The organism is Streptomyces venezuelae (assembly GCF_008642355.1).
In the GTDB taxonomy this organism is placed as follows: domain Bacteria; phylum Actinomycetota; class Actinomycetes; order Streptomycetales; family Streptomycetaceae; genus Streptomyces; species Streptomyces venezuelae_B.
This window is the reverse complement of sequence record NZ_CP029193.1, coordinates 6,413,389-6,528,731: the sequence shown is the minus strand read 5'-3', so window position 1 is coordinate 6,528,731 and position 115,343 is coordinate 6,413,389. Positions and strand designations below refer to the sequence as shown.

At 71.4% G+C, this 115,343-nt stretch carries 94 protein-coding genes and 2 pseudogenes (2 of these 96 only partly in view); 39 read left to right on the top strand and 57 right to left on the bottom strand.

The features are described from left to right. The 3 genes from murC to DEJ47_RS29950 form a co-directional block, all read right to left on the bottom strand. Positions 1-429, bottom strand: the beginning of a protein-coding gene (gene murC / locus DEJ47_RS29960) for a UDP-N-acetylmuramate--L-alanine ligase (protein ID WP_150173463.1). Its footprint begins 975 nt before the window's first position; only the first 429 of its 1,404 coding nucleotides appear in the window; its start codon is at positions 427-429; its stop codon lies off the left edge, out of view. 102 nt (positions 430-531) lie between these two features. Continuing rightward, on the bottom strand, positions 532-1,014 hold the full coding sequence (locus DEJ47_RS29955; protein WP_190415631.1) for an indole-3-glycerol phosphate synthase: 483 nt from the start codon (positions 1,012-1,014) through the stop codon (positions 532-534). A 132-nt stretch (positions 1,015-1,146) separates the two neighbouring features. Beyond that, entirely contained in the window at positions 1,147-1,968 is an 822-nt protein-coding gene (locus tag DEJ47_RS29950) for a pyrimidine reductase family protein (protein ID WP_150173461.1), read from the bottom strand. Positions 1,969-2,037: 69 nt separating this feature from the next. On the opposite strand from DEJ47_RS29950, the gene zapE reads away from it, so the two are divergent. The 3 genes from zapE (at position 2,038) to DEJ47_RS29935 (ending at position 5,217) form a co-directional block, all read left to right on the top strand. Next, positions 2,038-3,093, top strand: a complete 1,056-nt coding sequence (gene zapE / locus DEJ47_RS29945; RefSeq protein ID WP_150175943.1) for a cell division protein ZapE — start codon at positions 2,038-2,040, stop codon at positions 3,091-3,093. 125 nt (positions 3,094-3,218) lie between these two features. Then, positions 3,219-4,580, top strand: coding sequence for a PhoX family protein (locus DEJ47_RS29940; RefSeq protein WP_150173459.1), 1,362 nt, complete (start codon positions 3,219-3,221; stop codon positions 4,578-4,580). Positions 4,581-4,650: 70 nt separating this feature from the next. Continuing rightward, positions 4,651-5,217 carry a DinB family protein gene (locus DEJ47_RS29935; RefSeq protein WP_150173457.1) on the top strand — a complete coding sequence of 189 codons (567 nt, stop codon included), beginning with the start codon at positions 4,651-4,653 and terminating at the stop codon, positions 5,215-5,217. 16 nt (positions 5,218-5,233) lie between these two features. On the opposite strand, the gene sph is transcribed toward DEJ47_RS29935, so the two are convergent. The 9 genes from sph to DEJ47_RS29895 all read right to left on the bottom strand — a co-directional run bounded on the left by sph (position 5,234) and on the right by DEJ47_RS29895 (position 12,573). Beyond that, positions 5,234-6,259: a sphingomyelin phosphodiesterase gene (sph, locus tag DEJ47_RS29930; RefSeq protein ID WP_150173455.1), complete on the bottom strand. Its 1,026-nt coding sequence runs from the start codon at positions 6,257-6,259 to the stop codon at positions 5,234-5,236. 100 nt (positions 6,260-6,359) lie between these two features. Beyond that, complete coding sequence (locus tag DEJ47_RS29925) at positions 6,360-6,539, bottom strand: hypothetical protein (RefSeq protein WP_150173453.1); 180 nt, start codon at positions 6,537-6,539, stop codon at positions 6,360-6,362. A 300-nt stretch (positions 6,540-6,839) separates the two neighbouring features. Further along, on the bottom strand, positions 6,840-7,892 hold the full coding sequence (locus tag DEJ47_RS29920) for a cytochrome P450 (RefSeq protein WP_150173451.1): 1,053 nt from the start codon (positions 7,890-7,892) through the stop codon (positions 6,840-6,842). A gap of 128 nt (positions 7,893-8,020) precedes the next feature. Further along, positions 8,021-8,101 (bottom strand): tryptorubin family RiPP precursor, encoded by an 81-nt coding sequence (locus DEJ47_RS37705; protein ID WP_223828759.1) that lies wholly within the window; start codon positions 8,099-8,101, stop codon positions 8,021-8,023. A 143-nt stretch (positions 8,102-8,244) separates the two neighbouring features. Then, positions 8,245-8,841, bottom strand: a complete 597-nt coding sequence (locus tag DEJ47_RS29915; RefSeq protein WP_150173449.1) for a TetR/AcrR family transcriptional regulator — start codon at positions 8,839-8,841, stop codon at positions 8,245-8,247. 61 nt (positions 8,842-8,902) lie between these two features. Continuing rightward, positions 8,903-9,310, bottom strand: coding sequence for a RidA family protein (locus DEJ47_RS29910; protein WP_150173447.1), 408 nt, complete (start codon positions 9,308-9,310; stop codon positions 8,903-8,905). An 8-nt stretch (positions 9,311-9,318) separates the two neighbouring features. Further along, positions 9,319-10,536, bottom strand: a complete 1,218-nt coding sequence (locus DEJ47_RS29905) for a Cmx/CmrA family chloramphenicol efflux MFS transporter (protein WP_150173445.1) — start codon at positions 10,534-10,536, stop codon at positions 9,319-9,321. Positions 10,537-10,637: 101 nt separating this feature from the next. Next, the gene (locus tag DEJ47_RS29900) at positions 10,638-11,807 is read right to left on the bottom strand and encodes a methyltransferase (RefSeq protein WP_150173443.1); all 1,170 of its coding nucleotides are present in this window, start codon (positions 11,805-11,807) and stop codon (positions 10,638-10,640) included. A 247-nt stretch (positions 11,808-12,054) separates the two neighbouring features. Beyond that, complete coding sequence (locus tag DEJ47_RS29895) at positions 12,055-12,573, bottom strand: hypothetical protein (RefSeq protein ID WP_150173441.1); 519 nt, start codon at positions 12,571-12,573, stop codon at positions 12,055-12,057. A 206-nt stretch (positions 12,574-12,779) separates the two neighbouring features. Here DEJ47_RS29895 and DEJ47_RS29890 point away from each other — a divergent pair, with 206 nt between their 5' ends. The 3 genes from DEJ47_RS29890 (at position 12,780) to DEJ47_RS29880 (ending at position 14,635) form a co-directional block, all read left to right on the top strand. Next, positions 12,780-13,472 (top strand): alpha/beta fold hydrolase, encoded by a 693-nt coding sequence (locus DEJ47_RS29890; protein ID WP_150175942.1) that lies wholly within the window; start codon positions 12,780-12,782, stop codon positions 13,470-13,472. A 92-nt stretch (positions 13,473-13,564) separates the two neighbouring features. Further along, the gene (locus DEJ47_RS29885; protein WP_150173439.1) at positions 13,565-14,443 is read left to right on the top strand and encodes a polysaccharide deacetylase family protein; all 879 of its coding nucleotides are present in this window, start codon (positions 13,565-13,567) and stop codon (positions 14,441-14,443) included. A 9-nt stretch (positions 14,444-14,452) separates the two neighbouring features. Then, the gene (locus DEJ47_RS29880; RefSeq protein WP_150173437.1) at positions 14,453-14,635 is read left to right on the top strand and encodes a hypothetical protein; all 183 of its coding nucleotides are present in this window, start codon (positions 14,453-14,455) and stop codon (positions 14,633-14,635) included. Between the two features lie 110 nt (positions 14,636-14,745). Here DEJ47_RS29880 and DEJ47_RS29875 read toward each other — a convergent pair whose 3' ends face one another. Together DEJ47_RS29875 and DEJ47_RS29870 are read right to left on the bottom strand one after the other, a co-directional pair. Continuing rightward, positions 14,746-15,414 (bottom strand): ABC transporter, encoded by a 669-nt coding sequence (locus DEJ47_RS29875; RefSeq protein WP_150175941.1) that lies wholly within the window; start codon positions 15,412-15,414, stop codon positions 14,746-14,748. A gap of 17 nt (positions 15,415-15,431) precedes the next feature. Further along, positions 15,432-16,355 (bottom strand): ATP-binding cassette domain-containing protein, encoded by a 924-nt coding sequence (locus DEJ47_RS29870; RefSeq protein WP_150173435.1) that lies wholly within the window; start codon positions 16,353-16,355, stop codon positions 15,432-15,434. A 51-nt stretch (positions 16,356-16,406) separates the two neighbouring features. On the opposite strand from DEJ47_RS29870, the gene DEJ47_RS29865 reads away from it, so the two are divergent. From DEJ47_RS29865 to DEJ47_RS29835, 7 genes are all read left to right on the top strand, one after another. After that, positions 16,407-17,162, top strand: coding sequence for a peptidyl-tRNA hydrolase (locus tag DEJ47_RS29865; RefSeq protein WP_398336955.1), 756 nt, complete (start codon positions 16,407-16,409; stop codon positions 17,160-17,162). An 84-nt stretch (positions 17,163-17,246) separates the two neighbouring features. Further along, on the top strand, positions 17,247-18,017 hold the full coding sequence (locus tag DEJ47_RS29860) for a DUF4142 domain-containing protein (protein WP_150173431.1): 771 nt from the start codon (positions 17,247-17,249) through the stop codon (positions 18,015-18,017). Between the two features lie 81 nt (positions 18,018-18,098). Further along, entirely contained in the window at positions 18,099-19,406 is a 1,308-nt protein-coding gene (locus DEJ47_RS29855) for a DUF692 domain-containing protein (RefSeq protein WP_150173429.1), read from the top strand. 4 nt (positions 19,407-19,410) lie between these two features. Then, on the top strand, positions 19,411-20,454 hold the full coding sequence (locus DEJ47_RS29850; protein ID WP_190415628.1) for a TIGR04222 domain-containing membrane protein: 1,044 nt from the start codon (positions 19,411-19,413) through the stop codon (positions 20,452-20,454). Positions 20,455-20,569: 115 nt separating this feature from the next. Beyond that, positions 20,570-21,325 carry a DUF4142 domain-containing protein gene (locus DEJ47_RS29845; RefSeq protein ID WP_150173425.1) on the top strand — a complete coding sequence of 252 codons (756 nt, stop codon included), beginning with the start codon at positions 20,570-20,572 and terminating at the stop codon, positions 21,323-21,325. A 93-nt stretch (positions 21,326-21,418) separates the two neighbouring features. Beyond that, the gene (locus DEJ47_RS29840) at positions 21,419-22,171 is read left to right on the top strand and encodes a TIGR04222 domain-containing membrane protein (RefSeq protein WP_150173423.1); all 753 of its coding nucleotides are present in this window, start codon (positions 21,419-21,421) and stop codon (positions 22,169-22,171) included. 86 nt (positions 22,172-22,257) lie between these two features. Beyond that, the gene (locus tag DEJ47_RS29835; RefSeq protein ID WP_150173421.1) at positions 22,258-23,859 is read left to right on the top strand and encodes an alpha/beta hydrolase; all 1,602 of its coding nucleotides are present in this window, start codon (positions 22,258-22,260) and stop codon (positions 23,857-23,859) included. Positions 23,860-23,863: 4 nt separating this feature from the next. On the opposite strand, the gene DEJ47_RS29830 is transcribed toward DEJ47_RS29835, so the two are convergent. From DEJ47_RS29830 to hemG, 3 genes are all read right to left on the bottom strand, one after another. After that, a complete protein-coding gene (locus DEJ47_RS29830; RefSeq protein ID WP_150173419.1) occupies positions 23,864-24,238 on the bottom strand; it encodes an RNHCP domain-containing protein in 375 nt (124 codons plus the stop codon). Between the two features lie 157 nt (positions 24,239-24,395). After that, positions 24,396-25,115 (bottom strand): hydrogen peroxide-dependent heme synthase, encoded by a 720-nt coding sequence (gene hemQ, locus DEJ47_RS29825; protein WP_150173417.1) that lies wholly within the window; start codon positions 25,113-25,115, stop codon positions 24,396-24,398. Positions 25,116-25,119: 4 nt separating this feature from the next. Further along, positions 25,120-26,583, bottom strand: a complete 1,464-nt coding sequence (hemG, locus tag DEJ47_RS29820; RefSeq protein ID WP_150173415.1) for a protoporphyrinogen oxidase — start codon at positions 26,581-26,583, stop codon at positions 25,120-25,122. 137 nt (positions 26,584-26,720) lie between these two features. Between hemG and DEJ47_RS29815 the strand changes: the two genes are divergently transcribed. Both DEJ47_RS29815 and DEJ47_RS29810 read left to right on the top strand, forming a co-directional pair. After that, positions 26,721-27,653, top strand: coding sequence for a DUF4349 domain-containing protein (locus tag DEJ47_RS29815; RefSeq protein WP_150173413.1), 933 nt, complete (start codon positions 26,721-26,723; stop codon positions 27,651-27,653). Between the two features lie 32 nt (positions 27,654-27,685). Then, the gene (locus DEJ47_RS29810) at positions 27,686-29,101 is read left to right on the top strand and encodes an FAD-dependent oxidoreductase (RefSeq protein WP_202457013.1); all 1,416 of its coding nucleotides are present in this window, start codon (positions 27,686-27,688) and stop codon (positions 29,099-29,101) included. A 96-nt stretch (positions 29,102-29,197) separates the two neighbouring features. On the opposite strand, the gene hemE is transcribed toward DEJ47_RS29810, so the two are convergent. Then, positions 29,198-30,271 (bottom strand): uroporphyrinogen decarboxylase, encoded by a 1,074-nt coding sequence (gene hemE, locus DEJ47_RS29805; protein ID WP_150173408.1) that lies wholly within the window; start codon positions 30,269-30,271, stop codon positions 29,198-29,200. Positions 30,272-30,356: 85 nt separating this feature from the next. On the opposite strand from hemE, the gene DEJ47_RS29800 reads away from it, so the two are divergent. The 5 genes from DEJ47_RS29800 to DEJ47_RS29780 all read left to right on the top strand — a co-directional run bounded on the left by DEJ47_RS29800 (position 30,357) and on the right by DEJ47_RS29780 (position 37,128). Further along, entirely contained in the window at positions 30,357-31,058 is a 702-nt protein-coding gene (locus DEJ47_RS29800) for a DUF3000 domain-containing protein (protein WP_150173406.1), read from the top strand. Positions 31,059-31,346: 288 nt separating this feature from the next. Then, positions 31,347-32,009, top strand: coding sequence for a response regulator transcription factor (locus tag DEJ47_RS29795; RefSeq protein WP_016643199.1), 663 nt, complete (start codon positions 31,347-31,349; stop codon positions 32,007-32,009). 78 nt (positions 32,010-32,087) lie between these two features. Next, on the top strand, positions 32,088-33,353 hold the full coding sequence (locus tag DEJ47_RS29790; protein WP_150173404.1) for a ribonuclease D: 1,266 nt from the start codon (positions 32,088-32,090) through the stop codon (positions 33,351-33,353). A gap of 419 nt (positions 33,354-33,772) precedes the next feature. Continuing rightward, a complete protein-coding gene (locus DEJ47_RS29785) occupies positions 33,773-34,999 on the top strand; it encodes a thiolase family protein (RefSeq protein WP_150173402.1) in 1,227 nt (408 codons plus the stop codon). Continuing rightward, positions 34,996-37,128, top strand: a complete 2,133-nt coding sequence (locus DEJ47_RS29780; protein ID WP_150173400.1) for a 3-hydroxyacyl-CoA dehydrogenase NAD-binding domain-containing protein — start codon at positions 34,996-34,998, stop codon at positions 37,126-37,128. Before DEJ47_RS29785 ends, DEJ47_RS29780 begins: the two co-directional genes overlap by 4 nt. Before the next feature lie 57 nt (positions 37,129-37,185). Here the strand turns inward: DEJ47_RS29780 and DEJ47_RS29775 are convergent, their stop codons facing one another. Next, positions 37,186-38,256, bottom strand: coding sequence for a hypothetical protein (locus DEJ47_RS29775; RefSeq protein WP_150173398.1), 1,071 nt, complete (start codon positions 38,254-38,256; stop codon positions 37,186-37,188). Between the two features lie 67 nt (positions 38,257-38,323). Between DEJ47_RS29775 and DEJ47_RS29770 the strand changes: the two genes are divergently transcribed. After that, positions 38,324-38,692, top strand: a complete 369-nt coding sequence (locus DEJ47_RS29770; RefSeq protein ID WP_150173396.1) for an NTP pyrophosphohydrolase — start codon at positions 38,324-38,326, stop codon at positions 38,690-38,692. 14 nt (positions 38,693-38,706) lie between these two features. On the opposite strand, the gene DEJ47_RS29765 is transcribed toward DEJ47_RS29770, so the two are convergent. The 14 genes from DEJ47_RS29765 to ngcE form a co-directional block, all read right to left on the bottom strand. After that, a complete protein-coding gene (locus DEJ47_RS29765) occupies positions 38,707-40,215 on the bottom strand; it encodes an ArnT family glycosyltransferase (RefSeq protein WP_150173394.1) in 1,509 nt (502 codons plus the stop codon). A 9-nt stretch (positions 40,216-40,224) separates the two neighbouring features. Then, on the bottom strand, positions 40,225-41,718 hold the full coding sequence (locus DEJ47_RS29760; RefSeq protein ID WP_150173392.1) for an amino acid permease: 1,494 nt from the start codon (positions 41,716-41,718) through the stop codon (positions 40,225-40,227). 146 nt (positions 41,719-41,864) lie between these two features. Then, positions 41,865-43,796, bottom strand: coding sequence for a 1-deoxy-D-xylulose-5-phosphate synthase (dxs, locus tag DEJ47_RS29755; protein ID WP_150173390.1), 1,932 nt, complete (start codon positions 43,794-43,796; stop codon positions 41,865-41,867). 169 nt (positions 43,797-43,965) lie between these two features. Then, positions 43,966-45,267: a sugar ABC transporter permease gene (locus DEJ47_RS29750; protein WP_150173387.1), complete on the bottom strand. Its 1,302-nt coding sequence runs from the start codon at positions 45,265-45,267 to the stop codon at positions 43,966-43,968. Next, positions 45,264-46,064: an ATP-binding cassette domain-containing protein gene (locus DEJ47_RS29745; protein WP_150173385.1), complete on the bottom strand. Its 801-nt coding sequence runs from the start codon at positions 46,062-46,064 to the stop codon at positions 45,264-45,266. The genes DEJ47_RS29750 and DEJ47_RS29745 overlap by 4 nt, the downstream gene beginning before the upstream one ends. Before the next feature lie 214 nt (positions 46,065-46,278). Continuing rightward, positions 46,279-47,373, bottom strand: coding sequence for a substrate-binding domain-containing protein (locus DEJ47_RS29740; protein ID WP_398336941.1), 1,095 nt, complete (start codon positions 47,371-47,373; stop codon positions 46,279-46,281). 122 nt (positions 47,374-47,495) lie between these two features. Then, a complete protein-coding gene (locus DEJ47_RS29735) occupies positions 47,496-48,695 on the bottom strand; it encodes an ROK family transcriptional regulator (protein WP_150173383.1) in 1,200 nt (399 codons plus the stop codon). A gap of 149 nt (positions 48,696-48,844) precedes the next feature. Next, on the bottom strand, positions 48,845-49,795 hold the full coding sequence (locus tag DEJ47_RS29730) for a DMT family transporter (RefSeq protein ID WP_150175939.1): 951 nt from the start codon (positions 49,793-49,795) through the stop codon (positions 48,845-48,847). A gap of 92 nt (positions 49,796-49,887) precedes the next feature. Beyond that, positions 49,888-50,760, bottom strand: a complete 873-nt coding sequence (locus DEJ47_RS29725; RefSeq protein ID WP_150173381.1) for a carbohydrate ABC transporter permease — start codon at positions 50,758-50,760, stop codon at positions 49,888-49,890. After that, positions 50,760-51,707 (bottom strand): carbohydrate ABC transporter permease, encoded by a 948-nt coding sequence (locus tag DEJ47_RS29720; RefSeq protein WP_150173380.1) that lies wholly within the window; start codon positions 51,705-51,707, stop codon positions 50,760-50,762. Before DEJ47_RS29720 ends, DEJ47_RS29725 begins: the two co-directional genes overlap by 1 nt. 27 nt (positions 51,708-51,734) lie before the next feature. Beyond that, positions 51,735-52,997 (bottom strand): extracellular solute-binding protein, encoded by a 1,263-nt coding sequence (locus tag DEJ47_RS29715; protein ID WP_223828547.1) that lies wholly within the window; start codon positions 52,995-52,997, stop codon positions 51,735-51,737. Positions 52,998-53,147: 150 nt separating this feature from the next. Further along, positions 53,148-54,059 (bottom strand): carbohydrate ABC transporter permease, encoded by a 912-nt coding sequence (locus DEJ47_RS29710; RefSeq protein ID WP_150173377.1) that lies wholly within the window; start codon positions 54,057-54,059, stop codon positions 53,148-53,150. A gap of 33 nt (positions 54,060-54,092) precedes the next feature. Further along, the gene (locus DEJ47_RS29705; protein WP_223828756.1) at positions 54,093-55,034 is read right to left on the bottom strand and encodes a carbohydrate ABC transporter permease; all 942 of its coding nucleotides are present in this window, start codon (positions 55,032-55,034) and stop codon (positions 54,093-54,095) included. A gap of 227 nt (positions 55,035-55,261) precedes the next feature. Then, positions 55,262-56,695: an N-acetylglucosamine/diacetylchitobiose ABC transporter substrate-binding protein gene (ngcE, locus tag DEJ47_RS29700; RefSeq protein WP_150173375.1), complete on the bottom strand. Its 1,434-nt coding sequence runs from the start codon at positions 56,693-56,695 to the stop codon at positions 55,262-55,264. A 468-nt stretch (positions 56,696-57,163) separates the two neighbouring features. Between ngcE and DEJ47_RS29695 the strand changes: the two genes are divergently transcribed. The 5 genes from DEJ47_RS29695 (at position 57,164) to DEJ47_RS29675 (ending at position 65,349) form a co-directional block, all read left to right on the top strand. Beyond that, entirely contained in the window at positions 57,164-57,637 is a 474-nt protein-coding gene (locus tag DEJ47_RS29695; RefSeq protein WP_150173374.1) for a pyridoxamine 5'-phosphate oxidase family protein, read from the top strand. Positions 57,638-57,670: 33 nt separating this feature from the next. Beyond that, complete coding sequence (locus DEJ47_RS29690) at positions 57,671-58,327, top strand: hypothetical protein (RefSeq protein WP_150173372.1); 657 nt, start codon at positions 57,671-57,673, stop codon at positions 58,325-58,327. A 531-nt stretch (positions 58,328-58,858) separates the two neighbouring features. Beyond that, a complete protein-coding gene (locus DEJ47_RS29685; protein ID WP_150173370.1) occupies positions 58,859-62,809 on the top strand; it encodes a GH92 family glycosyl hydrolase in 3,951 nt (1,316 codons plus the stop codon). A gap of 117 nt (positions 62,810-62,926) precedes the next feature. After that, positions 62,927-64,219 (top strand): tetratricopeptide repeat protein, encoded by a 1,293-nt coding sequence (locus DEJ47_RS29680; RefSeq protein ID WP_150173368.1) that lies wholly within the window; start codon positions 62,927-62,929, stop codon positions 64,217-64,219. Further along, complete coding sequence (locus tag DEJ47_RS29675; protein WP_223828545.1) at positions 64,216-65,349, top strand: tetratricopeptide repeat protein; 1,134 nt, start codon at positions 64,216-64,218, stop codon at positions 65,347-65,349. Before DEJ47_RS29680 ends, DEJ47_RS29675 begins: the two co-directional genes overlap by 4 nt. Before the next feature lie 27 nt (positions 65,350-65,376). On the opposite strand, the pseudogene DEJ47_RS29670 reads toward DEJ47_RS29675, so the two are convergent. Then, a pseudogene (locus tag DEJ47_RS29670) lies at positions 65,377-65,773 on the bottom strand (ATP-binding protein); the annotation flags it as partial. Here DEJ47_RS29670 and DEJ47_RS29665 point away from each other — a divergent pair. The 4 genes and pseudogenes from DEJ47_RS29665 to DEJ47_RS29655 all read left to right on the top strand — a co-directional run. Continuing rightward, positions 65,733-66,153: pseudogene (locus tag DEJ47_RS29665) on the top strand (Scr1 family TA system antitoxin-like transcriptional regulator); the annotation flags it as partial. The pseudogenes DEJ47_RS29670 and DEJ47_RS29665 sit on opposite strands and share 41 nt — an antisense overlap. Beyond that, on the top strand, positions 66,139-66,357 hold the full coding sequence (locus tag DEJ47_RS37700; RefSeq protein WP_398337108.1) for a DUF7019 family protein: 219 nt from the start codon (positions 66,139-66,141) through the stop codon (positions 66,355-66,357). The pseudogene DEJ47_RS29665 and the gene DEJ47_RS37700, both read left to right, overlap by 15 nt. Before the next feature lie 25 nt (positions 66,358-66,382). Continuing rightward, positions 66,383-66,739, top strand: a complete 357-nt coding sequence (locus DEJ47_RS29660; protein ID WP_150173364.1) for a hypothetical protein — start codon at positions 66,383-66,385, stop codon at positions 66,737-66,739. Between the two features lie 160 nt (positions 66,740-66,899). Continuing rightward, the gene (locus DEJ47_RS29655; RefSeq protein ID WP_150173362.1) at positions 66,900-68,549 is read left to right on the top strand and encodes an FAD-binding oxidoreductase; all 1,650 of its coding nucleotides are present in this window, start codon (positions 66,900-66,902) and stop codon (positions 68,547-68,549) included. 51 nt (positions 68,550-68,600) lie between these two features. Here DEJ47_RS29655 and DEJ47_RS29650 read toward each other — a convergent pair whose 3' ends face one another. Continuing rightward, entirely contained in the window at positions 68,601-69,764 is a 1,164-nt protein-coding gene (locus DEJ47_RS29650; protein WP_190415626.1) for a S1 family peptidase, read from the bottom strand. 164 nt (positions 69,765-69,928) lie between these two features. Next, positions 69,929-70,693, bottom strand: coding sequence for a MerR family transcriptional regulator (locus tag DEJ47_RS29645; RefSeq protein WP_223828544.1), 765 nt, complete (start codon positions 70,691-70,693; stop codon positions 69,929-69,931). A 46-nt stretch (positions 70,694-70,739) separates the two neighbouring features. Between DEJ47_RS29645 and DEJ47_RS29640 the strand changes: the two genes are divergently transcribed. The 3 genes from DEJ47_RS29640 (at position 70,740) to DEJ47_RS29630 (ending at position 72,624) form a co-directional block, all read left to right on the top strand. After that, positions 70,740-71,249, top strand: coding sequence for a DUF6194 family protein (locus DEJ47_RS29640; RefSeq protein ID WP_150175935.1), 510 nt, complete (start codon positions 70,740-70,742; stop codon positions 71,247-71,249). Between the two features lie 79 nt (positions 71,250-71,328). After that, the gene (locus DEJ47_RS29635; protein WP_150173358.1) at positions 71,329-71,721 is read left to right on the top strand and encodes a VOC family protein; all 393 of its coding nucleotides are present in this window, start codon (positions 71,329-71,331) and stop codon (positions 71,719-71,721) included. 132 nt (positions 71,722-71,853) lie between these two features. Beyond that, positions 71,854-72,624 carry a hypothetical protein gene (locus DEJ47_RS29630; protein ID WP_150173356.1) on the top strand — a complete coding sequence of 257 codons (771 nt, stop codon included), beginning with the start codon at positions 71,854-71,856 and terminating at the stop codon, positions 72,622-72,624. Between the two features lie 79 nt (positions 72,625-72,703). Here DEJ47_RS29630 and acnA read toward each other — a convergent pair whose 3' ends face one another. Both acnA and DEJ47_RS29620 read right to left on the bottom strand, forming a co-directional pair. Then, positions 72,704-75,418 (bottom strand): aconitate hydratase AcnA, encoded by a 2,715-nt coding sequence (acnA, locus tag DEJ47_RS29625; RefSeq protein WP_150173354.1) that lies wholly within the window; start codon positions 75,416-75,418, stop codon positions 72,704-72,706. 197 nt (positions 75,419-75,615) lie between these two features. Continuing rightward, positions 75,616-76,410 carry a class I SAM-dependent methyltransferase gene (locus tag DEJ47_RS29620; RefSeq protein ID WP_150173352.1) on the bottom strand — a complete coding sequence of 265 codons (795 nt, stop codon included), beginning with the start codon at positions 76,408-76,410 and terminating at the stop codon, positions 75,616-75,618. Positions 76,411-76,484: 74 nt separating this feature from the next. On the opposite strand from DEJ47_RS29620, the gene DEJ47_RS29615 reads away from it, so the two are divergent. Further along, positions 76,485-77,081, top strand: coding sequence for a TetR/AcrR family transcriptional regulator (locus DEJ47_RS29615; protein ID WP_150173350.1), 597 nt, complete (start codon positions 76,485-76,487; stop codon positions 77,079-77,081). A 152-nt stretch (positions 77,082-77,233) separates the two neighbouring features. Here DEJ47_RS29615 and DEJ47_RS29610 read toward each other — a convergent pair whose 3' ends face one another. Further along, on the bottom strand, positions 77,234-78,244 hold the full coding sequence (locus tag DEJ47_RS29610; RefSeq protein ID WP_150173348.1) for a LacI family DNA-binding transcriptional regulator: 1,011 nt from the start codon (positions 78,242-78,244) through the stop codon (positions 77,234-77,236). 104 nt (positions 78,245-78,348) lie between these two features. Here DEJ47_RS29610 and DEJ47_RS29605 point away from each other — a divergent pair, with 104 nt between their 5' ends. Next, positions 78,349-80,262 carry an amidohydrolase gene (locus tag DEJ47_RS29605; RefSeq protein ID WP_150173346.1) on the top strand — a complete coding sequence of 638 codons (1,914 nt, stop codon included), beginning with the start codon at positions 78,349-78,351 and terminating at the stop codon, positions 80,260-80,262. A gap of 108 nt (positions 80,263-80,370) precedes the next feature. Then, the gene (locus tag DEJ47_RS29600; RefSeq protein ID WP_150173344.1) at positions 80,371-81,900 is read left to right on the top strand and encodes a helix-turn-helix domain-containing protein; all 1,530 of its coding nucleotides are present in this window, start codon (positions 80,371-80,373) and stop codon (positions 81,898-81,900) included. A gap of 31 nt (positions 81,901-81,931) precedes the next feature. Here DEJ47_RS29600 and mce read toward each other — a convergent pair whose 3' ends face one another. Next, positions 81,932-82,372, bottom strand: a complete 441-nt coding sequence (mce, locus tag DEJ47_RS29595) for a methylmalonyl-CoA epimerase (RefSeq protein WP_150173342.1) — start codon at positions 82,370-82,372, stop codon at positions 81,932-81,934. Positions 82,373-82,412: 40 nt separating this feature from the next. Next, positions 82,413-83,072 (bottom strand): peptide deformylase, encoded by a 660-nt coding sequence (def, locus tag DEJ47_RS29590; RefSeq protein ID WP_150173340.1) that lies wholly within the window; start codon positions 83,070-83,072, stop codon positions 82,413-82,415. A 107-nt stretch (positions 83,073-83,179) separates the two neighbouring features. On the opposite strand from def, the gene DEJ47_RS29585 reads away from it, so the two are divergent. After that, complete coding sequence (locus DEJ47_RS29585) at positions 83,180-83,797, top strand: helix-turn-helix domain-containing protein (RefSeq protein WP_150173338.1); 618 nt, start codon at positions 83,180-83,182, stop codon at positions 83,795-83,797. Between the two features lie 17 nt (positions 83,798-83,814). Here DEJ47_RS29585 and meaB read toward each other — a convergent pair whose 3' ends face one another. The 14 genes from meaB to DEJ47_RS29515 form a co-directional block, all read right to left on the bottom strand. After that, a complete protein-coding gene (meaB, locus tag DEJ47_RS29580) occupies positions 83,815-84,609 on the bottom strand; it encodes a methylmalonyl Co-A mutase-associated GTPase MeaB (protein ID WP_223828543.1) in 795 nt (264 codons plus the stop codon). Then, positions 84,606-85,013, bottom strand: a complete 408-nt coding sequence (locus tag DEJ47_RS29575; RefSeq protein ID WP_150173336.1) for a cobalamin B12-binding domain-containing protein — start codon at positions 85,011-85,013, stop codon at positions 84,606-84,608. The genes meaB and DEJ47_RS29575 overlap by 4 nt, the downstream gene beginning before the upstream one ends. A gap of 44 nt (positions 85,014-85,057) precedes the next feature. Then, complete coding sequence (gene ccrA, locus DEJ47_RS29570) at positions 85,058-86,380, bottom strand: crotonyl-CoA carboxylase/reductase (protein WP_150173334.1); 1,323 nt, start codon at positions 86,378-86,380, stop codon at positions 85,058-85,060. 2 nt (positions 86,381-86,382) lie between these two features. Beyond that, a complete protein-coding gene (locus tag DEJ47_RS29565; protein WP_150173332.1) occupies positions 86,383-88,236 on the bottom strand; it encodes a condensation domain-containing protein in 1,854 nt (617 codons plus the stop codon). After that, positions 88,233-89,813: an AMP-binding protein gene (locus DEJ47_RS29560; RefSeq protein WP_150173330.1), complete on the bottom strand. Its 1,581-nt coding sequence runs from the start codon at positions 89,811-89,813 to the stop codon at positions 88,233-88,235. Before DEJ47_RS29560 ends, DEJ47_RS29565 begins: the two co-directional genes overlap by 4 nt. Next, on the bottom strand, positions 89,810-90,070 hold the full coding sequence (locus DEJ47_RS29555) for an acyl carrier protein (protein ID WP_150173328.1): 261 nt from the start codon (positions 90,068-90,070) through the stop codon (positions 89,810-89,812). The genes DEJ47_RS29560 and DEJ47_RS29555 overlap by 4 nt, the downstream gene beginning before the upstream one ends. Positions 90,071-90,161: 91 nt before the next feature. Next, positions 90,162-91,610 carry a methylmalonyl-CoA mutase family protein gene (locus DEJ47_RS29550; protein WP_161270924.1) on the bottom strand — a complete coding sequence of 483 codons (1,449 nt, stop codon included), beginning with the start codon at positions 91,608-91,610 and terminating at the stop codon, positions 90,162-90,164. Beyond that, positions 91,594-106,422 (bottom strand): non-ribosomal peptide synthetase, encoded by a 14,829-nt coding sequence (locus tag DEJ47_RS29545; protein ID WP_150173324.1) that lies wholly within the window; start codon positions 106,420-106,422, stop codon positions 91,594-91,596. The genes DEJ47_RS29550 and DEJ47_RS29545 overlap by 17 nt, the downstream gene beginning before the upstream one ends. Before the next feature lie 77 nt (positions 106,423-106,499). Next, complete coding sequence (locus DEJ47_RS29540; protein ID WP_150173322.1) at positions 106,500-107,684, bottom strand: FAD-dependent oxidoreductase; 1,185 nt, start codon at positions 107,682-107,684, stop codon at positions 106,500-106,502. A 2-nt stretch (positions 107,685-107,686) separates the two neighbouring features. Next, positions 107,687-108,544, bottom strand: coding sequence for a dimethylargininase (ddaH, locus tag DEJ47_RS29535; protein WP_150173321.1), 858 nt, complete (start codon positions 108,542-108,544; stop codon positions 107,687-107,689). Between the two features lie 2 nt (positions 108,545-108,546). Continuing rightward, entirely contained in the window at positions 108,547-109,227 is a 681-nt protein-coding gene (locus DEJ47_RS29530; protein ID WP_150173319.1) for an FMN-binding negative transcriptional regulator, read from the bottom strand. 2 nt (positions 109,228-109,229) lie between these two features. After that, the gene (locus DEJ47_RS29525) at positions 109,230-110,510 is read right to left on the bottom strand and encodes a lysine N(6)-hydroxylase/L-ornithine N(5)-oxygenase family protein (RefSeq protein WP_150173317.1); all 1,281 of its coding nucleotides are present in this window, start codon (positions 110,508-110,510) and stop codon (positions 109,230-109,232) included. Positions 110,511-110,530: 20 nt separating this feature from the next. Next, positions 110,531-110,752, bottom strand: coding sequence for an MbtH family protein (locus DEJ47_RS29520; RefSeq protein ID WP_150173315.1), 222 nt, complete (start codon positions 110,750-110,752; stop codon positions 110,531-110,533). 645 nt (positions 110,753-111,397) lie between these two features. Continuing rightward, positions 111,398-112,144 carry a hypothetical protein gene (locus tag DEJ47_RS29515; protein WP_150173313.1) on the bottom strand — a complete coding sequence of 249 codons (747 nt, stop codon included), beginning with the start codon at positions 112,142-112,144 and terminating at the stop codon, positions 111,398-111,400. Positions 112,145-112,362: 218 nt separating this feature from the next. Here DEJ47_RS29515 and DEJ47_RS29510 point away from each other — a divergent pair, with 218 nt between their 5' ends. Then, positions 112,363-112,671: a DUF5133 domain-containing protein gene (locus DEJ47_RS29510; protein ID WP_150173311.1), complete on the top strand. Its 309-nt coding sequence runs from the start codon at positions 112,363-112,365 to the stop codon at positions 112,669-112,671. Here the strand turns inward: DEJ47_RS29510 and DEJ47_RS29505 are convergent. Next, positions 112,584-112,991, bottom strand: a complete 408-nt coding sequence (locus DEJ47_RS29505) for a RidA family protein (protein WP_150173309.1) — start codon at positions 112,989-112,991, stop codon at positions 112,584-112,586. The genes DEJ47_RS29510 and DEJ47_RS29505 overlap by 88 nt on opposite strands. Further along, the gene (locus DEJ47_RS29500; RefSeq protein ID WP_150173307.1) at positions 112,988-114,193 is read right to left on the bottom strand and encodes an acyl-CoA dehydrogenase family protein; all 1,206 of its coding nucleotides are present in this window, start codon (positions 114,191-114,193) and stop codon (positions 112,988-112,990) included. Before DEJ47_RS29500 ends, DEJ47_RS29505 begins: the two co-directional genes overlap by 4 nt. 109 nt (positions 114,194-114,302) lie before the next feature. On the opposite strand from DEJ47_RS29500, the gene DEJ47_RS29495 reads away from it, so the two are divergent. Continuing rightward, on the top strand, positions 114,303-115,343 hold the 5' portion of the coding sequence (locus DEJ47_RS29495; RefSeq protein ID WP_150173305.1) for an AMP-binding protein. The gene runs 615 nt beyond the window's last position; only the first 1,041 of its 1,656 coding nucleotides appear in the window; its start codon is at positions 114,303-114,305; its stop codon lies off the right edge, out of view.

Sequence of the window (115,343 nt, the reverse complement as noted above, 5' to 3'; positions counted from 1 at the left end):
CGACGGGTCGAGGCCGAGGGTGGCGAGGGTGACGGCCAGCATCGACGTCGTCGTGGTCTTGCCGTGGGTGCCCGCGACCGCGATGGGGCGCAGGCCCTCCATGAGGCCGGCCAGGGCGTCCGATCGGTGCACGACGGGGATGCCGAGCTCGGCGGCGCGGGCCATCTCGGGGTTGTCCTCACGGATGGCGGAGGAGACGACGACGCAGGTGGCGTCCGGCGCGAGGTGCGCGGCGTCGTGGCCGATGTGGACCGTGGCGCCCAGCGCGCGCAGCGCCTCCGCGGTGGCGGACTCCCGGGCGTCACTGCCCGCGACCCGGGAGCCGCGCTGGGCGAGGATCTTCGCGATGCCCGACATCCCGGCGCCGCCGATGCCGATGAAGTGCGGTCGGTCCATGTCGGCCATGGACTGGGGCAGGCCGGGTGCCATGCGTGTGTCTCCCCTGGTGGTACGACGACTGAGAAGGCCCCAGCCTATTGCCTCCCGCGGCACACGACGCCCGAGGCACCCGGGCCCCACCCCGGCGTCGCTCTAGTTCTCGTCCGCCAGGCTGTGCGAGAACAGCTTGAGGACGGGGACGCCCACCTTGTGGCGGGCGCGGGAGGCCCAGTCGCGGTGGAAGAACTCCTCCACGTAGTGCGGGTCGGTCAGGACGATCACCTCGTCGGCCCCGGCCTCGGCGACCAGCGTCTTGAGGGCGTCCAGCGGATGGTCCTCGATGAGCTGCCCCTGTGCCGCGCAGCCCGCCGCCCGCAGCGCCGTCAGGGAGACCTGCAGCGCCCGCTCGCCGAAGCCCGCCGCCTCCTGCCCCTCCGGGGTCTCGCCCTCGCGCGCCGCCTCGTCGAGCTCGCCGAGGGCGACGTCGTCGATGGCGCGCAGCAGCCGGTCCGCCTGGTCGCCCCGCGGCTGGAGCAGCACGTGGAAGGTGATGGGCTCGTCCCCGTGCAAGGTGGTGACGAACTCCACGTCGGCGGACGTCAGGGCCTTCTCGATCATCAATACGCTTGTGAACACGCCAGGCGCCCTTCTCATCCGTGGGCCCTCCTGAGGCCCTTGCGGAAACCATCCTGCCCCGTGCCCGCACGGGGTCTGCGAGATCTAGTGTGCCCAGCCGAAGCCAAACGGAACGGCTGATTCCGCCGATTGTCAGCTTCGACGGTATCGGGTGTAGAGGAACCCGGCCTCCTCCAGTACGGACGTCAGTACGAATCGGTCGGGGTCCTTCAGAGCGGACCCGCCCGCGATCCGCTGCGCGTCCCCCGCGGTGAGCATCGGCGACACCGTCAGACAGAGCTCGTCCAGCGCCCCCGCGGCCACGAACTGGCCGAGCAGCCGGGGACCGCCCTCCGTGAGCAGCCGGGTCAGACCGCGCTCGGCCAGGGCGGGCGCCACCCGCTCCGGCTCCACGGTCGCGCCGTCGCCCGCGACCACCACGACGGCGCCCGCGCGCTCCGCCGCGGCGACGCGGTCGGCCGGTGCGGAGGCCCCGGTCACGAGGAGCGTGGGCGTCACCGGCGAGGTGAAGAGCGGAACCGAGAAGTCCAGGTCGAGCCCGGCGCTGACCACGGCGATGGCGGGCGCCTCCGTCTGGCCGGCGGCGGCGCGGTGGCGCGCGAAGACCTCACGTGCCTTCGCCGGGCGGTAGCCCTCCTTCCGGACGGTCTCGGCGCCGACGATCACGACGTCCGCGAGGGCGCGCAGGGTGCCGAAGATCCGCATGTCGGTGGCGCCGGAGATCGGGTGGGAGCGCCCGTCGTGGTGGGCCGCGCCGTCGAGGGTGGACACCATGTTGGCGCGCAGCCAGGCCGTCTCCCCGGCGGGGTAGGCGTAGGCCTCGGCGAGCTCGTCGAGGCTCCACTCCCGGTCGGCCGCACCACCCGTGCGATGGGGCGTCCGGTCGTGTGTCCGGGCGGCTTCCCGGTCGGTCACGTCGGCTGTCTGGTCGGTCACAGGGAACAGGCGTCGCATGTCCGCAGTCTTGCACGCCCCCTAAACTGGGGAACCGTGTCGTCCTCCGCCGCCTCCGGGCACCACCCCATGGCCGAAGTGGCTCCGCTGTCGCTGTGCGCCCGCGAGCCGCATGTCCCCGCCGACCGTCTGGTCGCGGAGATGGTGCCGCCGCCTCGCTTCGAAGCAGCCCGCTTCGACACGTACATCCCCGACCCGAACCAGCCGAGCCAGACCGAGGCGGTCCGCGTCCTGAGCGGCTTCGCGGCGGGACTCGGCGGGGCGCACGCGAGCGGCGCGGGCAAGCGCCGCTGGTTCCAGAAGAAGGCGGCCGCCCCCGCGGGCCCCCGCGGCATCTACCTCGACGGCGGGTACGGCGTCGGCAAGACCCACCTGCTCGCCTCCCTCTGGCACGCGACGCCCGCGGCCCCCGAGCAGAAGGCGTTCGGCACCTTCGTCGAGCTGACGAACCTGGTCGGCGCGCTCGGCTTCCAGCAGACCGTGCGCACCCTCGGCGGGCACCGGCTGCTCTGCATCGACGAATTCGAGCTCGACGACCCGGGCGACACGGTCCTGGTCTCCTCGCTGCTCTCCAAGCTCGTCGGGGAGGGCGTCGCGCTCGCCGCGACGTCGAACACGCTGCCGGGCAAGCTCGGTGAGGGCCGGTTCGCGGCCACGGACTTCATGCGCGAGATCCAGGGCCTGTCGTCCCACTTCACGGCGTTGCGGATCGACGGCGAGGACTACCGCCACCGGGGTCTTCCGGAGGCGCCCGCTCCGTACTCGGAGGAGCAGGTCACCAAGGCGGCGTACGCGACCGAGCGCGCCTCCCTCGACGACTTCCCGCACCTCCTCGACCACCTGTCCAAGGTCCACCCGAGCCGGTACGGCGCGCTGACCGACGACCTCGGCGCGGTCTGCCTGACCGACGTGACGCCGGTGCCGGACCAGTCGACCGCTCTGCGCCTTGTGGTGCTCGCCGACCGGCTGTACGACCGAGAGGTGCCGGTGCTCGCCTCCGGTGTGCCCTTCGACCGGCTCTTCAGCGAGGACATGCTCAACGGCGGGTACCGGAAGAAGTACTTCCGTGCCATCTCGCGGCTCACGGCGCTCGCGCGGGACGCCAAGGGACTCGTGGGCGACTGACCGTACTCCGGCGGCGACACGGGACGGCACGCGAAACGGAAGCTACGCGCGTGGTTCCCGTGCACCAGGGCGCGTGGTACACACATCCGGTCACATTCCTGTCCGCCAGCAGGAGGTTGCCCATCATGTCTGCCACTCGACGTCAGGTTCTTGCCCGTTCCGGTGCCGTGGGGGCCGGAATCGTCTTCACCGGTGCGCTCTCCGAACTCTTCGCGGGCACCGCGGCCGCACACGGCAGGGCCGGTTACGGCCCTCTCGTCCCCGACCCGAAGGGTCTGCTCGATCTGCCGAAAGGTTTCCGCTACCGGGTCCTCTCCCGCGAGGGCGACGAACTGCGGTCGGGTGAGGGCAAGGTGCCCAGCAACCACGACGGCATGGCCGCCTTCCGGGGCAGGAACGGCGGCGTCCACCTCGTGCGCAACCACGAGAACCGCGTCACCGGCAAGATCGGTGTGCCGACCGTCCAGGGTCTGACCTACGACCCGATGGCCAAGGGCGGCTGTACGGCGCTCTCGCTCGACCGGAGGAACGACGTCCTCGGCGAACGCGTCGCCATCGCCGGGACCGCCGTCAACTGCGCGGGCGGGCCGACGCCTTGGGGCACGTGGCTGACCTGCGAGGAGACCGAGGACAAGGCCGGCACGAACGGCTACACCAAGGACCACGGGTACATCTTCGAGGTCGACCCGGTGGACCCGCACCGCACCGGCGCGGTGCCGCTGACCGCGATGGGCCGGTTCCAGCACGAGGCCGTCGCCGTCGACCCGAAGCGCGGCGTCGTCTACGAGACCGAGGACGCCTTCCAGAAGCCCTTCGGCCTGTTCTACCGCTTTCTGCCCAAGAAGCCCGAGGGCGGCCGCGGTTCGCTGCGCGCGGGCGGACAGCTCCAGGCCATGCGGGTGCCCGGCGTGCCCGACCTGTCCGCCGTGCAGGAGACGGGCACCTGCTTCGACGGGATCGAGTGGGTCGACGTCCCCGACCCGCTGGCGGCGCGGACCCCCATCCGCCTCCAGGACTTCGGCAAGAAGGGCATCACGCACGCGCAGAAGCTGGAGGGCTGCTACTGGGGCGGCTCGTCCGTCTACTTCGTCTCGTCGTTCGCCCACAGCGCGGAGGGCTCGGCGGGCGACCACTTCGGTCAGATCTGGCGGTACGACCCGTCCAGGCGCCGCCTCACCCTCGTGATCGTCTTCGGCCCGAGCACCGACGTCCAGCTGCCGGGCGAGTCCCCCGACAACATCTGCCTCGCACCGAGCGGCGGCCTGATGGTGTGCGAGGACGGCAACGGCGCCCAGCACGTGTACGGCGTCACGCGGGGCGGCCAGGTCTACGCGATGGCCCGCAACCGCCAGACCATCGGCACCCCGGAGGAGCCCGAATGGGGCGAGTTCGCGGGCGTCGCGTTCTCCCCCGACCACGACACGATGTACGTCAACTGCTACACGCCCGGCACGACGTTCGCGGTGACGGGCCCCTGGCACAGGTAGCGGGCACGCGTCGCGGGCGCCACGGCAATGCACTGGCGGCCCCGGCCCCCCACGCCCGACCATGGGCGGCATGAGCGACCAGAGCGACCGCCCCGAGCGGTGGAGCCGGGCCACCACCTACCCCGACATGTGGGCTGATCCGGACGACGACCCCCGCGACAGCGAGGGGAACAGTCCGGACGGCGAGCTGCCGACGCTGCTCGACTTCCTGTCGGGGTACCGCATGACCCTGCGGATGAAGTGCGAGGGCCTGGACGCGGAGCAGTTGGCCCGCCGTTCGGTGCCGCCGTCGACGATGTCGCTCCTCGGCCTGGTCCGCCACCTCGCCGAGGTCGAGCGGGACTGGCGAAACTGGATCAGCGAGGACCAGGCGCCGAGGCTGTGGGGCCCCAAGGACGCGGACTTCCACGGGGCCGTCGCGGACCGGGCGGTGGTCGACGAGGCGTTCGCCGCGCTGGAGCGCGAGCAGGCCGCGACCGACGCGGTCCTCGCCGACCATCCGGACCTGGGCGAACGCCTCGGCAAGGACCGCACGTCGGTCCGCGAGCTGATGGTGCACCGCGTCGAGGAGTACGCCCGCCACTGCGGCCACGCCGACCTGCTGCGCGAGTGCGTCGACGGCAGGGTCGGCCAGTAGCGGCTGCCGCCGGACCCTATCCCGCGGTCACGGGGTAGTGGTCCGACAGGTTCGTGTACGTGTACTCCTTGCCCCAGCTGGAGACCGTCCAGGGCGCGCTCTGCTCCTTGATCACGTTGTTGTGCCAGGTGGCGGGGCGGGCGTGGCCCTTGCGGTGCAGGACGTGGTCCAGGTCCTCGCGGGGGTCGTCCGGGTAGCGCTCGGCGGCTATCGAGTTGTCCCTGGTGTCGAAGGAGTACGGGTGTCCGGTGCGGGTGTCGGCGGGGGTGAGGCCCGCGTCGGCGAGCATCGAGGCGTACTCGGGGCTGCGCGAGTCGACGTTGAAGTCGCCCGCCACGATCACCTGTTCGCCCGCGGGGATGTTCTTGGCGTCCAGGAAGGCGTCCATCTCCTTGAACTGCTTCGCGCGGGTCGCCGCGGCCTCGCCGCTGCCGCAACCGGGGTCGGTGGACTGGGCGTGGGTGCCGACGACGTGCGCCTTGGTGCCGTTCACGTCCAGCACGGCGTAGACGAAGCCTTTGTTGGAGTAGGCGTCGGACCCGCAGGCGTCCTTGTAGACGTACTGTTCCTTGCGCACGATCGGCCACTTGCTGAGCACGGTCACGCCGCCGTCCTCCGGCGTCACGGAGGAGTACGCGCCACCGGTGGCGTCCCACCCGCCCTTGCCGCGCCCCATGACGGGGGTCTGGTGCGGATAGCGTCCCGCCGCGTTCGCCTTGAGCGCGTCGGACGAGGAGTTGTCGAACGCCTCCTGGAGCACGACGACGTCCTGCCCCCGGAAGAAGTCGGCGGCCGGTATCGCCTTCGCCCGGTGGTCCTGCCCCCAGTTCGGGTAGAGCGTCTTGCTGAACAGGAAGGTGTTGTACGTGAGCACCTTCAGCGGCGGCGGCGCGGCGGACGCGTCGGCGGCAGCCGCCGGGCCGACGGCGGCGAGCGTGCCACCGGCGACCACGGAGGCGAGGGCAACGGCACAGGTCCTGCGCGACACTGCATGCGACACGGAAACTCCTCGGGGCGGGGGGATTGCTGCGGGCCCGCACATCCAAGCAGCTGCGATTACGCCTGGGGATACATCACGTGAACGCGGTCCGCGCTTCTCGGACACGCCCGTTCACCCGCCCCTATCCCCTATCTCCTATCTCCTATCTCCGTCGTACCGGCAGGATCTGGGCGAAGGCGCGCAGGACGGCAGCGCGTTCCTCCGGGGCCGTGCCCCGGACCGCGATGGCGAGGGCGGCCAGGAAGGTCACGGCGATCACGACGACAGCGGCGAGCAGGAACTCAGGGGTCCCCGCGGCGAGTTCGATGAGGATGGTGGTCATGGCGGTTCCTCCGTCGGCAGGCCGGAGCGGGTGAAGGACGGATCCGATCATCCGATCAGGGATCCGGGGTGCCGAGAGGCCGACGGAGGAGATGCGTCCGACACGGGTCGGAGACAGGGCTGCGTCCGGGGCCGGCCCCGGCGACCGGGGTCACTTCCCGTGGGAACGGGCGCTCATGCGCCGGTAGTTCGCAGCCATGCTCATCACTCCCTGCGTGCGAACTCCCACCATGCCCTGTCATGCCGGTCGGGCGCCAGTGGACAACTGACGCCCGACGGTGGGTTGTTGCTCACACCTCGCCTACGAGCCGCCCCTCACGAGGCGCACCGTGTCGACGCCGAGCAACCCGGCGAGCGGCACCTTCGCCGTGGTCTGGCGTGGGTCCACCGTCGTTCCCTCGGCGCGCAGGATGTCGAGGAGCATGCCGGCCAGGGGCATCACCATGTGGCGGCCCCAGCAGCGTTCGGAGACGTGGCCGAAGGGGAGGTAGCCGGGGTGGTCGTCGGGGTCCAGGGTGGCCCAGCGGGCGGGGCGGAACACGTCGGGGTCGTCCCAGAGTTCCGGGTCGCGGTGGCTGAGCAGGGGCAGGAGCAGGACGTCGTCGCCGGTGCCGATGCGCGCGTCGAGGGCGGTGTACTCGGGGGACGCGTTGCGCAGGATGTTCCAGGACGGCGGGAGCAACCGCATGGACTCGTACAGGATGTGCTCGTTGGGTGTCTCGTCGTCGAAGGGTGCCCCGAGCCAGTACGCGTTGGCGACGAGCGTGGAGACGGTGAAGCAGACGGGCGCGGCGGCGCGCCGGTACAGGCCCATGGCGTAGCGGCGGTCGCCGTACGTCGTGGCGTTCGCGGTGAGGCCCGCGATGCTGGTGACGGGCGCGCCGGGGCGGATCCTGCCGGGCAGGGCGGCGCCGGTCGCGATGACCGTCCACGTCAGCTTGGGCGTCAGCTCCAGCGTGCGGTCCATGAGGATGCGCAGCCGGTACGGGTCGGCGCCGAGGATCAGGTCGCGCAGATACACGTGGCCGACGTGCGGCCACGTGCCGGAGAGGTCGAGCCGACCGGGCAGGGGCTTCTTCAGCGCGGCCCGTACGTCACGGCCGATGGCCTGCATGACGGTGGCGGCCTCGGTGCGCGGGATGGAGCGGCCGTGCAGCGGCTTGAACGTGGGGCGTTCGCGTTCGGTGGCGGGGCGTGCGGCGAGGATCCGGTCGGTGAGGACGGGCCCGGCGACGCCGACGGTGTCGTCGTCCAGGCGGAACACGTCCTGCCCGCGGTGGTCGCGCAGCAGGGCGTGGAGTCGCGGCGTGAAGACGGTGGTCCGCGCGAGCCGGTCGGTGCCGGAAATGGACATCGGGGTCTCCCAGGGCGGGCGGGCCGAGCCCGGCGGCCGGTTCGCGGCACGCCGGGCCCGGGCCTCAACGGCGCATTACGTCCCTGCGGTCGGCGACAGGCAGCCCGCCCGGCACCGACTGGGCCGGCCTAGTACCAGTGGTACCAGGCGTACGCCTTCAGGCTCTTCTCGCCGGTGATCTTCTTCTTGAGGGAGCGGACAACCTTCATGTGCATACCTCCGGTCGTTTCCGTCGGCGTCCATGCGGGACATGGACCTGCGAGGAGCATCGACCGGCCCGATCAACGTCCGATAAACGGCTGCGCGACCCGCGTGAGCGGAGCATCAGCGGTCCGCATGCACGCGCACGACCTCACAGGTCGGCGAGCGCCCCGTCCACCGTGGCGAGGAGGACCTCGCGGTCGTCCTGTACGCGGCTGAGGACCCGCAGCCCGTAGTACGTGCTCTGGACCCGGCGGGCCACGACCCTGGCGTCACCGGTCGCGCGGATCTCCCCCGCGGTGCGTCCCGCCTCGACGACCGCGCACAGTTCGTCCTCGACCCGGTCGAAGCTGCGCCGCACCGCTTCCCTGACCTCGGGGTCGTACCCGGCGGCCTCGACGGCGGCGTTGATCGCGAAGCAGCCGCGCGTACCCGCCGCGTCCTTCGCGTCCGCGTCATCGAGGTCGGCGTCGACGGCGTGCGTCATCATGGCGCGGAGCCGCTCCTTGGCGGACCCGTCGCCGCGCAGGATCGCGACCTGCTCCTCGGTGGCGGTGTCGTGGTAGCGCCGCAGAGCGCGGAGGTAGAGCTGCCGCTTGCCGCCGAAGGTGTTGTAGAGGCTGGAGGGTCCGAGGCCCGTGCTGTCGCACAGGTCGCGCGTGGAGGTGGCTTCGTACCCGTGCCGCCAGAACGTCTCCATGGCCGCGGTGACGACGCGGTCCTCATCGAACTCCCGGGGTCTGGCCATGGACCCACGGTAAACGTTTTGGAACGCATATACAAAACGTGTCACTCACCGTCTCCGCACATCACCGCTCCTCGACCGACCCGACCGCCTCGATCTCGATCAGCCACTCCGGATCAGCGAGGGCGGCGACCTGGACGAAGCTCTCCGCGGGGCGAGGGTCGCCGTAGAACTCGGTACGGAGCGGCGCGAAGGCGGTCTGGTGCGCGATGTCCGTGACGAAGACCGTCAGCTTGACCAGCCGGTCCAGGCCGGAGCCCGCGTGGGTGAGGACGGTCGACAGGTTGGCCAGCGCCCGGCGCGCCTGCGCGTCGAAGTCGCCGGCACCCACCGTGCGTCCGTGCTCGTCCACCGGGGCCTGTCCGGAGGTGAAGACCAGGTCGCCGAAGCGGATGCCGAGCGAGATGTCCGCCGACTCGTACCAGTCGGGGTCGGCGGTGACGCGGACACGCGTCGTACGAGGATCCCGCATGCCGGCGCTCACACCTCCGCCCGCGCGGTCCCGCGAGCCGCCCCGGCCGTACGCGGCGCGCGCCCCGGCGGCCGCTTCCGTTCCCCCCGCCGCAGAGCCGCCGCCCACAGCACGCCCGCCGCGCCCGCGGCGGCCAGCGCGGCGCCGACCCAGGCCACCGAGGCGTAGCCGTGGCCGGCGTCGATGGCCAGGCCGCCGAGGAGCGGGGCGACCGTGTTGCCGACGTTGAACGCGGCCGTGTTGGTCGCGCCGACCAGCGTGGGAGCGCCCGGCGCGAGGGCGAACACCCGTGACTGCAGGGCCGGGTTGGTGACGTAGCCGGCGAGACCGAGCAGGAAGACCAGGGTGATCACCACGGCCGTGACGTGCGCCGTCAGCGCGAGCAGCGCGGAGAAGACGGCGAGGGCGCCGAGCCCCGCGCCGAGCGTGCCGAGGGGGCGCATCTGGCCGGTGCGCCCGCCGATGACGATGCCCGCCATCCCGCCGACGCCGAACAGCGCGAGGACGGCGGGTACCCACCCTTCGGGTACCCCGGTCACCTCGGTGAGCAGGGCGGCGAGATAGCTGAAGGTGACGATGACCGCGCCGAAGGCGAAGGCGGTCACGGCGTACGAGAGCCAGAGCTGCGGCCGTGCCATGGCGCGCAGTTCGGCCCCGACGGAGGGCCGCTCGCTCTCGTCCCGGCCGCCCGGGACGGCGAGCAGGGTGCAGACGGCGCTGACCGCGGTGGCCGCCGCGACCGCCCAGAACGCGGCGCGCCAGTCGGAGACCTGGCCGAGCAGCGTGCCCGCGGGGACGCCGACGATCGTGGCGAGCGTCAGCCCGCCCGCGACCACGGCGACCGCCCGCGCCTTGGCGTCGGCGGGGACGAGCGCCACGGCGGTGGCCACGGCGACGCCCCAGTACCCGGCGTACGCGAGGGCGCCGACCACGCGGGTCACGAAGAGGACGGCGTAGCCGGGCGCGAGGGCACCGACGACGTGCGCCGCGACGAAGGCCGACTGCAGTGAGACGAGCGCCGTGCGCCGCGGCCACCGGAGGGTGGCGACGGCGAGCAGCGGGGCGCCGACGACCATGCCGACCGCGAACGCCGAGATGAGCAGTCCGGCGGCGGGGATGGACACCCCCAGGTCGTCGGCCATGCCCGGCAGGAGGCCGGACAGCATGAACTCCGAGGTTCCTTGGGTGAAGATGCCCAGCCCGACCACGTACACCGCGAGCGGCATGGAGCGGCCCCCTTCTTGTGCTCTTGTGCTCTGCACACGTATTGAAGCGACTGCTTCAGAACTGACGAGGCTGGACGCTAGCACATTCTGAATCGCTCACTTCAAAACGCTTCCTGCGCGTTGCCCAGCCTCCACAGCGACGTCACCTCGGCCGCGCGCGCCGCGTGCAGCGGGTCGTCGGGGTCGGTGGCGCGGGAATGGCGCGGCGCGACATCGAGCCGGTCCACGACGCGCAGCCCTGCCGCCCTGATCGACTCCAACAGCTGTTCCCGCGTCCGGAGTTGCAGATGCTCGGCGAGGTCGGAGAGGACGAGCCAGCCCTCCCCCGCGGGTTCCAGGTGCGCGGCCAGTCCGGCCAGATAGCCGTGCAGCATGGCACCGCCCGGGTCGTACACACCCTGTTCGACCGCGGAGGTCGGCCGCGCGGGCAGCCACGGCGGGTTGCACACGACGAGCGCGGCGCGGCCGGGCGGGAAGAGCCCGGTGCGCAGAACGTCCACGCGCCCGGCGAGACCGAGCCGTTCGACGTTGTCCCGCGCGCAGGCGACGGCGCGCGGGTTGGTGTCGGTGGCGATCACCCGGCCCATGCCCCGGCGGGCGAGGACGGCCGCGAGCACGCCGGTTCCGGTCCCGATGTCGAACGCGGTACGTGGCCGTGGCCCCGCGCCGGAACCGGGGAGCGGCGCCCGCGCGACCAGGTCGACGTACTCGCCCCTGACCGGCGAGAACACGCCGTAGTGCGGGTGGATGCGGGCGCCGAGTGCGGGCACGTCCACGCCCTTCGCCCGCCATTCGTGGGCGCCGATCACACCGAGGAGTTCGCGCAGGGAGACCACCAGCGGCCCGTCGGGTGGACCGTAGGCCTCCCGGCAGGCCGCACGGACGTCGGGTGCCCGGCGCAGGTTCAGCCGGTGCTCGCCGTCCAGGTGCACCAGCAGCATGCCGAGCACGCGCGCCCGGTGGCCGCGGGCGCGGCGGTGCAGGTGGAAGGCGTCGGCGGGGGTGGCGCCCGGCGCGGGCGCCTTCCTGTCGACGCGACGGCCGAGCGCGCCGAGGAGCTGCCGGGCGCCGTGGAAGTCACCGCGCCACAGCAGCGCGGTGCCCTCGCATGCGAGGCGGTGCGCGTCGGCCGCCCTGGTCCGGTCGTCGGCGACGACGACGCGGCGTGGCACCGGAGCACCGCTCTCGGAGTGCCAACGGGCTTGTTGGAATGCTTGGTTGTGGCTTTCGTGGCTGATGTGGTCGTTCTCGGTCCACTCGATGCGGGGCATCAAGGACTCCTCGTGTTCGCGGGGCGCTGAGGCACGAAGAGCGCGACGACGCGGGGAGGGAGAAGGGACAGAGGGGAGAGACCTCTGCCTCCAGGCCTTACGAGGGCATGCGAAACCCCCGCGTCGCGGCGCGCGAGCGGGAGTCAGCCAAGGACCATGCCGAGAGTCACGGGAAAGAATCTGCCACACCGCGGGCCGCCCGGACCAGTCGGCCGCCTGTCCCGCGTACATCTGACATCGGACGCACTCACACCAGATACAGCCCGGCGAAGTTGTTCCACCCCTCCGGGACCCAGTCGTCGCGCGTGCGCGAGGGGTCGTACGCGAGAAGGCGGGCCAGCAGCATCAGTTCGTGCCACGCCGCGTCGGTCTCGCGGGCCCATGCCGCGCCGGCGTTCTCGACGAGGTCGAGCGCCATGGCCACGCGCAGCTCGATGGTGGCCAGCTGCTCGCGCGCGCCGTCGGGCAGCAGGTCGCCGCGCCGCTCCATCATCGAGCGCAGCAGCGCGCAGCACTCCGCCAGGTGGTCGCGCATGGCGCGGATGTTCGCCGCGGAGGGGCGGGGCGGGACGGACTGCTCCAAGAAGAGGCCGGAGGCGAGCGTGTGCCAATAGTGCGCCTCGTGGAAGAGCGGCGCGCGCTGGTCGTCGGGTACGCCGTCGAGCGGGGGCGGCGGCTTTTCGCCGGCGCGTAACGCGTCGGCGCGGTCCCGGTCCACCCATCTCTTCGCCAACTGCCGTACATCGTCGCGGAGTACCGGACGCATAGGGGTTCCTTTCGTCACACCTTCGGGGCCGTTCGCCGTTCCGAGACTGCCCGGAATCGTGCCGCGCTTCTGGATTGTGCGAGGACAGGCCCCGTTGCGTGCGTCACACCAGGGGCCCGGACGCGGGGGCGGACCCGAGCCACGTACAAGATCTGTACGAGATCCGACGACGCCGCCGGGCCGCGTACGAGAAAGGCACCGCCACCATGAAGCTGCACACCCACGAGTGGGGAACCGGCGACCGTGTCGCCGTCCTGGTCCACGGGATCATGTCGGACCACCGGACCTGGCGGCGCGTGGGACCCGCTCTCGCCGACAAGGGGTACCGCGTGATCGGCGTCGATCTGCGCGGTCACGGCGCGAGCGGACGCGGTGCGTACGGGGCGGAGATCTTCGCGGACGACCTGGTCGACACGTTGCCGACGGGCGCGGAGCTGGCGATCGGGCACTCGCTCGGCGGTCTCGCCCTGTCCCTCGCCGCCGAGCGACTGGCGCCCGCGCGGGCCGTCTACTCCGACCCGGCGTGGGCGCTGGGCGGCGAGGGCGCGGTCGACCCCGCGCTGTTCGTGGAGTTCCGGCACATCCCGCGCGACGTCCTGGCGAAGTTCAACCCGCGCTGGGAGCCGGCCGACGTGGACGTGGAGATGGCGACGCTGGCGGTCTGGGACCCGGACACCGCGCTCTCGATCTCCGGCGCGGGCGCGGTCGACCACACCCCGTCCGCACCCGTCGTACCGTCGCTCGTGCAGGTCGCGGACCCGAGCACCGTCGTCTCCGACGCGCTCAAGGAGGAGCTGGCGCGGCGCGGCTTCGAGGTGCGCACGGTGCGGGGAGCGGGGCACACGATTCACCGGGACGACTTCGAGGGGTTCATGAGGTCGTTGGACGGCTGGCTGTGAGCGCCGCGCGGTCCGAGCCCATACGGGTGGCGCCCCGGACCGGAGCCGCCCTATAACCCTATTTATCGCATTTCCACATTTATGTTCAGTGTGTGATCACTCTCGTACGGAGACGCGCCACGCTCTGCGCCCTCGGCACCCTGACCGCCGCCCTCGCCGCCCTGGCCGGATGCGCCGGTGAGACATCCGGCGAGGTGGGCCGCCCCGCCCACCCCCCGGCGAGCGCCGCGGCCCCCTCGCCGCCCGCCCCGCCCACACTGGCCCCCGGCCCGTCCGGCCTGACCCCCGTGTTCGAGAACGGCCCCCGCTCCCGCGGCCGTACCGTCGCCCTCACCTTCGACGCCGACATGACCGCGGACCAGGGGCCGCGCGCGGCGGCCGGTGAACGGTTCGACAACCCCGCGCTGGTCGCCACGTTGCGGCGGCTGAAGGTGCCCGCGACGTTCTTCATGACGGGGCGGTGGGCCGAGGAGTACCCGGCGCAGGCCAGGGCCATCGGCCGCGACCCGCTCTTCGAGGTCGCCAACCACTCGTACAGCCACCACGCCTTCACCGGCCGCTGCTACGGACTGCCGACCGTTCCCGCCGCCCGCATGCGCGCCGACATGGAGCGCGCGTTCGCCGCGTTCCGCGCGGCCGGGGTCGAGCGCCGGGTGCCGTACTTCCGCTTCCCCGGCGGCTGCTACGACCAGCGGGCCCTGCGCGCCCTCGCCCCCGGCGGCGTCACCGCCGTGCAGTGGGACGTGGTCAGCGGCGACGCCTTCGCGACGGACCCGGCGGCGGTGGCCAGGCAGGTCCTCGACGGCGTCCGGCCCGGCTCGGTGGTCGTCATGCACTGCACACGCAGCGCGGCCCCCACGACGGAACGCGCCCTGCGCACGATCGTCCCGGAGCTACGGGAACGCGGCTTCCGTTTCGTCCGGGTGTCGGAGCAGATCGGGGCGGCGGGGAGCGTGGGGGTGCGTGGTTAGGGTGGGGACATGAGGGATGAGGACGAGAGCGACGGGAGCACGGGCAGCGGCATGGAGGCAGGCGCGTCGGAAGCCGTCGCCGAGTGTGTGCTCTGCCGGGCGCCCACGGAGTACCCCGAGTCCCACAAGGGCAGCACGCTCTGCCCGGTGTGCGAGTGGCGGGAGGCGGAGCGGGCCGCGTGCTCGGGATGATGCCGCCCGCCCCGAGTCGGCGCCCCGCACGGCACCTCGCCGCACTTCGCCCGACCTCTCCGCACCACACCGCGCCCCACCGCGCGCGCCGAAGTCCGCTCCGCTCCGCCTCACCCCCGCCGCGAACTCAGCGCGCACGCCGCCCACATCGCCGCCGCCGCGACGGCGAGTGCCCCGGCCGACGCGCCCAGCGGCAGCGGCACCACGCCCTCCCGTGACCCCGTGGTCAGGTCGGTGAGGACCGACTTCACCGGGGAGCCCGTGGTGACGAGCAGGAGCAGCGCGCCGAGCAGCATCGCGGGCACGGCCCGACCCGCGGAACGCAGCAGCGGCCAGTTCGCGAGCGCCCCGAGCGCTGTGCCGAGCAGCGCGCTGACCAGCATCGCGAGCAGCCCGACCGCACCCGCGGAGAGCCGCGGCACCGGCACCCGCGCGTTCGTGCTCGTGGCGTCGCTGATGGCTGTGACGACGACGGCCGCCACCCCGCCCAGCGCGGTCGCCGCGAGGAGTGCCGCCAGCAGCGACGCGAGATGCGCCCGCCCCGGCCCCGCCGCCGCGGCGGAACAACTCCGCGCCGCGGGCGGCTCATTGGACACGCAGACCCGGACCAGCCAGGCAGCGACGGGCAGCAGCGCCCCGGCGGCGTACGCGAGGGAGTCGAGGATCGGCTGCCCGCCCTGCACCCCGATGCCGAGGAAGACGGCGTAGAGGATCACGGGCGGAAGCCAGCGCTGGGAACGTACGAGCAGGGCCGTCTGGTAGCGCAGCAGAGCGGGCAGCGGGGACGGCGCGGCCATCACAGCTCCTCACCGCGCCCTTCGCCGGGCGCTTCCCGGGAGCCCGCGTCGGCCGTCGCGCTCACCGCCACCACGTGCCACGGCGGTCGCGCGGTCAGGAGTTCCCGCAGGATGCGGTCGGAGTGGGGCCGGGGGACGGTGAGCCGTGTGGTGCCGTCGGGCGCAGCGGGCAGCCACCGCACGACCGACTCCGCCACCGCCTCCGGCAGCTCCGCGCCCCGCGGCCCCTGGACCTCGACGAGGACGACGGGCCCGCCCCGGACACGCGCGCCGCCCGATGCCGACGTTCCCTCTGCCGTACGCCGGTTGAGTGCCGTGCCGACCACCGCGTACGTCTCGTCCGCCATCCCGCGGAGCCGCGACGGGTCGTGGTCGACGAAGGCCACGGCGCCGCCCGCCGCCGTACGGTCGGCCACCGCGCGGTCGAGCGCGGCACGGGCGGGTGCGTCCAAACCCGTCCATGCCTCGTCGAGGACCAGCAGGTCGGGCTCGGCGAGCAGCGCCTGCGCCACGGCGACCTTCTGGCTGCTGCCCTTGGACAGCTCCGACAGCGGCGTACGCCCGTACCCGCCGGCGCCGAACAGCTCCAGCCACTCGCTCGCGCGCCGCCGCGCCGCCCCGGCCCCGAGACCGTGCACGCGGCCCATGTGCGTGAGGTAGCCGAGGGCGGTGAACGGCAGGGCCGCGGGGAACCGTTCGGGGACGAACGCCGTGCGCCGACGCCCGGACACCCGCCCCTCGGACGGCGCGTCGATCCCGGCGAGCAACCTCAACAGGGTCGACTTTCCCGACCCGTTGGCTCCTTCGACACGCACCAGGGAGCCCGTCCGTATGCCGAGGTCGACATGGCGCAGCACCCACGGGCCGCCCATGCCGTAGCGACGGCCCACCCCGTCGAGCCGCACCGCAAGATCACGTTCCATGGGGTCATCCTCGCGCACCGGCCGCCGCACCCGGCTGGCAGACTGACGGACGTGAGCAACGAAGAACCGACCACCCCCGACGCACCGGACCCGCAGGACAGCCCGTTCCGCCACGAGAGCACGTCACGCGACGAGGCACCGCAGTTCGTGCTGCCGCTCGTCGCCCGCATCGAACGCGCCGCTCCCCCGGCCCGCACGGACGCCCTGGAGACCGCGGCCCGCGCCGTCCTGACCATCCTGAGCGACGAGCGGTCCCTCGGCGAGGGCCCGTGGGCGCAGGCGATGCGCGACTGGCAGGACGCCCGGATCCGCAAGGTGGTGCGCAGGGCGCGCGGCGCGGAGTGGCGCAGGGCGGAGGCGCTGCCGGGCATCACGGTCACCGGCAAGTCGGCGGAGGTACGGGTCTATCCGCCGGTGCCCCTCGACGGCTGGCCCAAGGACCTGGCGCGCCTGCAGGTCTCGGGCACGGAACTCGACGACCCGGAGCCCCCGGCAGGACCCGACCCGGCGCACCCCGTCCTGTGGATGAGCCCCGAGGTCGACATGTCGGCGGGCAAGTCGATGGCCCAGGCCGGGCACGGCGCGCAGCTGGCCTGGTGGGAGCTGTCCCCCGAGGACCGCACGGCCTGGCGCGCCGCGGGCTTCCCCCTCTCGGTCCGCACGGCCGGCGCGGCACAGTGGAGCGACCTCACGACGAGCGGTCTCCCGGTGGTCCGCGACGCGGGCTTCACCGAGATCACCCCGGGTTCCTGCACGGTGGTGGCCGACCACCCGGCCCTCCGCCCCGGACGCGGGCAACGATCCTGACCGACCTCTCGCGCCACTGAACACCCCGCCCGTATCTTCCGTACTCCCCGGTACCACCGGCGACACGGGAGCACCACGGGAGGCATCTTGCGGCGCGTCAACGGCACGGCTCTGATCATCGCGGCACTCGTCGCCACGCTGGGGGCCATCGCGTTCCCCGTGTGGTCCTACGCCGACCGGTCGAGCACCGGGCCCGCCAATCTGGCCGCCGGGTCCGTGGCCACGCAGTGGGGGCCGCTGTCCGCGGCCGACCGGGACCTGCTCGTGAAGGTGCGGCTCGCCGGGCTGTGGGAGATACCCGCGGGGCAGCAGGCCGTCGAGCGCGCGCCGACCGAGGCCATCAAGGAGGCGGGCGACCACCTCATCGTCGGGCACACCGACCTCGACAAGCGGGTGCGGAGCGTCGCCGCGCAGCTCGGCGTCGAGCTGCCCAACCAGCCCACCGACGAGCAGCAGGGCTGGCTGGACGAACTGTCGGCGGCGAGCGGCGAGACGTACCAGCGGAAGTTCGCGAACCTGCTGCGCGTCTCGCACGGGAAGGTCTTCGGTGTCATCGCGCAGGTCCGCGACAGCACCCGCAACTCGCTGATCCGGCAGCTCGCGACGGACTCCAACCAGACCGTCCTCGACCACATCACGATGCTGGAGGCCACCGGGCTCGTCGACTTCGACGGAATCGCGAACGGCGCCGCGTCGACCGCGACCGCCAGCCCCACGGGACCGCCCAAGCCCTCCGGAGCCGCACCCCCCGAGCCCGCGCCCGCCGGGCCGAGCGGCGACGTCTCCACGACGTCGAGGCCTTCGCCGGGGCCGCCCGGGGAGATCAACACCGGTCGGCCGGAACCTCAAATGTAGCTCTGAACGTCTCCCCCCGAGGGTTCGACCCGAACGGCCTGGGCCATGGTCCTGGCAACGGGGGACGAAGGGGGAACGGACATGGGGCAGCTGACTGCGCGGCTGGGGACGGGGATCGGCTGGCGGCCCGAGATCGCGGGCGCCGTGGAGGACATGCCGGGCATCGACTGGGTCGAGGTCGTCGCGGAGAACGTGTGTCCCGGGCATCTGCCCGACTCGCTGCTGCGGCTGCGCGAGCGCGGTGTGACCGTGGTGCCGCACGGCGTCTCGCTGGGCCTCGGCGGCGCGGACCGCCCCGACCAGGGGCGTCTCACGGCGCTGGCCGAACGCGCCGAGGCACTCGGGGCGCCGCTGGTCACCGAGCACATCGCGTACGTACGGGCGGGCGGCGCCCTCACCGCGACGCAGCCGCTCGAAGCGGGGCACCTGCTGCCGGTGCCGCGCACGCGCGACGCGCTGGACGTCCTGTGCGAGAACGTCCGGATCGCCCAGGACGCGCTGCCCGTGCCGCTCGCCGTCGAGAACATCGCGGCGCTGATCTCCTGGCCGGGCGAGGAGATGACGGAGGGGCAGTTCCTGTACGAGCTGGTGGAGCGCACCGGTGTACGGCTCCTCATCGACGTCGCCAACCTCCACACCAACCACGTCAACCGCGGCGAGGACCCGGCCAAGGCGCTGGACGAACTGCCGGTCGAGGCGATCGCGTACGTCCACGTGGCGGGCGGATTCGAGCGGGACGGGGTCTGGCACGACAGCCACGCGCACCCGGTGCCGGAGCCGGTGCTGGCGATCCTCGCCGACCTGGCGTCGCGCGTCTCCCCGCCCGGGGTCCTCCTGGAGCGCGACGAGAACTTTCCCGAACCGGGCGAGCTGGCGCGGGAGTTGGACGCCATCCGGGCGACGGTGAAGACGTCCGACGCCGCGGACCCGGACTTCGGCGGCGCCGAGGACCGTGCCGTCCCCGCCGCCTCCGACGCCGCCCGTCAGCGCACCGCCGTCGCCCAGGCCGCCCTCCTGTCCGCACTCGTCGCCGGCACCCCGGCGCCCGAGGGCTTCGACCATGCGCGCCTGAAGGTGCAGAGCCACGCGCTGGCCGCCAAGCGGGCGGACGTCGTCGCGAAGGTCGCGCCGGAGCTGCCGGAGATCCTCGGCGCGGCATACCGCGACGAGTTCCTCGCGTACGCGCGCAGGCGGCCCATGACCGGTGGCTACCGGCACGACGCGCTGGCCTTCGCCGAGCACCTGATGCTGGCGGGACGCCCCGGGGAAGCGGATGCCCGACGGAAGTTGCGGGACTGGTGGCTGGAGCGTTCCGGGCCCGCCCCGCTCTCGCGGCGGCCCGCGGCGCGGCTGCTGCACGCCACCCGCCGGGTCCTGTCGAGGCGGTGACGTCATGACCGTCGTGGCGATGGTGTACACGGTCGTGGTCTCGCTCGCAGCCGCCGAGCTGATCCGGGGCGTGGCGGCGGCCCGCCGCGCCGGGTCCCCGTACCGGGGGCGGCAGCCGCTCGACGCCGAGCACGGGGTGTACGTCCGCGGGACGCTGGAGGCCGCGTTCCTCGCCGGTGGCCCCGCCCGCGTCGCGGACACGCTGATCGCGGGCCTCCACGAGGACGGGCGGCTGGTCGTGGCGGGTCCCGGCGTCGTCGGGATCACCGGTCCCGTCGGCCGGAACGCCGCCGAGCAGGCGGTCGTCGACGCGCACGCCGCGGCGCCCAGTGGTGCCCTGCACTGGCTGCGGATCACCGTGATGCGCAGCCTGCCGGTGCAGGAGACGGGCGAGGCGCTCGCCCGGCGCGGGCTCCTGGTGCGGCCGGGCCGCCGGCGGAAGTGGCGCGCGTGGGCGGGGACGCAGATCGCCCTGACCTCGCTCGGATTCGTGGCGTGCGCCGCCGCGGCACTGCTGCTGTCCGCCAGTGACATCGCGCTGCCGGGCGGTTCGCGGTCGCCGCTCGTCGACATCCTGGTCATGCTTCCCGGCGCCGTGTTCGGCATCGTGAGCGGCGCGGTCTGCCTCGCGGTCACGTCGAAGCAGATCACGCTGGCGGGGCGGTACGCGCTGCGGCAGTACGTCGCCTCGACGCGTCATCTGCCGGGCGCGGCGCACCAGGTGGCGACGCGCGGCCTCTCGCGGGCGCACCCGGAGATCCGGTCCCACCTGATCGCGGCGGCCCGCGTCCGGACCCCGCCCCCGGCCCCCGCCGACCCCGGTCGTGCCGGGCACCAGAACGCGGCGGCGTGGAACTCGGGAGGCGGCGGCACTCCGGCCTGGTGCGGCCTGGACACGGGCGAGGACGGCGGTTTCGCCTGCTCGGGCAGCGGCGGGCCCTCCTGCTCGGGCGGCGGCTCGTCGTGCGGCGGGGGCGGCGGCTCCTCCTGCGGCGGAGGCGGCGGCGGGGGCTCGTCCTGCGGGGGCGGAGGGGGCGGCTCGTCCTGAGCGGGGCGGGCCCAACAACCCATGGGCCCGGTACGGCAGGTGACGTACTCCCGGCCGTATCGGACCGTGCCCCTCCCCCCGCGCACTAACGTGCGGTGCCGCACCAGGAGGCACCATGCGATTACGAACCGTCAACGGCACCGGCCTCATCGTCGCGGGACTCGTCGCGACCGTGGCCGCGCTGCTCTTCCCCCTCTGGTCCTACGAGGACCGCTCGGGCACGCCCCTCGACCTGCTCGACGCCGACACCGTGTCCACCGACTTCGGGCCGCTGTCCGCCCTGGACCGGGACTTCATCACCAAAGTCCGCCTCGCGGGGCTGTGGGAGCTGCCCGCCGGGCAGCAGGCCGAGGAACGCGGCACGACGAAGGCCGTGCGGACCGCGGGCAAGCACCTCGTGGAGGGCCACACGTTCCTCGACGCGCGGGTACGCGAGGTCGCCACCCGGCTCGACCTCGAACTGCCCAGCCAGCCGAACGACCAACAGCGCGACTGGCTGGCGCAGTTGAGCGGCGCCCGCGGCGAGACGTACAACGAGGAGTTCGCGAACATCCTGCGCCGCGCGCACGGCAAGGTGTTCTCCGTCGTCGCCGACGTGCGCGCGAACACCCGCAACTCACTCGTGCGCGATCTGGCGGACGACGCGAACACGACCGTCCTCGACCACATCACGGTCCTGGAGCAGACCGGCCTCGTCGACTTCGAGGGCCTCGCCCGGGACGCGGCGACCACCGGCCCAGATGCCCCCGCGACCCGCTCGCCCGCCCCGCCGGGCCCCACGGACGCCCCCGGCTCGGCGACCCCGGTCACCCCCTCGCCCACGTTCCCGCTGCCGCCCGCGGCGTCCCGGCCCAGGGCCGAGAGGGACTGACCGAGAGAAACGGAACGTTATCGACCCGTCACCACGCGTCCACATTCTGGAAACGCCATGGCGGAATACGGCGCGGTCGCATAGAAAACCGCCATGTTCTGGGTCCCTCTGCTCCTCCTCGCCTGCGCCGCCGCCGGTCTGTCCTGTGGCCGGCTCTGCCTCGCCACGAGCCGCGCCGCCACCCAGGAGCGGTCCGCGGACCACGGGCGCGAACTCACCCTGTACGAGACGGCGTTCCTGTCCGGAGGCCCCTCCCGGGTCGCCGACGTGACGCTCGTCGCGATGGCCAGGGCGCGCCGGCTGCTGATCGCGCACACCGGCTGGGCGACCGTCGTCGACCCGGTGGCCCGCGACGACATGGAGCGCTCGGTGCTCGGCGCGATCGGCCCGGCCGGGCAGTCGCGGATAGCGCCGATACGTTGTGGCGCGGCGACCGCCGACCCGGTGCGGGCGCTCGCGGACGGGCTCGTCGCGGCGGGACTCGCCGTCCCCGACGGACTCGGCGCGGGGGTCGCGGCCGCCGTGCGGCAGGTGTGGGCGGCGACAGGCGCGGTGCTCGCCCTCGGCACCGTGGCGGTGCTGATGCCCGTTCATGGCCCGGCGGCGACCGGGCAGGTGCCGGTCGCGGTCTGGTTCTCGCTGCCGCTGCTGCTGTGCACGGCGTGCCTGGTCATCGCGCGCGTCGAGGTGCATCCGTACACGCGGTGGGCGTCCCCCGCGGGCCAGCGGCTCCTCGGGGCGGTGGCCGCGGGCGGCGAGGAGCTCACGGCCGTCGCCGTGCGCGGGGTCCGCGCCACGGGCGACCCGGAGCTGCGGGCGGCGTTCTCCCACCGGCCGCGCAGGTGAGCGGCCCGGGGCCGACGGAGGGCATTGCATCGACACCCGCGCACCGGTGCTTTACATAGCCAAATACCACAAGATAGACAAGCGCGATGAGAGCAGCCGCCGCCCGGTACGGAACCGCCGGGTCCCTGGTCCTGACCGCCCTCGTCGCCGCCCCCGCGGGAAGCGCGACCGGCGCCCCTCCCTCCCCCGAGGAGCACGGCGTCGCGATCGCCGCCCAGCGCGCCGAGGCCGCCGGGATCCGCTGGGGCACCTGCCCGAAGGCCGAAGGCCTCCCCCCGTCCGTCCGGTGCGGCACCGTCACCGTGCCGCTCGACTACGCCCACCCCGACGGCAAGCGGATCAAACTGACCGTCAGCCGCACGAAGGCCACGAAGAAGAGCGCGGGCAAGGCGGTCGCCCGCCAGGGCGCGCTGGTCTACAACCCGGGCGGCCCCGGCGCGTCCGGCACGTACTTCCCGCTGGTGGGCGTCATGCCCGAGTGGAAGCGCATCGCGGCGGCGTACGACCTGGTCGGCTACGCGCCGCGTGGGGTCGGCCGGTCGGCGCCGCTCTCCTGTCAGGACCCGAAGGATTTCTCGCACGCGCCCTCCCAGGCGCCGACGCACCCCGACGACGCGTACAAGCAGAAGAGGATCGCGCGGGCGAAGGCGTATGCGCGCGGGTGCATGGAACGCAACCCCGGCGTACGCCACTTCACGACGCTGAACAACGCGCGCGACCTCGACGTGCTGCGGGCGGCGCTCGGCGAGAAGAGGCTGACGTTCATGGGGGCGTCGTACGGCACGTACTTCGGGGCGGTCTACGCGACGCTCTACCCGTCGCACGTGCGCCGCATGGTCTTCGACTCGGCGGTCAACCCCCACCCCGAGCAGATCTGGTACCGCAACAATCTCGACCAGTCGCTGGCGTTCGAGCGGCGCTGGGCGGACTTCCGCACCTGGGTGGCCAAGCACGACAAGACGTACCACCTGGGCAAGACGCCCGAGGACGTCCTGCGCAGCTACGAGAAGGTGAACGCCGCGCTGGCCCGCGAGCCCGCGGGCGGCAAGGTCGGTCCCGGCCAGCTGCAGTCCGCGTTCCTCCAGGCCGGGTACTACGACGACTACTGGCCGACCCGCGCGGCGGCGCTCTCCGCCTATCTGAAGGGCAACCCCAAGCCGCTCGTCGAACAGGCCGCGCCCGAGCCGCGCGGTGCCGTCCAGAGCGAGAACGGCAACGCGGTCTACACGGCCGTCGAGTGCAACGACGCGGCCTGGCCCACGGACTTCGCGACCTGGGACCGCGACAACTCGGCGCTGGCGCGCGTGGCGCCCTTCGAGACCTGGGACAACGTGTGGATGAACCTGCCGTGCGCCTACTGGAAGGCGCCGCGGCAGCAGCCCGTCGACGTGGGCACGCCCGAGGGCGCGCTCCCGCCCACCCTGATCCTGGCCGCGGAACGCGACGCGGCGACCCCCTACCAGGGCGCCCAGGAGCTGAACCGCAGGCTGGCCGGATCCGTCCTGGTCACCGAGCGGGAGGCAGGCACGCACGGCATCGGGGGCGGCCCCAACAAGTGCGTGAACAGCCACCTGGACGCCTATCTCCTGAAGGGTGAGCTCCCCGTGCGGCGCGCGGCGTCGTGCGCACCGCACAAGGAGCCCCGTCCTTCGACCGCCGTGCGGGCGGCGCTCCCGAGGGAGCGCTAGCGGTTCACAGCGCGGCGAGGCGCTCCAGCGGGAACGGCGGCTGGGCGAGGGGACGCACCGCGAGCCGGGTCAGCGGCAGCGCGTTGTCGTCGCCGGCCGTGCGGTTGGCGTGCAGGACGCCGCAGTGCGTGCAGCGGTGGACGAGAACCCACTCGCCGTCTCCGCGGACGGAGATGGCGAGGGGTTCCATCCGGGCACCGCAGTCCGCGGCCCGGTCGCCGGGGGTGTCGTCGAGGTGACGGCTCCACAGGCAGTTGGGACAGTGGTTGCGGTGGTCGGTGCCGGGCGCGGTCATCGATACGTCGAGACCGCACTGCAGGCAGCGGAAGGACTGGGCGCGCGCTTCAGTGCGGGCCCGCCGAGAGGTGTTGCGGGACATGGTGAGGATGACTCCTGAGCGTTGCGGAAGGGGATGACTCCGAGCTGTTCCGCAGGGCCCTGGGCATACACTCACCGTCTTTCTGTCCGTGGCTTCGACCTCTCGATGAAACCCGCACCGGACAGGCGCGGCAACCGAATTAACCGGGCGTGATCCCCTAGGCGAGGCCCGCCACGAGCTCGGCGACCGACTTGCGGCGGCCGGTGTAGAACGGCACCTCTTCGCGTACGTGCATGCGGGCCTCGGAGGCGCGCAGGTGACGCATCAGGTCGACGATGCGGTACAGCTCGTCGGCCTCGAAGGCGAGGAGCCATTCGTAGTCGCCGAGGGAGAACGAGGCGACCGTGTTGGCGCGCACGTCGGGGTAGCCGCGGGCCATCTTGCCGTGGTCGGCGAGCATGCGACGGCGGTCCTCGTCGGGCAGCAGGTACCAGTCGTAGGAGCGCACGAAGGGGTAGACCGAGACGTAGTTGCGGGGCGTCTCGTCGGCGAGGAACGCCGGGATGTGCGACTTGTTGAACTCGGCGGGGCGGTGCAGCGCCATGTTCGACCAGACCGGCTCCAGGGCGCGGCCGAGCTTCGTGCGGCGGAAGAGGTTGTAGGCCTCCTGCAGCTCGTCGGCGGTCTCGGCGTGCCACCAGATCATGACGTCGGCGTCGGCGCGCAGGCCGGAGACGTCGTAGGTGCCGCGGACGGTGACGTCCTTGGCGGCGAGCTGGTCGAACAGGTCCTGGACCTCTTCGGCGTAGCCCGCGCGCTGCTCGGGCAGCACGTCGCGCAGCTTGAAGACGGACCACAGGGTGTAGCGGATGACCTCGTTGAGGTCCTTGGCCTTCTTGCCCGCGTTGGGCGTCTTGGCGGGGGCGTCGTCACTCATGACCCTATTCTCCTCCGCCGCCGTGCAGACTCTGCACCGGGTTGCGGGTGAGCTCCTCCACACCCGCTGTGTCACCGCCCAGCTGGTCGACGGCGGCATGGGCGCTCGCGATGCAGGCGGGGATGCCCACGCCGTCGTACGCCGCTCCGCACACGGCGAGTCCCGGCAGCTCGGCCACGTGCTCGCGGATGCGCGCCACGCGCGCGTGGTGCCCGACGGGGTACTGCGGCAGGCCGTCGTGCCAGCGGGTGACGCGGGTGGCGACGGGCTCGGCGTCCAGGCCGGTCGCTGCGCGCAGGTCGCGCCGGGAGAGCTCGATGAGCTCGGCGTCGTCGCGCCGCAGGATCTCCGTCTCGCCGTACCGCCCCACCGACGTCCGGAGGACCAGCAGGTCGGGGTCCTCGTCGGCGATCCAGCCCCACTTGCGCGACGCGAACGTGGACGCCTTGATGGTGTGCCCGTCCACCGGAGGGACGAGGAAACCGCTCCCTTCAGGGAGGTCGGTCTCGCTGCGGCGGTAGGCGAGGGTCATCAGCGCCATGGAGGCGTACTCGACCGTGGCGAGCTCGGCCGCGGCGGCGGGCGCCTCGACGCCGAGGAGCGCGGCGGCGGAGTGCGCGGGCACGGCGACGACCACGGCGTCCGCGTCGATGACCTGCTCCTCGGTGCCGACCTGCCAGCCCGTCGGGGTCCGCCGCAGCTCGGTGACCGGCGTGCCCGTGCGGATCTCGCCGCCCAGCGCGCGCACCGCGTCGGCGACGGCGAGCGGCAGCTGTCCGACGCCGCCCTCGATGCCCATGAAGACGGGCCCGGTCTGCCGGTTCTCCGCCGCGCGCGCCTGGATGGCGCGGACGCCCTCCGTGAGGGACGTGTGCGTGCGGGCCGCCTGGAAGAGCTGCGGGACGGCCGAGCGCATCGAGATGCGGTACGCGTCGCCCGCGTAGACCCCGCCGAGGAGGGGCTCCACGAGCCGGTCGACGACTTCCCTGCCGAGGCGCGCGGCGACGTACTCGCCTACCGCGACGTCGTCGCCGACCTCGGTGGGCGGCAGTTCGCCGTCCCGCGCGATGCGGCGCAGGCCCTCTTCGGAGAGGACTCCCGCGAGGGCGGACGCGTCGCCGGGCACGCCCATGACGTGGCCCTTGGGCATGGGGCGCAGGGCGCCGCGCGTCCAGATCGCGGCGGTCGCGGTGGCGGGCGGCCGGAGCCGGTCGGCGAGACCGACCTCGCGGGCGAGGGCGACGGCCTCGGGGCGGCGGGCGAGCATCGACTCGGCGCCGAGGTCGACGCGGACCCCCGCGATCTCCCCCGCGTGGAGCTTGCCGCCGAGCCGGTCGGCGGCTTCCAGGACGGTCACCCCGCGGTCCGGGTCGGCGGTGAGCAGCCGGTGCGCGGCGGCCAGTCCGGCGATCCCGCCTCCGATGACGACGACGTGACCGTTCCCCGTGCCTGTGTCCGTTGCGCGCATGCCTCCACTCTCTCAGACCCCGCATCGGCGACCGGCGAGTCCCCACCGTGACCGCATCGGGACCGCACGGCAACCATCGTTTCGCCCCGCTCCTCCGTCGTAGGAGCATCAGTCACCGTTCCTCGGGGGGTACGCCGATGCACGCGTCCAGCAAGCCCACTGGCAGGTCCGCTCACCGCCGCACGATCCAGGTCTTCGCCGGTCTCCTGCTGGCGATCGCGCTCGCGCTCACGGGATGCACGAACGCGGGGGACGGCGGGGGAGACTCCGACTCCGGCGCGGCGGGCGCCGACGACAAGGCCGCGGGACTCCGGACCGAGGGGAACGGGAAGAGCGCCTCGGGCAGCAAGGCCGACCGCGAACAGCCCGAGCTCACCGGCACCCACATCATCCGCACCGCGAAGCTCACCGTCCGCGTGGACGACGTGGCCGAGGCGCTGGACGACGCCCGGCGGGCGGCCGAGGACGCCGGCGGCATCGTGGGGAACGAGAACACCTCGCGCGACAGCGAGGGACGCGAGCGTTCCCGCGTCGTGCTGCGCGTGCCGCAGGACAAGTACGAGGACGTCCTCAGCGCACTGGAAGGCACCGGCAAGCTCGTCGGGAAGGACGCGAAGGCCCAGGACGTCACCGACCGGGTCGTCGACGTGGAGAGCCGCATCACGTCGCAGCGGGCGAGCGTGGCACGCGTGCGGGAGCTGATGGACAGGGCGACGAAGCTCAGCGACGTGGTGACCCTCGAAGGGGAGTTGAGCACCCGCCAGTCCGACCTGGAGGCGCTGCTCGCCCAGCAGAAGTCGCTGAAGGACCGGACGAGCCTGGCGACGATCACGCTCTCGCTCACCGAGAACGGGACGAAGGCGGACACGCAGGACGACGACCCGTCGTTCGGGGACGCTCTCGGGGGCGGCTGGGACGCGTTCGTGACCGCGCTGCGCTGGATCGCGATCGTCCTCGCGGCCGTCCTGCCGTTCGCGGCGGTCGTCGCGCTCCTCGTGCTGCTGTGGCTGCGCGTCGTACGTCCCCGGTGGCCGCGCCGTGCCGCGGGCGGCGGAGAGGGTGAGGACTGAGCGTGCGGCGCGCGGCGCCGTAGCGTGTGCCCATGAGCGGCACGAGCAGGACACGAGAGCGACTGGTGGTCATCGGGGGCGACGCGGCGGGCATGTCCGCCGCGTCGCAGGCACGCAGGCTCAAGGGCCCCGACGAACTGGAGATCGTCGCGTTCGAACGCGGCCACTTCACTTCGTACTCCGCCTGCGGCATCCCCTACTGGGTGGGCGGCGACGTCGGCGAGCGGGACGACCTGATCGCGCGGACGCCCGAGGAGCACCGTGAGCGGGCGATCGATCTGCGGATGTGCACGGAGGTGGTGCGGATCGACGTGCAGGGCCGCCGCGTCCTCGCCAGGGACCTGGCAGCGGGCGAGGAGGCAGGTGAGCCGTCGGGCGCGGAGTACTGGACGGCGTACGACAAGCTCGTCGTCGCCACCGGCGCACGCCCCCTGCGCCCGGCGCTCCCCGGCATCGACGCGCCCAACGTGCACGGTGTGCAGACATTGGACGACGGCCAGGCCCTGCTCGACACGCTGACCGGAACGCCGGGCCGCCGTGCCGTGGTCATCGGCGCCGGCTACATCGGCGTCGAGATGGCGGAGGCGCTCGTCAAACGGGGTTACGAGGTGACGGTCGTCAACCGCGGCGAGGAGCCCATGTCGACGCTCGACCCGGACATGGGCCGTCTCGTGCACGACGCGATGACGGGCATGGGCATCCGGATGGTGAACGGCGCCGAGGTCATCGCGATCCCCACCGGCGACGACGGGCGGGCCAGGGCGGTGGCGACGGCGGACGCCGAGTACCCGGCGGACGTGGTGGTGCTCGGCATCGGCGTACGCCCGGAGACGGCCCTCGCCCGCGAGGCGGGGCTGCCGCTCGGCGAGTACGGCGGGCTGCTCACGGACCTCGCGATGCGCGTGCGCGGACATGACGACATCTGGGCGGGCGGGGACTGTGTGGAGGTCCTCGACCTGGTGTCGGGGCGCGAGCGGCACATCGCGCTCGGCACGCACGCCAACAAGCACGGGCAGGTCATCGGCTCCAACGCGGGCGGGGGTTACGCCACGTTCCCCGGCGTCGTCGGCACGGCGGTCAGCAAGGTCTGCGACCTGGAGATCGCCCGCACCGGTCTGCGCGAGAAGGACGCGCTGGCCGCCGGCTTCCGGTTCGTGACGGTGACCATCGAGTCGACGAGCCGGGCCGGTTACTACCCGGGGGCCGCGCCGATGAAGGTGAAGATGATCGCCGAGCGGCGCACGGGGCGGCTCCTCGGCGTGCAGATCGTCGGCCGCGAGGGCGCGGGCAAGCGGGTCGACGTGGCGGCCGTCGCGCTGACGGCGCAGATGACGGTGGAGCAGATGACGGCGCTCGACCTCGGATACGCGCCGCCGTTCTCCCCGGTGTGGGACCCGGTCCTGGTGGCGGCGCGGAAGGCGGTGGCGGCGGTGCGGTCGGACCGCTGAGGCGACGCGAAGGGTCCCTGCCCGATCGGACAGGGACCCTTTTCAGACATCTTTCGGACGCCCGCTGTTCAACGCCGACTGTTCGGACGCGCTGTTTCAGACGGCGGTACGCGTGTGCACGTACTCCACGAGACGGGTCAGTGCCTCGGGGTCGGTCGTGGGCAGGACACCGTGCCCGAGGTTGAAGATGTGGCCCTCCAGGCCGCTCGCGGCGGCGAGGACCTCGTCCGTCTTCTGCTCGACGGCCTCCCTCGTGGAGAAGAGGACGGCCGGATCCAGGTTGCCCTGGATCGCCTTGCCGGGCCCGACGCGGCGCGCGGCCTCGTCCAGCGGCACCCGCCAGTCCGCGCCCACGACGTCCGCGCCGGCCTCGCCCATGAGGCCGAGGAGCTCGCCGGTGCCGACGCCGAAGTGGATGCGCGGCACGCCGTACGAGGCGACCGCGTCGAAGACCTTCGCCGACGCCGGCATCACCGAGCGGCGGTAGTCGGCGGGCGCCAGCGCGCCCACCCACGAGTCGAAGAGCTGCACGGCGCTCGCGCCCGCCTCGATCTGCACCTTCAGGAAGGCGGCGGTGATCTCCGCGAGACGGTCGAGCAGGTCGGCCCAGAGCTGCGGGTCGCCGTACATGAGCGCCTTGGTGTGCTCGTGGTTACGGCTCGGACCGCCCTCCACGAGGTAGCTCGCGAGAGTGAAAGGCGCACCGGCGAAACCGATGAGCGGCGTCGAGCCGAGCTCGGCCGTCAGCATGCCCATCGCCTCGGTGACGTAGTGGACGTCGTCGGGCGTGAGGTCCCGCAGCTGCGCCAGGTCGGCGCGCGAACGGATCGGGTTCTCGACGACGGGACCGACGCCCGGCTTGATGTCGAGGTCGATGCCGATGGCCTTGAGCGGGACGACGATGTCGCTGAAGTAGATCGCGGCGTCGACGTTGTGACGGCGCACGGGCTGCAGCGTGATCTCGGTGACGAGGTCGGGACGCATGCAGGACTCCAGCATGGCCGTGCCCTCGCGGACCTTGCGGTACTCGGGAAGTGAGCGCCCCGCCTGCCGCATGAACCAGACGGGCGTGTGCGGCACTGCCTCGCGCCGGCACGCCTTCATGAAGGGGGAGTCGTACGTCGCTGTGTTCTGCCGGCCCTCGGGGCCACGGCTGTCATTGGCACTCACGCGGAAAGTCTCGCACGTTGACCGGGAACCCCCCGACGGGTGTCTCTCCCTGCGCGAAGGCGCCGTTCCCCTTAACCTTCCCCGCATGGCTGCGGCTCAGGGACAACGGTCGGACGGCGCTGGCGAGATGGACGGTTCGGAGGGGAAGGTGGCGGATTCGGCTCCGTTGCCCTTCCGCGCGGCGGTCGACGCGCTGCGGGGGGCACGGCTGCGGCCGGAGATCGAGATCGACCCGACGCGGCCGCCGCAACGGCTCGCGCCGTACGCGTACGCGTTGGAGGCGGCGGTCGTGGAGGGCGAGGAGGACCTCGCCGACGGGCGGCTCGTCCTGCTCCACGATCCGGCGGGGCACGACGCGTGGCAGGGCACTTTCCGGCTCGTCACGCTCGTACGGGCGGAGCTCGAACCGGAGATGGCGGCGGACCCGCTGCTGCCGGAGGTCTGCTGGTCGTGGCTGACCGGCGCGCTCGGCGCGCGGGGGCTCTCGGCGGACGAGGCGAGCGGAACGGTGACGCGCGCCGGCTCGCACTACTTCGGGGGGCTCTCGGAGCGGCCGCCCGCCTCGCAGATCGAGATCCGGGCGTCGTGGACGCCCCGGGAGGGCGGTGGCGGGGTGCCGGACACGGGAGCGCATCTGGCGGCGTGGTGCGATCTGCTCTGCCAGGTCGCGGGGCTGCCGCCGGTGAGCCCCGGCGGGCCGGGCGGTCCGGGCGGGCCGGGTGGCTCGGGCTCGGGCGACGCCTCCGTGGTGTCCCTGCCGCAACGGCGGGGCCCGCTGTCCCACTGACGAACACCTACTCGACCATTCACCCCCTTCCCCGCGGCCCGCGCCGCGGGGTTCGTCTTGCCCCGGGGTTTGTCTCAGAAAGGGTCACTCGAACGTGGGCGTGTTCGGTTTGATCTTCGGATGATCGAGCGCGTGTCCGAATTGCCCGAATTATTGCTCACCAAAACGTGATCATTCCCTAAAGGCGACAGGGATTGCTGCCGAAGAGGTTTGTGACCTTGAAAGCACGGTTCGTCCCGGCTTCATCCCCGAGCCGGTCCCCTCCCGTCCCCCCATCCAGGAGGCCTGGTGTCCGTTCTCCTCGAGCAGCCCGCAAGCCTGGTCGCCTACCGCCCGAACAAGCCGACCGCCATGGTCGTCGTGGCCGACCCCCGCGTCCGTTCCACCGTCACCCGCCATCTGTGGGCCCTCGGTGTACGCGACGTCATCGAGGCCTCGTCCATCGCGGAGGCTCGTCCCCGCATCGGCAACCCCCGGGACATCTGCGTCGCTGATGTCCACCTCCCCGACGGCTCCGGCCTGACGCTCCTCTCCGAAACCCGTGCCGCGGGCTGGCCCAACGGCCTCGCCCTCTCCGCCGCCGACGACATCGGTGCCGTGCGCAACGCCCTCGCGGGCGGCGTCAAGGGCTACGTCGTCACCGGCACCCGTACGAACGTCGGACTCCCCACCCGCCCCGGCGCGGCCCCCATCGGTTCGGCCGCCGCCCGCATGCACCGTCGCCCTCCGGGCACCCCGAGCCACCCCGGCGGCTACCGAGAACTGTCGGGCCGTGAGGTCGAGGTGCTGCGCCTGGTCGCGGAGGGCCAGTCCAACAAGGCCATCGGCGTCTCGATGGGCCTGTCCGCCCTGACCGTGAAGAGCCACCTCGCCCGGATCGCGCGCAAGCTCGGCACGGGTGACCGGGCCGGGATGGTCGCGGTCGCGCTGCGCACCGGCATCATCCACTGACTGATTTACACCCCCCGAGCGCCCGTCGACGGAACGTTCCGTCGACGGGCGCTGTCCATACACAGATACCCTTGACAGGTGACCGACGCCCAAGAGACCGCAGCAGACAGCTCACTGCGAACCACCGGAGGCGCTCCTCCGGACGACGTCGAAACGGCGCCGACCCCGCTGCTCGAGCCCCGCGACGGCATTCCGCCGGTGATCGCCGACGAGGAGGCCCTCGCGGAGATGATCGCCGCGTACGCCGGTGGCACCGGACCGGTCGCCGTCGACGCCGAGCGCGCGTCCGGCTACCGGTACGGACAGCGGGCCTATCTCGTCCAGCTCCGCCGCGAGGGCGCGGGCACCGCGCTCATCGACCCCGTCGCCTGCCCCGACCTGTCCGGGCTCGGTGCAGCCATCGGCGACGCGGAGTGGGTCCTGCACGCGGCCACGCAGGACCTGCCGTGCCTGCGCGAAATAGGCATGGTCCCGTCCCGGATCTTCGACACGGAGCTCGCGGGGCGCCTCGCCGGGTTCCCGCGCGTGGGCCTCGGGGCGATGGTGGAGAGCGTCCTCGGCTACGTCCTGGAGAAGGGACACTCCGCGGTCGACTGGTCGACCCGCCCGCTCCCCGAACCCTGGCTTCGCTACGCGGCACTCGACGTGGAGCTCCTGGTGGACCTGCGGGACGCGCTGGAGAAGGAACTCGACCGGCAGGGCAAGCTGGAGTGGGCCCGCGAGGAGTTCGACGCCATCGCGTCGGCGCCGCCCGCGCCGCCCCGCAAGGACCCGTGGCGTCGCACGTCCGGCATGCACAAGGTGCGTCGTCGCCGTCAGATGGCGGTCGTACGAGAGCTCTGGACCGCCCGCGACAAGGTGGCCCAGCGGCGTGACGTGTCGCCCGGCAAGGTGCTCAGCGACGGGGCGATCGTGGAGGCGGCGCTCGGGCTGCCGCCGAACGTGCACGCGCTCGCGGCGCTGTCCGGGTTCGGGCACCGGATGGGGCGGCGCCAGCTGGAGCAGTGGCAGGCGGCGGTGGACCGCGCGAAGGCGCTCCCCGACGCGGACCTCCCCCAGCCGGGCCAGACCGTGACCGGTCCTCCGCCTCCCCGCTCCTGGGCGGACCGCGACCCGGCGGCGGCGGCGCGGCTCTCCGCCGCGCGCGCGGCGATCTCCTCCCTCGCGGAGCAGCTGAACATGCCCCAGGAGAACCTGATCACTCCGGACACGGTGCGGAGGGTGTGCTGGGAGCCGCCGGCGCGGGTCGACGAGGCGTCGGTGTCGGCTGCCCTCGCGTCCCACGGGGCGCGCGCCTGGCAGATCACGCAGGTGACCCCCGCACTGGTGACGGCCCTCGCCTGACCCCACGACCCGGCGGGCCAGGGACACCACTCCCTGCCCCGCCGCTCCGCGGCGAATCCCTCCCCCACCCACCACCCACCCGTGCACCGCGCCCCGCCCGGTGAACGAAGACCCGCACGCACGGGGGTGCGCGGGCGTCTCGTCCCGCCCCCGCCTGCAAGCCGACGCTCCGCGGCGGGACAGGGGCAGTCGCCGGGGCGTCACCCGCGGACCAGCGTCAGGCCAGGGGGACGGACGCGCCGGGTGCACGGGTGGGTGGGGCGGTGCGGAGGCGTGGGCAGCGTACGGGAACCCACGTAGCGGAGTGTGACCTTTGCCTCGCCGAGGTCGCCCTTGGCCACATAGTTACCGGCAAGTAGGGTGAGGAGAAGGAAGCGCGCCGCAGGCGTGGCGCAACCGCACCCTGGAGGAGAGCCATCGTGCCTCGTACCGTCAGGGACGTCGTCTTCGTGGACGGCGTCCGCACCCCGTTCGGCAAGGCGGGCCCGAAGGGCATCTACCACGAGACCCGTGCCGATGACCTCGTCGTGAAGGCCATCCGGGAGCTGCTGCGCCGCAACCCGGACCTCGACCCCGCCAAGATCGACGAGGTCGCCATCGCCGCGACCACGCAGATCGGCGACCAGGGTCTGACGATCGGCCGCACCGCCGGCATCCTCGCCGGGCTCCCGCAGTCCGTGCCGGGCTACTCCATCGACCGCATGTGCGCCGGCGCCCTGACCGCCGTGACGTCCGTCGCGGGCAGCGTCGCCTTCGGTGCGTACGACATCGCCGTCGCCGGCGGTGTCGAGCACATGGGCCGCCACCCCATGGGCGAGGGCGTCGACCCGAACCCGCGGTTCGTGAGCGAGAAGCTCGTCGACGAGTCCGCCCTGTTCATGGGCATGACCGCCGAGAACCTGCACGACCGGTACCCCACGATCACCAAGCTGCGCGCCGACGAGTACGCCGTGCGCTCGCAGGAGAAGGCCGCCAAGGCGTACGCCGACGGCAAGATCCAGGCCGACCTCGTGCCGATCTCCGTACGGCGCACGAACGAGGAGGCCGGTGAGACCGGGTGGGGTCTCGCCACCGCCGATGAGCCGATGCGTCCGGGGACGACCCTGGAGAGCCTCGCCGGGCTCAAGACGCCGTTCCGTACCCACGGCCGCGTCACCGCGGGCAACGCCGCCGGTCTCAACGACGGCGCCACCGCCTCCCTCATCGCGTCCGAGGACTTCGCGCGGGAGAACAACCTCCCCGTCAAGATGCGCCTCGTCTCGTACTCCTTCGCGGGCGTCGAGCCCGAGGTCATGGGTTACGGTCCGATCCCGGCGACCGAGAAGGCTCTCGCCCAGGCCGGGCTGTCGATCAGCGACATCGGTCTCTTCGAGATCAACGAGGCCTTCGCCGTGCAGGTGCTCGCCTTCCTGGAGCACTACGGCATCGCGGACGACGACGCCCGCGTGAACCAGTACGGCGGCGCCATCGCGTTCGGCCACCCGCTCGCCTCCTCCGGCGTACGCCTGATGACGCAGCTGGCGCGGCAGTTCGAGGAGCAGCCGGAGGTCCGCTACGGCCTCACGACCATGTGCGTCGGCTTCGGCATGGGCGCGACGGTCATCTGGGAGAACCCCCACCACAAGGACGCCGGAGGCGAAGCATGAGCACCACGACCACCGAGCTTCTGAAGGGTGCGGCCGAGCTGTTCCCCGACGAGGTCGTCACGCAGGCGCACGTGCGCCACCTCGACCTCCCCCACGGTGCCGGGCGCTTCGCGCTGATCACCCTCGACAACGGCTTCGACCACACGAAGCCGACCACCTTCGGACCGCAGTCCCTCGCCAACCTGAACACGGCGATCGACCAGGTCGAGAAGGAGGCGTCCGAGGGCGCGATCGTCGGCGTCGGCATCACCGGCAAGCCGTTCATCTTCGCCGTCGGCGCCGACCTCAAGGGCGTCGAGCTGCTGAAGAAGCACGACGACGCGCTCGCCATCGGCAAGGGCGGGCATGAAGTCTTCAAGAGGCTTTCCGGCCTCGCCGTGCCGACGTTCGCGTACTACAACGGTGCCGCGATGGGCGGTGGCGTCGAGGTCGGTCTGCACTGCTCGTACCGCACCGTCTCCAAGGCGCTGCCCGCGTTCTCGCTGCCCGAGGTCTTCCTCGGCCTGGTCCCGGGCTGGGGCGGCTGCGCGCTGCTGCCGAACCTGATCGGCGCCGACAAGGCCGTCTCGGTCATCATCGAGAACTCGTTGAACCAGAACCGCCAGCTCAAGGGCAAGCAGGTCTTCGAGCTCGGCATCGCCGACGCGATCTTCGAGGGCGCGGACTTCCTGGAGCAGTCGCTGCTCTGGACGGCGTCCGTCCTGAACGGCAAGACCGAGGTCGTGCGGCCGGAGATCGACCGCGGCGAGGGCTGGGACGCCGCCGTCGCGCGCGGCCGTGCCATCGCCGACTCCAAGGTGCACGGCGCCGCTCCGGCCGCCTACCGCGCCCTGGAGATCATCGAGGGCGCCAAGGACGGCGACCTGCAGAAGGGCTTCGACGCCGAGGACACCGCGCTCGCCGACCTCATCATGGGCGGTGAACTGCGCGCGGGCATCTACTCGTTCAACCTCGTGCAGAAGCGCGGCAAGCGGCCTGCCGGTGCCCCGGACAAGAGCCTGGCGCGTCCGGTCACCAAGGTCGGCGTCGTCGGCGCCGGTCTGATGGCCTCGCAGCTCGCGCTGCTCTTCCTTCGCCGCCTGGAGGTGCCGGTCGTGCTGACCGACATCGACCAGGAGCGTGTCGACAAGGGCGTGGGCTACGTCCACGAGGAGATCGACAAGCTGCTCCTCAAGGGCCGCATCAACCAGGACAAGTCGAACCGCCTCAAGGCGCTCGTCTCCGGTGTCCTGGACAAGGCCGAGGGCTTCTCCGACGCGGACTTCATCATCGAGGCCGTGTTCGAGGAGATCGGCGTCAAGCAGCAGGTGTTCGCCGAGGTCGAGGCCGTCGCCCCGGCGCACGCGATCCTCGCCACCAACACCTCCTCGCTGTCGGTCACCGAGATGGCGTCGAAGCTGAAGCACCCCGAGCGGGTCGTCGGCTTCCACTTCTTCAACCCGGTCGCGATCCTGCCGCTCCTGGAGATCGTGCGCGGCGAGCGGACGGACGACGCGTCGCTGGCCACCGCCTTCGGTGTCGCGAAGAAGCTGAAGAAGACCGCGGTGCTCGTGAAGGACGCCCCGGCGTTCGTCGTGAACCGCATCCTCACCCGCTTCATGGGCGAGATCCAGAACGTCATCGACGAGGGCACCCCGGTCGCCGTCGCCGAGAAGGCCGTCGAGCCGCTCGGTCTGCCGATGTCTCCGCTCGTGCTCCTGGAGCTGGTCGGTCCGGCCATCGGTCTGCACGTCTCCGAGACCCTGAACCGCGCCTTCCCGGAGCGCTTCACCGTCTCGCCGAACCTCGCGGCCGTCGTCAAGGCGGGCAAGCGCGGCTTCTACGTGTACGACAGCGGGAAGCCGGAGCTGGACCCCGAGGTCGCCGCGCTCCTGAAGCAGGGCGACAAGGTCCTGACCGAGGAGCAGGTGCGGGACCGCGTCCTCGACGCGGTGGCGCAGGAGATCGGTCTCATGCTCGACGAGGGCGTCGTCGCCGAGGCGCAGGACATCGACCTCTGCCTGATCACCGGCGCGGGCTGGCCCTTCCACCTGGGCGGCATCACGCCGTACCTGGACCGTGAGGGCGTCAGCGAGCGCGTGAACGGGAAGCGGTTCCTGGCGCAGGGCGTGGCGAGCGTACCGGCGTAACGCGGCAACGGAAGCGGGCCGTACGGGACAACTCCCGTACGGCCCGCTTCCGTTTGCTCAGACGCGGGCCCACGCCTCCAGCGCGAGCCCCGCCTCCGCCTTCTGACGGGCGATCCGCAGCGTCCCGTCGAGCCCGATCGCCGCCATGACCACACGCCCCCGCGCGTCGAGCGCCAGCGCGGGCGCGCCCAGGCAGGGTTCGCCGGTCTCGGCCCACCACAGCCCCGCCCCCTCGTCCTCCGTGGGGAACGCGGCGAGCGCGGGGCGGCCGGTGCTCGCGCGGTGGGCGAGGACCGTGCAGTCGTAGCCGTCTATGGTCGTGCGGACAGCCGCCGTCGGGCCGGTGCCGGGGATGCCGCCGAGGGGCAGCGCGGGGCCGCCGTCGGCCGGGCGGTGGGCGAGGACGCCGTCGCCGAGAGCGTCGGCCGCGTAGTACGTGAGACGGTCGGGGCCCGTTTCCAGGGCCGTGCCGGAGCCGGGCGCCGGGACGAGCGGCACGTCGTCGGCGCGCACCAGGTCACCGCCCCGCTTCTCCTGGGCCCAGCGCAGCGTGGCCTTGCCCGAGGGGGCGAGGACCTCGATGCGGCCCGTCGACGTGGCGACCGCGACCGTGCCGTCCAGGGTGTCGCGGACCTTGAAGTCCTTCCACCCCTCCCACTTGCCGCCCTTGCCCTCGCGCCGCATCCGGACGCTGCCCACCGCGTCCCGCACGAAGACGTGGACGGTGCCCGCGGTGTCGACGGCCGCGGCGGGCGCCCCGAGGTGCGGGGCGCGCTCGACGAGCTTGGTGTGCGGGTTGCCGAGCGAACGCCAGTCCATGAGGGGCCGCCCCGACTGGTACTGGATGGAGTGCACGACGTCGACGAGGGGTTTCCCTTCGGCGTCGCGGCGCTCGCGGCGGCCCAGGAAGTGCACGTATCCGTCGGTGCCCTGGGCGAGGGTGAGGTAGGTCAGGTCGGGTGCCTCGAAGAAGGCGGGGCCTTCCCAGTCGGGTCCGCCGGGCCGGGTCTCCGTCCAGCGCAGGAGGCCTCCTTCGGCGCGGGCGTAGGCGGTGAGGCGGCCGTCACGGCCGCGCAGCAGCCAGCGGGCGGTCTCCGGCGCACCGGTGCTGCTTGACCTCGACGGCATGACTCTGCGCCAATCCTTCCACGTTCACGGACGCACGGTGTTCCGCCCCTTAGTTTACGTTTGCCGTATGCGTACTCTCGTCGTCGTCGATGCCGCGAACGTGGTCGGATCCGTGCCCGACGGGTGGTGGCACGACCGCCGCGGGGCCGCCGAGCGGCTGCGGGACTCCCTCGTCCGGTACGCGGAGGAGGGCCTTCCCGGACATCCCGGCCCCCTTGAGGTCGTCCTGGTCGTGGAGGGCGCGGCGCGCGGTGTGGAGTCCGTGCCGGGCGTGCGCGTGGAGAGCGCGTCCGGCAGCGGCGACGACCGGATCGTGGAGGTGGCCGCGAGCGCCGCGGGCCGCCCCTGCCTGGTCGTCACGGCCGACCGCGAGCTGCGCCGCAGGGTGGGCGAGACGGGCGCGGAGTGCGCGGGCCCGCGCACCGTGCGCCCCTGAGCCGCGCCGGGCCGTCAACCGGACTCCCGCGCCACCCGTACGTACACCACCGCTCCCCCCGTCCGCAGCACCGGCTCGTACCCGACCGCGAGGAACCGTCGCAGGGCCGGGACGCGGTCCGGGGCGAACGGCTTGCCCCGTGAGTCGTCGACGACGACCGCCGGGGGGCGGCTGCGCAGTTCGTCGCGGAAGACCGGCCAGGCGCCGTCGACCGCGTACTTCTCCCCGACCTGGGGGCCGTTCCTGCCACCGCTGTAGTTGGTGAGCAGTCCGGCCGTGAGGTAGCGGCTGGCGGGTACGCGGTCGGCGAGCCAGTACGCCTCGGGGTGTATGCCCCAGAACAGCACGGGGTCGTCCGGCGCGGTGCGGTCCCTGACGGTCTCCGCGAGGCGTGTGGCGTGGGCCAGTTCGGGGCGGGGCGCCAGCAGCCCCCATCCGAGGAACACGGCGCACGCGCACCCGGAGACGACGAGCGCGCGGACCGTCCGTTCGCGCGGCAGGATCTGCAGGGCGGCCGTGCCCAACAGGGCGAGCGGCGGCATGAGCTGCAGGTAGTAGTGGCCGAAGAAGTGGAAGCCGAGGAGCACGGCGGCCACGGACGAGGCGAGCCAGAGCCAGAGCTCCGGCGCCCCGGTGCGGGCGATGCGCAGGACGCGTACCACGGGCGCGGCGATCCCCGTGCAGGCCGCGGCGAGGACCGCGGCGTTCACCAGGCCCCGCCCGAGGACGTGGAGCTCGGAGCCGGTGAAGGAGGCGTAGGCCCCCGAGCCCGTCACCGTCCAGAACACGAAGCCCGCGGGGGTCGTCAGGAGGGCGGCGGCGAGGACGGGCAGGCCGAGTCCGGCCGCGAGGCGTGCCGTGTCGCGGCGCCGCGCCCCGGCCCGCCACAGCAGCCAGCCGACCGGGAGGAGGACCGCTCCCCCGGTCTGCTTGGTGAGGAACGCGCAGGCCACCGCGGCGCCCGCGGCTGCCCAGCGGTGCCGGTCGGCGCACCACATGGCGGCGGCCGTGCACGGCAGCATGAAGACCTCGAACGCGGCGGCCTGGGTGTCCTCCGGGTTGAGGCCGATGGAGATCAGGAGGTACAGCACGCCGGTCGTGCGGCCCGCCGCGTCCCCCCAGCGGCGCCGGGCCAGCGAGACCAGGAGCACCGCCGTCAGGAGTTGCGCGGCGACGGCGAGCACCTTCAGCGGCAGCAGCGAGTCGTCGCCGAAGAGCGCGAAGGCGCCCGCGTACAGCCAGGGGACGAGCGGCGGCTTGCGGTCGACGACGGTGTCGTAGAGCGCGCCGCCGTGCGCCAGCATCTGCGCCTGCACGGCGAGGTACCCCTCGTCGGGGTTCCACAGCGGCCACCGGAAGGAGGGCAGCCGGGTCAGGCACGCGAGGGCGGCGAGCGGCGGCAGCAGGCGGGCCCAGTAGGCACCCGGGCGCCGGGCACCGCCTTCGGCGACGTGCTCCTTGCGCGGGCCCGGCACCCGGAGGTGGCGTACGGAGCGCGGTGACGCCGAGGGCGGCGCGACCATACGGGATGACTACCGTGCGTCGTTCGCGTGCGGGTCGCGCTGGTGCAGCCGGCTGTGCGAGCGCCCGTACACGAAGTAGATGACGACGCCGAGCACCATCCAGACGCCGAACCGCACCCAGGTCTCCGCGGGCAGGTTCAACATCAGCCAGAGCGACGCGAGGATCGAGAGGACGGGCACGAGCGGCACCATCGGGGTGCGGAAGGCGCGCGGCAGGTCGGGGCGCTGTTTGCGGAGCAGGATGACGCCGAGGGCGACCACGACGAAGGCGAAGAGAGTGCCGATGTTGACCAGTTCGGCCAGCTCGTCGATGGAGGTGAAACCGGCGACGACGGCGACGATCACGCCGAGCAGGACCGTGGAGCGGTAGGGGGTGCCGAACTTCGGGTGGACCTTGGAGAAGGTCTGCGGGAGCAGGCCGTCACGGCTCATCGCGAAGAACACGCGGGTCTGGCCGAGCAGCAGGATCATGCAGACGGAGGTGAGGCCGACGGCCGCGCCGAAGCTGATCACACCGGACCAGAAGGGGTGCCCGACGGCCTTGAAGGCGTCCGCGAGCGGTGCGTCCGTGGAGAGCTCGGTGTATTTCTGCATGCCGGTGACGACGACGGAGACGGCGACGTACAGGATCGTGCAGATGAGCAGCGAGCCGAGGATGCCGCGGGGCACGTCGCGCTGCGGGTTGCGGGTCTCCTCGGCGGCGGTCGCGACGATGTCGAAGCCGATGAACGCGAAGAAGACGACGGCCGCCGCGGTGAAGATGCCCATGACGCCGAAGTGCGAGGGTGTGAAGCCGAAGAGCAGCTGGACCAGCGGCGCGGTGATGCCGCCGCCGCCCTCGACGTGCTCGGTGGGCGGGACGAACGGGTCGTAGTTGGCGCCCGTGATGAGGAACGCGCCGACGATGATGACGAGGAGCACCACGGTCACCTTGACGGCGACGATGACGTTGGTGACCCGCGAGGAGAGCTTCATGCCGGCGACCAGGATGCCCGTGAGGACGAGCACGAGGACGGCGGCGAGCAGGTCGAAGCCGAACTGTCCCTCGTGTGTCCCGCTCAGCGCCTGCGGCAGGTGCATGCCCGCGGTGTCGAGGAGTGAGCGCAGGTAGCCGGACCAGCCGACCGCGACCACCGCGCAGCCGAGCGCCAGCTCCAGGATGAGGTCCCAGCCGATGATCCAGGCGGGGAATTCGCCGAGTGAGGCGTACGAGAAGGTGTACGCGGAGCCCGCGACCGGCACGGTCGAGGCGAATTCGGCGTAGCAGAGGGCCGCGAGGGCGCAGACGAGCCCGGCGACGACGAAGGCGAGGGCGACCGAGGGCCCCGCCGTCTCCTTGGCGATCTTTCCCGTCAGCACGAAGATGCCGGTGCCGATGATCACGCCGACGCCGAAGACCGTGAGGTCGAGGGCGGACAGCGACTTCTTGAGCGCGTGCTCCGGTTCCTCGGTGTCCTTGATGGACTGCTCGACGCTCTTCGTCCTGAAGAGGGTGCTGCTCACGGGCTACCTCCCACGCTTGTCGTCCCCGCCATGATCGAGAGGGCGGGTACCCCATAAGCGCCGGGACGGGCCCTTTCACGCGAATGGGCCGGTTCCACCACCCGTACAGGGTGATGGAACCGGCCCTTCGGCGGCGCGGGTCGACCTCAGTCGCGGGCGGGCTCCACGGAGTCCACGGCCGACGCGGTGTTCCGTTCGTACCTGCCGTCGAGCTTGGCGACCAGGCCCGTCACCTGACGGGAGATGTCCGGGGCGGTCAGGCCGATCTCGGCCATGATCTCCTTGCGGGACGCGTGGTCGAGGAAGCGCGGCGGGATGCCGAAGTCGCGCAGCGGCACGTCGACGCCCGCGTCGCGCAGGGCCTGCGCCACGGCCGAACCGACGCCGCCCGCGCGGGAGTTGTCCTCGACGGTGACGACGACGCGGTGCTGCTCGGCGAGGGGCGCCATCGCCTCGTCGACCGGCTTGACCCAGCGCGGGTCGACCACGGTCGTGGTGATGCCCTGCTTGTCCAGGAGGTCGGCGATCTCCAGGCACATCGGCGCGAGCGCGCCGACGGAGACGAGGAGGACGTCCGGCTTGTTCGTGCCCGCCTTGCGCAGCACGTCCATGCCGCCGACCTTGCCGACGGCCTTGACCGCCGGGCCGACCGCGCCCTTCGAATAGCGCACGACGGTCGGGGCGTCGTCGACCTCGACGGCCTCGCGCAGCTGGAGGCGGACCTGGTCGGCGTCGCGCGGCGCGGCGATCCGCAGGGACGGCACGCACTGCAGGATCGACATGTCCCACATGCCGTTGTGCGAGGCGCCGTCCGTGCCGGTGACGCCGGCCCGGTCCAGGACGAAGGTGACGCCGCACTTGTGCAGCGCCACGTCCATGAGGAGCTGGTCGAAGGCGCGGTTGAGGAACGTCGCGTACACCGCGAAGACGGGGTGCAGGCCGCCCGCGGCGAGGCCGGCGGCGGAGACGGCGGCGTGCTGCTCGGCGATGCCGACGTCGTAGACCCGGCCGGGGAATTCCTCGGCGAACTTCTTCAGGCCGACCGGCTGCAGCATGGCGGCGGTGATCGCGACGATGTCCTCGCGCTCGTGGCCGAGCTTGACCATCTCCTCGCCGAAGACGGAGGTCCAGTCCATGCCCGCGGCGGCGATGGGCAGGCCCGTGTCGGGGTGGATGGGGCCGATGCCGTGGAAGTGGTCGGCCTCGTCCTCCTCGGCGGGCTGGTAGCCGCGGCCCTTCTCGGTGAGGCAGTGCACGATGACGGGGCCGCCGAAGCGCTTGGCGCGCTGCAGGGCGGACTCCAGGGCCTCGATGTCGTGGCCGTCGATCGGGCCGACGTACTTCAGGCCGAGGTCCTCGAACATGCCCTGCGGGGCGATGAAGTCCTTCAGGCCCTTCTTCGCGCCGTGGAGGGTTTCGTAGAGCGGCTTGCCGACGACCGGCGTGCGCTCCAGGATGTCCTTCCCGCGGGCCAGGAAGCGCTCGTAGCCGTCGGTGGTGCGCAGCGTCGCCAGGTGGTTGGCGAGCCCACCGATCGTCGGGGCGTAGGACCGCTCGTTGTCGTTGACGACGATGACCAGGGGGCGGTCCTTGGCGGCGGCGATGTTGTTCAGCGCCTCCCAGGCCATGCCGCCGGTCAGCGCGCCGTCGCCGATGACGGCGACGACGTGGTCGTCCTTGCCGCGGACCTCGTTGGCCTTGGCGAGGCCGTCGGCCCAGCCGAGGACGGTGGAGGCGTGGCTGTTCTCGATCACGTCGTGGTCGGACTCGGCGCGCGAGGGGTAGCCGGACAGGCCGCCCTTGCTGCGCAGCTTCGTGAAGTCCTGGCGGCCGGTGAGCAGCTTGTGCACGTAGCTCTGGTGGCCGGTGTCGAAGAGGACCTTGTCCTGCGGGGACTCGAAGACGCGGTGCAGGGCGATGGTGAGCTCGACCACGCCGAGGTTCGGCCCGAGGTGGCCGCCGGTCTTGGCGACGGCATCGACGAGGAAGCTGCGGATCTCTCCGGCCAGCTGGTTCAGCTCCTCCGGGCTGAGACGGTCCAGATCGCGCGGTCCCGTGATGCGGGTCAGCAGCGGCACCCGTGCCTCCTTGCAGTAGAGCTGAGATGTGCTGTTCGAGCGTTGCCGGGTCTGTCGAGTCTAATGTTCCGCCGCCGAGGCACGCGTCCGGGAGGGGTTTTCCCCGTCACACGAACAGACGCACCACTACAGGACAAAAGTTCCCGTAGCGGTGCGTCCGGTGGGTGACTCAGGCGCGACCCGCGCTCTTCTGCGTGCGGCGCGAGACGGAGTCGATGACCACCGCGGCGAGGAGGACCGCGCCGGTGATCATGTACTGGATCTCGCTGGCCATGCCGAGCATGTTCAGACCCTGCTGGATGGACTGGATGACCAGCATGCCGAGCAGCGCGGACCACACCTTGCCGCGGCCGCCGAAGAGGCTCGTGCCGCCGATGACCGCCGCCGCGATCACCATCATCAGCGTGTTGCCGCCGCCCAGGCTCTTCGTGGCGCCGCCCGAGAGGCTGGCGATGAAGAGGCCGCCGAAGGCGGCGAGCATGCCGGAGATGCCGAAGACGATGATCCGGACGCGGTCCACGTTGATGCCCGCGCGCCGCGCGGCCTCCGCGTTGCCGCCGACCGCGAAGACCTGGCGGCCGAAGGTGGTGCGCCGGGCCACGAAGTCCGCGATCACCAGGACGGCGAGGAAGAGCACCAGGGCCAGCGGCAGGCCGCGGGCGCCCTCCGGCTCGTTCAGCTCGTACGCCGCGCCGCCCGCGAGGACGGCCACGACGACCGTGCGCAGGACGATCTCGCTGACGGGCCGGGCGGGGAGGCCGGCGGTCTTGCGGCGCTTGCTGTCGAGGAGCAGGGAGCCCGCGTACGCGATGATCGCGACGGCCGCGAGCCCGTACGCCGCGCCCTTCTCCGCGAAGAAGTGGCCGGTGAGGTCCTCGACGACACTGCCCTCGGGCGTGTTGATGCTGCCCTCGCCGCCCATCAGCCAGATCTGCAGACCGCTCCAGCCGAGGAAGCCGGCGAGGGTGACCACGAAGGCGGGCACGCCGATCTTGGCGAAAAAGAAGCCGTGCAGGCAGCCGATGACCAGGCCGGACAGGATGGCGATGAGGACCGAGAGCCAGTCGTTCAGCTCGTGTGTGACGCTCAGCACGGCCCACACGGCCGCGCCCATGCCCGCCACCGAACCGACGGAGAGGTCGATCTCGCCGAGGAGCAGGACGAAGACGATGCCGACGGCCATGATGCCGAGGCCGGAGGTGAAGACGGCGATGTTCGCGAGGCTGCTCGCGTCCAGGAAGTGCTCGTTCTTCAGCTGGAAGATGATCGCGATGACGATCAGGCCGACGACGACGGGCAGCGAGCCGAGCTCACCGCCGCGCATCTTGCGCTTGAACTCGGTCCAGTAGCCGGCCAGGCCCTCCTCGCGGACGAGGAGGCGCGGGTCGACCGCGGCGGACGGCGTGGCCGAGGGTTCCGCCTCGGGCGAGGCGTCGGCGGGGGCCTTGGGGGTCTTGGCGAGGTCGCTCACTTCGCGTCCTCCTTCGTCACCGTGGCCGTACGCGCCTTGCGGCGGGTCACGGCGTTGTCCGTGGCGCCGGTGATGGCGGCGATGATCTCTTCGTTGGTGGTGTCGGCGACGGTGAAGGTGCCGTTGTTGCGGCCGAGCCGCAACACCGCGACGCGGTCGGCGACGGCCTTCACGTCGGCCATGTTGTGGCTGATGAGGATCACTCCGTGGCCGCGCTCGCGCAGCCGCTCGACCAGGTCGAGGACCTGAGCGGTCTGCTCGACGCCGAGCGCCGCGGTCGGCTCGTCGAGGATGACGACCTTGGGGTCGCCGACCAGCGCGCGGGCGATGGCGACGACCTGGCGCTGGCCGCCGGAGAGCGCCGCGACCGGGATGCGGACGCTGGGGATGCGGATGGAGAGGGTGTCGAGGAGCTCCTTGGCCCGCTTCTCCATCTTGATCTCGTCGAGGACGGAGGCCGTCTTCAGTTCGCTGCCGAGGAACAGGTTGGCGACGACGTCGAGGTTGTCGCAGAGGGCCAGGTCCTGGTAGACGGTGGCCACGCCGAGGTTCTGGGCGTCGTGCGGGCGTCCGATGCGGACCGCCTTGCCCTCCCACTCGATGGTCCCGTCGTCGATCGGGTGAACGCCCGAGATCGTCTTGACGAGAGTGGACTTGCCGGCGCCGTTGTCGCCGACGAGGGCGACCACCTCACCGGTGTGGATCTCGAGGTCTACGTCCGTGAGCGCCTGGACGGCGCCGAACCGCTTGGAGACCCCGCGCAACGCCAGCACGGGCGTAGCGGACACGTGAATCATCTCCTTCGCCGCCTGACCGGCGGGGAATGGTGGTGCGTCAAGGGCAGGTCGGGTGCCCGCCCCCCGTTTGCGGGGCGGTGTGCCGGGGCGGGCACCTGACCGGTACTGGAAGCCGTTCCGTACGGGGCCGGGGTGGGCCGGGAGGGGGCCGGGAAGCGCTCTCACGCCGCCCGTGGGCCTCGTCTCGTACGAACGGATTTACCGCAGGCGGGAGTTACTTGATACCCGCGGCGTCGCACGCCTTCTTGTACTGGGCGGTGCAGATCTCGCTGACCTTGTAGACCTTGTCCTTGACGATGGTGTCCGCGACCTCGTCCTTGGTGATCGCCTGCGCGTCGTAGAGCTTGGCCGGGATGCCCTTGAAGTCACCGCTGAGCGAGTCGACCTTGCGGTCGGTGATCGCGTCGATGTCCTTGCCCTTGAGCAGGCGGACGGCGATCTCGGCGGTGGTCTCGGCCTCCGGCTTGATCTGCTTGTAGATCGTGTAGTCCTGGTCGCCGCTCAGCATGCGCTGCACGCCCGCGAGTTCGGCGTCCTGGCCGCCGACCGGGACCTTGATGCCGCGCTGCTTGAGCGCGGTGATCACGCCGCCCGCCATGCCGTCGTTGGCCGCGTAGACGCCCTGGATGCCGTCCTTGCCGAGCTTGTCGATCGCGGAGGCCATCTTGCGGTTCGCCTCGTCCGGCGACCAGTCCGGGATGTCCTGCTCGTAGACGATCTTCTTGACCTTCTTGTCGAGCACCGAGTGGGCGCCCTTCTTGAAGAAGGGGGCGTTCGGGTCGGTCGGCGAGCCGTTGATCATGACGACGTTGGCGTCCTTGGCGTCGGAGCCGAGCGCCTTGACCATGGCCCCGCCCTGCAGGCGGCCGATCTTCTCGTTGTCGTACGAGACGTAGGCGGCGAGCGGGCCCTCGGCGAGGCGGTCGTACGCGACGACCTTCACGCCCTGCTTGTCGGCCTGCTTGACCCAGGACTTGGTCGACTTGTAGTCCACCGCGTCCAGGATGATGACCTTGACGCCCTGGGTGACGAGCGCGTCGAACTGCTTCTTCTGGGTCTCGATGTCCTGGGCCGCGTTGTTGTACTTGACCTTGCAGTCCGAGCAGAGCTCTTCGATCTTGTCCTCCATGAAAGGACGGTCGAAGGTCTCGTAGCGCGTGGTCTTGTTCTCGGGGAGCAGCAGACCGATGGTCTTGTCGTCGCCGCCGCTGCCCTTGTCGTCGTCGCCTGCCTTGCCGCATGCGGTCATGGCGAGTGCCATCGAAACCGCGGCCGTGCCTATGACGACGCGACGCGTCATTGCGTTCATGGTGGGGTGCCTCCCTGACGAGGCCGCGTCGTTGCGGCCGAGGTGGCTCGAAGTCAACTCGGCCGCCACACCAGCGTCAAGGAGTAAATCCTTAACGAGATGACAACGGTGCCATGCGTTATCTAAGTGAAGGCAGGTGCACTCGCGGGCATCGATCCGTCCAAAAGGGTTGAATCCCCCATCTCGCTGAGTGCGAGGGCCAGCGCGCCGAGCACTTCGGCGCGGCCGCCGAGCGCCCCGGGCAGCACGGACAGCTGCCGCGCCGCGCTGGGGATCGCGTACCGCCCGACCGACTCCCTGATCGGTGCGAGCACCAGCTCGCCCGCCTCGGCGAGGTCGCCGCCGAGCACGACACGGGAGGGGTTGAGGAGGTTGCAGAGGTTGGCGACGCCGCTGCCGATGTGCCGCCCGACGTCGGCGATCACGCGTCGGCATCCCGGGTCCCCCTCGCGCGCGAGGCCGACGACGCGCTCCATGGTGAGGTCGGTGCCGTGGCTGGAGGTGAGCAGCGGCAGGACGTAGCGGGCGGCGGTGAAGGTCTCCAGGCAGCCGCGGTTGCCGCAGCGGCAGACGGGGCCCGACTCGTCGAGCGTGATGTGCCCGATCTCCCCCGCGGTGCCGCCGGGCCCGCGGTAGATCCGCCCGCTGATCACGAGGCCCGCGCCGACGCCGCTGGCGACCTTGATGTACGCGAGGTCCTTGACGCCCCGGCCGCTGCCCCAGACGAGCTCACCGAGCGCGCCGAGGTTCGCGTCGTTGTCGACGTGCACGGGGACGCCGAGGCGGCCACCGAGCTCCTCGGCGGGCTTGGTGCCGGTCCAGCCCGGCAGGATCGACGTCGAGCCGAGGGTGCCGGACTCCACGTCGATGGGTCCCGGCACGCCGAGCCCGACGCCCGCGATCTTCGTACGGTCCACTCCGGTGGCCTCGATCAGCCTGCTGACGAGCTGCTCGGCCCGGTCGAAGCCCTGCGCGGCGGACGCGTCGACGTCCAGCGGCTCGGACTCCTCGGCGAGGACCTGGTGGGCGAGGTTGCCGACGGCGACGCGCAGGTGCGTGTGGCCGAAGTCGACGCCGATGACGATGCCCGCGTCACCGCTGAGCGAGACGCTGCGGGCCCTCCTGCCGCCCGCCGAGGTGGGCGTGACCTCGACCGTGCCACCGTCCTTGAGCTCGCGGACGATGTTGGAGACCGTCGCGGCCGACAGGCCCGTCGTCCTCGCGATCTCGGCCTGCGTGAGCGACCCGGCGAGGCGCACGGCGCGCACGACCCGCTCCAGATTGGCCCGGTGCAGAGACGACTGCGACCCCGGAGTCTCCATTGACTCTCACCCTTTGCCCTCATTCGGGCGGCCCGTGGCCCCCCGTGACGCCGGTCTCGGAAACGGGTACCGGGCCATGTACAAGTTGTGAACTCCAAACTCCGCTGAAGGAGCTGTCGCAGTCAAGTCGTTGAGGGAAATCGAGACCGTCAGCGCGTGAACTCAGCGGACGCCTCGGAGTCGGTGGTGAGGGGCGCCGCCGGCACGTCCCGGGGAGCCCGCTCCGGCTCCCGCTCCGGCGTCTTGCCGCGCATGCGCGCCACCGCCACGCCGGACAGGCAGAGGAGGCCGCCGAGGAGGGCGAGCCGGCCGGGCACCTCGCCGAGGAACAGCCACGACATGAGGATGACGAGCACCGGCACGGCGTACGTGGTCGAGCCCATCTTCCCCGCGGTGCTGCGGGAGATGGCGTACGCCCAAGTACTGAACGCGAGAGCCGTCGGGAACACACCCAGATACACCACTTGCAGCGTCGCCGACATCGGCGCCCGCTCCGCCTCGGACACGAACTGCCCGGCGAACGGCGAACACGCCACCGCTCCGGTGAGCGCACCGAACGTCGTCACCTGAAGGGGTGTCGCGTGCTTCAGTGTCGGCTTCTGCAGCACCACACCGACGGCGTACACGACGGCGGCGACGAGGCACAGCAGCACGCCGAGGACGGAGGAGGCGCCCCCGCCGGAGGTGGCGAATCCGACCACCACCGCACCGGCGAAGGACACCGCCATACCCGCCATCAGCTTCGGCGGGAAGCCCTCCTTGAGCAGCCAGCCGCCGAGGAGGGCCATCAGGATCGGCCCGACGTTGACGATCATGGAGGCGGTACCGGCGTCCACCTCCCGCTCGCCCCAGTTGAGCGCGACCATGTACGCGCCGAACCACAGGGCGCCCGAGGTCACGATGCCGGGCCACGCCTCGCGCGGCGGGAACCCCTCGCGCCTGACCAGCAGGATGGCGCCCAGGACGAGGGAGGCGACGACAAGGCGGCCGAAGGCGAGGGCGCCGGGGCCGAAGTGCTCGCCGGAGCTGCGGATCGAGATGAACGACGACGCCCAGAGCACGACCGTGACGGTGGCCGCGGCGAGGACGCGTCCGCCGATCTGTCCGCCGCTCTTGTCCTGCTGCCCGGAGGCGCCCCCCGCCGCGGTGGTTCCCACTTGCCGCCTCACGATCGGATGATCCTATGGTCCGACTACTTTACGGATCCCGCCGTGAGCCCCGACACCACGTGCCGTTCGATGATCGCGAACAGCACGATGACCGGGACGATCGCGACCACGGACGCCGCGAACAGGTAGTTCCACTGCACCGTGTAGTTGCCGATGAAGTTGCTGATGCCGACCGTCAGCGGCTGCTTCTCGGGCTCGGTGGTGAGGGTCAGGCCCATCACGAACTCGTTCCAGGACGTGATGAACGTGAAGATCACCGCCGTCACGACGCCGGGCAGCGCCAGCGGCAGCGTCACCTTGATCATGGCGCCGAAGCGGCTGGTGCCGTCCACCATGGCGGCCTCCTCCAGCTCCGCGGGGATGGAGCTGATGTACGCCGTCAGGATCCACACCGCGAAGGCGAGGTTGAACGCCGCGTTGGTGAGGATCAGCGTCCAGACCGAGTTGAGCATGTCGAGCTGGTGGAACTCGCGGTACAGGCCGACCAGGAGCGCCGTGGGCTGGAACATCTGGGTGACCAGGACCAGGAGCAGGAAGACCTTGCGGCCGCGGTACCGCATGCGCGCCGTGTAGTACGCGGCGGGCAGCGAGACGAGCAGGACGAGCAGCGTGGCGCCGCCCGCGACGAGCAGGGTGACCTGGAGGTTCTGGCCGAGCTCGGACTCCTTCCAGACGTCGATGAAGTTGGCCCACTCCAGGTCCTTGGGCAGGTAGGTGCGGTCCCGCAGTTCGTCCTTGGGGCGGAGCGCGGTGACGATCATCTCCAGGTACGGCGCGAGGAAGACCGCGGCGAGGAGCCACGCGCAGGCCGTGATGACCAGGGTGCGGGGCCGGAAGGCGCGCTTGGGTGTGCGGCCCTTCTTCGGCGCGGGGCGGGTCGCCGTCGCGGTGGCCATCAGTCCTCCTCGTTCCACCGGCTGACCTTCAGGAAGATCAGCACGAGCACCACGACCATCAGGAAGTTGACGACCGACATGGCCGCGGACTCACCGATGTCGGTCTCCTTCAGCTTGTACATGAACACCATCGACGTGGAGGTGTCGTAGCCCGGACCGCCCTGGGTCATGGCCCAGATGATCGGGAAGGAGTTGAAGACGTTGATGAGGTTGATGACGACGCCGACGAGGAAGGCGGGCCGCAGCATCGGCAGCGTGATGTGCCGATAGGTCTGCCAGGGGCCCGCGCCGTCGATGCGTGACGCCTCGTACACGTCCTGCGGGATGGTCTGCAGACCGGCGAGGAGCGTGTACGTGGTGAAGGGCAGCGACACGAAGACGGCGACGCCCATCATCCACGGCCAGGCGGTCTCCGGCTTGCCCAGCCAGTCCTTGGAGCTGTCGATGAGCCCCAGGTCGAGCATGAGCGTGTTGAGGACGCCCGCGGTCTGGTTGAGCATCCACTTGAAGCCGATGGCCGTCATCAGGACGGACGCGGCCCACGGGGCGATGAGGGCCCAGCGGGCGTAGCGGCGGCCGGGGAACTTCTGGTTGAACAGCTGGGCGAGGGCCAGCGAGAACAGCATCGTGACGGTGACGACGACGACCGTCCACACCACCGTCCAGAGGAGGACGGCGCTGAAGTCGCTCTCCTCGAAGAGCTTCTTGAACTTGTCGGTCCCGGCGCTGCCGCGCACCTTGCCGGAGATGGAGATGTTGAGGAACGAGGTGCGGATCAGCTCGACGACGGGCCAGACGACCACGGCGAGGATCAGCAGGATGACGGGCGCTATCCAGGGCAGCGGACCGAGCCGGGCCAGGCCGCTGCGGCGGCTCACCGGCCTGGGTGCGCGCCCGCCCCGCCCCCGGCCGGTGTCGGCCGGGGGCGAAGGGGCTTTGAGCGACACGAGAACTCCTTTGTTCGGCGTCGGCCGTTACTTGGCGTCCGCCGCGGCCGACTCCGCCTTCTTCTGCAGGTCGCCGAGGACCTGCTTCGGGTCGTCGGAGACGGCCTTGCCGCCGGTCTTCTTCATCTCGGCGGAGACGACGTCCCAGCTGGTGTCGCCGAGCGGGTAGAACTTGGCGTTCGGCAGCACCTGGAAGAAGGGCTCCAGGTCCTTGTGCTTGCCGCTGTCGGTCATCTGCTTGAGGGCGTCCTTGGTGACCGGCATGAGGTTGTACATCTCGTCGAACGCCAGCATCTTCTTGGAGTACGTGAAGTCCAGGAACTTCTTCACGCCCTCCTTCTCCGCGCCGCCGTCCTTGAACGCCATCATCCAGTCGGCGACGCCGAGAGTGCTGTCGAGCGGTCCGGTCTTGCCGGGGATGGGCGCGACTCCGTAGTCGACCTTGCCCTCCTTGGCCATCTGGATGAGGCTCGGGTGGCCGTTGAGCATGCCGACCTTGCCCGCCGCGAAGTCCGCGAAGGCGGTCTTGCGGTCGGTGGAGGCCGGGTTGGGGTAGGTCAGGCCGGGCTTGACCAGGTTGGTCTTGAGCCACTCGAAGGTCTCGACGTTCTTGGCGCTGTCGAGGGTGTACTTGCCGTCGGCGTCGGTGTAGCCGCCGCCGTTGCCGAGCTCCCACATCATCGTCTCGCCCTGGGTCTCCTCGGGGCCGAGGGGCAGGGCGTAGGGGGTGTCGGCGGCCTTCTTGTCCTTGATCTTCTTCGCGGCGTCGGCGAGTTCGTCCCAGGTCTTGGGCGGGTTCTTCACGCCGGCCTTCTTGAGGACGGCCTTGTTGTAGAACATGACGCGGCTGGAGGAGACCCACGGGATGCCGTACTGGGTGCCGTCGACCTCGCCGGCCTTGGCGAAGGACGGGATGAGGTTGTCGCGGGTCTCGCGCGAGAGGACCTCGTCGGCCTTGTAGAGCAGGTCGTCGGCGACCTTGTCCGCGTAACCGCCGGTCTGGAGCAGGTCGGGCTCGTCGCCCGCCTGGATCATGTTCTTGACGGACTTGTCGATCTCGTTCCAGTTGATGACCTGGACGTCGACCTTGTAGCCCTTGTTGGCCGCCTCGAACTCCTTCTTGACCTCGGCCCAGTACACCTTGGAGGCGTTGGAGGCCTTGTCGCCGTAGTCGGCGGCGACGAGCTTGATCGTCTTGCTGTCGCCGCTGTCGCTGTCGCCGCCGCAGGCGGTAAGTCCCAGAGCCATGGCGAGCGTTGCCGCACCGGTGGCGACTATTCGGTTCCTCATGCTGTTTTCAACCCTTCGACATCGGTGTCGACTTGAGCGCTTCCAGTCGCCCCCCGCGGCGCCGTCGCGCCGACATTACTCACGCCCGGATTCGCCTCGACAGGCCTAGACCACTTTCGTGGCCAACTCGAAATCACCTTCCTCACCAGGTCACTTGATGGCCCCGGCGGTCAGACCGGCCTGTACCTGTCGCTGGAAGACGGCGTAGACGACGAGCACCGGGAGCATGGCGATCGCCAGGCCCGCGAAGAGGGCGCCCCAGTCGCCCCGGTACCCCTGCGAGACCGCCAGCGAGGCGAGCCCCTGCGGCAGTACGTAGCTCTTCTCGTCCTCGTTGTTGAGCAGCAGCGGCAGCAGGTACTGGTTCCACTGGCCGAGGAAGTTGAAGATCCCGATGCTGACGAGGCCGGGCTTGGCCATCGGCAGCATGATCTGGAAGAACGTACGGGTGTGGGAGGCCCCGTCGACCATCGCCGCCTCCTGCACGCCGGTCGGCAGCGTGCGGAAGAAGGAGGTCAGGAAGAAGGTGGTGAAGGGCAGTGAGTACGCGATGTACGCGATCATCAGCCCCGGCCGGGTGTCGAGGAGCCCGAAGTTCTCCATCACGGCGAACAGCGGCACCAGGGCGAGGATGACGGGGAACATCATGCCGCCCGCGAACAGCATGAAGATGACGCGGTTGCCGGGGAAGGTGAAGCGGGCGATGACGTAGGCCGCCATCGAGCCGAGCAGCATGGTGCCGGTCAGCGAACCGGCGAGGATGATCAGCGAGTTGAGTGTGTACTGCCCGATGTTGGCCTTGTTCCACGCGTTGGAGAAGTTCTCCCAGTGGAAGGAGGCGGGCCAGCCCATCGGGTCGCTGAGGATCTCGGCGGAGGGCCGGAACGCGGTGAGGGCGACCCAGATCAGCGGTCCGGCGGCGAGGACGACCCAGAGGATCAGGAAGGCGTGCGAGAAGACGTTGAGGGCGCCGCCCGTCTCCTTCTCGCGGCGGACCGCGGAGGAGGAGACCTTCTGCGGCTGAGGCTGCGGCTGAGGGGCGGTGGTGGTGGTCGTGGTCATGATGCAGTGACTCCCGCGGTCTCAGGGGCGGTCTCAGTATTCGATCCGGTCGCGGTTCCCGACCCGCATGACGATCAGTGAGAACGCCATGCTGAGGAGGAGAAGGACGACGCCGATGGCGGTGGCGTAGCCGTACTGGCCGTCCCTGAACCGCTCGTAGAGGAAGACCGGGGTCACCTTCAGGACGTGCGGCGGCACCATGACGAGGCAGATCGCGAAGGTGTCGAGCGCCTGGATGCCCATGTAGATCCAGCCGGTGCGCACCGTGTCCCAGATCAGCGGCAGGGTGACGTTGAAGAAGGTGCGGGCGCGGCCCGCGCCGTCGAGGAGCGCGGCTTCGTAGATGTCCTTGGGGATGGCGCCCATGGCCGCGGAGAACAGCACCACGTAGAAGCCGATGAAGCTCCAGCTGATGACGGTGAGCAGGGAGATGAGACCGAGGGTCTCGTCGCCGCCGAGCCAGGCGGGCCCGTCGACGCCGACCTTGTCGAGGCCGCCGTTGATGAGACCGCTGTTGGTGTTGAAGACGCGTCCCCACACCACCGCGATGATGGCGACGGAGAGGACCTGCGGGAAGAAGTAGACGACCTTGTAGACCGAGGAGCCCGCGACGCCCGCGATGGCGCGTCCCCTGCGGTGCCGTCCGCCCGAGGTGATCATGTAGGCGAAGAACATGCCGAGGACGAGGGTGAGGACGGGCGCGATGACCAGCAGCAGGACGCTCACCTCGAGCGAGTCCCAGAACCGGTCGTCGTTCCACATCTTCTCGTAGTTGTCGAACCCGACGAAGTTCGCGACGGGCCCGCCGGACCAGTCGGTGAACGAGTAGTAGATCGCCTGGAGGAAGGGCGAGATCACGAACAGCGCGTAGAAGGCGAGCGGCACGGCGAGGAAGCCCACGATGAAGCGGTACTTGTCGAGCGTGCGGTAGCGCCGGTCGTAGCGGACGCGTTCGGGGGTGAAGCGGGGCGGCAGCAGCGCCGCCACGACGAACAGCAGCAGGCTCGGCGGGCCCGGTGGGGGCTTGCGTTCGGCCTGCTTCTTCGGAGGTGGCGTCCGGTCCACCCGGGTGTCGGTCTTCACGCTGATCAGCCCCGCCCGCTCTTTCCCATGCCTACACGTGCTCGGTTACGTGCCGGTGTCCGGGGTCGGCGACAGCGGACCCCGGACCGTCTGGACGTCGACGTCCGTCAGGCCGTGTCTCAGGCCTTCTTGACCTTGGTGATGTCGGGGTCCTTCATGATCCGGTCGGAGGCCTTCTGCATGGTGTCCATCGCCTGCTTGGGCCCGATCTGGCCCTGCATGAACTTGTGGATCATGTTGTTGAAGTCCTCGCGGAACAGCTCGTTGTACCAGTCCATGAACTGGGGGATGACGATGTTGTCCCCGGCCGCCTTGATCGCCGCCTGGGCGCTCGCCGTGCCCGAGGGCAGCTGCTGTCCGTCGATGGCGCCCTTGACGACCGGCATGGAGCCGATCTCCTTGAAGAGGTTGAGCGCGGCTTCCTTGCTGTACATCATCCGCAGCCACTCCAGGCCGCCCTGCCGGTTCTTGGCCTTGGCCGGGACGATGAACGGCTCGCCGGCGGGTGAGTAGAGCGTGCCGAACGGCATCTTGTCGCCGGAGTCGAGCGACGGGGTCGCGCCGACCGTCATCGCGAAGTCCTCGGGCGTGGTGTCCTTGGCCTCGTTCTCCACCCAGGAACCGTTGGGCACGAAGAGGCACTTGCCCTCCTTCGTCCAAGCGGTCTGCATCTCGGTGTGGGCCTCGGTGCCGTCGAAGCCGGTGAGCACGTACTTCTTGGCGACGAGCTCCTCCCAGGCCTCAAAGACCTCCTTGACCGCCTCGTGCTTCCAGGCGTTCGGCTCCAGGTAGTCCATGGCCGTGGTGACGTCGCGGCCCCCGCGCTGGGCGAACATCGCGTACATGCTGAAGAACATGTAGCGCGGGTGGCCACCGGGGTAGCTCCAGCCGTGGATGCCCTTGGCCTTGGCCTTCTTGCAGACGGCGAGCATCTCGTCCCAGGTCTTGGGGTACGAGGAGTCGAGCCCGTCCTCAAGGAGCTTCTTCGAGTACCAGTTCCCGTACACGGTGAGCGCGATGTTGAGCTGATAGCACTCGCGGCCACCGAAGCGGCCCATCTGCTCCACGACGGGTACGAGGGTCTCGCGCACGGTGACGTTCGGGTCGTCCCACGACGGCGCGTCGAGCACCTCGCTGAGGTCGGCGACCTGCTTGTTGTGGACGAGTTTGCCGGGGTTCATCTGGTCGGCGCCGGAGTTGTTGACGACATCCGCGGTGGGCTTGCCGCGGACGATCTTCGGCTGGACCTGGGTGGCGATCTTCTCGGTGGGCTTCTGCTCCGGGTCGGCCTCGGGGTACTTCTTGGCGTACATGTCCGTGACGAACTGGGCGTACTTGTCCCCGTACCCGCCGTTGAAGATGTAGACGGTGAGTCCGGCGTCTTCCTTCACACCGAGCGGGTTCTTCTTGCTCTTCTCGCCCTTTTCGGCCTTGTTCTCGTCGCCGCCCCCGCTGGCGCACGAGCTGAGCGCTCCCACGGCCGGCACGGCGAGCAGTCCGGCTGCCGCTGCCCTTTTCATGACATCACGACGGTTGACGCTGGTGGATCCCATGCTCAAGTCCTCGCCTTCTCCAGGACTCAGGCGGTGAACCGGACCCTCCCCGGCACCGCGGTGGTGTGAAGCTGGGCTCGTGCGCCGGGTTCTCGGACGGGAAAAGGCAGTTGACGTTCGACGCGCCCCCGCCCCCACACCCCCGGGCCTGCGGCCGGGTCGGACGGCCGGGCAGACGCGGACAGGTATAGTCCACTCGCGGCCGGGTGGGCAAGATCGAATACGACTTTGGACTGCAGCCTTGTCCGAGTTGAGACCTGCGACGATCCCGGGTGGGGACCCGTGTCGATCCCCTGTGGCGACCCGTGCCGGCCCCCGGTCGGAGCCGACGCCGATCCCCGTCCGAACCTCTCGCACATCACCGCCGGAACCCGTGGACTTTCGCGCCGGTTTCCATGGACTTTCCCTCGGGTCACCCGAGTGGGGGGAGGGGCGGGGGCCGCCGGGCGGCGTGGTTAGGGTCGGGCCATGGACACCACGGAGACCGCTGCCCGCCGCCCGGCGGAGGAGCGCACGCGCGACACGCTGGACCGGCTCGCCGCCGAGCGGGACATATGGGTGGCGACGGCACACCCGGAGCACGGGCCGCACCAGGTGCCGCTGTGGTTCCTGTGGGACGGGCGAGCGGTGTGGATCTGCACCGGGGCGACGTCCGCCACGGCGCGCAACGTGCGTGCGGAGCCGCGCGTACGCCTGTCCCTGCCGGACACCTTCGACGTCGTGCTCCTCCAGGGGGAGGCGGAGTGCTTCCCCGACCGGGAGGTGCCCGACGCGGCGGCGCAGGCGTTCGCCGACAAGTTCGGCTGGGACCCGCGGGGCGAGGAGAGCCCCTACCTCTACATACGCGTGACGCCGCGGACCGTACGCGCCTGGCGCGGCGAGCCGGAGCTGCGCGGGAGGGTCGTCATGCGCGAGGGGAAGTGGCTGGCACCGACTCCGTGAGGCCGGTCGGCACACACGCTCTACAGTGTGCCGATGCAGCCCGCCCCACCACCGCCGCACATACCGGCGAATGAACTCCGCCCCGGCCGTCACTGGTACGTCACCGCTGCCGTGATCGCCGTCGTGCTGACCGTGCTGGGCATCGGCATAGGCGTGTACCGGTTCACCGGCGCGCTCGACGCGGTGGACACGGGCAGCCGGTTCGCCGACGGGGACACGGTCACGCTGCGGCTCGACGCGGACAGCGACAAGGCCATCTGGATCAAGGACCGGGGTCCGTCCCCCGCCCAGAAGTGCACCATCTCCGGTCCGGGCGACCCGCGCCTCACCGACCCGGGAATCGATGTGTTCCTCACCCGCGACGAGACGTGGAACCCGCTCCGCACGATCGAGGTGTCGCGGCCGGGCGACCACGAGATCACCTGCACGTCCGAAGGCCCCTCCCTGTACGCCATCGGGGACCGCGGAGGGTACGTCACGCTGGCGGTCGGCGTGATCGCGGCCGTCGCCCTCCCGGCCCTCGGCATCCTCATCGGCACGACCGTCGTCGCCGTCACCGCCTTCCGCCGCCACGCCCACCGCGGTCGGCTGCTCGCCGAACGGCGGGTCTGCTCCGGCGGTGAGGACGCCCACCGCCCGGAAGCCGACCGAGTTCCGAAACCGGTGGGCTCCGGCTCCGGCTCCGGCTAGCCGAGGAGCGCCCTCCGGATGATGCGGGCCACTTGACCGCGCGCCTTTGTGACCGAGTTCCCGGAGGCGGGGTGAGAGACCGTCAGGGACGGCTGCGGTGGGCAGCGCCGCGAGGGCACGGAACCGCTCCGCCGACAGGGACCGCACCGCCGGATCGCCGCACCGTTCGCCGATCCGCCCGTAGATGCATCCCAGGACGGGGTCCTCACCTCCGGCCGCAGCTTGTCGACCATGTCGCGGTGGAGCACCGGGTCCGGCCAGGGAACGACACCGCGCCCCGGCGCCCCGAAGGTCGGCGGCGCCGTCGGGTTCGTCCAGGATCAGCCGCGGCTTCCCGGCACTCCCCCACCCGCGAGCGGGGATCGCCACCAGCAGGCCACCGGCCGGGCGCGCGCTCAACTCGTCACCGTTCACCTCTACACCATCGGGCCCCTTGCCAACAGCCTTGACACCACTGTCCCCTTGCGGCCCTACTAGACCTTGCGCAGCGACCGTGACAACGTTGTCCAACTGGCAAGGAGGGGCCCGGGGATGCCGCATTCGGCACGTAGTACGACAAGCAACTCGGCACGCGATTCGGCACGCAGACCTCGTCTCAGACACCACCGCCCGCCCGGCCAAGGGCCCCGCACAGCCGTGGCCGCCGGAACGCTCGCGATCGCGCTCGTCGTGGCGGCGCAGGGGGCCGCCGTCGCCGGGCCCGAGCGGGCGCCCCGCGCCGACCGGGAGTTCTCCTCGTCGTTCGAGGACGGTCAGGCCCCGCCGGACTGGCTGAGCACCGTCGAGACGGGGCCCGACGGGAAGAAGAAGTCCGCAGGGGTGAACGGCGAGTTCAGCTCCGGGCTGCCCGGGAGCGTGAACGACCACGTCACCGAGGTGCGGGCCAGCGGGGAGAACGCCGGGTCCGGTGAGGTCGCCGCGAACCTCGTCGACGGCGAGGCGACCAGCAAATGGCTGACGTTCGCGAAGGACGGCTGGGTCGAGTTCGACCTGGACGAGCCCGCGAAGGTCGTGACGTACGCGCTGACGTCCGCCAACGACCACGCCGAGCGCGACCCGAAGGACTGGACCCTGAAGGGTTCCACCGACGGCAAGACGTGGACCGTCCTCGACGAGCGGAAGGGGGAGGCCTTCGACGGGCGGCACAAGACGAAGAAGTACGACTTCGCCGAGCCCGACGACGCGAAGGCCTACTCCCACTTCCGCCTGGACGTCACCGCCAACAACGGCGCCTCCGACGCCCTCCAACTCGCCGACGTGCAGCTGTCCGTCGGCGGTACGCAGGCTCCCGGGCCCGAGGACATGCTGAGCCTGGTCGACCGCGGCCCCAGCGGCTCCCCCACCGCGAAGGCCCGCGCCGGGTTCACCGGAAAGCACGCGCTGCGTTACGCGGGCAGCCACAAGGCGGACGGCCGCGGCTACTCGTACAACAAGGTCTTCGACGTCGACGTGAAGGTCGAGCGGGACACCGAGCTCGGGTACCGCGTCTTCCCCTCCATGGCCGAGGGCGATCTCGACTACGCCGCCACCAACGTCTCCGTCGATCTCGCGTTCACCGACGGCACGTATCTGAGCGACCTGAAGGCCGTCGACCAGCACGGGTTCCCGCTGACGCCGCAGGGGCAGGGCAAGTCGAAGGTCCTCTACGTCAATCAGTGGAACAACGTCGCGTCGCGCATCGGGCAGGTCGCGCGCGGCAAGACCGTCGACCGCGTCCTCGTCGCGTACGACGCCCCGAAGGGGCCCGCGAAGTTCCGGGGCTGGGTCGATGACGTGTCCCTGAAGCAGAAGGCTCCGGAGAAGCCGAAGGCGCATCTCTCGGACTACGCCGACACGCGGCGCGGCACCAACTCCAGTGGTGGCTTCTCGCGCGGCAACAACTTCCCCGCCACCGCGGTCCCGCACGGCTTCAACTTCTGGACACCGGTGACCAACGCGGGCTCCCTGAGCTGGCTGTACGACTACGCGCGCGGCAACAACGACGACAATCTGCCGACGATGCAGGCGTTCAGCGCGAGCCACGAGCCGAGCCCGTGGATGGGCGACCGGCAGACGTTCCAGATGATGCCGTCCGTCGCCAAGGACACGCCGAGCGCGTCCCGCACCAAGCGGGCGCTGCCGTTCCGGCACGAGAAGGAGACGGCGCGCCCGCACTACTACGGCGTGACGTTCGAGAACGGCCTGAAGGCCGAGATGGCACCGACCGACCACGCGGCGATGATGCGGTTCACCTATCCCGGTGACGACGCGAGCGTCATCTTCGACAACGTGTCGGACAAGGGCGGCCTGACCCTCGACAAGGAGAAGGGCATCGTCTCCGGCTTCTCGGACGTCAAGTCGGGTCTGTCGGCGGGTGCCACGCGGCTCTTCGTCTACGGCACCTTCGACGCCCCCGTCACCGCGGGCGGCAAGCTGGAGGGCGGCGGTGGCGGTGACGTCACCGGCTATCTGCGCTTCGAGCCGGGCAAGGACCGCACGGTCACCCTGCGGCTCGCGACCTCCCTCATCAGCCTGGACCAGGCGAAGGCGAACCTCGCCGACGAGATACCGCCGGGCACGTCGTTCGACCGTGTGAAGAACCGCGCGCAGAAGCAGTGGGACGACATCCTCGGCAAGGTGGAGGTCGAGGGCGCGAGCGAGGGGCAGCGCACGACGCTGTACTCCTCCCTCTACCGGCTCTACCTCTACCCCAACTCGGGCTTCGAGAAGGTGCGGGGCGACAGCGGCAGGGCCACGTACAAGTACGCCTCGCCGTTCTCGCCGCAGACCGGTCCGGACACGCCGACCCACACGGGCGCGAAGATCGTCGAGGGCAAGCCGTACGTGAACAACGGCTTCTGGGACACGTACCGCACGACGTGGCCCGCGTACTCGCTCCTCTCCCCGAAGAAGGCGGGTGAGCTGGTCGACGGGTTCGTGCAGCACTACAAGGACGGTGGCTGGACCTCGCGCTGGTCGTCGCCGGGCGCGGCGGACCTGATGACGGGCACGTCGTCCGACGTGGCGTTCGCCGACGCGTACACCAAGGGCGTGAAGTTCGACGCGGAGGCCGCGTATGACGCCGCGTTGAAGAACGCGACGGTCGTCCCGCCGACGTCGGGCGTCGGCCGCAAGGGCATGAAGACGTCGCCGTTCCTCGGCTACACGCCGAGCGAGACCCACGAGGGCCTGTCATGGGCTCTGGAGGGCTACCTCAATGACTACGGGATCTCCCGCATGGGAGCGGCCCTCTACAAGAAGACGGGCAAGAAGCACTACAAGGAGGAGTCCGAGTACTTCCTCAACCGTGCCCGTGACTACGTGAACCTCTTCGACCCCGAGGCGGCGGGCGCGGGCACCGACCCCGGCTTCTTCCAGGGCAAGGACACCAAGGGCGTCTGGCGCGTGCCGTCGGAGAAGTTCGACCCGCGCGTGTGGGGCCACGATTACACGGAGACCAACGCCTGGGGGTACGCCTTCACGGCGCCGCAGGACTCGCGCGGCCTGGCGAACCTGTACGGAGGCCGCAAGGGTCTCGGCGAGAAGCTCGACACGTACTTCGCCACTCCGGAGACCGGGTCCGCCGAGTTCGCGGGCTCCTACGGAGGCGTCATCCACGAGATGACGGAGGCGCGCGACGTACGCATGGGGATGTACGGCCACTCCAACCAGGTCGCGCACCACGCCGCGTACATGTACGACGCGGCCGGGCAGCCGTGGAAGACGCAGGAGAAGGTCCGCGAGGTCCTCTCCCGCCTCTACACGGGCAGCGAGATCGGGCAGGGATACCACGGCGACGAGGACAACGGCGAGCAGTCGGGCTGGTACCTCTTCTCGTCGCTGGGCTTCTACCCCCTGGTGATGGGCAGCGGTGAGTACGCCATCGGGTCGCCGCAGTTCACGAAGATGACGCTGCACCTCGACAACGGCCGTGACCTGGTCGTGAAGGCGCCGAGGAACAGCGCGAAGAACGTGTACGTGCAGGGGCTGAAGGTCAACGGCAAGGCGTGGAGGTCGACCGCTCTCCCGCACGACGTCGTCGCCCGCGGCGGTGTCCTGGAGTTCGACATGGGTCCGAAGCCGTCCGCGTGGGGCAGCGGCAGGAACGCGCAGCCGGCGTCGATCACGCAGGACGACAAGGTCCCTTCGCCGAGGAAGGACGCCCTCAAGGGTGAGGGCGCGCTCTTCGACGACTCGTCGGCGACGGAGACGGCCTCGGACGCGGCGGTGACCCTGCCGGTGGCCGGGAAGACGAAGGCCGTCCAGTACACGCTGACGTCCGGCGCCGACAGGGCGAAGGCGCCGCGCGGCTGGGTGCTCCAGGGCTCCGCCGACGGCAAGAAGTGGCGGGACCTGGACAAGCGTTCGTCCGAGTCCTTCGCCTGGGACCAGCAGACCCGGGCCTTCACGATCGCCCACCCGGGCACGTACGGGCACTACCGCCTCGTCCCGAAGGGCGGGACCGGGTCGGCGACGCTGGCGGAGGTGGAGCTGCTCGGCTGACCGCGCGCGTCGGGCCCGTCTGCCCCACCTGTCCCCGGTCAGGTGAGGTGGGCGGGCCCGCCCACCTCACGAAACACCGCTCGAACACCGGTCGTACAGCCCCCGTATCCTCGTCCCATGCCCGATCACTCGCCCTTGATCCAGAGCCTGCGCACAGCCGTCGCGGGCGCTCCCGACGACGTGCCGTTGCGGCTGCATCTCGCGGAACTCCTCATCGCGGGCGGGCATCACGACGAGGCGGTCGCCGAAGCCGCCGTCGCCCTTCAGCACGCGCCGGGCGACCCGCAGGCACGGGAGTTGATGGCTCGGGCGATGGGGGTGCCGCCGCAAGCTCCCGAAGTGTCGGCGCAGGCTCCCGAAGTGTCGGCGCAGGTTCCCGAGGGCCCTCCGTCCCCCGCCGGGTTCAACTGGAAGGCGGCCGAGGATCAGGTCGGTGACGTCGTCCCGCCCCGCTTCGTCGAGACACCGAAAGCGGCTGAGGCCCCGCAGACCGCCGACGGGGCCGGCGACCCCGGCGACGCCTCCGCCTGGGAGGTGGAGGCCCCCCACGGCGTGCGGCTCGCCGACGTCGGCGGCATGCAGGACGTCAAGGACCGCCTGGAGGCCGCGTTCCTCGCGCCCCTGCGCAACCCCGAGCTCCGCAAGCTGTACGGCAAGAGCCTGCGCGGCGGACTCCTCCTGTACGGCCCGCCCGGCTGCGGCAAGACCTTCATAGCCCGTGCGGTCGCCGGTGAGCTCGGCGCCAACTTCCTCTCCATATCCATCAACGACGTGCTCGACATGTGGATGGGCAACTCCGAACGCAACATGCACGAGGTCTTCGAGACGGCCCGCCGCCAGGCCCCCTGCGTCCTCTTCCTCGACGAGCTGGACGCCCTCGGCGCCAAGCGCAGCCGCACCGCGCACAGCGGCATGCGCAACACCGTCAACCAGCTCCTCACCGAGCTCGACGGCATCGACGCGGGCGCCAACGAGGGCGTGTTCGTGCTGGCCGCCACCAACGTCCCCTGGGACGTGGACAACGCGCTGCGCCGCCCCGGACGGCTCGACCGTACGATCCTCGTCCTGCCGCCCGACGCACCCGCCCGCGAGGCCATCCTCCGCTACCACCTCCGCGACCGTCCCATCGCCAACATCGACCTGCGGAAACTCACGAAAGCCACGGACGGCCTGTCCGGCGCCGACCTCGCCCACCTCTGCGAGGCCGCCGCCGAACGCGCCCTGCTCGACTCCGCGCGCACCGGCACCGTCCGCATGATCGGCATGCAGGACCTGACGGAGGCGGCCGCCACCATCTCGCCGTCCAGCGACCCGTGGTTCGCCTCCGCCCGCAACGTGGCGATGTTCGCCAACGAGGGCGGCATGTACGACGACCTGGTCACCTACCTCAAGAAGAAGCGGAAGCTGTGAGCGCCGGCACTGTGCACCCCGCCGTGGAGCGGGCCGACGGGCTCATCGAGCTCAAGCGGTACGACGAGGCCGAGGCGGTGCTCGGGCAGCGCCTCGCCGAGGACCCCGACGACATCCGGGCCTGGACGAAACTCGCCCTCTGCTACGTCCGTTCCGGCCAGCACGAGAAGGCCCTGACGGCGACCGACCGCGCCCTCGCCATCGACCCCGAGGACGTCGGCGGCCTCATCATGCGCGCCCACGCCCTGCGCGGCGTCGGCGGCACGCGTTGGCAGGAGTCGGAGGGCGTACTGCGCGAAGCGATACGCCTCGCGCCCGACTACTGGTACACGTACGCCCTCCTCGCCGACATCGTCTGGCGCATCCGCCTCGTCCGCATCGGCCAGGCGGGCGGCGGCCGGATCACCTCCGAACAGATGCAGGGCCCCCTCCACGAAGCGGGCGACATCGCCATGGAGGCGCTGCGCCTCGGTCCCGAAGAGGTCTACGCGCACGAGGTCGCCTGGCAGATCGCCGACCTGGCGAGCAACAGCACGGTCGCCGACCAGCTGGACCACGCGATCCTCCGCCTCGACCCGAACCATCCCTACGCGCTCGCCCGCCAGACCCGTAAAGCGGCGTCCGCGCCCGGGGTCAAGCCCCGCGAGGCCGCCACGCTGTACGCGGACGCGTTGGCCGCCGCACCGGACTCCCGCCCGATGCAGGACGGCCTCGACGACGCGTCGTACCGCATGCTGCGCGGCATCCGCTGGATCGCCCTGCTCTGCCTCGGTGTCATCGCGGCCTCCGGCCTCGACCTCTTCCCCACCGACGGCGAGACCCCCCGCGAACTCCCCGTCTCACTCGGCCAGCGCCTCTGGTTCCTCGTCCCGATGTCCGCGCTCTGGGCGGTCGGCGCGCTGCTCAGGTACCGGCGGCTGCGCGCGGGCGTCCGCATCAACATCCGCTCCCTGATCCGCCGCCGTGTGTGGCCCCGCATCGTCCTCGCCCAGGCCGCCTGGACCATGCTCTGCACGCTGCTCCTGGCGGAGATCCCGTGGACCGAACGGACGGTGCCGCAGGCGCTGTTCTGGGCGGGGCTCGTCCCGACCCTCGCCACGGTCTGGTTCGACCGCAAGAAGACGACCTGACGGGATCTGGGGTGGCGACGCGAGGACGAACTCGCACCAGACCGTCTTCCCCGGGGCCTGTTCCTCGACCCCCCACTTGTCCGCAGGCGCCGCCACGAGCAGGAGCCCGCGCCCGGACTCCCCCGTCCTCCCGCTCATCCAGGTCGAGCCTCGGCCGCGCGCTGCCACTGTCGTGCACGCCCACCCGGATCGCGTCGCCCACGCGGTCCACGTACAGCCGGAATCCCCGGCCGGGCGGGACGCCGTGCAGCAGCGCGTTGGTCGCCAGCTCGCTCACGCAGAGCGTGATGTCTTCGGCGCGCTCGCCCTCGATCCCCCAGTCGCCGAGCGCGGCGGCGGCGAAGGCGCGGGCTGCGGGGACGGAGTGGCGATCTCGCCGGTAGAAGATGGACCTGGCGGTGCGGTTGGACGACTTCCTCGGCACGAAGCGGACGCTGCAGACGGCGGTGGACAACATGCCGGAGGTGGACCTCGTCCCGAGGTGGGCGGAGGAGTATCTGGACTGCGAGCGGGAGGCCATTGCAATCTCCGTGTACGACAGTTTGGCCGTACACGGACAGTTGCAGACGGAGGAGTACGCGCGGGCAGTGTTTCGCAGTCGCGTCCCGGTTCACGACGAGGATGAGATCGAGCAATACGTCGCGAGCCGCTTGGAACGCCAGACGATCCTGCACCGCAAGGTGCCGCCGACGACCAGCTTCGTGATCGGGACTGGACGGGCCCTTTGTCCTGCTGGAGACCCCTGAGCATCAGCGGCTTGCCTACACCGCAACCCAACGTGGTAGCCAGCTGATCGCAGATCCACATCCGCGACTCCAAGAACCTGGACGGGACGGACGACAGGTCGACGTCGTCGTCGGCACTCCGTTGTACGTGGCGATGGCGGACGGGACGCGGCGGACGCCCTTCTGGACCGCGTTGACCGGCCGGAGGCCCATCCGAAACGGCTGCACCCGCACGCGCTCTCGACCCTCGCGGAGTTACGGGACCGCCGCGCCCGGCCCCTGATCCCGGAGGGAGCACGGCGCGGGACGTGGGACAGGAACTGGTCACGGCGCTCGCCGAGTGCGCGGGGCCCGCAGCGGCGGAAGCACTGGCGGTACTGGTCACCTCACCGGAGACCGAGGAAGTCCACGTCTCCGCGACCGAGGCCCTGGCCGCCCGCCACTCCCCCGACTCCGTCACACCGTTGGCGTCGGTGCTCACCAGCGCCCGCACCACCCGCACCTTCCGCCGACACGGCATCGCCCTGGGCGGCCTCGCGGCGCTGGACACGGACGAGGCCGACGCGCACGTCCTCACGTACTGCCGGACGAAGGGCCTGGCGACCGAGGAGGCACGAGCGGCCGTCCGCACCATCGCGGACCGCAGGAGCGCTCGCTCGGCCTGACCGGTCGGCCGGAAAGCGCTCCGTCTACGGGCCCACCCCTAAGGGGGTACATCTGCAACCTGGGGAGCAGGGACCCCCTGACCGAACGGTGGATGACGCGATTCACGCCCCCCGTGATGGTGGTGGGGTCGATCGCACGCTCACCCGACGGGGGACGACCATGACAGAGCCGGAGAACCCGGTACGAGGCACAGCCGCTCCCAGCCGCAGACACGTGCTCGCGGCCACCGCGGCCGGGGGCGCCGCCATGGCGGTGGGGACCGCCGGGACGGCCGGGGCCGCACAAGGGAAGCCCGCCCCGGGCGCCGGGGCGCCCACCGCCGCCATCGGCCCCGAAGACCCCCGTTACCTCTCCCTCGCCCAACGCGGCTGCAACGCCCGCTTCATCGGCAGGCCCGACTACTACCGCGTCGTCCACTCCACCGCCGAAGTCGTCGACGCCGTGCAGCGTGCCGTGCGCGAGGGCAGGCGCATCGCCGTGCGCAGTGGTGGCCACTGCTTCGAGGACTTCGTCGACCACCCGGACATCAAGGTCGTCATCGACATGTCGCCGATGCGCGAGATCACGTACGACGCCGAGCGGCGGGCCTTCCGCGTGGAACCCGGCGCGCAGCTCGCCGAGGTGTACCGCGAGTTGTTCATCGGCTGGGGCGTGACCATTCCCGCAGGCGCGACCGCCGAGGTCGGCATCGGCGGGCACGTCATCGGCGGCGGCTACGGCGTGATGTCGCGGCGCGACGGCGTCTCCGTCGACCACCTGTACGCACTCGAAGTCGTCGTCGTGGACAAGGACGGCACCGCCCGCGCGGTCATCGCCGAGCGCGACCCCGACAGCCCGCACCACGACCTGTGGTGGGCGCACACCGGCGCGGGCGGCGGGAACTTCGGCGTCGTGACGCGGTACTGGTTCCGTGACCCGGGCGCGCGCGGCGACGACCCCACCAAGCTGCTGCCCAGGGCCCCCGCCTCCTTCCTCGCCTTCCGGGCCGGCTGGAGCTGGAAGGACCTCGACGCGCGGGACTTCAAGACCCTCATGCGCAATCACGGGCAATGGTGTGAGCGCAACAGCGACCCAGGCACCCCGTACGCGAACCTCTTCAGCGTGCTCATGGTCAACACCACCCAGGCTGCGGGCTCCGGCGCCGTCCTCGCCGGTGTGATCGACGCGGCCGTGCCGGGCGCGCAGCGGCTCGTCGACGACTACATCGCGGCGGTCGGGCGCGGCGTGGGCGCCGAGCCCGCGATCCGCAGGCCTCCGCTGTCGTGGCTGAACGCGCTGACCTCCATCACGGACACCCGGTCCTCGCCGTTCAAGGTCAAGAGCGCGTACCTGCGGAAGACCTACACCGACCGGCAGCTCGACGTACTGCACGACCATCTCAGGCCGTCCGACGATCCCGCCGCGCGCATCAGCGGCACACTGTGGCTCGTCGCGTACGGAGGCGCCGCCCGCAAGGTCGCCCCCGACGCCACCGCCGTCGCGCAGCGCGACTCGATCCTGAAGGCCGTCTACATGGCGGGGTGGGACGCGGAGACGCAGGACGGGAAGCGGCAGACCGAGTGGGTGCGTTCGTTGTACAGGGGCGTGTACGCCGACAGCGGCGGCGTTCCCGTGCCGGGCGAGGTCAGCGACGGCGCGTTCATCAACTACCCGGACGCCGACCTCGCCGACCCGGAGCAGAACACGTCGGGCGTGCCCTGGTACACGCTCTACTACAAGGACAACTACCCGCGCCTCCAGCGGGTGAAGGCGACGTACGACCCGCGTGACGAGTTCCGGCACAGGCTGTCGATCCGTCCCGCGCGTTGATGACGAACAGGGTGCGCCCGGGGGTCACGAGAGCCGGGCGCACCCTCCACCTCACGCGGTGTGCAGTCGCAGCCCGTACCACTGAAGGATCTCGTTCACCGGCTGGAACCACGTCTCGCCACCGCTGCCGCAGTTGCCCCAGCCGCCGGACGTCACGCCCTGGGCCTGGTCGCCGCTGATGAACGAGCCACCCGAGTCACCGCCCTCGGCACAGACGCTGGTCTTGGTCAGCTGGCGGACGACCGCGCCGCCCGAGTAGTTGACGGTCTCGTTCTTGGCGAGGAGATTCCCGCAGTGCCACTTCGTGGTGGAACCGGAGCGGCAGATCGACGTACCGACCGGCGCCTCCGCCGACCCCTTCACCAGCCGGTCGGGGATGGTGCCCCAGCCGAGCACGACGGGCACGGTCCACCAGCCGTTGCCGACGGACACCCACGCGTAGTCGTTGTCGGGGAACGAAGAGCCCTGGAACGACCCGATGTTGGATCCGTCCCAGCCGCGCACACCCGCCCCCGCCTTGCCGCAGTGCCCGGCGGTGACGAAGCCGCCGTGCACGGAGAAGCCGATGGAGCAGCGGACGTTGCCGGTGTAGTACGGGTCGCCGCCGACGGTTCCGGCGGCGAAGGTGCTCGGGGCCTCCGGAACGGTGTCCACGCGCAGGGGGGCGGTGGCGCGGGCACGGCGGAGGAAGGTGGTGACATCGTTGTCGGCACGGTGGCCCTCGACGACGTCGACGACGACGCGGTTGGTCTTGGCGTCGACCCGCCAACTGGCCACGCCCTTGGGCGCCTTGGACTTGTCGGCGAACTTGTCGACGCGCGCCTTGGCGGCATCGAGCTCGGCCGCGCTGTGCTCGACGAAGCGGACATCGGCGCCGGTGTCGCGTACATCCGCGGCTGCGGAGCGCTCGGTGAGGGCGACGGTCAGCCGTCCGCGCCCGGCGTCGAACCAGGCGCCTCCGTACGCGCCACCGGCCGCCTTCTTCGCCGCGCGCTCGACCTTGACGGCGCGCTTCTCGTCGACGAGCCGCTCGCGGGCCCCGGCGGGCGACAGCCCGAGGTCGCGCTGCATGGCTTTGAGGAGGCCGTCGGAGGCGAGGGGCGCGTCGGGGGAATCGGCGGTCGCGGTGGCGGTGGGGGCGAGGCCGGTACCGGCACAGGCGGCCGCGAGGAGGAAGGCTGACAGGCCGAGGCGTGCGCTGGTCTTGCGTCTCACGTGGGTGTCCTCTCGTGGTTCGGGTCAGGTCGTGCCAAGGGGGGTGCGATAGACCGGAGTTGACCAGAGTTGAACTGTTGAGAGCGCTCTCAGTGCGTGGTGCGGCCGAGCGTAGAGAGCCTGTGCGGACAAGTCCAGACCTGCGGCCCGGGAGCGGTACGGCCCTATCGGGCGACCGGCGGTTCCTGACCGGACGTGACGACGGCTGCGAGGTCCGCGCCCGCCCGGAGCAGCGCCACGGTCCGCGAGGCGATCCGGTCGAGGCGTTGCCGCAGGATGTGCTCGGCCTCTCCCAGCCCCTGCCCGTCGAACCGGTGCAGGGAGCCCATGATGTCGCGCACCGCGGGAACGCCGTATCCGGCGTTGCGGAGGGCGGCGACGATCCGGGCCTCGCCGATCGCCGCGAGGCCGTACCGACGTGCTCGCAGTGACGTCACCCGCTCAGGGGTGACGAGTCCTTCCTCCTCCCAGAACCGCAGGGTCGAGGGGCGTACGTCGAGCGCCGCGGCCAGCTGCGTGATCGTCATCGTGTCGCCGTCCCGCTCCGGTCCGGGCGTGTCCGTCTCCCCCTGGATCGCGCGCAACGCCTGTTGCGCGCGGAGGGCCTCGTCCCGTTCCCGCGCGAGCCGCACGTGCGCCGCGCTGATCGCCGCGGCGGCCTCGGCGATCGTCGCCGTCCGCAGCTCCGCGAGCCGCCGCCGGGCCTCGACGGGCCCGACGGCGGCGGCGAGTCCGCGATAGGCGCGAAGAGCCTGCACGTGGGCTGCCGTGTACGAGCGGTAGCCGTTGCTCGACCGCGCGGCCTGCGGAATGACGCCCAGCCGCTCCAGGTCACGGACCTGCTGCACCGAGTACCCCGCCTCGCGGGCGACATCGACGGTCCTCAGCCGCTCCGTTCGCCGCCGACCGCCACTCGCGGTTCCGTCCACCGCAAACCCCACATGAGCACTTGAAGGTGATGCTTGAACCATGAGTATGGAACAGATCATCGCGACCGTACGAAACCTCGACGGCGCGCTCGTGCTCGTCCCGGAGCCGGGGAGCGACTCCCCCGAGCTCGCGTGGGGTGACGCGTTCTTCTACTACGCCCCCGATGGCCGACCGCCCGAGAACGTCCAGCCCTACGGGACCGTCGTCACCAAGAACTACCCGGACGACACCGCCTCCGACCTGGACCTCCCGGGCCGTTGGCGCGTCAACGTCCGCGTCGACCGCGCGACGTTCCGGGACCTCACCGGTGAGGAGCCGCACGGCATCACCCGACCCCGTGACCACGCGACCGCCGACCGCGTGCTGCCGCACCCGGTGTACGGCGCGCTGGGCTGGGTCTGCGTCGTCAATCCCGGCGAGCGGACGGCCGACACGGTCGTACGGCTGCTGCGCGACGCCCACGAGGCGGCTCGGGCACGGTTCGCACGGCGGCACGGTCCGGCACACAGCGCTCGGTCGACCAGCCTCTCGACAGCGCGACGTCGTCGTGTCTAAGATCCACGGCGACATCGCGTGCCGGTCACCGGCTGGGTGAGGCATGGAGGTGTCGGGAGATGCCTTGTGGAGGCATTCCTTGTCCGTTCAGTTGAATCACACGATCGTCCACGCCCGGGACAACCGGGAGTCCGCCGAGTTCTTCGCGGAGCTGTTGGGCCTCGAAATCTCCGGCGCATGGGGACCGTTCGTCGCGGTCGCCCTCAGCAATTCGGTCACTCTCGACTTCGCCGCCGTTCCCGCCGAGTCGATCACCCCGCAGCACTACGCCTTCCTGGTCTCGGAGGCGGAGTTCGAGGCGGCGTACGAGAAGATCAGGGTCCGTGGGATCGAGCACTGGGCCGATCCGCGGCAGACGCTGCCGGGCGACTTCAACCGCAACGACGGCGGCCGGGGCGTGTACTTCCTCGATCCGGCGGGGCACGCGATGGAGCTCATCACCGTGCCGTACGGCGGGTGGCCCGAGGTGTAGCCGGACGGAGCCGCGCGTTTCCGCCATCCCCAGGTTTCGGGATACCGGGGCGCGGGGTGCCCCTGGGACCTTCTTCGCAGGAAGTGCGGGACGGTTCCAGAGCGCAGCCCGCACCCGGACGGGAGAAACGAAATGATGCGACGGACGGCCCTGCGCGGCTGGCGACCGGCACTCGCCCTCGCGGTCGGCGCGGCAACATTCGTGGGTACGGCGGCGCCTGTCGCCGTGGCCGGGGACCAGCGGGTCCTGGAGTCGGCGTTCGCCGCCTCCGGCCATCTCAACCTGCACCAGTGCGCGTACTACGCGAGCAGCCTCGACGACCACTTCAACACGTTCATCACCCCGAGCGGCGACGGCCGCTACTCCACCGGCACGAAGCACTCCGCCACCGCCGACACCACGGCGGCCTGCGGTGCGGGGAACGGCAATCACGTACCCGTGCCGGTCCTGCACGGCGTCAACGCGCTGGACCTCGGCGCGGGGCGCTACCTCAACCTCCAGCAGTGCGACTACTACCGGAGCGCGAGCACCGACCGCTTCACCACCCTGGTGACGCCCAGCGGCGACGGGCGCTACTCGACCGGCACGAAGGTCTCGAACACCAAGGAGACCTCCCCCACCTGCGGGCCCGGCAACGGCAGCCACGTGCCCAACCCGGGGCTTTCCGGCTCCCTGCCCCTGGACCTGACCACCGGCAGCCGCCTCAACCTGCACCAGTGCGTGTACTACTCGGAGCGGCTCAAGAGCCACATGACGAGCGTCGTGCCGGCGCCGGACAGGCGGTACACGACGGGCACGAACATCTCCGACACCGTCGACACCCGGCCGGTCTGCGGCGCGGGCAACGGCGATTACGTTCTCGTGCCGCTGCTGTCGGCCGTCAAGAGCGTTCCGCTGACGTGAGAACGCGGCGAGGGCCGTACCCCCGGAACGTGTCCGGGGGTACGGCCCCTCGACCGCTTGCTGGGTCCTGCCCGCCGACCTACTTGCGGATCAGGCTGCGCAGCACGTACTGCATGATGCCGCCGTTGCGGTAGTAGTCCGCCTCACCGGGGGTGTCGATGCGGACGACCGCGTCGAACTCGACACCGGTGTCGGTGGTGACCTTGACCGTGCGCGGGGTCGAGCCGTTGTTCAGCTCGGTGACGCCGGTGAAGGAGAAGGTCTCCTCGCCGGTCAGGCCGAGGGACGACGCGGTCTGGCCCTCGGGGTACTGGAGCGGCAGGACGCCCATGCCGATGAGGTTCGAGCGGTGGATGCGCTCGTACGACTCGGCGATGACGGCCTTGACGCCGAGGAGCGCGGTGCCCTTGGCGGCCCAGTCGCGGGACGAGCCGGAGCCGTACTCCTTGCCCGCGAGGACGACCAGCGGGATGCCCTGGTCGATGTAGTTGCGCGAGGCGTCGTAGATGAACGAGACCGGCGCGTCCTCCTGCGTGAAGTCACGCGTGAAGCCGCCCTCGGTGCCCGGCGCGATCTGGTTGCGCAGGCGGATGTTCGCGAACGTGCCGCGAATCATGACCTCGTGGTTGCCTCGGCGCGAGCCGTACGAGTTGAAGTCGCGGCGCTGCACGCCGTGCTCCGTCAGGTACTTGCCGGCCGGGGTGTCGGCCTTGATCGCACCGGCCGGGGAGATGTGGTCGGTCGTGACCGAGTCGCCCAGCTTGGCGAGGACGCGGGCGCCCTGGATGTCCTCGACGGGGGACGGCTCCTGCGCCATGCCCTCGAAGTACGGGGGCTTGCGGACGTAGGTGGACTCGCTGTCCCACTCGAAGGTGTTGCCGGTCGGGATCGGCAGCGCCTGCCACTGGGCGTCGCCCGCGAAGACGTCCTGGTAGGACTTGTTGAACATGTCCTCGCCGATGGCGTTCGCCACGACGTCGTTGACCTCGGCCTCGGTGGGCCAGACGTCCTTGAGGTAGACCGGGTTGCCGTCCTGGTCGGCGCCGAGGGCCTCGGTGGTGATGTCGATCTTCATCGAGCCGGCGAGGGCGTACGCGACGACCAGCGGCGGGGACGCCAGGTAGTTCATCTTGACGTCGGGGTTGATGCGGCCCTCGAAGTTCCGGTTGCCGGAGAGGACGGACGTCACGGCCAGGTCGTGGTCGTTGACGGCCTTGGAGACCTCGTCCGGGAGCGGGCCCGAGTTGCCGATGCAGGTGGTGCAGCCGTAGCCGACGAGGTTGAAGCCGACCTTGTCGAGGTAGGGGGTGAGCCCCGCCTTGTCGAAGTAGTCGGTGACGACCTTGGAGCCCGGGGCGAGGGTGGTCTTGACCCACGGCTTGCGGGTCAGGCCCTTCTCGACGGCCTTCTTCGCGACGAGCGCGGCGGCGACCATCACGTACGGGTTCGAGGTGTTGGTGCAGGAGGTGATGGCCGCGACCGTCACCGCGCCGTGGTCCAGCTCGTACGTCGAGCCGTCGGGGGCGGTCACGAGGACCGGGTTCGACGGGACGCCGTTCGTGGTGGCCGGGGCGTCGGAGGCCGGGAAGGACTCCTTGCCCGCCTCGTCGACCGAGTCGACGTAGTTGCGCACGTCGGTCTTGAACTGCTCGGCGGCGTTGGCGAGGACGATGCGGTCCTGCGGACGCTTCGGGCCGGCGATCGACGGGACGACCGTGGAGAGGTCGAGCTCCAGCTTCTCGGAGAAGTCGGGCTCGGCGGCCGGGTCGAGCCAGAGGCCCTGCTCCTTGGCGTACGCCTCGACGAGCGCGACCTGCTGCTCGGAGCGGCCGGTCAGCTTCAGGTAGTTCAGCGTCTCGCCGTCGATCGGGAAGATCGCGGCGGTGGAGCCGAACTCCGGCGACATGTTGCCGATGGTGGCGCGGTTGGCGAGCGAGGTGGCGGCGACGCCCTCGCCGTAGAACTCGACGAACTTGCCGACGACGCCGTGCTTGCGCAGCATCTCGGTGATCGTGAGGACGAGGTCCGTGGCGGTGGTGCCCGGCTTCAGCTCGCCGGTCAGCTTGAAGCCGACGACGCGCGGGATGAGCATGGAGACCGGCTGGCCCAGCATCGCGGCCTCGGCCTCGATGCCACCGACGCCCCAGCCCAGGACGCCCAGGCCGTTGACCATCGTGGTGTGCGAGTCGGTGCCGACGAGGGTGTCGGGGTAGGCCTGGCCGTTGCGGACCATGACCGTACGGGCCAGGTGCTCGATGTTGACCTGGTGGACGATGCCGGTGCCCGGGGGGACGACCTTGAACTCGTCGAAGGCGGTCTGGCCCCAGCGCAGGAACTGGTAGCGCTCCTTGTTGCGGCCGTACTCCAGCTCGACGTTCTGGCCGAAGGCGTCCGCCGTACCGAACTTGTCGGCGATGACGGAGTGGTCGATGACCAGCTCGGCCGGGGCCAGCGGGTTGATCTTCGCCGGGTCGCCGCCGAGCTCCTTCACGGCCTCACGCATGGTGGCGAGGTCCACGACGCAGGGGACGCCGGTGAAGTCCTGCATGATCACGCGGGCCGGCGTGAACTGGATCTCCTGCGCGGGCTGGGCCTGCGAGTCCCAGTTGCCGAGCGCGCGGATGTGGTCGGCGGTGATGTTCGCGCCGTCCTCGGTACGGAGCAGGTTCTCCAGCAGCACCTTCAGGCTGTAGGGAAGGCGTGCGGAGCCCTCGACCTTGTCCAGCTTGAAGATCTCGTACGACTCGTCGCCCACGCGCAGCGTGCTGCGGGCGTCGAAGCTGTTCGCCGACACGACAGTCTCCTTCAGATTTTTTCGCGCGTTCCGTACATCCTGCCGCCACGACTCCTCGTCGGTCCGCTAAGGTAAGGCTTAGTTAGGTAACCCTTACCGAGTGGCGGCTTCTGGTGCGCCTCGGCAGATATCTCGATGTCGAGATAACTCTAGTACATGACCCCTCGGTCCGACGAGGCGCGCCCGCATGCCCTGCGTCACGGGGCGCCCCCGGCACGCGCGGTGAGCGCCACCGTCGTGTAGCGCATGGTGAAGCTGCCGCCCAGGGTGTCGACGGCGGCGCCGACCGCCGCGAGCACCTCGGACCGCGCCCGGACCGGGAGGCGGGTGAGCGCGCCCTGCGTCGGCAGCTGGTCCAGCCAGGCGTCGCGGGTGTACGTCCACTCCCATGCGTACGACCATCGCTCGGGGTCGCCGAAGGCGCGCGTCGCACGGATGCCGTCGGCGGCCGTGTCGAGCAGCGGGTCCGGGCCGGGCTTCGCCCGGACGTCGAACGGGACGTCGGGCGCCACCGCGTGGAGGGCGTCGGCGAACGCGTCCGCCACGGCGGGCGGCGGCTCGTGCATGTTCCAGAACGCCGCGAGGAGGCCGCCGGGGCGCAGGACCCGCGCCGCCTTCGCCGCCCCCGCGACCGGGTCGACCCAGTGCCAGGCCTGACCCGCGACCACCGCGTCGAACGTGCGGCCCGCCGGGTCCCACTCCTCGAAGGTCCCGGGCTCGACCTCCGTTCCGAGCCCCCGCGCCAGCTCCGCCATCCGCTCGTCGGGCTCGACGCCGAGCACCTCGCACTCCGCTGCGCGCAGCTGCCGGGCGACGATTCCGGTGCCGCAGCCGACGTCGAGGACGGTCGGGCCGGGGGCGGTCGCGGCGATGCGGCGGACAAGCGGGGTGGGATAGCGGGGGCGGGCCCGGTCGTAGCGCTCGGCGTCCGCGCCGAAGGATTCCGCCATCCGACGGTGTCGGTGGGGCTCGCTCTCAGGGATAGTGGGCATGCGCCCACTTTGAGTGGGCACGTGCCCACTCGTCAATGGCCGGGTGGACGGTACGGCAGAGAGGCGGGACCGACGTGCCCACAGGGGTGGCCATCCGCGATGTGCGCGAGCAGCTGTTCGCCGCCGCCGAGCGCGTCCTGCTCCGGGACGGCCCGAACGCGCTGACCAGCCGGGCGGTCACCGCGGAGGCGGGGTGCGCGAAGGGGGTCCTGCACCGGCACTTCGACGACTTCGACGCGTTCCTCGCCGAGCTGGTGCGCGACCGGATCGGCGAGGTCGAGACGCGGGGCGCGGCCCTGCGCGGGGCGGCAGGAACCGGCACCGTCGTCGACCACGTCGCCGCCGCGCTGACGGACCTGTTCGGGCCGCTCGCGCTGGGCGTGCTCGGTCTGGTCACCTCGCGGGACGCGCTGCGGGCGCGGCTGCGGCGGACGACGCCGGTCGGCATCCCTCTCCTGACGGAGGCGGGCGCCGTGCTTGCCGCCTACCTCGCGGCGGAGCGCGACCTCGGCCGGCTCACCGCCGGGTCCGACCCCGACACGCTCGCGTTCACCGTCATCGGGAGCGGACATCTGCTGTTCGCGGGGTACGAGGGCGGTGCTCCGTCAGCAGTGGAGGTCCGTCGGGTCGTCGACACGGTCCTGGCGGGGGCGACACCTCGGACGGGTTGAGCCGGGTGCGTCCGACGACGTCCGCACCAGCCAGGACGGCGACAACGCGTCTCGGGCGGCGCGTCGCGGATGGGCGCGGGGCGTGAGGACGGTGCGCCCCGGGCTGCGGAAGCACGCCGTGGCGTTCTCACCGTCCTCGCGGGGGCCGCGCCTCAAACCCGTTGAGCCGGGCACGCCTCCGACGACGCCCGCACCACCAGGCCCGCCGGGACCGTCACCGGGCCCGACGGCACCGTCCCGTCGTCCTCGATCAGGGCGACGAGGACCGCCACGGCGGCGTGGGCCATCTGCTCCGGGGCGAGGGTCAGCGTCGTCACGGGTGGGGTCGTCCGCGCGTAGGCGGGGTCCTCGCTCGCGCAGACCACGCGCAGGTCGTCGGGGACGCGCAGGCCGTGCCGGGCCGCGGCGGCGAGGAGCTGGCGGCCTCCGGGGTCGTACGCGGCGTAGACGGCGTCGACCCGGTTCCCGGGGTCCCCCAGGAGCGCGTCGAACGCGTTGCCTCCGTCGTCGGTCTCGTCGAACGGCACGATCAGCGGGGTCCTCGCGTGGTCCGCGCACCAGCGTTCGTACGCCGCCGTCACCGCGTGCGCGTAGTGCTCGCCGCCGCTGCCGGACTGGAGGGCGACGCGGCGGGCACCGGAGGACGCGAGGTGGTCGAGCACCTCGCGGGTCGCCGACTCGTGGTCGTTGTCGACCCAGTGGTCGCCGGGGAGCGGGTCGCCCGGGACCCCGTCGAAGACGAGCGGGATGCCGCGGGCGCGCAGGGCGCGGACCATCGGATCGCCGCGCGGGCTGTCCATGATCAGCATTCCGTCGACGGCGAGGTGGTGCCAGGAGTCGTCGGCGGCGCGGTCGGCGGGGAGGGTGACGAGGGCGTAGCCGCGGGCGTGGGCGGCGGAGGTGGCCGCGGTGACGGCGCGGGAGAAGTAGGCGATGTCGGTGTAGTTCCAGGCGCCGGGGAACGTGGTGACCGCGATGCCGAGCGTCCGGGTGCGGGGCGGGCCCGGCGTGCCGTAGCCGAGGCGGGTCGCCGTCTCGCGGACCCGGCGGCGGGTGGCGTCGCCGACCCGTCCCGTGCCGTTGAGGGCGTGCGAGACCGTCGCCGTCGAGACCTCCGCGGCGCGGGCTATGTCGGCGAGAGTCGGCCGTGGCACGTGGCACATCGTACGGAATCCGTCGTCCGGGACGGGTTCTGGTTAACGGATTACTCGTCGAGGGTTCCCTCCACCTTCCTCATCGGTCCCGCTACGCCTTGGAGTGTGTGGTCGTGTCCCCGTCGTACGAAGCCCCCGCCCAGCCCTCTCCCCTCTCGCGGAGGGGGCTCCTCGCCGCCGCCGGAGCCGCCGGGCTCGTCACCGCGGCCGGTCCCGCCGCCGCGGCCTCCCCCGCGTCCCCCTCGTCCCGTCGCCGCTCCGCCGCCCTCGTCGTCCACAACGGCCGCGTCTTCACCGGCACTTCCGCCCACCCCACCCGGCACGAAGCCGTCGCCGTCGGGCGGGACGGGCGGATTCTCGCCGTCGGTCCGGACGCCGCCGTCAAGCGGCACGTGGGGCGGGACACCGACGTCGTGGACGCGGCGGGCGGCACCGTCATGAGCGGCATCCACGACGGGCACGCCCACCCGATGGACGCCGCGAGCCGGTCGCTGCGCCCCTCGCTGGCCGGCGCCGAGCAGACCGTCGAGGAGCTCCAGAAGACGCTGACGGGGTTCCTCAAGGACTCGGCGGAGCAGGAGCCCGACGGGTGGCTCGTCGTGGAGGACTGGAATCCGGTCGGGCTCCTGCCGCACGGCACCGCCCCGCACCACACGATGCTCGACGCCCTGCCGACGCGCCGCCCGATCGCGCTGCGCGGCGGCGACGGCCACAACCTGTGGGCCAATCAGCGGGCCCTGGACATCGCGAAGATCACCGCGTCCACGCCGGACCCGGTCGGCGGCAGAATCGTGAAGGGGGCGGACGGCAGGCCGACGGGCGTGCTCAAGGACGACGCCCAGCCGCTCGTCGCACGGCACATCCCCGAGCCCGACGAGACCCAGTTGGCGGATGCAGCGGCGAAAACTCTCGCCGAGGCCGCCGCGTCCGGCATCACCACGTTCATGGAAGCCGTCGTGGGGCGCGCCGAGCTGAAGCTGTATCAGCGGCTCGCCGCGTCGGACCGGCTGCTCCAGCGCATCGTGCCCGCCCTGCGCGTGGAGACCGACATGACGAAGGATCCGGCCGCGGCACTCGCGTACGCGAAGAAGCTGCGGGCGGAGTTCGATGACGTACGAGGACTGCGCTTCGGGACCATCAAGGTGTTCCTCGACGGTGTCGTCGAGTACCCGGCGCAGACCGCCGCGCTCCTGGAGCCGTACCTCGACAAGGACGGCAGGCCCACCGACCACCGCGGCGACCTGTACGTGTCGGCGGCGGACTACGGACGGCTCAGCGCCGCCTTCAACGCCGAGGGCTGGCAGATGCACGCGCACGCCATCGGCGACCGCGCCGTGCGCACGTCCCTCGACGGGTACGCGTACGCCTTGCGGAAGACCGGCCGCCGTGATCTCCGCAACACCACCGCACACCTCCAACTGGTCGATCCCGCCGATCTGCCGCGGTTCGCCGCACTCGGCGTCGTCGCCTGCATGCAGCTCCAGTGGGCCGCCCGCACCACGTGGACGATGGACGCCCTGCTGCCCTACATCGGGGCACGGCGCCACCGTTGGCAGTACCCGGCGCGCAGCCTTCGGGACCGGCGCGCGGCGCTCGCGGGTGGCTCGGACTGGCCGGTCGACCCTTTGCAGGTCTGGAACCAGATCCGCACCGCGATCGACCGCGAGGGCATGGAGGGCGAGGGCGACCTGTACCGCGCGCAGGAAGGCCTCAGCCGTACGTCTTCCCTGCTCATGCACACCGCGGGCACCGCGCGTCAACTCCGCTCGGACCACCTCACGGGCACCGTGGAGAGAGGGAAGGCAGCCGATCTCGTGGTGCTCGACCGCGATGTGACGCGGTGTCCGGTGGCCGATATCAGCTCGTCCGAGGTGCGCATGACGCTCGTCGGAGGCACAGTGGTGCACGACGCACAGTCGTCGGCAGGACGCGCGGCCGCCGCCCGAGTGACGCGGGCGGCGGCGGGGCCCCGGCCCACGGCGTACGCGTCGGTGCACGGCCGGCACGCCTCGTGCGGCTGTGGCTGAGCTCCCCCCGCGCCTCGGCGAACCGGGAGAAAGCCCCTCTTACGGCCGAACCTCAGATGGCCTACCCCAGCGCGTACGGCATCTCATATCTGAGATAACGTACGACTCATGGCAGACGACTACCTCGTACGCATCGGCAAGCTCATTCGCGACGCCCGGCAGCACCGCGGCTGGACGCAGACGCAGCTCGCCGAGGCGCTCTCCACCAGCCAGAGCGCCGTGAACCGCATCGAGCGCGGCAACCAGAACATCAGCCTTGAGATGATCGCCCGAATCGGCGAGGCTCTCGACAGTGAAATCGTCTCGCTCGGGTACGCGGGCCCCATGCATCTGCGAGTTGTCGGCGGCCGTCGGCTCTCCGGCGCCATCGACGTCAAGACGAGCAAGAACGCGTGCGTGGCGCTGCTCTGTGCGTCCCTCCTGAACAAGGGCCGTACGGTGCTGCGCCGCGTGGCCCGCATCGAGGAGGTCTACCGCCTCCTGGAGGTCCTCAACTCCATCGGGGTACGCACCCGTTGGATCAACGACGGCGTCGACCTGGAGATCGTGCCGCCCGCCAAGCTGGACATGGACGCCATCGACGCGGAGGCGGCCCGCCGCACCCGCTCGATCATCATGTTCCTCGGCCCGCTGCTGCACCGCATGGACCACTTCAAGCTGCCCTACGCGGGCGGCTGTGACCTGGGCACCCGCACGATCGAGCCACACATGATCGCGCTGCGCAGGTTCGGCCTGGACATCGCGGCGACCGAGGGGCTGTACCACGCGACGGTCGCCCGCGACGTCTCCCCCGACCGCCCGATCGTCCTGACCGAGCGCGGGGACACGGTCACCGAGAACGCGCTGCTCGCCGCGGCGCGGGGCGCGGGCACGACCGTCATCCGCAACGCGTCCTCGAACTACATGGTCCAGGACCTGTGCTTCTTCCTGGAGGCGCTCGGCGTCAAGGTGGAGGGCATCGGCACGACCACCCTGACCGTGCACGGCGTCCCCACCATCGACGTCGACGTCGACTACTCCCCCTCCGAGGACCCGGTCGAGGCGATGAGCCTGCTGGCCGCCGCGGTCGTCACGGAGTCGGAACTGACGGTGCGCCGGGTGCCGATCGAGTTCCTGGAGATCGAGCTCGCGGTCCTGGAGGAGATGGGCCTCGACCACGACCGCAGCGCGGAGTACCCGGCCGACAACGGCCGTACCCGCCTGATCGACCTCACGGTCCGCCCCTCCAAGCTGGAGGCGCCGATCGACAAGATCCACCCGATGCCGTTCCCCGGCCTGAACATCGACAACGTGCCCTTCTTCGCGGCCATCGCGGCGGCGGCGCAGGGCAAGACGCTGATCCACGACTGGGTCTACGACAACCGCGCGATCTACCTCACGGACCTCAACCGCCTCGGCGGCCGCCTCCAGCTCCTGGACCCGCACCGCGTCCTGGTGGAGGGCCCGACCCGCTGGCGCGCGGCGGAGATGATGTGCCCGCCCGCCCTGCGCCCCGCCGTGGTCGTCCTGCTCGCGATGATGGCCGCCGAGGGCACGTCGGTGCTGCGCAACGTGTACGTGATCAACCGCGGCTACGAGGACCTGGCGGAGCGCCTGAACTCGGTGGGCGCGCAGATCGAGACGTTCCGGGACATCTGACGGCGGCGGAGCGCCGTCGGACGCGGGCGGGTCAGTGCCCGGCCCGGTCCGACGGCGCGGCCGTGACGAGTTCGGTCAGCACCCCGTGGCAGTCCTTGGGATGCAGGAAGGTGATCCGCGACCCCATGGACCCGATCCGCGGCTCGTCGTAGAGCACCCGGATTCCCTTGTCCCGGATGGCGTCGGCGTCGCCGTCCACGTCCGCCGTGCCGAACGCGATGTGGTGGACGCCCTCGCCGTTCTTGGCCAGCCACTTGCCCACCACGGAGTCCTCGCGGGTCGACTCCAGGAGCTGGAGGCAACTCATACCGCCGTCCGACGTCCCGTTGATCCTCAACATCGCCTCCCGGAGGCCCTGTTCCTCGTTGGCCTCGATGTGGAGGACCTCGAAACCGTACGTCTCACGGTAGAACTCGATGGTCTTGTCGAGGTCGAAGCAGGCGATCCCGATGTGATCAATTCGCGTCAGCATGGCTCAAGTTCACCTCACCCGCGGATGATCATGCAAGCCGTCACTTGCCCAGCTTCTTGGCCGCGGCGGCGCGGCGGGCGAACGTCTCCTCCTTGGAGCCCTCCATCTCGCGCAGCGCGGACTTCCGTTCCCGCTTGCTGAGCCGGTCCAGGTAGAGGTGGCCGTGCAGGTGGTCCGTCTCGTGCTGGAGGCAGCGGGCGAAGTAGCCCCGGCCCTCGATCACGAGAGGGTTGCCGTCCTTGTCGCGGCCTCGCACCACCGCGCGGTCGAGCCGGGGCACCATGCGGTACGGACCCGGCACGGACAGGCAGCCCTCCGACTCCTCGACCAGCACGCGATCCTCGGTCGCGATCTCGTCCAGGACCGGATTGGCGATGTGCCCGACATGGCGCACTCCCCAGTCGTCCACGATGTCCCACACGAACAACTGAAGGTCCACGTCGATCTGGTTGGCCGCTAGGCCCGCGCCGTTGGCCACCTGGTTCGTGGCGAACATGTCGTCGATCAACTGCGAGAGCTCGGGCGTGCCGAACTCGGTGACCTCCCGGCAGCGCCGGTTCAGGATCTCCTCCCCGACGACGGTGATGCGGTGCACCGCACCCCGTTCGACCTCCGGGGCGAGCTGCGGGTAGGAGTCGACCGGCTCCCCCTGTACCCGCACCCGGCGGTCCTGCGAGATGTCACCGTTCCGAACTGCCATGGAGTTTCCACGCCTTCCGCACATGCACGCGCCGGCCGGGGACGTGCTCCCCGGCCGGCGCCTGCCCAGCTTGACCGAACGCTTTCCAAAGTAGCAGCCTTTGCAAAGTGAGCGACAACGACCGTCAAACACCCGCCAGGGAGCACACGTTGAGCCGTGCCCGACAGTCCCTACCGGACCATCCCGTGCGCGTCGCCCTGCTGGACCTGCTGGCCGAGCTCGGCACCGTCACGTCCACACAGGCCGCCGCCCGCCTCGGCCACAGCTCCGGCCTCTGCTCCTTCCACCTGCGCCAACTCGCCCGGCACGGCCTCATCGAGGAGGTTCCGCGGGAGGGCGGCCGGGCGCGGCCGTGGCGGCTCAGGTGGGAGTCGGGGCCCCCGCCGGACCAGAACGCGCCGGAGCGGTTCGACGATCTGGCACGGGGGTTGGAGGACGAGAGCTACCAGCACTGGCTGAGTCACCGGGACCGGGCGCCGGCCGACTGGAAGCACGACGAGTCGTTCAGCGCCGTGGTCCACCTCACCCCGGCGGAGATGGCCGAACTCGCCGCTTCCATCAGGCTGTTGGTGGGCGCGTATCGCGACCGGGACCACCGGGCCGTCGCGGGGGCGAGGCCCGTGGCCGCGGTCGCCCGGCTGTTCCCCCTCCTCGACGACGACGGTGGTAGTGGTGGTGCGACCCGGTCAGCCCGGTCGTCCGTGGACGTACGCCCGGAGGAGTGACGCCCCGGAGAGCCCGCCTATGCCGGCGAGTTCGTCACGCCCGGCGCGTCCGGCGCATTCGTCGCGTCCGCCGGGTTCTCGGTGCCGAGGGCCGAGATGACCTCCGCGGCCCCTTCGCCCCGACTCGCCGTGGTCGTCACCACGGGGATGTCCCGGGTGCCCAGCGCGACCATCGCACGCAGTTCGCGGACCAGCCCGTGGACCCCGTCCTGGTCCGCCTTGTTCACGACGTACAGGTCGGCGACCTCCAGCACACCGGCCTTGGCCAACTGGATTCCGTCGCCCGCGCCGGGGGCGAGGACGACGACGGTCCGGTCGGCGACCGACGCGATCTCGACCTCCGACTGCCCGGCCCCGACCGTCTCGATCAGGATGACGTCGAACCCGGCCGCGGACAGGACCGCGATCATGGGCCGGGCGGTCGCCGAGAGGCCACCGAGGTGACCCCGGCTGGAGGCCGACCGGATGAACACCCCCGGGTCGTCCGCATGCGCCTGCATACGGATGCGGTCGCCGAGCAGCGCGCCGCCGGTCACCGGCGACGAGGGGTCGAAGCAGAGCACCGCCACCCGCTTCCCGCGCCGCCGGTACTCGGCGACGAGGCAGGAGACGAACGTCGACTTGCCGACACCCGGCGGACCGGTCAGGCCGATGACCGGGCAGGCCGCACCGGCAGCACCCGCCGCGCCCGGGGCGCCGAGGTCGGCGGCCGCGAGGTCATGGTTCTCCGCACGCCCCATGAGGCGGGCCAGCGCGCGGGTGCTGCCCTGCCGGGCGGATTCCAGCAGGGCGTGCAGCGGCTCCCCCGTCACCCGGTCACCTCCAGCGGGCGCAGGTTGGCGTGCGCCCAATCGATGATCTCCGGGAGGGAGTCACGGGAGGTGAAGATCCGGCGTACACCCATCTCGACGAGCAGACGCGCGTCCTCCGGCGGGATGATCCCGCCGCAGAAGACCGGCACATCCGCCGCGTCGTTCTCGGCCAGCAACTTCAGGATCCGAGGCACCAGTTCCATGTGGGCGCCCGACAGCAGGGACAGGCCGACCGCGTCGGCGCCCTCCTCCAGCGCGGTGCGGACGATTTGCTCGGGTGTCTGCCGCAGGCCGGTGTAGATGACCTCCATACCGGCGTCGCGCAGGGCCCGCGCCACCACCTTGGCGCCCCGGTCATGGCCGTCGAGCCCCGGCTTGGCGACCACCACTCGAACTCGATGCATCTGTCCCCCGGACTTTTCCGTGTCTGCGATCGGAGCCGACGACGTCATGCCGTCATCAGCGGGGCGACCCGGTCCTCGCCGATGCGCGCGCGCAGCGCCGGGTCGGTGACGCCGAGCCCGGCGGCCGGCGACAGGCAGAGCACGCCGACCTTGCCGAGGTGCTCGTTCAGCTGGATCGCCCGTGCGGCCTCGCCCGTCTCCTGGAACGGGTGCACCGCGGACAGCATCGGCATCACCTTGCCGCGCTGGATGAGGCGGTTCGCCTGGTGCTGCTCGTACAGATTCGCCCCGTGGCTGCCGACGATCTTCTTCAGCCGCATCCACAGGTAGCGGTTGTCGAAGGTGTGCTGGTACCCCGTGCTCGATCCGCACGTCACGATGGTGCCGCCGCGACGGGCGACGAACACCGAGACTCCGAACGTCTCGCGGCCGACGTGCTCGAAGACGATGTTCGGGTCCTCGCCGACCTCACGCCTGATGATCTTCCCGAGCCGCTTGCCCGCGGCCACGGTGACGTCCGGGTCGGCGGAGATCTCGCCGATCTCCCGGCGGTCGATGACCAGTTCGCAGCCGAGCTTGCGCGCGACCTCGGCCTTCTCGTCCGAACTGACGATGCCGACCGGTATGCCGCCGCCGTTGCGGACGAACTGGACGGCGTAGCCGCCGAGGCCGCCCGCCGCGCCCCACACCAGCACCACGTCGCCCTGACGCATGTTGGCACCGCGCTCGCTCACGAGCATCCGGTAGGCCGTGCCGGCGCACAGCGGATTGCTGGCCGCCTCCTCCCAGGTGAGGTGGGCGGCCTTGGGCAGCAACTGGCTGGCCCGGACGACCGCGTAGTCGGCGAGACCGCCGAAGTTCGTCTCGAATCCCCAGGCCCGCTGCTCGTGCCCCAGCATGCCGTCGTGCTGGGTCAGCGGTTCCTGGTCGTCGACGTGTGCCGTCGCCACGGCGACGTGGTCGCCGACCTTCCAGTTGCGCACCCCGTCACCGACGCGCACGATCACTCCGGCGGCATCCGAGCCGAGCACGTGGTAGGGCTGGTCGTGCCGGGCGGCCCAGCCGCCCTGCTTGCCGTAGTGGCGCAGGAAGTTGAAGGTGGGCAGCGGCTCGAAGGTCGCGGACCAGATGGTGTTGTAGTTCATCGCCGCCGCCATGACGGCGACCAGCACCTCGTCGGGGGCGAGTTCCGGCATCGGGACCCTGCCGAGGTGAATGGTCTTGCGGACGTCCTTGTCCTCCACACCGGAGAAGATGCCGACGTCCTCGGCTCGCAGATGGGCAGCGTTGTATTCGGCGGGGACCGGAAGGCTCTCCAGTACGTCGGGCGAGGCGCCCGCGATCACAGCTGCCGAAAGCTCGTCCATGGTCATCCTTCTTCACTGTCAGCGTCGGTGCTGGGGTCGGTGCTCGTATCGGGGTCGGAAACGGTGACTCTGATGCGTCCGGGCAGGTCACCGCCGTGCAGCCAGGTGCGCAGATGGGCACGGATGTCGCGCGCGCTCGGGGCGCCCGTGGACGGGCCGGTCACGGTGAGCACCGCGGTCGCCGTCCGGGCCTGTTCCATGCGCACCTCCGCTTCCCGGACCCAGGGGTGGGTGCGGGCGACACGGGCGACGGCGGAGGCGTCGATCAGGCTGCGGGTGCGTATCCACCGGCCGTCCCGCGGTCCGAGGAGCCGCACGCGGCCGTCGGCGGCGACGTATCCGCAGTCCTCGGTGGGGATCTCGCGGCCGTCGGGCAGCAGGACCCGCACCGTACCCGCGATGGATCGCGGCAGCGGCTGTCCCGACGGGCCGTGGACCGTGAACGCGACGCCCTCCGCGGGTGCCAGCGTGGGCGGCTGGGGAGCGTCGTCGTCGTGCACGGTCCCCGCGCGGACGTCGCCGCGGAGGTACGGGGATCCGCCGGCCGCGGGGGCCGGGCGGTCCGCGCGTGCCGGGGCGACCGAGGAGGTCGTGCGGTCGGCGGCGAGGTCGGAGACGGCGGTGCGGAAGTCGGCCAGGAGCTGCTCGGCCTCCGCTGCGCCCATGAGGTCCTGGCGGTAGTCGAGGCGCACCCGGCACCGCGGCCAGTCCGCCCGGATCTGCAGGGTCCTGGCCAGGGCCGCGTTGGTGTTCGGCGTGAAGAAGTCCCAGGCGGAGCGCAGGCCCGGGACGTCCAGGTCCAGGCCGGCCGGCGGCCGGGGGAAGGACAGGCCGAGTTCGGTGCTGAGCCGGGCCAGCGGCTTGCCGGGCACACCGGCGACCAGGTCGACGAAGGGGACGCGGCGGTTGCGCGCCAGTTGGGTCAGCGCCCGGCGCGCGGTGGCCACGGACTGCTCGGTCGAGGCGCTCCGGGCCGTCTCCAGGGCCACGGGGACCACGTTGATCTGGAGCCCGGCGACGTGGCCGGTGTGCTCGTCGCTCACGTCGGAGGCCAGGGCCAGCAGCGACTCGGTGTTGCCGTAGACGGCCAGTTGGCGGGTGAGCGCCGCCATGAGCATGGTGAAGGTGCTCACCTCCAGCGCCTGTGCCTTCGTACGGAGGGCGGCGACCGCGGACGGGTCCAGTTCGATCGTCGGCGACGCGGTGACCGTCCGCTGCCCCAGGCGTCCGCCTTCGGGCAGCGCCATCGGCTCGGCCCTGTCGACGGCGGTCCGCCAGAACTCGATGGCCTCCTCGGTCACCTCCCTCGGGGCCACCGGGGTGTCGGGCGCGGCCAGCGGCGTCGGGCGCACGGCCCGCCCCGCCCGGAGGTCCCCGAGGCAGGCGGAGAAGTCGCGGGCCACGAGGAACTTGCTGCGCCCGTCGAATCCGGCGTGATGGGCCTCGAACACGACCGAGCAGCGGTCGGGGGCGTGCCTGAGGAGCCGGAACCGGATGGGCGCCTCCGTGGCCAGGTCCCAGTGTCGGTGCTGTTCGGGCCGCTCGCGCCAGGCACGGACGGCGGCGCGCTCGGCGCCGTCCTCGCAAGGGAGGTCGCCGTGCTCGAAGTCGCAGGCCTCCTCGGCCGGCAGGACGCACTGCCGCAACTGGCCGTCGACCAGGCGCAGTACCGACCGCAGCGGTTCGTGCCGGTGCAGCACGGCTCGTGCGGCGGCCTCCAGGTGGTGGGCGTCGACCGCCCCGTGGAAGGTCGCCACGAAGTAGCCGCCGCCGCTGATGGACGGGTCGATGGTGGCTTCGGCCCACAGTGCGTACTGGCCCGCGTCCGCGGGCCTCTCGTGCAGGATCGTGGTCATGCGCGGCGGCCCCGCTCGCGTCGGCGCCTGCTGCGGTCCTCGCTGATCAGCGTGGCGACGGCGTCGCGGTCGATCTTCCCGCTGGGCGTCCTCGGCAGTTCGGGCAGTACCGTCACCGAGGCCGGGATCGAGGCGTCCGGCAGGACCTTGCGCAGCCGTTCCAGCGCGTCGGCCTCGGCCGGCCCCGCGCAGCCCTCGCGGGGGACGACCGCGGCGCGCAGGACGGCGTGGCCCGCCCCGGTCGTCACCATGACCGTCGCGGCGGCCGCGATGTCGGGGTCCGCGAGCAGTTGCGCGTCGACTTCCAGGAGGTCGACGCGGATGCCGCGGATCTTGGTCTGGCTGTCCACGCGGGAGAGGAAGCGCACACCGTCGTCGGTGAGTTCGACCAGGTCGCCGGTGCGGAAGGCGCGGGTGTGCCCGGCCGGTGAGGTCGGGATGGTGACGTAGCGCTCGGCCGTCAGCTCCGGGCGGCCCAGGTATCCCTCCGACAGCGGGTGCCCCGTCACGAGGAGTTCGCCGATGTGGGGGTCTTCCGGGTTCTCCGGGTCGATGAGCAGCTCGCACCCCGGCAGGGGGACGCCGACCGGCGGCAGATGGGGCCAGGCGTAGGGGTCGGGGCCCAGGATGTGCGAGGTCACCATGGCGGACTCGCTCTGCCCGTAGTGGTTGACCAGGCGGCAGCCGGGCAGCCGGGCGAACATCGCCCTGATGTCCTCCGAGCAGACGACCTGCTCGCCGGCGGTGTTGACCTCGACCAGGGACAGCTCGGCGAGCGTCTCCGGACGTGCCGTCACCGCCAGCATCTGCAGGGCGACGAACGGCAGGAACAGCCGCTCGACGCGGTGTTCGGCCAGCCAGCGCAGCAGCCGCGCCGGCTCGCGGCGCAGCTCCTCCGGCATGACCGCCAGCGTGCCGCCGCCGCACAGCGTGCCCAGGATCTCCTGGAACGAGACGTCGAAGTTCAGCGGGGCGAACTGCGCGGTGCGCAGGTCGGGGCGCGGCGAGTGGGACGCCTGCCACTCGGCCATCGTGTCGATGCAGCGGTGGCCGAGGGCCACGCCCTTGGGCCAGCCGGTCGACCCCGAGGTGTAGATGATGTACACGGGCAGCGTGGGGTCGCAGTCGACCGGGCGCAGGTCCGGGGTCCCGGGCGCGGCGGGGGCCCGGCCGATGTCCACCAGGGGGCCGTCGTAGCGCACGCGGGTGTCGTCGGTGGTGATGACGGCGCGCGGCGCGCAGTCGTCGATCATGAACTGCAGGCGTTCGACGGGGTACTCGGGGTCCAGCGGGACGTACGTGGCGCCGCGCAGCACCACTCCGAAGAGCGCGGCGACGGCGCCCGCGCCGCGCGGGCGGGAGACCGCGACCCGGTCGCCCACGCCCACGCCGGCCGTCGCGAGGTCGGCCGAGACCGCCTGGGCCCAGGCGGCCAGCTCCGCATACGTGTAGGAGCGGTCGGCGTCGACGACCGCCGTACGGTCCGGGTGTTCGGTGACGCGGCGGGCGAATGCGGTCAGGAAGCAGTCCGGCGTCGCCGGGCCGCCCCACAGAGACTTCCGTTCCTGCGTGGTCATGCGTTCGTCCCTTGCTGTGCCTTGGCGGACAGCTCCTCGTCGACGGCGTCCACGAACTCCTCGATGGTGGGGTTGTCGAATATCAGGTGCAGTTCCGCCTCCAGGCCGTACTCGCGCTCGACCAGGGCGAGGATCTTCGCGGCGACGAGGGACTCGCCGCCCAGGTCGAAGAAGTTGTCCTCGGGCGTGAGGCCCTCTTCTCCGGTGGCCCGCTCCCAGAAGGCGATGACGGTGTCGGTCAGCTGCTGCTTGTTCATGTTGCTTCGCTATCCACTCGGGTGTCGGGCGCCGGCACGGCCGCGTGCGGTGTGTGCGGGCCCGAAGGGAAACTTGTTGTCGCCGTGCAGGTCAGGTGGGCGGCGCCGTGCCGAGCCCGGCCGCGAGGGCCTGCTGCATCTGGCCGATGCTGGCCCTGGCCCGCGCTGCCGCGATCATCGACTCCATGACGTTGCGGCCCGCCGCGACGTCCTCGGTGAGGGCGCGGAGCCGGTCGTCGCAGTTCCCGCGCTCGAAGGGGGTGCGGCGCCCGGGGACGACGCCGGACCGCAGTTGCCGTTCGGTGAGCCAGTCCTCTTCCTCGGACTCCTCGGCGTCGACGACGCCGACCGTCGGGCCGCTCCCGGTGTAGGCCATGTCGTCGATGCGTGACTCCAGCCAGCCGCTGCGCAGGCAGCTCAGCAGGCCGCCGCGGGCCGCGATGTCGTCGAGCCAGCCACTGGCCTCCGCCTCGATCTCGTCGGCGATGCGCGCGATCACGTCGGAGCCGCCGAGCGGGTCGATGTGCTGCGCCAGATCCGTCTCCTTCAGGAGGATCTGCTGGACCCGCAGCGCGACGCGCGCCGACAGCTGTCCCGGGGTCTGCGCGGCCTCGTCGAAGCCGCACACGTGCAGTGACTGGACCCCGCCGAGGACGGCCGCCATGGCCTGGACGGTCGTGCGCGCGATGTTGTTGAGCGGTTCGCTCGCGGCCAGGGCGGAGCCGAAGGTGTTGACCTGGATGCGCATGCGGGTCGACTTCTCCTCGGTCGCGCCGAAGAGGTCCACCATGCGGGTGGCGTACATCCTGCGCAGCACCCGGAACTTCGCGGCCTCGGCGAGGACCTCCATGTGGGTGCCGAAGATGAAGCTGAGCCGTGGTGCGACCTGGTCGACGGTGAATCCGCGCTCCAGCATGCCCTGGAGGTACGTCTCCGCGTCGGCGATGCCGAGCGCCACCTCCATCGCCCGGTTCGCGCCGGCCTCGCGGGCGTGTCCGCCGGAGATCGACACGGGGTTGACCTTGGGCAGGTGGCGTACGCAGTACTCGATGACGTCCAGTGAGAAACGGAAGCTGTCGTCCAGGTCGAACACGAACGCCTTGCGGGCGGCGTGTTCCTTGAGCATCTCGTTCTGCAGCGTGCCGCGCAGCAGCGCGGGGTCGACGCCCGACTCCTCGGCGACCACGATCCACAGGGCGAGGATCATCGGCGCGGTCGCGTTGATGGTGAACGAGACCGACACCTGGTCCAGCGGAATCCCGTCGAACACGGCGGCCAGGTCGTCGACGGTGGCCACCGAGACGCCGGCGCGGCCGACCTCGCCGACAGCCGTCGGGTCGTCCGGGTCGAGACCGAGTTGGGTGGGCAGGTCGAACGCGAGGGAGAGCCCCGTCTCGCCGCGGTCGAGGAGATAGTGGAAACGCTTGTTGGTGTCCATTCCGTCGCCGAGACCGGCCAATTGCCTGATCGTCCACGGCCGGGACGTATATCCCTTGGGATGAAGTCCGGCCTCGTAGGGGAACTCACCGGGTTTGGTCATCGTCGCCGCCTTCCAGTTCTGCGCGCAGCCGGTCGCCATAGGTGTCCAACACGTCGGTACTCAAAATGTCGTTGTGCTCGCATTCCACCGTGATCTCGGTGACCGGCCCCGCGACGTGCCGGGTCCAGTCGCGTGAGTAGCCCGCGTCGAGCTCCTTGCCCACGGCCTGGAACACCACGGCGGCGCCGTTGAACACGTCCGGTGCGTGGCCGTGCCAGAGCTCCGAGTTGAATCGGAGGTTGTGCACGACGTGGCTGATCATCCAGGCCGGTGGAATGGCCGCGCCGAGAGAGGAATGGCTTTCGATCCATTCCACCAGTTGTTCCTGGGATGCCTTTTCGGGCGGCGCGGGCAGGTCCGCGTTCTTGGACACGAAATACCGCAGTACGTCGATCTCGTCGAATTCCTCGTCCGGTGAGCGGTGCGTGCCGGATTCCACCAGTGCCGCGTCGAGCAGCACCAGCCGCCGCACTCGTGCCCCCCTGCGTTCGAGGACCGTGGCCATCTGGTGAGCGACGACGCCGCCGAAGGACCAGCCGAGCAGGTCGTAGGGCCCGTCGGGCTGTTCGGCCTGGACGAGGTCGGCGTAGTGCTCGGCCATCTCGCGTACCGTGCGCGGCCGTTCGCCGTCGTCCGGGGTCTGCTGGATGCCGATGATCGGACGCCGTACGGCGCCGCCCAGCGCCCGGTAGGCCCAGCTGACGCCGCCACCGGGGTGGATGCAGAACAGCGGGCGTCCCTCGCCCTGGCGCAACCTCACGACCTGCGGCATCTCGTCGGACGCGGACCAGCTGTAGAGCTGCCCGCTCAGGCCCCGTACGGTCGGCGCCTCCATCAGGGCGCGCACACCGATCTCGGTGTCGAAGGCCTCCCGCACGGCCGCGACGACCCGCATCGCGGACAGCGAGCTGCCGCCCAGGTCGAAGAAGGAGTCGTCGACCCCGACCCGCGGCACCTCGAGGACCCGTGCGAAGACGTCCGCGAGGATCTCCTCCACCGGTGACGACGGCGCCCGGTACACCCCACCGGTGAACTCCGGCTCCGGCAGGGCCCGCTTGTCCAGCTTGCCGTTGACGGTCAGGGGCAGTTCGTCGATGACCATGACCGCGGCCGGGACCATGTACTCGGGCAGCCGCACGGCCAGGTCGCCGCGGACCGCGCCGCCGTCGACCGGTACGGCCGGGTCCGCGGGCACGACGTAGCCCACGAGTTGCTTGCCCGCCTCGGTGGCGCGCACGGTCACCACCGCACGCTCCACCCCGGGCACGGCCGTCAGGGCTGCTTCCACCTCGCCCAGCTCGACCCGGAAGCCGCGGATCTTCACCTGGTCGTCCGAGCGCCCGACGAATTCGAGTTCGCCGTCGGCGTTCCAGCGCACCAGGTCGCCGGTGCGGTACATGCGCGAACCGGGAGGGCCGAACGGGCACGCCACGAACCGTGACGCCGTCAGGCCGGGGCGGCCGACATAGCCCCGTCCGACGCTGCGACCCGCCACGTACAGCTCGCCGACCACGCCGACCGGTGTCCGGCGCAGCCCCGCGTCCAGCACGAACAGGGCGTCCCCGGGAACGGGAGTGCCGATGGGGGCCGCTCCCGTGCCGGGCCGCATGGGCCCGCTCATGGAGGCGTAGAACGTCTCCGTCTCCCCGTACCCGTTGATCATGGACCGGCCCGGGGCCCAGCGCTCGACGAGCGAGGCGGAGCACGCCTCGCCGCCCACGAAGACGGTGCGCACATGGTCGAGGCCCTCGGGCGAGAGCATTTCGAGCGCCGACGGTGTCTGGTTGACCGTGGTGATCCGCTCGGCGACGAGCAGCCGGTGGAAGTCGTCCGCGGAGTGCACGGCGTGCTCGGGGACGACGACCAGCCGGCCGCCGTGCAGCAGGGCGCCCCACATCTCCCACACCGACACGTCGAACACGTAGGAGTGGAACAGCGACCACACCTGATCCGGGGTGGGCTTGAAGGACCGCTCCGAGGGGGCGTACATCTGCGTGACGTTCGCGTGGGTGATGCCCACGCCCTTGGGCACGCCCGTCGTCCCGGAGGTGTAGGTGATGTAGGCGAGCAGATCGGGGTCCGGCGGCGGCAGCGTCCCGGACGGCGGCGCGGCCGTCCCGGGGTCCTCGACGTCCACGACCGGGACGCCGCACGCCTCGACGCGGTGGGCGAGTCCGGCCGTGGTGAGGACCGCGACGGGCGAGGCGTCACCGAGGACGAACCGCACGCGCTCGTCGGGGTGTTTGACGTCGATCGGCACGTACGCGGCACCCAGCTTCAGCAGCGCCAGGATCGCCGTCACGGTGTGCTGCGAGCGCGGCAGCAGCAACGCGACCGCATCACCCGTGCCCACACCGCGACCGGCCAGCAGGTGCGCCAGCCCCGTCGACGCGTCGTCCAGCTCCCGGTACGTCCACGACCTGCCGTCGAACACCAGCGCCACCTCGTGGGGCCGCAGGCGCACCTGCTCGGCGAAGAGCCGGGGGATCGAGGGGTCGGCGGCCGTCCGGTCGAGCACCGACCGCTGCCCGAGGTCGTCGAGGTGCGTGAGCTCCCCCGCGTCCAGGAGGTCGATCGACAGCACCGGGCGGTCCGCGTCGGCGAGCAGCGTCCTGAGCAGTCGCTGCCAGCGGGCCACGAGGCGCTCGACGGTCGCGGCGTCGTACACGTCGGTGCGGTACTCGACCACGCCGCCGATGCCCGCGGGACGGCCGGAGTCGTCGTGCCGCTCACGCAGACTGAAGGTCAGGTCCATGCGGGCGGTCAGGGTGTCCGCGCGCAGCGGGGTGATGTCGAGGTCCGGCAGGGACAGGTCGGGCAGGGTGACGTTCTGCCAGGCGAACAAGGTCTGGATCAGCGGGTGGTGGGCCTGCGTGCGGACCGGGTTGAGGCGGTCCACCAGCGCGTCGAACGGCACGTCCTGGTTGGCGAAGGCGTCCAGGCTGCGTTCCCTCACCTGTCCGAGCAGGTCGTCGAAGCTCATGTCGGCCGACACTCGGGTGCGCAGCACCAGGGTGTTGACGAAGAACCCGACCATGTCGTCGAACTCGGTGCGCCCCCGGCCCGCCGTCGGCACGCCGAACGCCACGTCGTCGTTGCCGCTCAGCCGCGACAGCAGCACCGAGAGGGACGTCGCCATCACCATGAACGTCGTCGCGTTGTGCTCCCGCGCGGTGCGGGTGACGCGTTCCTGGAGTTCCGCGGGCCACTCGACGACGACCTGCCCGCCCCGGTGGTCGGCGACCGGCGGGTAGGGCCGGTCGGTCGGCAGCTCCAGGAGGCCCTCGAACCCGTCGAGTTCCCGCTCCCAGTACGCCGACTGACGGCCGAGCCGGGTGTCGGGGTCGGCTTCGTCGCCGAGGAGCCGGTGCTGCCAGAGCGTGAAGTCCGCGTACTGCACCGGCAGCGGTTCCCGCTCCGGTGCCGTCCCGGCACCGCGGGCCCGGTAGGCGGTGAGCAGGTCACGGACCAGCGGTGCCAGGGACGAGCCGTCGGCGGCGATGTGGTGCGCCACGAGGGCGAGGCGGTGTTCCGTGGCGGAGACCCTGAAGAGCCGGGCGCGGAAGGGGATTTCGGCGGCCAGGTCGAAGGCGTGACGGGTGAGCGTGCCGATCTCGTCGTCCAGCCGCTGCCCGGTCCAGTCCTCGGCGTCCCTGACGGCGCAGGCGAAGCCCGCCCGGTCCACGTCGAGCACGCGCTGTTCGGGCACACCGTCCACGGCGGGGAACACCGTGCGCAGGCTCTCGTGCCGGGCCACGACGTCGGCGACCGCCGCGGCCAGGGCCCCGGCGTCCAGCGTGCCGGTCAGCCTCAGCACCAGGGGAATGTTGTAGGTGGCCGATGGCCCCTCGAGCTGGTGGATGAACCAGAGCCTGCGCTGGGCGAACGACAGCGGCAGCCGCTCCGGGCGCACGACCGCCTCCCAGGCCTGCCCGTCGCCCGACGGGGCGCCCACCAGGCGGGCGAGGCCCGCCACCGACGACGTGTCCATCAGCGCGCGCACGCCGATCTCGCGGCCGAAGGATTCCTGTACGGCCGCGACGACCCGCATCGCGGACAGCGAGTTGCCGCCCAGGTCGAAGAAGGAATCGTCCACGCCGACCCGTTCGACGCCGAGCACCCGCGCGAAGATGCCGCAGAGGATCTCCTCGACCGGCGACGACGGAGCCCGGTGCACGCCGCCGGAGAACTCCGGTTCGGGCAGGGCGCGCCTGTCGAGCTTGCCGTTGACGGTCAGCGGCAGCTCGTCGATGACGACCACGGCGGCCGGAACCATGTACTCCGGCAGCCGTGCGGCCACTTCGGCGCGTACCGTCGCGCCGTCCACGGTGAGGCCCGCTCCGGTGCCGGCGGGTACGACGTAGCCCACCACCTGCCGGCCGGCGTCGGTGTCGCGTGCCACCACGGCGGCGTGCGCCACCCCGGCCGCGTCGGCCAGCGCCGCCTCGATCTCGCCCAGCTCGACCCGGAAGCCGCGGATCTTCACCTGGTCGTCCGAGCGACCGAGGAATTCGAGCGCACCGTCGGCGTTCCAGCGCACCAGGTCCCCGGTTCGGTACATCCGGGACCCCGCCGGGCCGAACGGGCACGCCACGAACCGCGACGCCGTCAGGCCGGGCCTGCGCACATAGCCGCGCGCCACGCCGTGTCCGGCGATGTACAGCTCGCCGACGACGCCCGTCGGCACCCGGCGCAGCCCCGCGTCCAGCACGAACAGCGCGGCACCCGGGACCGGTGAGCCGATGGGGGCGCCGTCGCCGGGCCGCACGGGTGCGCTCATCGAGGCGTAGACGGTCGCTTCGGTGGGACCGTAGGCGTTGATCACCTCTCGGTCCGGGGCCCAGCGGTCGGCCAGCTCGGCCGGGAGCGCCTCGCCGCCCACGAAGACGGTCCGTACCGTGTCGAGCCCTTCGGGCGACATCCGGCCCAGGGCGGACGGCGTCTGGGTCAGGACGGTGACGCGTTCCTTCACGAGCAGGTCGTGGAAGTCGTCGGCGGAGCGGACCGTGTCCTCGGAGGCGATGACCAGGCGGCCGCCGTGCAGCAGGGCACCCCACATCTCCCACACCGACACGTCGAACACGTAGGAGTGGAACTGGGACCACACCTGGCCCGGCGACAGCTCCGACGTCCGTGAGGACGTGGTGAACAGCTGCGTCACGTTGGCGTGGGTGACGGCGACCCCCTTGGGGGTGCCGGTCGTTCCGGAGGTGTAGATGAGGTAGGCGACGCGGTCGGGGTCGGGGGCCGGGAAGCCGCCGTCGGCCGGGTGTCCACCGGCCGGCCGGGCGCCGTGCGCCGGTTCCGCGACGTCCACCACGGTGACGTCGTGTCCGCGCAGCCGCTCCGACAGTTCCGCCGTCGTCACGACCGCCGTCGGCGCGGCGTCCCCGAGGACGAACGCCAGCCGTTCGTCGGGGGTGTGCGCGTCGATCGGCAGATATGCGGCGCCCAGCTTCAGCACCGCGAGGACGGCCGTCACGGTGTGCTCCGAGCGCGGCAGCAGCAGCGCGACGACGTCGTCCGCGCCCACGCCACGCCCGGCCAGCAGTCGCGCCAGCTCCGTCGAGGCCCGGTCCAGGTCGTGATACGTCCACGAGCGGCCCTCGAACACCACCGCCACGTCGTCGGGCCGCTGCCGCACCTGCTCGGCGAAGAGCTCGGGCACCGTCACCGCGGCGGTCCGCTCCGAGAGCGCGGGCCGGTTCCCCAGGACGTCCAACCGCGCCAGCTCGTCGCCGTCGAGCACGTCGATGGTCGACAGCGGACGGTCGGCGTCGGCCGCCATCGCGGTGACCAGGGTCTCCAGCCAGGTCAGGATCCGCTCGGCCGCCTGCCGGTCGACGACGTCCGTGCGGTACTCCAGACGGAGCCGCAGCTGCCTGCCGGGCCAGGCCTGCAAGGCGATCGGGTAGTGCGTGAACTCGCGGCTGGAGGTGATCCGGACGCCCAGCCCGTCGCTGTCGAGCTGCCCGCCGGACGCCTTCAGCGGGTAGTTCTCGTACACGAAGACCGTGTCGAAGAGCCGCTGGTGGCCGGCGGCTCGCTGGATGTCGGCCAGCGCCATGAACTGGTGGTCCATGCCGTCGTGATGGGCGTCCCGCAGTGCGTCGATCAGCTCGGCGGCGGTCGTCGTGGCGGTCGTGCGGGCGCGCACCGGGACCGTGTTGATGAACATGCCCACGGCCGACTCGCTGCCGGGCAGATCGGCCGGGCGGCCCGAGACCGTGGCGCCGAACACGATGTCCCGGCCGCCGGTCAACGCGCCGAGCAGGCGCGCCCAGGCGGCCTGGAGCACGATGTTCGGTGTCGTGTTCCGCGCGCGGGCGAGGCGCTCCACGGCGCGTGTGACACCGGCCGGGAGGTCGGCTCGCAGCAGTCCGCGCGCGGCGGGGCCGGTGTGGCCGGCCGGGTCGACCAGGGTCGGCGTCTCCAGCTCCGCGAGCAGGTGCTGCCAGTGCCGTCGCGCGGCGCTCCAGTCCTGCGCGGACAGCCACTCCACGTGGCCGCGGAAGGCGGGGGCGGGGGCCAGGGGCTCGCGGCGGTAGGCGGCGAACACCTCGCGGAGGAGGATCTGGATCGACCAGCCGTCCACCACGATGTGGTGGACGGAGAGCACCAGCTCGTGCCGGTCGGGTGCCGTCCGGCGGATCAGGACGCGCAGCGGCGACCCGCCCGCGAGGTCGCTGCAGGCGGCCAACTCGGCGTCGAGCAGTTCCTGTTCCGACCCGTCATGGTGCGCGTCCACCGTGGTCCATGGCACGTCCGGCCGCTTCGGGATGATCTGCACCGGCTCGGTGAGCCGGTCGGAGACGAACCGGGCGACCAGGTTCGGATGGCGTGCCACCACCGTGCGCACGGCCTCGTGCAGGCGGGGCACGTCCAGCGCACCGGTGATCTCGATGCCCAGCTGCACGGTGTACAGCTCGGTGGGTTCGGCGCCGTCGGAGCGGCGATGGAAGAGCAGACCGGTCTGGAGCGGGGTCAGCGGGAGGATGTCGGCCGGTTCGACGATCTGCGCGAGCCGGTCGAGCTGCTGCTGGGTGACGACCGCGGGCAGCACGTCGGAGGGCGTGAGCCCACCGCCGCCGTTCTTCACGTACGCGGCGATTCCGGTGAGGGCGTCGTGCCAGCGCGTGTGCAGTTCGGTGATGTACGACCGGTCGACGCGCCCGCCGGACCAGCTCCAGGTCGCGTGGAGTTCCGCCCCCGTGCCGTTGCCGAGCACGGCGGCGTTGATGTCGACCGTGTGCGGCAGCAGCATCGGCCGGGAGCCGAAGCGCCGGGCCTGCGGTGATTCCAGCGGCCCGAGAACGCGCCAGTCACCGGCGCCGTCACCGGTCGGCGGCGTACCGCGTCGGCCCAGGTAGTTGAAGCCGATGGCGGGGTCCTCGCCGGGCAGCTCCGCGCCGTCGCCGAGGTACTTGAGCAGGCCGTACGTGATCCCGTCCGGGACGGAACGCAGCTGTTCCTTGGCGTCCTTGAGCCACGCGCCGAGGGCCGGGCGGCCCGCCAGGACCGTCTCCCTGTCCAGTGGCGACGCGGTCAGCGCGACCGGGTGCTTCGCGGTGAACCAGCCCACGGTGCCGGTCAGATCGGTGCCGGCGCCGATCTCGTCGCGGCGCCCGTGGCCCTCCACGTCGATGCGGAAGGGGGCGTCGAAGTGCCGGTGCTGCTGGGCCAGGGCCGTGCCGAGTGCGATGAGCAGCAGTTCCTGGACGCTCGTGTGCAGGGCCGCGGCAGCCTCGTTCACCAGGACGTCCGTCAGCTCGGCGTCGACCGAGACCGACAGCTGCTCCACGTCCGCCCACGCGTCGGCGTCCGGCCGCGCGGTGGGCAGCAGCGCGGCGGCCGTCTCGATGCGCTGCCAGCTCGGCAGCTGGTCGGTGACCTCCGGCGTGGTGGCGTACTCCGCCAGCGTCGTGGCCCAGCGCCGGAACGAGGTGCCGCCGGTGTCCGGCGCGATGTCCCGGCCGTCGGCGTGCCGACGCCATCCTGCCGCGAGATCCCGCTGGATGATCCCCCAGGAGACGGCGTCGACCGCCAGGTGGTGGACGACCAGCAGCAGTTGACGGACCGGTGCGGCCCACACGGCGCGCACCATGACTCCGCGGCGCGGGTCGAGTCCGCGCACGGCGGCGGTGAACGCGTCGTCGGTCAGCTCCTCCACGACGGCGACGTGGTCGGCGGCGTCGACCGAGCCCGCGGGCGGGATCGTGAGGTTCGCCGGTTCGCCCGGCGGGGTGTCGTCCATGCGCAGCCGGAGCATCGCGTGCCGGTCGAGCAGCGCCTGCAGGAGCGCGACCACGTCGCGGTGCTCCGCCCGCGCCGGTGCCTGGAACAGCATGGTCTGGTTGAACTGGTCCGTCGGCGCCGCCAGGGAGCCGAGCCAGCGGATGATCGGCGTCGCCGTGAGGGGGCCGGTGTCGTCGTCCGGTCCGAGCTCAGCGACCGCCGGGTCCGGCTGCTCCAGTACGCGGGCCACGCGCGCCACGGTCTGCTCGACCAGGATGTCGCGGGGCTTGCAGTGCAGGCCGGCCTCGCGGGCCCGAGCCACCACCTGCATGGAGGAGATGCTGTCGCCTCCGAGGTCGAAGAACGAGTCGTCGACGCCGACGCGTTCGACGCCGAGCACATGGGCGTAGACGGCGGCGAGGCTCGCCTCGGTCTCGGTGGTCGGCGCCCGGTAGCCCTCCGTGTCCCGGTGCTCGGGCGCGGGCAGGGCGTTCTTGTCCAGCTTGCCGTTGCCGGTCATGGGCAGCTCGTCCACGACCACGACGGCCGCCGGCACCATGTACTCGGGCAGCCACTCCCCCGCCAGGCAACGCAGCCGGGCACCGTCCGGTGTGCCCGCTCCATCGGCGTCGGCGACGACGTAGCCGACCAGTCGGCGGTGGCCCGGCCGGTCCTCCCGGACGACGACCGCGGCCTGCGCCACGCCGGGGGCCGCTCGCAGCACCGACTCGATCTCACCGGTCTCGACCCGGTACCCGCGGATCTTCACCTGGTCGTCGGCGCGCCCGAGGTATTCCAGCTCACCGTCGGCGTTCCACCGCACCAGGTCGCCGGTGCGGTACATCCGCGAACCGGGAGGACCGAACGGGCACGCCACGAACCGCGACGCCGTCAGGCCGGCCCTGCGCACATAGCCGCGCGCCACACCGTGCCCCGCGACGTACAGCTCACCGGCGACGCCCACCGGCACCCGGCGCAGTCCGCCGTCGAGGACGAAGAGCGCGGTGCCCGAGCCCGCGGCGCCGATCGGCACGGCTCCGTCCGCGGTCAGCGGCCTGCTCATCGACGCGTAGACGGTGCACTCGGTCGGGCCGTAGGCGTTGATCATCGCCCGTCCGGGGGCCCAGCGTTCGGTCAGCTCGGCCGGGCACGCCTCGCCGCCCACCAGGAGCACCGCGACCGAGGTCAGTCCCTCCGGGGAGAGCCGTGCCAGTGCGGACGGCGTCTGCGTCAGCACCACGACCTGCTCGGCGACGAGCAGGTCGTGGAAGTCGGAGGGCGAGTACACGACCTCCTCGGGGACCACGACCAGGCGCCCGCCGTGCAGCAGCGCACCGCACATCTCCCACACCGCGAAGTCGAACGCGTAGGAATGGAAGAGCGTCCACACGTGGTCGTGGGGCGCCAGGGGGGCGGCTCCGGGGGCGCCGGACTCGGCCAGCCGCTGGAGGTGCGTGACGATGAGGTCCGCGATGCCGCGGTGGGTGACGGCGACTCCCTTGGGGGTGCCGGTCGTGCCCGAGGTGTAGATGACGTAGGCGGTCCGGTCCACGGAGAAGTGCGGCAGGGCGGCGGTGGGCTGCCCGGCGAGGGCCGGGTCCTCGACGTCCACGACCGTCGTCCCGTCCGCACCGGCCCGCTCCGCGAGCTCCCGGACGGTGACGACCGCCACCGGCTCGGCGTCCTCCAGCACGAACGCCACCCGCTCGTCGGGGTGGTTCACGTCGATCGGCACATAGGCGGCGCCGAGCTTCAGCACCGCGAGCACCGCCGTGACGGTGTGCTCCGATCGCGGCAGCAGGAGCGCCACCGCGTCTCCGGCGCGCACGCCGCGCCCGGCCAGCAGGTGTGCCAGGCGCGTCGATGCCTCGTCCAGCTCCCGGTACGTCCACGACCGGCCCTCGAACACCATCGCCACGGCGCCCGGTGTCCGCGACACCTGGCGGGCGAACAGCTCCGGCACGGTCGCGGGGTCGTACGGCTCCGACAGCACCGACCGGTTGCCGAGGACGTCCAGCCGGGTCCGCTCCTCCTCGTCCAGCACGTCGAGCGAGGCCAGCGGGCGGTCGGGCTCCGCGGCCATGGCGGTCAGCAGCCGCTGCCAGCGTGCAGTCATGCGTTCCACGGTCCCGGCGTCGAAGATGTCCGTGCGGTACTCGACGATCCCGCTGATCCCGGCGGGCCGGCCGTTCTCCGTGAACCGCTCACGGAGGCTGAACGCCAGGTCCATGCGGGCGGCCCCGATGTCGACCGATGCCGTCTCCATGTCCAGTCCCGGCACCGCGATGTCGGGGACCGTGTCGGTCTGCCAGCCGAACAGCACCTGCACCAGGGGGTGGTGGGCCTGCGTCCGGACCGGGTTGAGCCGTTCCACGAGCGCGTCGAAGGGCACGTCCTGGTGCGCGAACGCGTCCATGCTCCGCTCCCGCACCTGCCCGAGCAGTTCGTCGAAGCTCTGCTCGCCGGTGACCTGGGTGCGCAGCACCAGGGTGTTGACGAAGAAGCCGACCACGTCGTCGAGCTCGGTCCGTCCCCGGCCCGCCGTCGGCACCCCGAACGCCACGTCCGCGCTGCCGCTCAGGCGGGACAGCAGCACCGAGAGCGCCGCCGACATCACCATGAACGTCGTGGCATCGCGTTCCCGCGCGACGCGCTGCACCAGGGCGTGGAAGTCCGCGGGCAACTCGACGGCGACGCGGCCGCCGTGCCGCCCCGCCTCCGCCGGATACGGCCGGTCCGTGGGGAGTTCCAGCCTGCCGGGGAGGCCTTCCAGTGCCTGCTCCCAGTACTGCGCCTGTCGGCCGAGCGCACTGTTGGTGTCCGCTTCGTCGCCCAGCAGCGCGTACTGCCGGAGCGTGTGGTCGGCGTACTGGACGGGCAGCGGCGACCAGGAGGGCGCGTGTCCTTCGGTGCGCGCCCGGTAGGCGGTCCACAGGTCGCGCAGCAGGGGCGCCAGCGACCACCCGTCGACCGCGATGTGGTGCATGACCAGCACCAGCCGGTGTTCCGCGGGCGACACGACGAAGAGCGTCGCCCGGAAGGGCGCTTCGGCGGCCAGGTCGAAGGTGTGTCGGCCGCGCTCGGCGACTGCGTCGGCGAGCCGCGCCGGTGTCCACGCGGCGGCGTCGACGACTTCCCAGCCGACGTCCGCCGCGGCCACGTCCAGGACACGCTGCTCCGGTACGCCGTCCACGGCCGGGAAGACGGTACGCAGGCTCTCGTGCCGTGCCACGACATCGGCGACCGCCGCGCCCAGGGCCGTGACGTCCAGCTCGCCGGTCAGCCGCGACACCAGGGGGATGTTGTACGTCGACGACGCCCCCTCCAGCTGGTCGATGTACCACAGGCGGCGCTGCGCGTACGACAGCGGCAACCGCTCCGGACGCGCCACGGGCACCCATTCCGCGCCGCTGTCGGCCGGGCTGCCCACCAGCCGGGCGAACCCCGCCACCGACGGGGCCTCCCACAGCGCGCGGACCCCGATGTCGGAGCCGAAGGACTCCCGCACGGCCGCGATCACCCGCATCGCCGCCAGCGAGTTGCCGCCGAGGTCGAAGAACGGGTCGTCCACGCCGACCTGCGGCAGCCCGAGGACCCGCGCGAAGATTCCCGCCAGGATCTCCTCCACCGGCGACGAGGGGGCCCGGTAGGCCCCGCCGGTGAACTCCGGTTCCGGCAGGGCCCGCTTGTCCAGCTTGCCGTTGACCGTCAGCCGCAAATCGTCGACGACCATGACCACCGCGGGGACCATGTACTCGGGCAGGTGCCCGGCCACCTCGCCACGCACCGCGGCGCCGTCCACACCCGCCGCGGCGTCGGCGGGCACCACGTAGCCCACCAGCTGCTTGCCCGCCTCGGACGAGCGCACCAGCACGGCGGCCCGCGCCACCCCGGGCACCGCGGCCAGCGCGGCCTCGACCTCGCCCGGCTCCACGCGGAAACCGCGGATCTTCACCTGGTCGTCCGAGCGGCCCACGTACTCCAGCTCGCCCTCGCGGTTCCACCGCACCAGGTCGCCCGTGCGGTACATCCGCGCCCCCGCGGGGCCGAACGGGCAGGCCACGAACCGTGACGCCGTCAGCCCACCGCGCCCCAGGTAGCCGAGGCCGACGCCGGGGCCCGCCACGTAGAGCTCACCGACGACGCCGACCGGCACCCGGCACAGCCCCGCGTCCAGCACGAAGAAGGCCAGGTCGGCGAGGGGCACGCCGACGGGGCTCACATGGCTGTCGAGGTCCGCGGCGACGATGCCGCGGAAGGACGCGTGGACGGTCGTCTCCGTCGTGCCGTACATGTTGATCAGGTGCGGCCAGGTCTCGCGCCGCTCCAGCCACGCCCGCAGCTTGGACGGCTCCAGGGCCTCTCCGGCGAAGACCACGGCCTCCAGCGCGTCGAGCCCGTCCCCGGGCTGCCGTTGCATGTCGGCAGCCTGAAGGGCGTAGAAGGCCGACGGTGTCTGGCTGAGGACGGTGACGCGCTCGTCGATGAGCAGCTGCCGGAAGTCATGGGCGGACCGGACCACGTCCTCGGGGACGACGACGAGGCGTCCGCCGTGCAGCAGCGCGCCCCACATCTCCCAGACGGACACGTCGAACGCGTACGAGTGGAACAGCGACCAGACGTGGTCCGGGGACGGTACGAACCCCGGGGCCGTCGAGGTGAACAGGCGTGTGACGCTCGCGTGGGTGACCGCGACGCCCTTGGGCACGCCGGTGGTGCCTGAGGTGTAGATGATGTAGGCGGTCCGGCCCGCGTCCGGGAGGGCCGGGGCCGTGACGGGCTGCGCCGCGAGGCCGGGGTCGGCCACGTCGACCACCGTGACGTCGAACCCGTCGATCCGGTGCGCCAGCGAGGACGTGGTCACGGCCGCCACCGGAGCCGCGTCGCCCAGGATGAACGCCACCCGCTCGTCGGGGTGCTTGACGTCGACCGGGACGTACGTCGCGCCCAGCTTCAGCACGGCGAGGACGGCGACCACGGTCTCGGCGGAGCGCGGGAGCAGCAGGGCGACGTTGTCCCCCGCGCCCACGCCGCGGCCGGTCAGCAGGTGTGCCAGGCGCGTCGACGCCTCGTCGAGTTCCCGGTACGTCCAGGTGCGGTTCCGGAACACCAGGGCCGCGGCGTCCGGTGTCCGCGCCGCCTGGGCCGCGAAGAGCCCGGGTATGGACGCGCCGTCGGCCTGGTCCGACAGGACGGCGCGGTTGCCCAGGCGGTCCAGGTGCGCGTGCTCGTCGTCGTCGAGTACGTCGATGGAGAGGACCGGCCGGTCCATGTCGGCGACCATCGCGGTGAGGATCCGCTGGAATCGGGCCACCATCGACTCGACGGTCGACGCGTCGTAGACGTCGGTGCGGTACTCGACCACGCCGCCGATGCCCGCCGGTTCGCCGGACCCGGTGTACCGCTCGCGCAGGCTGAACGTCAGGTCCATACGGGCCGCGCGGGACGTGGTGGGCACGATGTCGGCCCGTACGCCCGGCAGCGTCAGCTCGGCGGCGATGTTGTTCTGCCAGCCGAGCATGACCTGGACCAGCGGGTGGTGCGTCTGTGAACGGGTGGGATTGATCAGGTCGACCAGCGCGTCGAACGGGGCGTCCTGGTGCGCCGACGCGTCGAGGACGCGCTTCCGCACCTGCGCCAGGAGCTGACGTCCCGTCAACTCACCTGCCATGTCCGCCCTGAGGACCAGTGTGTTGGCGAAGAAGCCCACGAGGTCGGCGAGATCGGCGTCGCGCCTGCCCGTGGTCGGGACCCCGAACGCCACGTCCGGGCTGCCGCTCAGCTCGGACAGCAGCAGGGAGAGCGCCGCCGAGACCACCATGAAGCCGGTGGACCGGTTCTCCCGCGCCACCTTCCGCACCTGTTCCTGGAGCGACGCGGGCCACTCCACCGGGATCCGGCTGCCGCGGTGATCGGCCACCGCCGGGTACGGCCGGTCCGTCGGCAGCTCCAGCCGCCCCTCGAAGCCGGCGAGCGCCTCCTCCCAGTACCGCAGGTGACGGCTGAGCGCGCTGTCGGGGTCGGACTCGTCCCCGAGCGTGTCGAGCTGGCGGAGCGTGTATTCGCTGTAGTGCAGCGGCAGCGGGGCCCAGCCGGGGGCCTCACCGGCGACGCACGCGGCGTACGCCACCTCGATGTCGCGCAGGAGCGGCGCGAGCGACAACCCGTCCGACGCGATGTGATGCATCACGAGCACCATCAGATGCTCGTCGTCGGCGACCCTGAACAGCCGCGCGCGGAACGGGATCTCGGCGCTCAGGTCGAACTCGTACCACGCCGTCCTCGCGACGGCGTCGTCCAGTGCGTCCGCCGGCCACCCCGAGGCGTCGACGACCTCCCAGCCGAACTCCGCGTCGGCGGCTGCCAGGACGCGCTGTTCCGCCACTCCCCGCACGGCCGGGAACACCGTCCGCAGGCTCTCGTGCCGGTCCACGACGGCGGACAGGGCCGCACCCAGCGCCCGAGCGTCGAGGCCCCCGGTCAGTCGCAGCACCAGGGGAATGTTGTACGTCGACGACAGCCCTTCCAGCTGGTGAATGAACCACAACCGACGCTGCGCGAAAGACAACGGGATCAATGCTCAACCTTACTTACGGCGGGCAGCGGACTCACTGCCGGCGGACTACGGGAACGGCGGGGTCGGTGGAGAGCGGACTACAACAGGTCCACGACGTCGGCCGTCATGAATTCGCGCATCCCGATGACGCCCGAGACCATGGCGAAATAGCGGCTCGTGAGTTCGGGCGAGCCGGCCACGGCGTGCAGCATGCGCAGTCTCGTCTTCGTCGGACGGAGCTTCGCGAGTTCGAGCGTGCTCTTGTACGGCCCTTCGAGGGTGTCCGCCATGGTCCGGGCGAATCCTGACGTCGCTCCGTCGACCGACGCCGCGTCCTCCGTCGGGACCCCGGACATGGCATCGGCGATCAGATCCGCCTGAATGAACGCGTTGGTGATTCCGCGGGCACTGATCGTGTCGAGATGGTGGGCCGCGTCGCCCACCAGGGCCCAGCCGGGCCCGTGCGCCGTACGAAAGTAGTTCCGCTGGTCGCCCGTGCCCCGCAGCCGGTCGGCCCGCTCGGCGGCCATCATCTGTTCGTACAGGTCCGGCGCGGTCGACTCGACCGCCGACAGGTACGCCTCCTCGGGGTCGCGGCGCGCCTCGGCGAATTCGGCCTGCGGCATGTACGCGGCCACGACGGTGAGGTCGTCGTGGGTCGGGATGCGGGCGATCCAGCGTCCCGGTCGTTCGTGGAACCCGAACCCGGTGCGCAGGCCGCGCCAGAACGTGTAGTACACGCAGCTCGCCCGCGGCGCCGACCGCAGGACGGGCGCGCCGACCAGGTCGGCGATCTTCGAGCGCATGCCGTCGGCCCCGATGACCAGTCCCGCCGACACGGTGGCCGTCGCGTCCCCGGTCCGCAGGCGGACTCCGGTGACCCGGTCGTCACGCCGGACCAGTTCCCGCACCTGCGCACGGTCCGTGAACTCCGCCCCGGCCGCCACGGCGGCCCGCACCAGCAGCTCGTCGAGGACGTACCGCCTCGGCGCGTACGCGGCGGAGACCCCGTCGACCGCCGGCACCGCCGAGGTCAGGCTGAGGCCGTCGATGTCATGGCTGATGGTGTCCAGGGGCGGGCAGCCGGAGGCCACGACGTCGTCGAGCACGCCCCAGCGCGCGAGTCTCGTGACCCCCGGCTGGTGGATGTAGAGCGTGGACATGGTGTCCGAAGGGAACGGGGCCTTGTCGACGAGGAGCACGCGCCGGCCCTGTCTCGCCAGCAGCAGAGCGGTCGACGCCCCCGCGCAGCGCGCGCCGACCACCACAACGTCGTAGTCCATCGTCAGCCTCGGGGGGAACGCAGTTCCAGGGTGCAGCACTTGGCGCTGCCCCCTGCCTTGAGCAGTTCGGAGAGGTTCACGCCGATGGGGTTGAAACCGCGTTCGCGCAGCTCCGCGGCGAGACCGGTGGCGGCCTCGGGCAGAATCACGTTGTAGCCGTCGCTGAACGCGTTGAGTCCGAAGACGGATGCGTCCTGCGCGGACGCCAGAACGGCGTCCGGGAACATTTCCCCGAGCACGGCACGGCTGCCCGGCGAGAAGGCCTCCGGGTAATACATGATCTCGTCGTCGGAGAGCACCGAAAGGGCGGTGTCGAGGTGGTAGTGACGCGGGTTGACCAGGGTCAGTCCGGTCACCGGGAGCCCGAAGAACTCCTGCGCCTCGGCGTGCGAGCGCGGGTCGGTACGGAAACCGGTGCCCGCCAGGATGCGTCGGCCGACGAGCAGGTAGTCGCCCTCGCCCTCGTTGATGAACTCCGGCCACAGGAAGTCGTCGAAGCCCCGTGCCCGGAACCAGGAGAGATAGGCGGGCCCCTCGGCCGTCCGCTCCGCGTGCCGGAATCGGGCGCCGAGGACCTTGCCGTCCACCACGGTCGCGCCATTGGCGGCGAACACCATGTCGGGCAGGCCGGGTACCGGGTCGATCACGTCCACGGTGTGGCCGAGCGAGGTGTAGAGGTCATGGAGCTGCTCCCACTGCGCGAGTGCCAGATCGCGGTCGCAGGGCTTCTCCGGGTTCATCCACGGGTTGATGGAGTAGACGACGCCGTAGTGGCTGGGGCGGCACATCAGGAGACGGCGCGGGGTCGCCTCCCGGCGCCGGTCGCGGCGCACGGCGGGGGTCACGTCGGTGGCGGGCATGGTCAGGCTCCTCCGGTGGGGGCGGTCGACTCTCGAGTGCGGCCGGCGTGGTCGAACTCGCGCATGAGGGCGGCGAGTTCCCTGCCGCGCCAGGTGCCGTCCGTGCCGAAGCGGTCGGTGACCCTCTTGCGGATCTCGGGGCTCTGCTCCTGGCTGAGCTTGAACATGCCGTCCGCCGACTCCACCTCGAAGCGGAACGCTCCCACGGCGGGGCCGATGGCCCGGAAGTAGTCCAGCGAGGTGTCCATCTCCCAGCCGTCGCCGAAGTCCTTCTCGTACGCCTGGACCGTCAGCTGGACGACCCGGAGCGTCTCCTCGAAGTCGGTGATCGGCCGCACTTTTCCCTGGAGGTGCACGGAGACGAAGTTCCAGGTGGGCGCCGCCGGCGTCGACTCGTACACCGCGGGCGTGACGTAGCCGTGCGGGCCGGTGAAGATCAGCTGGGCGTCCCCGCCGTCGGTGAGCGAGTCCCAGTGGGCGTTCGCCCGGTTCAGGTGGCCGAGCAGGGTCACGCCCTCCGGACCGGCGTCGCCCGCGGGGGTGTCGGGGTTGAAGATCATCGGCAGGTGCGTGGCGTACGGCACCCGGGGGCCGTTGGAGACCAGCGTCGCGAGGGGGTACTGCTCGACGATGCGGCGAAGCCAGGCCCGGTCTTCCGCCTGGTAGATCGTAGGGACGTACATGGTTACCTCTTGAGGATGGACTGGGCGATCTCGCCGGACCGGACAGCGGTGTTGGACAGGAGGCCGGCCGACAGGCCGTGGGAGTGTTCGGTGCTGGCGCCCTGGACGTAGATCCCGCAGCGCACCGCATCCGACGTGATCACCCGGTAGTCGCGCCCCACCGCGAGCCGCCCCTCCTCGTCCCGCTTGCACTCATGCAGCAGGTCCTGGAGCAGGGTCGCCGGGTCGCTGGGCCGGTAGCCGGTGGCGAAGACGATCAGGTCCGCGTCGATGGTCTGCGCCGTGCCGGACGCCGTCGACTCGACCACGACCCGTACGCCGTCCTCGTGTTCGTCGACGGCGGTGACGCGCGAGGTGTTGAGCATGCGCAGCCGCTGCTTGCCGAGGACTCTTTCCTGGTAGCTCCTGCGGTACAGGTCCTGCGACACGTCGAGGTCGACCACCGAGTAGTTGGTGTTCGCGTGGTAGTCGAGGAGGCGCCGCTTCTCGTCGGCGGGTGAGTCGTAGAACCGGTCGACCGCCACCGGGTCGAAGATGCCGTTCGCGTAGGGGCTGTCGTCGGCGACGCTGTAGCCGTAGCGCGAGAGCACCGTGTGCACCTGGGCGTCGGAGAAGGTGCGGTGCATGTAGTCGGCGGCCTCGGCGGCACTCTGGCCGGATCCGACGACGACGACATTGCGCGGGGCACTGGTGACGCCGCCGATCCGGTGCATCAATTGCGAGCTGTGCCAAATACGCGCGGATTCCTCGATACCCGCAGGGAGCCGCGGGGTGAGCCCTGTGCCGATCACGACGTTGCGGGCACGCTGGACGGTCTCGTGGCCATTGAATGCATCGCGGGCCACCACGTCGACGTATTCCACGGCCCCGCCCTCGACCACCGGCCGGACGGCGGTGATCTCGGTGCCGTACGAGACGTACGACCGGAATTCCAGGGCCGCCCATTCCAGGTAGTCGTGGAACTCCACGCGCAGTGGGTACAGGGTCTTGCTGTTGATGAACTCGGCGACCCGCCCCTTCTCCTGGAGGTAGGAGACAAACGTGTACCGGCTCGTCGCGTCACGCATGGTCGCAAGGTCCTTGAGGAAAGAGACCTGCATCGTCGCGTCTTCCATCAGCATGCCGCGGTGCCAGCCGAACCGGGGCTGCCGCTCGTAGAACTTCATGCTGACGTCCGGCGCTCCCGCGGCGGGCCCGGTGATGTCCTGGAGCGCGATCGCCAGTGCCAGGTTGGAGGGGCCGAAGCCGACTCCGACCACGTCCGCCGTTGTCTGTGCCGTCATGGGCCGAGCCGCCTTCCCCGTCACTGCTTGCCGCCGTTCCCGGTGGCCTCGATGAGTGAACTGGGGCGCAGATCAGTCCAGTTCGCGTCCACGTACGCCAGGCACGCCGCCCGGTCGGCCGCGCCGAAGACCGTCGACCAGCCGGCCGGGATGTCGGCGAAGGCAGGCCAGAGGGAGTGCTGCCCCTCCTCGTTGGTGAGCACGAAGTAGCTTCCGTCCTCGTTGTCGAACGGATTGCTCATGTTTTCCTCGACTTCCCGGAAAATTGCATGACGACGTGACCCATGGCCGCGGGTCGCCGCGAAAGCCCGCCGCATCAAGGTGCAGGGGCCATGGATGTCTTGAAGGTGCGCTGCGGAGATCCGTCACGCGACGGGGGCACCCTCATGTAGGGGCACGGAGAGATGATCAGGAGATGTGCCGCCGCACAGGGCGGTGGCTCCGCGGGACTAAGCCGCTCGCCCCGACCTGCCGAGGCCACGGGGCCCCCATGCCGACGCTCTCAGAGGAATCCGTCTGCTAGGTCTCAAGTCCCCACCCCCCGATAGGTGCACCATGTGCGGATTTGGCTGCGCATAAGCAACCTGATTGCTCCACGGGCACGGTCCGCCCGCAAAGCAAGATCTTTTGAGAACCTACCTGATGCGAGTGAAGTAGGCCAGCCGCGACCGGAAGTACCGCTTCCCATACTGGGCGGTATCGTATATGCGTGGCCGATCCACCTAGGTTTGGGACGACCCGGCAGGAACTCGCCGCCACGTAAGGTGAGTTCACACGAGAAAGCCGCCCCCGTCACCGAGTGGGTACGGCAACAGGGGCGGCGGCCGGGCTGCTTGAGGCAGCGTCAGGGTCCGGCGGACACCGGGGACGTCAGTCCCGGGCTTCGTTCACCGGCCCGAGGCGGCCAGTTCCTTCATGTCGACCGTCTCGCCCTTGCCCGGCGTCGCCGGAGTCACCGGCTTGTCGTAGTCGCCGAACGTCGCGTCGTTCGGGGCGTCGCCGCCCTTCGTGGAGACGCGGAGGATGTACGGCTTGCCCTCCGTGGCGACGTACATCGTGTTCGTCTCGCCGCCGGAGCCCTTCTTCGTGAGGGCGATCGCGTCCTTGCCGTCGACCGACGTCGTCCCGCCCTTCTTCATGCCCTTGCGTTCGGACTTGTTCTCGTCCATCGACGCGACCAGGCCCTGCTTGTCGCACAGGCCGGACACGGAGGCGTCGTCGGCGGGCATCTTGACCCACTTGTCGGCGACCTTGGAGATGACCTTCTCGGAACCCGGCTTGTCCTTCAGCGCGGCCTTCCAGTACTGCTCGTTGCCGCGCATGTACAAGGTGCCGTTCGTGTGCCGCACCTCGGCCTTCGAGCCGCCGCTGCCGATCGTCCCCTCGCAGTTCTTCTCCTGGTCGACCGCGATGTCCAGGCTGACCGGCTTCCCCTCCTGCCGCATGTCGCCCTTGATGCGCATGGAGTCCGCGCCCTTGGTGGCCGCCACCGCCTTGGCAGCGATCTGGTCGGCGCTGTCCTTGGCGAACGGCTTGTCCGAGCCGCCTCCGTCGTCGCTGTCGCCACAGCTCGACAGCAGCGCCGCCGCGAACACCGTAGCTCCGATGACACCCGAAACCCTTCGCGTACGCACGTGGTAACCCCTCCTGCGGAACTCTCGGACGTTCCGTCGCCCACGACCCCGGTGGCCGCGGTCGTCGCCGAGTACCCCGTGATCCGCCCGTTGCACCCGGTAGCAGGCATTCCGCCTTTCAGGAAAAAGACCGGTGCATGACACCGGAAACCGGGGGTAACAGGGGCATCAGATCCCCCCACCAGTACCCCCACCGACATCTGTCCAGGAGTACGTTCATGCTGCAGGCACACCCTTCCGTCCTCGCCGACCTCGTCGAGCGCTACGAATCCCTCCACGCGAAGACCGGCAGCGCGGCCGTCGACCCGGCGCTGCGCCGACAGCTCGACGACGTCACGTACACCCTGTGCGTCATCACCGGCACCCGCTCACTGGAGCAGGCGCTCGCCTCGGCGCGCCGACGTGCCAGAACGGTGCGGGACGTGCGGGACGTGCGCGGTCAGGCGAGCACGGCCGTTCCGTCGAGCTCCACCAAGGCCTCCTCGTCCCACAGCCTGACGACGCCCACCACCGCCATGGCCGGATAGTCGCGGCCCGCCAGCCTCTTCCAGATCCGGCCCAGCTCGCCGGCGCAGGCGCGGTAGTCGGCGACGTCCGTGGCGTAGACCGTGACGCGCGCGAGGTCGGCCGGGGTGCCGCCCGCGTGGCGCAGGGCGGTCAGGAGGTTGGTGAGGGCCCGCTCGAACTGCTCGGGCAGGGTCGCACCGGTGATCTCGCCCTCGCTGTCCAGCGCGGTCTGCCCGGCGAGGAAGACGAGCCGGGAGCCCGTCGCGGTGACGGCGTGCGAGAAGCCCGTGGGCGGCGAGAGTTCGGCGGGGTTGACGCGGTGCAGGTGGCTGTCGCTCATGCGGGCGGCTCCTCCTCGTGGGCGAACGTCGGGGCGTCCACCCCGGCGTACAGCTCCTTGGCGATGATGGTGCGCTGGACCTCGCTCGCGCCCTCGTAGATGCGGGGCGCGCGCACCTCGCGGTAGAGGTGTTCGAGGAGGTGGCCGCGGCGCAGCGCGCGGGCGCCGTGCAGCTGGACCGCCGCGTCGACCACGTACTGCGCGGTCTCCGTGGCGATGAGTTTCGCCATCGCCGCGCGGCGGGCGATGCCGGGGCTCTGCGGCCCCTCGCCGTCGTACGCCGCCGCTGCCGCGTACACCATCAGGCGGGCCGCCTCCGTGCGCGTCGCCATCTCGGCGACCTGGTGGCCCACCGATTGCAGGTCCTTCAACGGGCCGCCGAACGCGGTCCGTTCGGCGGTGTGCGCGAGTGTCGCGTCGAGCGCGGCCCGCGCCATGCCGACGGCGAACGCGCCGACGCTCGGCCGGAACCGGTTCAGTGTCGTCATCGCGACCCGGAAGCCGCGGTCGACCTCCCCGAGCACGTCCTCCTCGCCGACCCGTACGCCGTCGAAGGCGAGGGCGCCGATGGGGTGCGGGGAGAGCATGTCGAGCGGGGTGCCGGTGAGGCCCGCGCGGTCGGCGGGGACCAGGAACGCGGTGACGCCGCGGGAGCCCGCGCCCGGCGACGTACGGGCGAAGACGCTGTAGAAGTCGGCCTCGGGCGCGTTGGAGATCCAGCACTTCTCGCCGGTGAGGCGCCAGCCCCCGGAGCCGTCCCGCTCCGCCGCGAGGCTCAGGGCCGCGGCGTCCGAACCCGCGCCCGGCTCGGAGAGCGCGAAGGCCGCGACGGCGTGCCCGGCGCGGACCGGCGGGAGCCACCGTTCCCGCTGCTCGGGCGTGCCGTGGGCGTGCACGGGGTGGGCGCCGAGCCCTTGCAGGGCGAAGGCGGTCTCCGCCTCCGTGCAGGCGTACGCGAGTGATTCCCGGGTCAGGCAGAGGTCGAGGGCGCCGGACGACGCCCCGCCGGGAGGCCCCGCACCGGCACCTCCCCCCTCGAACAGCCCGTCCAGCAGCCCGAATTCACCCAGCGCCGTGACCAGTGGCCGGTTCACATGGCCGGGCTCGCCCTTCTCCGCCAGGGGACGCAGACGCTCGGCGGCGAGCGTCCGCAGCTCCGCGCAACGGGCGGTTTGTTCAGGATTGAGCGAGAATGCCGTCATCCCGGTCCCCTCCTTTATCGCGCACCGTTGACTGTCGTCACCATCACGATACGCTCATGGAGCGAGCCCACCACAGCGCCCGTCCGGCAGGCAAGGGGGCAGAGCCGCCATGGAACCGACCGGCAGTCCAGCCAACGCGGGACCGATACCGTCCGGCCACGTCGACACGTTCGCCCGGGACCATCTCCCGCCGCGCGAGCAGTGGCCCGCCCTGGTCCACGACCGCCCCGAACTGCACTACCCCGACCGCCTCAACTGCGGCACGGAGCTCCTCGACCGGTCCGCCGAACGATTCGGCGCCGAACGCCCCGCCTTCCACGCCGCGTCCGGCGAGACCTGGACGTACGGCGCGCTGCGGCGGCACGTCGACCGGATCGCGCACGTGCTCACCGCCGACCTGGACGTACGGCCGGGCGAGCGCGTCCTGCTGCGCGGGCCGACCACGCCGTGGCTCGCCGCCTGCTGGCTCGCCGTGATGAAGGCCGGGGCGGTCGCCGTGACCGTCCTCGCCCAGCAGCGCGCGCAGGAGCTCGCCACGATGTGCGAGATCGCCGAGGTGCGGCACGCGCTCTGCGACGTCCGGTCGGTCGACGACCTGATCAAGGCCGGTGTGCCGGGCCTGAACGTCACCACGTACGGCGGCGGGGGCCCCGACGACCTCCTCGCGCGGGCCGCCCGGCACCCCGAGCGGTACGAAGCGGTGGACACGGCGGCCGACGACGTCGCGCTGATCGCGTTCACCTCCGGCACGACGGGCCGCCCCAAGGGCTGCATGCACTTCCACCGCGACGTGCTCGCCATCGCCGACACGTTCGCGCGGCACGTCCTGAAGCCGACGCCGGACGACGTGTTCGCGGGCAGCCCGCCCCTCGGCTTCACCTTCGGACTCGGCGGTCTCGTCGTCTTCCCGCTGCGCTTCGGCGCCTCGTCGGTCCTGCTCGAACAGGCGGGGCCCAAGCAGTTGCTGCCGGCGATCGGGCGGCACGGGATCAGCGTCCTCTTCACCGCCCCGACCGCCTACCGCACGATGCTGGACGAGCTCGACGCGCACGACGTCTCCTCGCTGCGGCGGTGCGTCTCCGCGGGTGAGAACCTGCCCGCGGCGACCTGGCAGAGCTGGCAGCGGCGCACCGGGCACCGCATCATCAAC

Coding starts and splice junctions, on each gene's coding strand:
- DEJ47_RS29950 (WP_150173461.1), bottom strand. CDS start 1,968: ATGCGACGCCTGTTCCCTGTGACCGACCAGACAGCCGACGTGACCGAC.
- zapE (WP_150175943.1), top strand. CDS start 2,038: ATGGCCGAAGTGGCTCCGCTGTCGCTGTGCGCCCGCGAGCCGCATGTC.
- DEJ47_RS29940 (WP_150173459.1), top strand. CDS start 3,219: ATGTCTGCCACTCGACGTCAGGTTCTTGCCCGTTCCGGTGCCGTGGGG.
- DEJ47_RS29935 (WP_150173457.1), top strand. CDS start 4,651: ATGAGCGACCAGAGCGACCGCCCCGAGCGGTGGAGCCGGGCCACCACC.
- sph (WP_150173455.1), bottom strand. CDS start 6,259: ATGTGCGGGCCCGCAGCAATCCCCCCGCCCCGAGGAGTTTCCGTGTCG.
- DEJ47_RS29925 (WP_150173453.1), bottom strand. CDS start 6,539: ATGACCACCATCCTCATCGAACTCGCCGCGGGGACCCCTGAGTTCCTG.
- DEJ47_RS29920 (WP_150173451.1), bottom strand. CDS start 7,892: ATGTCCATTTCCGGCACCGACCGGCTCGCGCGGACCACCGTCTTCACG.
- DEJ47_RS37705 (WP_223828759.1), bottom strand. CDS start 8,101: ATGAAGGTTGTCCGCTCCCTCAAGAAGAAGATCACCGGCGAGAAGAGC.
- DEJ47_RS29915 (WP_150173449.1), bottom strand. CDS start 8,841: ATGGCCAGACCCCGGGAGTTCGATGAGGACCGCGTCGTCACCGCGGCC.
- DEJ47_RS29910 (WP_150173447.1), bottom strand. CDS start 9,310: ATGCGGGATCCTCGTACGACGCGTGTCCGCGTCACCGCCGACCCCGAC.
- DEJ47_RS29905 (WP_150173445.1), bottom strand. CDS start 10,536: ATGCCGCTCGCGGTGTACGTGGTCGGGCTGGGCATCTTCACCCAAGGA.
- DEJ47_RS29900 (WP_150173443.1), bottom strand. CDS start 11,807: ATGCCCCGCATCGAGTGGACCGAGAACGACCACATCAGCCACGAAAGC.
- DEJ47_RS29895 (WP_150173441.1), bottom strand. CDS start 12,573: ATGCGTCCGGTACTCCGCGACGATGTACGGCAGTTGGCGAAGAGATGG.
- DEJ47_RS29890 (WP_150175942.1), top strand. CDS start 12,780: ATGAAGCTGCACACCCACGAGTGGGGAACCGGCGACCGTGTCGCCGTC.
- DEJ47_RS29880 (WP_150173437.1), top strand. CDS start 14,453: ATGAGGGATGAGGACGAGAGCGACGGGAGCACGGGCAGCGGCATGGAG.
- DEJ47_RS29870 (WP_150173435.1), bottom strand. CDS start 16,355: ATGGAACGTGATCTTGCGGTGCGGCTCGACGGGGTGGGCCGTCGCTAC.
- DEJ47_RS29855 (WP_150173429.1), top strand. CDS start 18,099: ATGGGGCAGCTGACTGCGCGGCTGGGGACGGGGATCGGCTGGCGGCCC.
- DEJ47_RS29850 (WP_190415628.1), top strand. CDS start 19,411: ATGACCGTCGTGGCGATGGTGTACACGGTCGTGGTCTCGCTCGCAGCC.
- DEJ47_RS29845 (WP_150173425.1), top strand. CDS start 20,570: ATGCGATTACGAACCGTCAACGGCACCGGCCTCATCGTCGCGGGACTC.
- DEJ47_RS29840 (WP_150173423.1), top strand. CDS start 21,419: ATGTTCTGGGTCCCTCTGCTCCTCCTCGCCTGCGCCGCCGCCGGTCTG.
- DEJ47_RS29835 (WP_150173421.1), top strand. CDS start 22,258: ATGAGAGCAGCCGCCGCCCGGTACGGAACCGCCGGGTCCCTGGTCCTG.
- DEJ47_RS29830 (WP_150173419.1), bottom strand. CDS start 24,238: ATGTCCCGCAACACCTCTCGGCGGGCCCGCACTGAAGCGCGCGCCCAG.
- hemQ (WP_150173417.1), bottom strand. CDS start 25,115: ATGAGTGACGACGCCCCCGCCAAGACGCCCAACGCGGGCAAGAAGGCC.
- hemG (WP_150173415.1), bottom strand. CDS start 26,583: ATGCGCGCAACGGACACAGGCACGGGGAACGGTCACGTCGTCGTCATC.
- DEJ47_RS29815 (WP_150173413.1), top strand. CDS start 26,721: ATGCACGCGTCCAGCAAGCCCACTGGCAGGTCCGCTCACCGCCGCACG.
- DEJ47_RS29810 (WP_202457013.1), top strand. CDS start 27,686: ATGAGCGGCACGAGCAGGACACGAGAGCGACTGGTGGTCATCGGGGGC.
- DEJ47_RS29800 (WP_150173406.1), top strand. CDS start 30,357: ATGGCTGCGGCTCAGGGACAACGGTCGGACGGCGCTGGCGAGATGGAC.
- DEJ47_RS29780 (WP_150173400.1), top strand. CDS start 34,996: ATGAGCACCACGACCACCGAGCTTCTGAAGGGTGCGGCCGAGCTGTTC.
- DEJ47_RS29775 (WP_150173398.1), bottom strand. CDS start 38,256: ATGCCGTCGAGGTCAAGCAGCACCGGTGCGCCGGAGACCGCCCGCTGG.
- DEJ47_RS29770 (WP_150173396.1), top strand. CDS start 38,324: ATGCGTACTCTCGTCGTCGTCGATGCCGCGAACGTGGTCGGATCCGTG.
- DEJ47_RS29765 (WP_150173394.1), bottom strand. CDS start 40,215: ATGGTCGCGCCGCCCTCGGCGTCACCGCGCTCCGTACGCCACCTCCGG.
- DEJ47_RS29745 (WP_150173385.1), bottom strand. CDS start 46,064: ATGATTCACGTGTCCGCTACGCCCGTGCTGGCGTTGCGCGGGGTCTCC.
- DEJ47_RS29740 (WP_398336941.1), bottom strand. CDS start 47,373: ATGAACGCAATGACGCGTCGCGTCGTCATAGGCACGGCCGCGGTTTCG.
- DEJ47_RS29735 (WP_150173383.1), bottom strand. CDS start 48,695: ATGGAGACTCCGGGGTCGCAGTCGTCTCTGCACCGGGCCAATCTGGAG.
- DEJ47_RS29725 (WP_150173381.1), bottom strand. CDS start 50,760: ATGGCCACCGCGACGGCGACCCGCCCCGCGCCGAAGAAGGGCCGCACA.
- DEJ47_RS29715 (WP_223828547.1), bottom strand. CDS start 52,997: ATGAGGAACCGAATAGTCGCCACCGGTGCGGCAACGCTCGCCATGGCT.
- DEJ47_RS29710 (WP_150173377.1), bottom strand. CDS start 54,059: ATGACCACGACCACCACCACCGCCCCTCAGCCGCAGCCTCAGCCGCAG.
- ngcE (WP_150173375.1), bottom strand. CDS start 56,695: ATGGGATCCACCAGCGTCAACCGTCGTGATGTCATGAAAAGGGCAGCG.
- DEJ47_RS29695 (WP_150173374.1), top strand. CDS start 57,164: ATGGACACCACGGAGACCGCTGCCCGCCGCCCGGCGGAGGAGCGCACG.
- DEJ47_RS29690 (WP_150173372.1), top strand. CDS start 57,671: ATGCAGCCCGCCCCACCACCGCCGCACATACCGGCGAATGAACTCCGC.
- DEJ47_RS29685 (WP_150173370.1), top strand. CDS start 58,859: ATGCCGCATTCGGCACGTAGTACGACAAGCAACTCGGCACGCGATTCG.
- DEJ47_RS29680 (WP_150173368.1), top strand. CDS start 62,927: ATGCCCGATCACTCGCCCTTGATCCAGAGCCTGCGCACAGCCGTCGCG.
- DEJ47_RS29655 (WP_150173362.1), top strand. CDS start 66,900: ATGACAGAGCCGGAGAACCCGGTACGAGGCACAGCCGCTCCCAGCCGC.
- DEJ47_RS29640 (WP_150175935.1), top strand. CDS start 70,740: ATGGAACAGATCATCGCGACCGTACGAAACCTCGACGGCGCGCTCGTG.
- DEJ47_RS29630 (WP_150173356.1), top strand. CDS start 71,854: ATGATGCGACGGACGGCCCTGCGCGGCTGGCGACCGGCACTCGCCCTC.
- DEJ47_RS29620 (WP_150173352.1), bottom strand. CDS start 76,410: ATGCCCACTATCCCTGAGAGCGAGCCCCACCGACACCGTCGGATGGCG.
- DEJ47_RS29610 (WP_150173348.1), bottom strand. CDS start 78,244: ATGTGCCACGTGCCACGGCCGACTCTCGCCGACATAGCCCGCGCCGCG.
- DEJ47_RS29600 (WP_150173344.1), top strand. CDS start 80,371: ATGGCAGACGACTACCTCGTACGCATCGGCAAGCTCATTCGCGACGCC.
- mce (WP_150173342.1), bottom strand. CDS start 82,372: ATGCTGACGCGAATTGATCACATCGGGATCGCCTGCTTCGACCTCGAC.
- def (WP_150173340.1), bottom strand. CDS start 83,072: ATGGCAGTTCGGAACGGTGACATCTCGCAGGACCGCCGGGTGCGGGTA.
- DEJ47_RS29575 (WP_150173336.1), bottom strand. CDS start 85,013: ATGCATCGAGTTCGAGTGGTGGTCGCCAAGCCGGGGCTCGACGGCCAT.
- ccrA (WP_150173334.1), bottom strand. CDS start 86,380: ATGGACGAGCTTTCGGCAGCTGTGATCGCGGGCGCCTCGCCCGACGTA.
- DEJ47_RS29565 (WP_150173332.1), bottom strand. CDS start 88,236: ATGACCACGATCCTGCACGAGAGGCCCGCGGACGCGGGCCAGTACGCA.
- DEJ47_RS29560 (WP_150173330.1), bottom strand. CDS start 89,813: ATGACCACGCAGGAACGGAAGTCTCTGTGGGGCGGCCCGGCGACGCCG.
- DEJ47_RS29555 (WP_150173328.1), bottom strand. CDS start 90,070: ATGAACAAGCAGCAGCTGACCGACACCGTCATCGCCTTCTGGGAGCGG.
- DEJ47_RS29550 (WP_161270924.1), bottom strand. CDS start 91,610: ATGACCAAACCCGGTGAGTTCCCCTACGAGGCCGGACTTCATCCCAAG.
- DEJ47_RS29540 (WP_150173322.1), bottom strand. CDS start 107,684: ATGGACTACGACGTTGTGGTGGTCGGCGCGCGCTGCGCGGGGGCGTCG.
- ddaH (WP_150173321.1), bottom strand. CDS start 108,544: ATGCCCGCCACCGACGTGACCCCCGCCGTGCGCCGCGACCGGCGCCGG.
- DEJ47_RS29530 (WP_150173319.1), bottom strand. CDS start 109,227: ATGTACGTCCCTACGATCTACCAGGCGGAAGACCGGGCCTGGCTTCGC.
- DEJ47_RS29525 (WP_150173317.1), bottom strand. CDS start 110,510: ATGACGGCACAGACAACGGCGGACGTGGTCGGAGTCGGCTTCGGCCCC.
- DEJ47_RS29520 (WP_150173315.1), bottom strand. CDS start 110,752: ATGAGCAATCCGTTCGACAACGAGGACGGAAGCTACTTCGTGCTCACC.
- DEJ47_RS29510 (WP_150173311.1), top strand. CDS start 112,363: ATGCTGCAGGCACACCCTTCCGTCCTCGCCGACCTCGTCGAGCGCTAC.
- DEJ47_RS29505 (WP_150173309.1), bottom strand. CDS start 112,991: ATGAGCGACAGCCACCTGCACCGCGTCAACCCCGCCGAACTCTCGCCG.
- DEJ47_RS29500 (WP_150173307.1), bottom strand. CDS start 114,193: ATGACGGCATTCTCGCTCAATCCTGAACAAACCGCCCGTTGCGCGGAG.